This window comes from Pantoea sp. QMID4 (genome assembly GCF_030270445.1).
In the GTDB taxonomy this organism is placed as follows: Bacteria; Pseudomonadota; Gammaproteobacteria; order Enterobacterales; family Enterobacteriaceae; genus Pantoea; species Pantoea vagans.
Map to the genome: position 1 here is coordinate 1 of NZ_BSXL01000011.1, position 114,937 is coordinate 114,937.

General features: G+C 54.6%; 108 protein-coding genes, 1 rRNA gene and 1 riboswitch. Of the genes, 49 read left to right on the plus strand and 60 right to left on the minus strand.

Annotated features, from left to right (window positions below):
• Positions 1-9 precede the first annotated feature (9 nt).
• Positions 10-125 (plus strand): 5S ribosomal RNA (gene rrf, locus QSK07_RS20765).
• Positions 126-209: 84 nt separating this feature from the next.
• Here the strand turns inward: rrf and mobB are convergent.
• Positions 210-716, minus strand: coding sequence for a molybdopterin-guanine dinucleotide biosynthesis protein MobB (gene mobB, locus QSK07_RS20770; protein WP_285722822.1), 507 nt, complete (start codon positions 714-716; stop codon positions 210-212).
• Position 717: 1 nt separating this feature from the next.
• On the minus strand, positions 718-1,284 hold the full coding sequence (gene mobA / locus QSK07_RS20775; RefSeq protein WP_285722824.1) for a molybdenum cofactor guanylyltransferase MobA: 567 nt from the start codon (positions 1,282-1,284) through the stop codon (positions 718-720).
• A 47-nt stretch (positions 1,285-1,331) separates the two neighbouring features.
• On the opposite strand from mobA, the gene QSK07_RS20780 reads away from it, so the two are divergent.
• From QSK07_RS20780 to polA, 4 genes are all read left to right on the plus strand, one after another.
• Positions 1,332-1,607, plus strand: a complete 276-nt coding sequence (locus QSK07_RS20780) for a YihD family protein (RefSeq protein ID WP_098051976.1) — start codon at positions 1,332-1,334, stop codon at positions 1,605-1,607.
• Between the two features lie 45 nt (positions 1,608-1,652).
• Complete coding sequence (locus tag QSK07_RS20785; RefSeq protein ID WP_285722826.1) at positions 1,653-2,639, plus strand: serine/threonine protein kinase; 987 nt, start codon at positions 1,653-1,655, stop codon at positions 2,637-2,639.
• A 26-nt stretch (positions 2,640-2,665) separates the two neighbouring features.
• The gene (gene dsbA, locus QSK07_RS20790) at positions 2,666-3,295 is read left to right on the plus strand and encodes a thiol:disulfide interchange protein DsbA (protein WP_061061160.1); all 630 of its coding nucleotides are present in this window, start codon (positions 2,666-2,668) and stop codon (positions 3,293-3,295) included.
• 377 nt (positions 3,296-3,672) lie between these two features.
• Positions 3,673-6,459, plus strand: a complete 2,787-nt coding sequence (gene polA, locus QSK07_RS20795) for a DNA polymerase I (RefSeq protein ID WP_285722829.1) — start codon at positions 3,673-3,675, stop codon at positions 6,457-6,459.
• Positions 6,460-6,875: 416 nt separating this feature from the next.
• Here the strand turns inward: polA and yihA are convergent, their stop codons facing one another.
• Positions 6,876-7,511 (minus strand): ribosome biogenesis GTP-binding protein YihA/YsxC, encoded by a 636-nt coding sequence (gene yihA / locus QSK07_RS20800; RefSeq protein WP_013359537.1) that lies wholly within the window; start codon positions 7,509-7,511, stop codon positions 6,876-6,878.
• A gap of 549 nt (positions 7,512-8,060) precedes the next feature.
• On the opposite strand from yihA, the gene yihI reads away from it, so the two are divergent.
• Together yihI and hemN are read left to right on the plus strand one after the other, a co-directional pair.
• On the plus strand, positions 8,061-8,585 hold the full coding sequence (gene yihI, locus QSK07_RS20805) for a Der GTPase-activating protein YihI (RefSeq protein WP_098051980.1): 525 nt from the start codon (positions 8,061-8,063) through the stop codon (positions 8,583-8,585).
• A gap of 233 nt (positions 8,586-8,818) precedes the next feature.
• Positions 8,819-10,192, plus strand: coding sequence for an oxygen-independent coproporphyrinogen III oxidase (gene hemN, locus QSK07_RS20810; RefSeq protein WP_285722833.1), 1,374 nt, complete (start codon positions 8,819-8,821; stop codon positions 10,190-10,192).
• A gap of 41 nt (positions 10,193-10,233) precedes the next feature.
• Here hemN and glnG read toward each other — a convergent pair whose 3' ends face one another.
• From glnG to glnA, 3 genes are all read right to left on the minus strand, one after another.
• The gene (gene glnG, locus QSK07_RS20815) at positions 10,234-11,643 is read right to left on the minus strand and encodes a nitrogen regulation protein NR(I) (protein WP_010258440.1); all 1,410 of its coding nucleotides are present in this window, start codon (positions 11,641-11,643) and stop codon (positions 10,234-10,236) included.
• Between the two features lie 7 nt (positions 11,644-11,650).
• On the minus strand, positions 11,651-12,700 hold the full coding sequence (gene glnL / locus QSK07_RS20820) for a nitrogen regulation protein NR(II) (RefSeq protein WP_098051982.1): 1,050 nt from the start codon (positions 12,698-12,700) through the stop codon (positions 11,651-11,653).
• Positions 12,701-12,838: 138 nt separating this feature from the next.
• The gene (gene glnA / locus QSK07_RS20825; protein WP_098051983.1) at positions 12,839-14,248 is read right to left on the minus strand and encodes a glutamate--ammonia ligase; all 1,410 of its coding nucleotides are present in this window, start codon (positions 14,246-14,248) and stop codon (positions 12,839-12,841) included.
• A 437-nt stretch (positions 14,249-14,685) separates the two neighbouring features.
• Between glnA and typA the strand changes: the two genes are divergently transcribed.
• From typA to fabY, 5 genes are all read left to right on the plus strand, one after another.
• On the plus strand, positions 14,686-16,509 hold the full coding sequence (typA, locus tag QSK07_RS20830; protein WP_061061155.1) for a ribosome-dependent GTPase TypA: 1,824 nt from the start codon (positions 14,686-14,688) through the stop codon (positions 16,507-16,509).
• Between the two features lie 199 nt (positions 16,510-16,708).
• Complete coding sequence (gene yihX, locus QSK07_RS20835) at positions 16,709-17,305, plus strand: glucose-1-phosphatase (protein WP_285722837.1); 597 nt, start codon at positions 16,709-16,711, stop codon at positions 17,303-17,305.
• A 3-nt stretch (positions 17,306-17,308) separates the two neighbouring features.
• Positions 17,309-18,178: a virulence factor BrkB family protein gene (locus QSK07_RS20840; protein WP_061061153.1), complete on the plus strand. Its 870-nt coding sequence runs from the start codon at positions 17,309-17,311 to the stop codon at positions 18,176-18,178.
• Entirely contained in the window at positions 18,175-18,612 is a 438-nt protein-coding gene (gene dtd / locus QSK07_RS20845; RefSeq protein WP_098051986.1) for a D-aminoacyl-tRNA deacylase, read from the plus strand. Before QSK07_RS20840 ends, dtd begins: the two co-directional genes overlap by 4 nt.
• A gap of 56 nt (positions 18,613-18,668) precedes the next feature.
• Positions 18,669-19,616: a fatty acid biosynthesis protein FabY gene (fabY, locus tag QSK07_RS20850; RefSeq protein ID WP_098051987.1), complete on the plus strand. Its 948-nt coding sequence runs from the start codon at positions 18,669-18,671 to the stop codon at positions 19,614-19,616.
• Between the two features lie 32 nt (positions 19,617-19,648).
• On the opposite strand, the gene QSK07_RS20855 is transcribed toward fabY, so the two are convergent.
• The 7 genes from QSK07_RS20855 to gmk all read right to left on the minus strand — a co-directional run bounded on the left by QSK07_RS20855 (position 19,649) and on the right by gmk (position 28,784).
• Positions 19,649-21,328 (minus strand): AsmA family protein, encoded by a 1,680-nt coding sequence (locus QSK07_RS20855; RefSeq protein ID WP_285722841.1) that lies wholly within the window; start codon positions 21,326-21,328, stop codon positions 19,649-19,651.
• A 118-nt stretch (positions 21,329-21,446) separates the two neighbouring features.
• The gene (locus QSK07_RS20860; protein ID WP_285722843.1) at positions 21,447-22,820 is read right to left on the minus strand and encodes a nucleobase:cation symporter-2 family protein; all 1,374 of its coding nucleotides are present in this window, start codon (positions 22,818-22,820) and stop codon (positions 21,447-21,449) included.
• Positions 22,821-22,925: 105 nt separating this feature from the next.
• Complete coding sequence (recG, locus tag QSK07_RS20865) at positions 22,926-25,004, minus strand: ATP-dependent DNA helicase RecG (RefSeq protein WP_275222976.1); 2,079 nt, start codon at positions 25,002-25,004, stop codon at positions 22,926-22,928.
• The gene (gene trmH / locus QSK07_RS20870) at positions 25,001-25,699 is read right to left on the minus strand and encodes a tRNA (guanosine(18)-2'-O)-methyltransferase TrmH (protein WP_285722846.1); all 699 of its coding nucleotides are present in this window, start codon (positions 25,697-25,699) and stop codon (positions 25,001-25,003) included. Before trmH ends, recG begins: the two co-directional genes overlap by 4 nt.
• 2 nt (positions 25,700-25,701) lie before the next feature.
• Entirely contained in the window at positions 25,702-27,810 is a 2,109-nt protein-coding gene (spoT, locus tag QSK07_RS20875; protein WP_285722849.1) for a bifunctional GTP diphosphokinase/guanosine-3',5'-bis pyrophosphate 3'-pyrophosphohydrolase, read from the minus strand.
• Positions 27,811-27,830: 20 nt separating this feature from the next.
• Positions 27,831-28,106, minus strand: a complete 276-nt coding sequence (rpoZ, locus tag QSK07_RS20880; RefSeq protein WP_003851346.1) for a DNA-directed RNA polymerase subunit omega — start codon at positions 28,104-28,106, stop codon at positions 27,831-27,833.
• A 54-nt stretch (positions 28,107-28,160) separates the two neighbouring features.
• The gene (gene gmk, locus QSK07_RS20885; RefSeq protein WP_033734537.1) at positions 28,161-28,784 is read right to left on the minus strand and encodes a guanylate kinase; all 624 of its coding nucleotides are present in this window, start codon (positions 28,782-28,784) and stop codon (positions 28,161-28,163) included.
• A gap of 239 nt (positions 28,785-29,023) precedes the next feature.
• Between gmk and ligB the strand changes: the two genes are divergently transcribed.
• Entirely contained in the window at positions 29,024-30,775 is a 1,752-nt protein-coding gene (gene ligB / locus QSK07_RS20890) for an NAD-dependent DNA ligase LigB (protein ID WP_285722853.1), read from the plus strand.
• Here ligB and QSK07_RS20895 read toward each other — a convergent pair.
• The 7 genes from QSK07_RS20895 to QSK07_RS20925 form a co-directional block, all read right to left on the minus strand.
• Positions 30,713-31,330, minus strand: a complete 618-nt coding sequence (locus QSK07_RS20895; RefSeq protein ID WP_013359520.1) for a trimeric intracellular cation channel family protein — start codon at positions 31,328-31,330, stop codon at positions 30,713-30,715. The two genes, ligB and QSK07_RS20895, sit on opposite strands and share 63 nt — an antisense overlap.
• Positions 31,331-31,770: 440 nt before the next feature.
• Entirely contained in the window at positions 31,771-32,415 is a 645-nt protein-coding gene (locus QSK07_RS20900; protein WP_098053116.1) for an oligosaccharide flippase family protein, read from the minus strand.
• 82 nt (positions 32,416-32,497) lie between these two features.
• Positions 32,498-32,764 (minus strand): hypothetical protein, encoded by a 267-nt coding sequence (locus QSK07_RS20905; RefSeq protein WP_285722857.1) that lies wholly within the window; start codon positions 32,762-32,764, stop codon positions 32,498-32,500.
• A gap of 435 nt (positions 32,765-33,199) precedes the next feature.
• Positions 33,200-33,595 (minus strand): polyketide cyclase, encoded by a 396-nt coding sequence (locus QSK07_RS20910; protein ID WP_275222971.1) that lies wholly within the window; start codon positions 33,593-33,595, stop codon positions 33,200-33,202.
• A 136-nt stretch (positions 33,596-33,731) separates the two neighbouring features.
• Positions 33,732-34,874 (minus strand): alanine racemase, encoded by a 1,143-nt coding sequence (locus tag QSK07_RS20915; RefSeq protein WP_285722860.1) that lies wholly within the window; start codon positions 34,872-34,874, stop codon positions 33,732-33,734.
• Positions 34,875-35,095: 221 nt separating this feature from the next.
• Positions 35,096-36,019 (minus strand): kdo(2)-lipid IV(A) palmitoleoyltransferase, encoded by a 924-nt coding sequence (gene lpxP / locus QSK07_RS20920; protein ID WP_098051996.1) that lies wholly within the window; start codon positions 36,017-36,019, stop codon positions 35,096-35,098.
• A 423-nt stretch (positions 36,020-36,442) separates the two neighbouring features.
• Positions 36,443-37,306: a YicC/YloC family endoribonuclease gene (locus QSK07_RS20925; protein WP_033784313.1), complete on the minus strand. Its 864-nt coding sequence runs from the start codon at positions 37,304-37,306 to the stop codon at positions 36,443-36,445.
• 155 nt (positions 37,307-37,461) lie between these two features.
• On the opposite strand from QSK07_RS20925, the gene QSK07_RS20930 reads away from it, so the two are divergent.
• Complete coding sequence (locus QSK07_RS20930; RefSeq protein WP_098051999.1) at positions 37,462-37,887, plus strand: DUF3574 domain-containing protein; 426 nt, start codon at positions 37,462-37,464, stop codon at positions 37,885-37,887.
• Positions 37,888-37,924: 37 nt separating this feature from the next.
• Here the strand turns inward: QSK07_RS20930 and QSK07_RS20935 are convergent, their stop codons facing one another.
• Positions 37,925-39,109, minus strand: coding sequence for a NupC/NupG family nucleoside CNT transporter (locus QSK07_RS20935; protein WP_285722863.1), 1,185 nt, complete (start codon positions 39,107-39,109; stop codon positions 37,925-37,927).
• A 149-nt stretch (positions 39,110-39,258) separates the two neighbouring features.
• Between QSK07_RS20935 and rph the strand changes: the two genes are divergently transcribed.
• Both rph and pyrE read left to right on the plus strand, forming a co-directional pair.
• Positions 39,259-39,975, plus strand: a complete 717-nt coding sequence (gene rph, locus QSK07_RS20940; protein WP_003851334.1) for a ribonuclease PH — start codon at positions 39,259-39,261, stop codon at positions 39,973-39,975.
• A 49-nt stretch (positions 39,976-40,024) separates the two neighbouring features.
• Positions 40,025-40,666 (plus strand): orotate phosphoribosyltransferase, encoded by a 642-nt coding sequence (pyrE, locus tag QSK07_RS20945; protein ID WP_285722866.1) that lies wholly within the window; start codon positions 40,025-40,027, stop codon positions 40,664-40,666.
• Positions 40,667-40,701: 35 nt separating this feature from the next.
• On the opposite strand, the gene slmA is transcribed toward pyrE, so the two are convergent.
• From slmA to coaBC, 3 genes are all read right to left on the minus strand, one after another.
• Positions 40,702-41,298, minus strand: a complete 597-nt coding sequence (gene slmA, locus QSK07_RS20950) for a nucleoid occlusion factor SlmA (protein ID WP_098052001.1) — start codon at positions 41,296-41,298, stop codon at positions 40,702-40,704.
• 119 nt (positions 41,299-41,417) lie between these two features.
• The gene (gene dut, locus QSK07_RS20955) at positions 41,418-41,876 is read right to left on the minus strand and encodes a dUTP diphosphatase (protein ID WP_285722869.1); all 459 of its coding nucleotides are present in this window, start codon (positions 41,874-41,876) and stop codon (positions 41,418-41,420) included.
• Complete coding sequence (coaBC, locus tag QSK07_RS20960; RefSeq protein WP_285722870.1) at positions 41,854-43,074, minus strand: bifunctional phosphopantothenoylcysteine decarboxylase/phosphopantothenate--cysteine ligase CoaBC; 1,221 nt, start codon at positions 43,072-43,074, stop codon at positions 41,854-41,856. The genes dut and coaBC overlap by 23 nt, the downstream gene beginning before the upstream one ends.
• Positions 43,075-43,254: 180 nt before the next feature.
• Between coaBC and radC the strand changes: the two genes are divergently transcribed.
• The 4 genes from radC to mutM all read left to right on the plus strand — a co-directional run bounded on the left by radC (position 43,255) and on the right by mutM (position 45,455).
• Positions 43,255-43,911, plus strand: a complete 657-nt coding sequence (gene radC / locus QSK07_RS20965) for a RadC family protein (protein ID WP_098052004.1) — start codon at positions 43,255-43,257, stop codon at positions 43,909-43,911.
• Between the two features lie 241 nt (positions 43,912-44,152).
• Positions 44,153-44,389: a 50S ribosomal protein L28 gene (rpmB, locus tag QSK07_RS20970; protein WP_013359508.1), complete on the plus strand. Its 237-nt coding sequence runs from the start codon at positions 44,153-44,155 to the stop codon at positions 44,387-44,389.
• Between the two features lie 19 nt (positions 44,390-44,408).
• Positions 44,409-44,576 carry a 50S ribosomal protein L33 gene (gene rpmG / locus QSK07_RS20975; protein ID WP_001051798.1) on the plus strand — a complete coding sequence of 56 codons (168 nt, stop codon included), beginning with the start codon at positions 44,409-44,411 and terminating at the stop codon, positions 44,574-44,576.
• Positions 44,577-44,645: 69 nt separating this feature from the next.
• Entirely contained in the window at positions 44,646-45,455 is an 810-nt protein-coding gene (mutM, locus tag QSK07_RS20980) for a bifunctional DNA-formamidopyrimidine glycosylase/DNA-(apurinic or apyrimidinic site) lyase (RefSeq protein WP_098052005.1), read from the plus strand.
• Here mutM and coaD read toward each other — a convergent pair.
• From coaD to rfaD, 11 genes are all read right to left on the minus strand, one after another.
• A complete protein-coding gene (gene coaD / locus QSK07_RS20985; protein WP_033734511.1) occupies positions 45,452-45,931 on the minus strand; it encodes a pantetheine-phosphate adenylyltransferase in 480 nt (159 codons plus the stop codon). The two genes, mutM and coaD, sit on opposite strands and share 4 nt — an antisense overlap.
• On the minus strand, positions 45,928-46,704 hold the full coding sequence (locus tag QSK07_RS20990) for a glycosyltransferase family 2 protein (protein ID WP_285722880.1): 777 nt from the start codon (positions 46,702-46,704) through the stop codon (positions 45,928-45,930). The genes coaD and QSK07_RS20990 overlap by 4 nt, the downstream gene beginning before the upstream one ends.
• Positions 46,704-47,978 carry a lipid IV(A) 3-deoxy-D-manno-octulosonic acid transferase gene (gene waaA / locus QSK07_RS20995; protein ID WP_098052007.1) on the minus strand — a complete coding sequence of 425 codons (1,275 nt, stop codon included), beginning with the start codon at positions 47,976-47,978 and terminating at the stop codon, positions 46,704-46,706. Before waaA ends, QSK07_RS20990 begins: the two co-directional genes overlap by 1 nt.
• 92 nt (positions 47,979-48,070) lie before the next feature.
• Entirely contained in the window at positions 48,071-49,204 is a 1,134-nt protein-coding gene (locus QSK07_RS21000) for a glycosyltransferase family 4 protein (RefSeq protein WP_098052008.1), read from the minus strand.
• Complete coding sequence (gene rfaQ / locus QSK07_RS21005; protein WP_285722882.1) at positions 49,197-50,273, minus strand: putative lipopolysaccharide heptosyltransferase III; 1,077 nt, start codon at positions 50,271-50,273, stop codon at positions 49,197-49,199. The genes QSK07_RS21000 and rfaQ overlap by 8 nt, the downstream gene beginning before the upstream one ends.
• Positions 50,274-50,346: 73 nt before the next feature.
• Positions 50,347-51,333 carry a glycosyltransferase gene (locus QSK07_RS21010; protein ID WP_275222611.1) on the minus strand — a complete coding sequence of 329 codons (987 nt, stop codon included), beginning with the start codon at positions 51,331-51,333 and terminating at the stop codon, positions 50,347-50,349.
• Positions 51,334-51,668: 335 nt separating this feature from the next.
• Entirely contained in the window at positions 51,669-52,658 is a 990-nt protein-coding gene (locus QSK07_RS21015; RefSeq protein ID WP_275222609.1) for a glycosyltransferase family 8 protein, read from the minus strand.
• Positions 52,659-52,667: 9 nt separating this feature from the next.
• A complete protein-coding gene (locus QSK07_RS21020; RefSeq protein WP_285722886.1) occupies positions 52,668-53,744 on the minus strand; it encodes a glycosyltransferase family 9 protein in 1,077 nt (358 codons plus the stop codon).
• The gene (rfaC, locus tag QSK07_RS21025; protein ID WP_098052013.1) at positions 53,741-54,718 is read right to left on the minus strand and encodes a lipopolysaccharide heptosyltransferase RfaC; all 978 of its coding nucleotides are present in this window, start codon (positions 54,716-54,718) and stop codon (positions 53,741-53,743) included. The genes QSK07_RS21020 and rfaC overlap by 4 nt, the downstream gene beginning before the upstream one ends.
• Complete coding sequence (gene rfaF, locus QSK07_RS21030; RefSeq protein ID WP_098052014.1) at positions 54,706-55,761, minus strand: ADP-heptose--LPS heptosyltransferase RfaF; 1,056 nt, start codon at positions 55,759-55,761, stop codon at positions 54,706-54,708. Before rfaF ends, rfaC begins: the two co-directional genes overlap by 13 nt.
• A gap of 17 nt (positions 55,762-55,778) precedes the next feature.
• A complete protein-coding gene (rfaD, locus tag QSK07_RS21035) occupies positions 55,779-56,711 on the minus strand; it encodes an ADP-glyceromanno-heptose 6-epimerase (protein ID WP_033734492.1) in 933 nt (310 codons plus the stop codon).
• Positions 56,712-56,941: 230 nt separating this feature from the next.
• On the opposite strand from rfaD, the gene QSK07_RS21040 reads away from it, so the two are divergent.
• Positions 56,942-58,138: a glycine C-acetyltransferase gene (locus QSK07_RS21040; protein ID WP_285722951.1), complete on the plus strand. Its 1,197-nt coding sequence runs from the start codon at positions 56,942-56,944 to the stop codon at positions 58,136-58,138.
• Between the two features lie 10 nt (positions 58,139-58,148).
• Positions 58,149-59,177, plus strand: a complete 1,029-nt coding sequence (gene tdh / locus QSK07_RS21045; RefSeq protein ID WP_285722890.1) for an L-threonine 3-dehydrogenase — start codon at positions 58,149-58,151, stop codon at positions 59,175-59,177.
• A 31-nt stretch (positions 59,178-59,208) separates the two neighbouring features.
• On the opposite strand, the gene QSK07_RS21050 is transcribed toward tdh, so the two are convergent.
• From QSK07_RS21050 to envC, 4 genes are all read right to left on the minus strand, one after another.
• Complete coding sequence (locus QSK07_RS21050) at positions 59,209-60,120, minus strand: hypothetical protein (protein WP_285722892.1); 912 nt, start codon at positions 60,118-60,120, stop codon at positions 59,209-59,211.
• Complete coding sequence (locus QSK07_RS21055) at positions 60,113-61,342, minus strand: glycosyltransferase (protein WP_275222602.1); 1,230 nt, start codon at positions 61,340-61,342, stop codon at positions 60,113-60,115. The genes QSK07_RS21050 and QSK07_RS21055 overlap by 8 nt, the downstream gene beginning before the upstream one ends.
• A 104-nt stretch (positions 61,343-61,446) precedes the next feature.
• The gene (locus QSK07_RS21060; RefSeq protein ID WP_285722894.1) at positions 61,447-62,349 is read right to left on the minus strand and encodes a divergent polysaccharide deacetylase family protein; all 903 of its coding nucleotides are present in this window, start codon (positions 62,347-62,349) and stop codon (positions 61,447-61,449) included.
• Positions 62,350-62,352: 3 nt separating this feature from the next.
• On the minus strand, positions 62,353-63,654 hold the full coding sequence (gene envC / locus QSK07_RS21065) for a murein hydrolase activator EnvC (protein WP_098052019.1): 1,302 nt from the start codon (positions 63,652-63,654) through the stop codon (positions 62,353-62,355).
• Between the two features lie 252 nt (positions 63,655-63,906).
• On the opposite strand from envC, the gene QSK07_RS21070 reads away from it, so the two are divergent.
• The 5 genes from QSK07_RS21070 (at position 63,907) to cysE (ending at position 67,026) form a co-directional block, all read left to right on the plus strand.
• Positions 63,907-64,338 carry a rhodanese-like domain-containing protein gene (locus QSK07_RS21070; protein ID WP_098052020.1) on the plus strand — a complete coding sequence of 144 codons (432 nt, stop codon included), beginning with the start codon at positions 63,907-63,909 and terminating at the stop codon, positions 64,336-64,338.
• A gap of 19 nt (positions 64,339-64,357) precedes the next feature.
• On the plus strand, positions 64,358-64,612 hold the full coding sequence (grxC, locus tag QSK07_RS21075; RefSeq protein ID WP_008926942.1) for a glutaredoxin 3: 255 nt from the start codon (positions 64,358-64,360) through the stop codon (positions 64,610-64,612).
• A 38-nt stretch (positions 64,613-64,650) separates the two neighbouring features.
• Positions 64,651-65,121: a protein-export chaperone SecB gene (secB, locus tag QSK07_RS21080; RefSeq protein ID WP_010258229.1), complete on the plus strand. Its 471-nt coding sequence runs from the start codon at positions 64,651-64,653 to the stop codon at positions 65,119-65,121.
• Positions 65,121-66,137 (plus strand): NAD(P)H-dependent glycerol-3-phosphate dehydrogenase, encoded by a 1,017-nt coding sequence (gpsA, locus tag QSK07_RS21085; RefSeq protein WP_285722899.1) that lies wholly within the window; start codon positions 65,121-65,123, stop codon positions 66,135-66,137. Before secB ends, gpsA begins: the two co-directional genes overlap by 1 nt.
• A 67-nt stretch (positions 66,138-66,204) precedes the next feature.
• Positions 66,205-67,026, plus strand: coding sequence for a serine O-acetyltransferase (cysE, locus tag QSK07_RS21090; protein ID WP_013359486.1), 822 nt, complete (start codon positions 66,205-66,207; stop codon positions 67,024-67,026).
• On the opposite strand, the gene trmL is transcribed toward cysE, so the two are convergent.
• Genes trmL through cpxR form a run of 3 tightly spaced genes read right to left on the minus strand, consistent with a single transcriptional unit; the run spans position 67,023 to position 69,606 of the window.
• Positions 67,023-67,496 (minus strand): tRNA (uridine(34)/cytosine(34)/5-carboxymethylaminomethyluridine(34)-2'-O)-methyltransferase TrmL, encoded by a 474-nt coding sequence (trmL, locus tag QSK07_RS21095; protein WP_285722902.1) that lies wholly within the window; start codon positions 67,494-67,496, stop codon positions 67,023-67,025. The two genes, cysE and trmL, sit on opposite strands and share 4 nt — an antisense overlap.
• Positions 67,497-67,531: 35 nt before the next feature.
• A complete protein-coding gene (cpxA, locus tag QSK07_RS21100; RefSeq protein ID WP_098052023.1) occupies positions 67,532-68,911 on the minus strand; it encodes an envelope stress sensor histidine kinase CpxA in 1,380 nt (459 codons plus the stop codon).
• The gene (cpxR, locus tag QSK07_RS21105; RefSeq protein ID WP_009088062.1) at positions 68,908-69,606 is read right to left on the minus strand and encodes an envelope stress response regulator transcription factor CpxR; all 699 of its coding nucleotides are present in this window, start codon (positions 69,604-69,606) and stop codon (positions 68,908-68,910) included. The genes cpxA and cpxR overlap by 4 nt, the downstream gene beginning before the upstream one ends.
• A gap of 148 nt (positions 69,607-69,754) precedes the next feature.
• Here cpxR and cpxP point away from each other — a divergent pair, with 148 nt between their 5' ends.
• From cpxP to QSK07_RS21135, 6 genes are all read left to right on the plus strand, one after another.
• Positions 69,755-70,264 carry a cell-envelope stress modulator CpxP gene (gene cpxP, locus QSK07_RS21110; RefSeq protein WP_285722905.1) on the plus strand — a complete coding sequence of 170 codons (510 nt, stop codon included), beginning with the start codon at positions 69,755-69,757 and terminating at the stop codon, positions 70,262-70,264.
• A gap of 455 nt (positions 70,265-70,719) precedes the next feature.
• A complete protein-coding gene (locus tag QSK07_RS21115) occupies positions 70,720-70,875 on the plus strand; it encodes a con-10 family general stress protein (RefSeq protein ID WP_098052025.1) in 156 nt (51 codons plus the stop codon).
• A gap of 237 nt (positions 70,876-71,112) precedes the next feature.
• Entirely contained in the window at positions 71,113-72,015 is a 903-nt protein-coding gene (gene fieF / locus QSK07_RS21120; RefSeq protein ID WP_033784292.1) for a CDF family cation-efflux transporter FieF, read from the plus strand.
• Positions 72,016-72,223: 208 nt separating this feature from the next.
• Positions 72,224-73,186: a 6-phosphofructokinase gene (pfkA, locus tag QSK07_RS21125; RefSeq protein ID WP_003851263.1), complete on the plus strand. Its 963-nt coding sequence runs from the start codon at positions 72,224-72,226 to the stop codon at positions 73,184-73,186.
• A 144-nt stretch (positions 73,187-73,330) separates the two neighbouring features.
• On the plus strand, positions 73,331-74,320 hold the full coding sequence (locus tag QSK07_RS21130) for a sulfate ABC transporter substrate-binding protein (protein WP_098052026.1): 990 nt from the start codon (positions 73,331-73,333) through the stop codon (positions 74,318-74,320).
• A 160-nt stretch (positions 74,321-74,480) separates the two neighbouring features.
• A complete protein-coding gene (locus tag QSK07_RS21135; RefSeq protein WP_285722910.1) occupies positions 74,481-75,254 on the plus strand; it encodes a CDP-diacylglycerol diphosphatase in 774 nt (257 codons plus the stop codon).
• A gap of 28 nt (positions 75,255-75,282) precedes the next feature.
• On the opposite strand, the gene tpiA is transcribed toward QSK07_RS21135, so the two are convergent.
• Positions 75,283-76,050, minus strand: coding sequence for a triose-phosphate isomerase (gene tpiA, locus QSK07_RS21140; protein WP_285722912.1), 768 nt, complete (start codon positions 76,048-76,050; stop codon positions 75,283-75,285).
• Between the two features lie 120 nt (positions 76,051-76,170).
• Positions 76,171-76,761 carry a DUF1454 family protein gene (locus tag QSK07_RS21145; protein ID WP_098052028.1) on the minus strand — a complete coding sequence of 197 codons (591 nt, stop codon included), beginning with the start codon at positions 76,759-76,761 and terminating at the stop codon, positions 76,171-76,173.
• Positions 76,762-76,859: 98 nt separating this feature from the next.
• Here QSK07_RS21145 and QSK07_RS21150 point away from each other — a divergent pair, with 98 nt between their 5' ends.
• On the plus strand, positions 76,860-77,294 hold the full coding sequence (locus QSK07_RS21150; protein WP_285722915.1) for a DUF805 domain-containing protein: 435 nt from the start codon (positions 76,860-76,862) through the stop codon (positions 77,292-77,294).
• Here the strand turns inward: QSK07_RS21150 and fpr are convergent.
• Positions 77,285-78,031, minus strand: coding sequence for a ferredoxin--NADP(+) reductase (gene fpr / locus QSK07_RS21155; RefSeq protein WP_285722917.1), 747 nt, complete (start codon positions 78,029-78,031; stop codon positions 77,285-77,287). The two genes, QSK07_RS21150 and fpr, sit on opposite strands and share 10 nt — an antisense overlap.
• Positions 78,032-78,304: 273 nt before the next feature.
• Between fpr and emrD the strand changes: the two genes are divergently transcribed.
• Entirely contained in the window at positions 78,305-79,498 is a 1,194-nt protein-coding gene (gene emrD, locus QSK07_RS21160) for a multidrug efflux MFS transporter EmrD (RefSeq protein WP_275222585.1), read from the plus strand.
• Here emrD and glpX read toward each other — a convergent pair.
• From glpX to QSK07_RS21175, 3 genes are all read right to left on the minus strand, one after another.
• A complete protein-coding gene (gene glpX / locus QSK07_RS21165; protein WP_275222584.1) occupies positions 79,488-80,498 on the minus strand; it encodes a class II fructose-bisphosphatase in 1,011 nt (336 codons plus the stop codon). The genes emrD and glpX overlap by 11 nt on opposite strands.
• Before the next feature lie 96 nt (positions 80,499-80,594).
• Entirely contained in the window at positions 80,595-82,106 is a 1,512-nt protein-coding gene (glpK, locus tag QSK07_RS21170) for a glycerol kinase GlpK (RefSeq protein ID WP_098052033.1), read from the minus strand.
• A 30-nt stretch (positions 82,107-82,136) separates the two neighbouring features.
• On the minus strand, positions 82,137-82,991 hold the full coding sequence (locus tag QSK07_RS21175; RefSeq protein WP_098052034.1) for an MIP/aquaporin family protein: 855 nt from the start codon (positions 82,989-82,991) through the stop codon (positions 82,137-82,139).
• Positions 82,992-83,396: 405 nt separating this feature from the next.
• On the opposite strand from QSK07_RS21175, the gene zapB reads away from it, so the two are divergent.
• Positions 83,397-83,636 carry a cell division protein ZapB gene (gene zapB / locus QSK07_RS21180; protein WP_003851242.1) on the plus strand — a complete coding sequence of 80 codons (240 nt, stop codon included), beginning with the start codon at positions 83,397-83,399 and terminating at the stop codon, positions 83,634-83,636.
• A gap of 53 nt (positions 83,637-83,689) precedes the next feature.
• On the opposite strand, the gene rraA is transcribed toward zapB, so the two are convergent.
• The 6 genes from rraA to priA all read right to left on the minus strand — a co-directional run bounded on the left by rraA (position 83,690) and on the right by priA (position 90,845).
• Entirely contained in the window at positions 83,690-84,175 is a 486-nt protein-coding gene (rraA, locus tag QSK07_RS21185) for a ribonuclease E activity regulator RraA (protein WP_009088032.1), read from the minus strand.
• A gap of 158 nt (positions 84,176-84,333) precedes the next feature.
• Positions 84,334-85,671, minus strand: coding sequence for an ATP-dependent protease ATPase subunit HslU (gene hslU / locus QSK07_RS21190; protein WP_098052036.1), 1,338 nt, complete (start codon positions 85,669-85,671; stop codon positions 84,334-84,336).
• Positions 85,672-85,681: 10 nt separating this feature from the next.
• Positions 85,682-86,212 (minus strand): ATP-dependent protease subunit HslV, encoded by a 531-nt coding sequence (gene hslV / locus QSK07_RS21195; RefSeq protein WP_098052037.1) that lies wholly within the window; start codon positions 86,210-86,212, stop codon positions 85,682-85,684.
• A gap of 88 nt (positions 86,213-86,300) precedes the next feature.
• Positions 86,301-87,296, minus strand: coding sequence for a cell division protein FtsN (gene ftsN / locus QSK07_RS21200; protein WP_285722922.1), 996 nt, complete (start codon positions 87,294-87,296; stop codon positions 86,301-86,303).
• A 151-nt stretch (positions 87,297-87,447) separates the two neighbouring features.
• A complete protein-coding gene (gene cytR / locus QSK07_RS21205) occupies positions 87,448-88,485 on the minus strand; it encodes a DNA-binding transcriptional regulator CytR (RefSeq protein ID WP_098052039.1) in 1,038 nt (345 codons plus the stop codon).
• 164 nt (positions 88,486-88,649) lie between these two features.
• The gene (priA, locus tag QSK07_RS21210) at positions 88,650-90,845 is read right to left on the minus strand and encodes a primosomal protein N' (protein WP_285722924.1); all 2,196 of its coding nucleotides are present in this window, start codon (positions 90,843-90,845) and stop codon (positions 88,650-88,652) included.
• A gap of 226 nt (positions 90,846-91,071) precedes the next feature.
• Between priA and rpmE the strand changes: the two genes are divergently transcribed.
• Positions 91,072-91,287: a 50S ribosomal protein L31 gene (gene rpmE, locus QSK07_RS21215; RefSeq protein ID WP_003851227.1), complete on the plus strand. Its 216-nt coding sequence runs from the start codon at positions 91,072-91,074 to the stop codon at positions 91,285-91,287.
• 79 nt (positions 91,288-91,366) lie between these two features.
• Here the strand turns inward: rpmE and metJ are convergent, their stop codons facing one another.
• Positions 91,367-91,684, minus strand: coding sequence for a met regulon transcriptional regulator MetJ (gene metJ / locus QSK07_RS21220; protein ID WP_003851225.1), 318 nt, complete (start codon positions 91,682-91,684; stop codon positions 91,367-91,369).
• A 273-nt stretch (positions 91,685-91,957) separates the two neighbouring features.
• Between metJ and metB the strand changes: the two genes are divergently transcribed.
• The 3 genes from metB (at position 91,958) to metF (ending at position 96,658) form a co-directional block, all read left to right on the plus strand.
• Positions 91,958-93,118, plus strand: a complete 1,161-nt coding sequence (gene metB, locus QSK07_RS21225; protein WP_098052041.1) for a cystathionine gamma-synthase — start codon at positions 91,958-91,960, stop codon at positions 93,116-93,118.
• 2 nt (positions 93,119-93,120) lie between these two features.
• The gene (locus tag QSK07_RS21230) at positions 93,121-95,556 is read left to right on the plus strand and encodes a bifunctional aspartate kinase/homoserine dehydrogenase II (RefSeq protein ID WP_285722928.1); all 2,436 of its coding nucleotides are present in this window, start codon (positions 93,121-93,123) and stop codon (positions 95,554-95,556) included.
• A gap of 202 nt (positions 95,557-95,758) precedes the next feature.
• The gene (gene metF, locus QSK07_RS21235; protein WP_285722930.1) at positions 95,759-96,658 is read left to right on the plus strand and encodes a methylenetetrahydrofolate reductase; all 900 of its coding nucleotides are present in this window, start codon (positions 95,759-95,761) and stop codon (positions 96,656-96,658) included.
• A gap of 95 nt (positions 96,659-96,753) precedes the next feature.
• Here the strand turns inward: metF and ppc are convergent, their stop codons facing one another.
• Entirely contained in the window at positions 96,754-99,405 is a 2,652-nt protein-coding gene (gene ppc / locus QSK07_RS21240; protein ID WP_285722932.1) for a phosphoenolpyruvate carboxylase, read from the minus strand.
• Positions 99,406-99,757: 352 nt separating this feature from the next.
• The gene (gene argE, locus QSK07_RS21245) at positions 99,758-100,906 is read right to left on the minus strand and encodes an acetylornithine deacetylase (protein ID WP_285722934.1); all 1,149 of its coding nucleotides are present in this window, start codon (positions 100,904-100,906) and stop codon (positions 99,758-99,760) included.
• A gap of 167 nt (positions 100,907-101,073) precedes the next feature.
• Between argE and argC the strand changes: the two genes are divergently transcribed.
• The 4 genes from argC (at position 101,074) to argH (ending at position 105,575) form a co-directional block, all read left to right on the plus strand.
• Complete coding sequence (gene argC / locus QSK07_RS21250; RefSeq protein ID WP_098052046.1) at positions 101,074-102,078, plus strand: N-acetyl-gamma-glutamyl-phosphate reductase; 1,005 nt, start codon at positions 101,074-101,076, stop codon at positions 102,076-102,078.
• Between the two features lie 14 nt (positions 102,079-102,092).
• The gene (gene argB / locus QSK07_RS21255) at positions 102,093-102,869 is read left to right on the plus strand and encodes an acetylglutamate kinase (protein WP_285722936.1); all 777 of its coding nucleotides are present in this window, start codon (positions 102,093-102,095) and stop codon (positions 102,867-102,869) included.
• A 24-nt stretch (positions 102,870-102,893) separates the two neighbouring features.
• Positions 102,894-104,111, plus strand: a complete 1,218-nt coding sequence (locus QSK07_RS21260; protein WP_098052048.1) for an argininosuccinate synthase — start codon at positions 102,894-102,896, stop codon at positions 104,109-104,111.
• 90 nt (positions 104,112-104,201) lie between these two features.
• Positions 104,202-105,575: an argininosuccinate lyase gene (gene argH / locus QSK07_RS21265; RefSeq protein WP_098052049.1), complete on the plus strand. Its 1,374-nt coding sequence runs from the start codon at positions 104,202-104,204 to the stop codon at positions 105,573-105,575.
• 117 nt (positions 105,576-105,692) lie between these two features.
• Here the strand turns inward: argH and QSK07_RS21270 are convergent, their stop codons facing one another.
• The gene (locus QSK07_RS21270) at positions 105,693-106,427 is read right to left on the minus strand and encodes a glutathione peroxidase (RefSeq protein WP_285722939.1); all 735 of its coding nucleotides are present in this window, start codon (positions 106,425-106,427) and stop codon (positions 105,693-105,695) included.
• A 124-nt stretch (positions 106,428-106,551) separates the two neighbouring features.
• Here QSK07_RS21270 and oxyR point away from each other — a divergent pair, with 124 nt between their 5' ends.
• Entirely contained in the window at positions 106,552-107,469 is a 918-nt protein-coding gene (gene oxyR / locus QSK07_RS21275) for a DNA-binding transcriptional regulator OxyR (RefSeq protein ID WP_098052051.1), read from the plus strand.
• Here oxyR and sthA read toward each other — a convergent pair.
• Positions 107,452-108,852 (minus strand): Si-specific NAD(P)(+) transhydrogenase, encoded by a 1,401-nt coding sequence (sthA, locus tag QSK07_RS21280; protein ID WP_285722942.1) that lies wholly within the window; start codon positions 108,850-108,852, stop codon positions 107,452-107,454. The two genes, oxyR and sthA, sit on opposite strands and share 18 nt — an antisense overlap.
• 192 nt (positions 108,853-109,044) lie before the next feature.
• Between sthA and fabR the strand changes: the two genes are divergently transcribed.
• Both fabR and QSK07_RS21290 read left to right on the plus strand, forming a co-directional pair.
• Positions 109,045-109,692: an HTH-type transcriptional repressor FabR gene (fabR, locus tag QSK07_RS21285; protein WP_013359449.1), complete on the plus strand. Its 648-nt coding sequence runs from the start codon at positions 109,045-109,047 to the stop codon at positions 109,690-109,692.
• A gap of 14 nt (positions 109,693-109,706) precedes the next feature.
• Positions 109,707-110,060, plus strand: a complete 354-nt coding sequence (locus QSK07_RS21290) for a YijD family membrane protein (RefSeq protein ID WP_098052053.1) — start codon at positions 109,707-109,709, stop codon at positions 110,058-110,060.
• Between the two features lie 376 nt (positions 110,061-110,436).
• Here QSK07_RS21290 and trmA read toward each other — a convergent pair whose 3' ends face one another.
• On the minus strand, positions 110,437-111,540 hold the full coding sequence (gene trmA / locus QSK07_RS21295; RefSeq protein WP_285722945.1) for a tRNA (uridine(54)-C5)-methyltransferase TrmA: 1,104 nt from the start codon (positions 111,538-111,540) through the stop codon (positions 110,437-110,439).
• Between the two features lie 110 nt (positions 111,541-111,650).
• Positions 111,651-111,833, plus strand: a riboswitch (cobalamin riboswitch).
• 70 nt (positions 111,834-111,903) lie between these two features.
• On the opposite strand from trmA, the gene btuB reads away from it, so the two are divergent.
• Entirely contained in the window at positions 111,904-113,784 is a 1,881-nt protein-coding gene (gene btuB, locus QSK07_RS21300) for a TonB-dependent vitamin B12 receptor BtuB (RefSeq protein ID WP_285722947.1), read from the plus strand.
• Positions 113,729-114,580 carry a glutamate racemase gene (murI, locus tag QSK07_RS21305; protein WP_285722949.1) on the plus strand — a complete coding sequence of 284 codons (852 nt, stop codon included), beginning with the start codon at positions 113,729-113,731 and terminating at the stop codon, positions 114,578-114,580. Before btuB ends, murI begins: the two co-directional genes overlap by 56 nt.
• Positions 114,581-114,937: the final 357 nt, after the last annotated feature.

A 114,937-nucleotide genomic window follows, 5' to 3' on the forward strand; every position in this document is an offset into this window, starting at 1 on the left:
CAAGATTTGCCTGGCGGCTTTAGCGCGGTGGTCCCACCTGACCCCATGCCGAACTCAGAAGTGAAACGCCGTAGCGCCGATGGTAGTGTGGGGTCTCCCCATGCGAGAGTAGGGAACTGCCAGGCATTAAATAAGTGAAAAAGCCCCGCACGCGAGTGCGGGGCTTTTTTACGTCTGTAGATCGTGAAAAACACGAAAACTTCCCCGTTTCAGCGCTTTTTCAGCCAGTCTGCAATGAAATCTGCCACGTTATCAGGACGATTTATATCCAGAACCGGCACGTTCAGCGCTAACTTCTGATCGCTGGCGATAGCGATCACCAGCTCATCAAGCAGTTCCTCGATCCCACCCTTGATCCCGGCACGCCAGAGAACAATTTTAGGCACCGATTCCTCTTTAAAGCCCTCAACCAGCACTATCTCCAGCACAGAGTGATCCATACGGCTGAGCAGATAAGGCAGATCAATTGACTTCTTTTCCGGTGTCTCACACATCAATGCCCATCGCTCAGAGCTGGCAACCATTACCTGACTGGCGCCCGCTTTTCTGAGCAAATAGCTATCTTTGCCTGGCGTATCTACGTCCATCTCATGATGCGTGTGCTTAATCAGCCCGGTGCGGATCCCTTTACTATTAAGAATGGGTATCACCTGCTGTAATAGCGTGGTTTTGCCAGTTCCACTCCAGCCGACAATCGCGAGTAAGGGTAATGACATATCAGCCTCTCTCATTCAGGTCATCAGGCGTATTGATATTGCGGAAGGCAGATTCATCATCATCCAGATGAACAGCATGGCCGCCGTGGTCGCGCAGGAAATGCATCAGACGTCGTTCACCGGCGTGAAGATAGTCATGAAGAGGCGCTGCCATCTTCCGATGAATCAGCGCCAGCGTGGGGTGATCGCGTGATTGTGAACGAACCCAGACTGCAGGGGCGTCTCCACGTTGTTCAGCCAGTTTTTCAACGAAGTTAAGAGGAAATGCAGGCGTATCACAGGAGCAAAAGGCAGCCCATTCACCGTCGATGGCTACTAATGCACTGTAGATACCGGCCAGCGGACCCGGATAGCCATCAAAAACATCCTGCACAACCCGACACCCGCTTAACTGATAGCGATCAATATTACGATTGGCATTAATCATGACAATGTCAACTTGTGGCCTGAGCCGTTCAAGGACATGCTGATAAAGCGGCCTGCCATCCAGTTGCACTAATCCTTTATCCTGACCACCCATACGGCGGCCCTGACCACCGGCCAGAATGATGCCGGTCAATGTTGTCATGGCTTTGCCCTCGCTGATGACGCACTGTGAATAACGGAGAAACCTCAATGAAATGCCATCGTTTAAACGAGTTGATCGAACTGCTTCAACCCGCCTGGCAAAAAGAACCTGACCTGAATCTGGTCACATTTTTGCAGAAACTGGCGCAGGAATCTGGTTTCAGTGGCCCGTTAAGTGAATTAACTGACGATGTATTAATTTACCATCTCAAAATGCGTGACTCAGCCAGCGATGATGCGATCCCTGGCCTGAAAAAAGACTATGAAGTTGATTTCAAAACCGCACTGCTTCGCGCACGGGGTGTCATTAAACAGGACGAGTAGTGTTATCCTTGGCTGCTATTTGCAAGGGAAAATACAGGTAATATGATGAGCGACGCTGCTTTCAACTTCCAGACATTGAATCCCGACGTATTGCTTGATGCGCTCTGGGATACAGGAATTCGCGTCGAATCAGGTCTGACAGCCCTGAACAGCTATGAGAACCGGGTTTACCAATTCAGCGATGATGAAAAACGTCGCTATGTCGTGAAGTTTTATCGCCCACAGCGCTGGCGTGCTGAACAGATCGCTGAAGAACATCAGTATGCGCTCGATCTGCTGGCTGATGAGGTGCCCATCGCGGCACCATTGCGGTTAAAGGGCGAGACCTTGCACAGCCACGCTGGCTTCTTCTTTGCCGTATTTCCCAGTCTGGGCGGACGGCAATATGAGACAGACAATGAAGATCAGATGGAATGGGTAGGCCGCTTCCTGGGCCGCATTCATCAGACCGGGCGCAAAGCGCTGTTCAGCCATCGTCCTGCCATCGGTCTTGATGAGTATCTGCATGAACCCCGGCAGGCGCTGGAGCACTCACAATTAGTGCCTGCTTCGCTTAAGACCGCGCTGCTACAGGCTATCGATAAGCTGGGTAACACCCTGCAGCAACAGTGGCATACCACGTGGCAGCCGCTACGATTACATGGCGACTGTCATCCGGGGAATATCCTGTGGCGCGATGGACCGCTATTTGTCGATCTGGATGATGCCCGTAATGGCCCGGCGGTACAGGATTTGTGGATGCTCATCAGCGGTGATCGACAGGAACAGCGTATACAGTGGGATATCCTGCTGGAGGCTTACAGTGAATTCAGTGACTTTGATATTAATGAATTGTCACTGATTGAACCTTTACGCGCTATGCGCATGGTTTATTATCTGGCCTGGGTTGTCCGACGCTGGCAGGATCCCGCTTTTCCGCGCGCTTTCCCCTGGATGACAGATGAAGATTTCTGGCGCAGGCAAATTTCACTCTTTACCGAGCAGGAGAAGCTGTTGCAGGAACCTCCTCTGCAGCTGACACCGCAATATTAACGACGTAGTCAGGAGAAGTTTTCACGATGAAAAAAATTTGGTTTGCACTGATGGGTTTAGTGCTGGCATTCAGCGCGTCTGCTGCCCAGTTCACTGAAGGTAAACAATATGTGAGTCTGCCAAAACCTGTGGCCAGTGAACCTCAGGTGATGGAGTTCTTCTCCTTCTTCTGCCCGCACTGCTATCAGTTTGAACGTATTTATCATGTTAATGACGCGGTAAAAAAGAATCTGCCTGCTGATACAAAGCTGGTGAAATACCACGTCGATTTCCTTGGTGGTGATCTGGGACCGGTTGTGACTCAGGCCTGGGCTGTCGCCATGGCGCTGGGCGTTGAAGATAAGGTGACAGCACCGATCTTTGATGGCATTCAGAAAACGCAGACCATTACCGATCCTGCCAGTCTGAAAGAGACTTTTGTTAAAGCGGCCGGTATCTCCGCTGCTGACTACGATGCTGCCTGGAACAGCTTTGCCGTAAAAGCGTTGGTTGCACAACAGCAGAAAGCGGCTGCGGATGTTGATCTGCGCGGTGTGCCAGCGATGTTCGTGAATGGCAAATATATGGTGAACAACGGCGGCCTCGATACCAGCTCTATGGACAATTTCGTTGCTGATTACGCGAACGTGGTTAAATTCCTCGTAAGCCAGAAGTAATCTGCCTTACCACCCCATCTGACGCCAGCTCTGCTGGCGTTTTTTTATGCCATTAAACAGAGACGTAAATTTTGTCCATCTCCAGGGCATAAATTTAATATCCACACAAGGGATCACGTAATTAAAAATGGCGAACGGGTCACGGAAATTAAATAAGCCAATGAAAATTATGGTTTTTATTAATAGCTAAATCATTTAAGATCCTGAATATCAGCGCGTTATAATTTTTACGCACAAAGTTATCCACAGAATGATCGTTGCGATCTTTCCTCCAGAACCGTTAAAAACGCGACATATCCTGCGCCTTAGTTCACCATTTCCGCCAGCTTGTGGCATCCTTATAGACCAACCCATAGCAACGAAGACAACACAGACTTATGGCGCAAATAGCAGAAAATCCCCTCATTCTGGTCGATGGCTCATCCTATCTTTATCGCGCGTATCACGCGTTTCCGCCGCTGACCAATAGTGCAGGTGAACCCACTGGCGCCATGTACGGCGTGCTCAACATGCTGAAAAGCCTGCTGGCGCAATATAATCCGAGTCACGTTGCTGTGGTGTTCGATGCCAAAGGCAAAACCTTCAGGGATGAGCTGTTCGAGCATTATAAATCTCATCGTCCGCCGATGCCTGACGAACTGCGGGCGCAAATCGAGCCGCTGCATGAGATGGTGCGGGCGATGGGTCTGCCGCTACTGGCTGTGAGCGGCGTTGAAGCCGACGATGTTATCGGTACGCTGGCGCTGGAAGCGGAGAAAAAAGGGCTTTCAGTGCTGATCAGCACCGGCGACAAGGATATGGCGCAGCTGGTCACGCCAGCCATCACGCTGATTAACACCATGAGCAACACCATCCTGGGGCCGGAAGAGGTTGAGCAGAAATATGGTGTGCCACCGGCCTTAATCATCGATTTTCTGGCCATGATGGGCGACAGCTCAGATAACATCCCTGGCGTTCCCGGCGTGGGCGAGAAAACGGCACAGGCTCTGCTGCAGGGTCTGGGCAGCATGCAGACCATCTATGACAATCTGGACAAGGTAGCCGATCTCGGCTTTCGTGGTGCCAAAACCATGGCGACCAAACTTGAGCAGAATCGGGATGTGGCGTTTCTCTCTTACCAGCTGGCGACCATTAAGACCGACGTTGAGCTGGCGCTGCCCTGTGAAGAGCTTACGGTCACGGAACCCGATGTCGAAGCATTGCAGGCCCTGTTCAGTCGGTACGAATTCAAACGCTGGCTGAGCGACCTTCAGGATGGGAAATGGCTGCAGGGCAAGAAGAGCAATACTCAGGCACAGAAAGCGCTCTCCGATGAGTCGGTTGCTGTGCCTGAAACCAGCAGCGTATTACCGACCGAAAATTATGTCACCATTCTGGATCAGGATCTTTTCGACAGCTGGCTGGCGAAGCTGAAAAAAAGCGAGGTCTTTGCCTTTGATCTGGAGACCGACGCGCTGGATACCCTGAGCGCTAACATCGTGGGCATCAGCTTCGCGATTGCGCCCGGCGAAGCCGCCTACCTGCCGGTTGCCCACGACTATCTCGATGCGCCTGATCAACTGGATCGCGCGGCCGTTCTGGCACAGCTCAAGCCTCTGCTGGAAGATGACAGCGCCTGGAAAGTGGGCCAGAACCTGAAATACGATCGTGGCGTACTGAAAAACTACGATATTGAACTGGCCGGTATCAAATTCGACACCATGCTTGAGTCCTATATTCTCAACAGCGTGGTGGGTAAACATGACATGGATAGCCTGGCTGCTCGCTGGCTTAACCACAAAACGGTCACCTTCCAGGAGATTGCGGGTAAAGGCAAAAATCAGCTGACGTTCAATCAAATCGCATTGGAGCAGGCATCCCATTATGCTGCCGAAGATGCCGATGTGACCCTGCAGTTGCATCTGAAAATGTGGCCAGAGCTGGAGAAAGAAGCGGGCCCGAGAAAAGTCTTTGAGCAGATTGAGATGCCGTTACTGACGGTCATTTCCAGGATTGAGCGCAATGGTGTGTTAATCGATCAGGTTATTCTGGCGAAACACTCGAAAGAGCTGACTGCCCGACTGGCTGAGCTTGAATTAAAAGCGCATGAGCTGGCGGGAGAACCCTTCAACCTCTCATCCACCAAACAGCTTCAGGTGATCCTGTTTGAAAAACAGGGTATCAAACCGACGAAGAAAACCCCAGGCGGTGCGCCGTCAACCAGCGAAGAGGTGTTAGCTGAGCTGGCACTCGACTATCCGCTGCCCAAAGTGATTCTGGAACATCGCGGCTTATCCAAACTTAAGTCGACCTATACGGATAAATTACCCCTGATGATCAACCCGCTGAGCGGGCGGGTGCATACCTCTTATCATCAGGCCGTCACCGCAACCGGTCGCTTATCCTCTGCCGATCCGAATCTGCAAAACATCCCGGTGCGCAATGACGAAGGACGCCGAATCCGTCAGGCCTTTGTCGCGGCCAAAGGCTATCGCATTGTGGCGGCAGACTATTCACAAATCGAACTGCGTATCATGGCGCATCTCTCTCAGGATAAAGGATTACTGGATGCTTTTGCCCAGGGCGAAGATATTCACCGTGCCACGGCATCCGAAGTATTTGGTGTACCACTGGATAAGGTCAGCGCCGAACAGCGCCGTAGCGCGAAAGCGATCAACTTTGGTCTGATCTATGGTATGAGTGCATTTGGTCTGTCGCGCCAGCTGAACATTGGCGCAGGTGAAGCGAAAAAGTATATGGATCTCTATTTTGAACGCTACCCGGGCGTACTGCGCTATATGGAGAACACCCGTCAGCTGGCGGCAAGTAAAGGCTATGTCGAAACGATTGAAGGCCGTCGGCTGTGGTTGCCGGATATTAAATCCAGCAACGCCATTCGCCGGAAAGCCGCTGAACGAGCCGCAATCAATGCGCCGATGCAGGGAACGGCAGCGGATATTATCAAGCGGGCGATGATTGCTGTGGATACGTGGCTGGAACAGCAAAACGACAATAGTGTCCGAATGATCATGCAGGTTCACGATGAACTGGTGTTCGAAGTGAAAGCGGAGGCCGTTGAAGCAGCCAGCCAGAAAATCCGCGTGCTGATGGAAGGTAGCGTGCAGCTCGACGTGCCTTTACTGGTTGAAGTCGGTGTAGGTGACAACTGGGATGAAGCCCACTAATTCACGGCTTCAGGTCGGTTTCACAAAGCGGAATCGACCCTTAATCAGGTATAAGTAAATCGTTTAATGGCCTGGTTTAACCCGGCGAGCGCTGGTACTGAGATTACGCACTTTTCTAACTGCTTATCGGCTAAACACTTTTTTCGTTATTTAACTACATCGCAACGCTATTTTTGTGATGCATATGGTAAAAAAAGCTCTGTTTGTTGTAAGTAAGCAACAAAAAAGCCTTTGTCACGCACAGAAAATCAGGTAAAGTTCGTCGCGTAGGGTACAGAGGTAAGATGTTCTATCTTTCAGACCTTTTACTTCACGTAATCGGATTGGCTGAATTTAGCCGCCCCAGTCATTCTGTGACTGGGGCGTTTTTTATTGGGCTTTTTGCACCGCCAGCTTCAGCGGCACCGTATTGCCACTTACTCTTCGCCGTCCTGATCTTCAACCGCCGGTTCAAGCGTATTAAACCAGCTGTCCAGCTTCTGACGAACCTTATCCACGCCGATTTTCTTCAGCGAGGAGAAGAGCTCTACCTGCACATCACCCACGAATTCGAGTGCGGCTTCACGCACGACATTGAGCTGCGCTTTACGGGCACCTGAGGCCAGTTTGTCTGCTTTAGTCAGAAGTAACAGCACCGGAATGCCGCTTTCCACTGACCACTGAATCATCTGTCGATCAAGGTCTTTCAGCGGGTGACGGATATCCATCAACACGACCAGTCCTTTCAGGGCCTGACGTTTTTGCAGGTATTCTCCTAACGCACGCTGCCACTTCAGCTTCATCTCTTCCGGCACTTCGGCATAACCGTAACCGGGCAGGTCGACCAGACGCTTACCTTCTTTCACTTCGAACAGGTTAATCAGCTGCGTACGTCCCGGCGTTTTACTGGTACGTGCCAGACCCTTCTGATTGGTTAACGTATTCAGCGCACTCGATTTTCCCGCGTTCGAACGGCCAGCAAAAGCCACTTCAATTCCGGTATCGGCAGGCAGATGACGGATATCCGGCGCGCTCATGACAAAGTGGGTAACGTGATAATTCAATTCAGACAAGGTAACACTCCAGAAAACACATTAAGGCAATGGCGGCGATTATACGCGTTATGGCGCGAAAGTGCTCAATCACATCTCGATAACAAAGTGTGTAAGAGATTTGCCATTCAGGCTGCAGGTTATTTCGTTTTTTACTTTAATTACTAAAAATAAAAAATATTAAAATTCATACATTTAACAGTAATTGTTCTTTTTTTGAACTAACTATTTTTGACATCGACTTGAGGCTTTTACCAGTTGGTCTACATTATTGTGCAGTGAACGGCAGCACACATCAGGATGATGCGCTCAGGGATGTCAGGAAGGCAATGAGCGGTGGAATGGAAACGGTCAGGGATACGGCCAGACAGGGATAAGGAAAAGCTCAGGAGTTGAGCAGGCGCGGGATTGACCGGGATGTTACGAGCCGAAAAGGACTTAAAACATGATTCCTTCTTATGAAGGTATGAAATAAGGCGACAGCTTAAGCTGTCGCCTTTTTTCTTTGTCTGGTTTCTGCTAGATTTCGCCGCAATTCTATACTGAATAAAAAAGCCGGGACCGAATACTATGAAGCAACCTGCACGAGCTGCTAACGGCAAACCTGCCGTCAAAGCCAAACGCAAATCGCGTGACGATATCAACCATGAAGCACGCGATCGTAAACGTGATAAAAAGCATCGCGGACACGCATCTGGCAGCCGTGCTAATCCGGCTGCGTCTGAAAGCAACGGCGGACGTCAGGAGAACAGCGTAAAAGATCCGCGTATCGGCAGTAAAAAACCGGTAGCCCTGATTGCTGAGGGGAAAACCGCAGCCGTTAAACCAAAGAAAAGCGTGGCAAAACCGGCAGCTGAGAAGAAAGTGCGTCTGACGCCCGAAGAAGAGCTGGCGAAGCTGGAAAATGACGAGCGTCTGGATGCGCTGCTGGATCGTCTGGAAAATGGCGAAACGCTGTCGGCTGAAGATCAGGGCTGGCTGGATGCCTCGCTGGATCGTATCGACGAACTGATGGAGCAGTTAGGCATTGTGATGGATGATGCTGACGATGAGCAGGCTGAAGAAGATATGTACCGTCTGCTGAAGGGCAACTAAGCAGATTTGATCGGCATGCGGTTTCCGCATGCCGTACTTATCAGGTAAACGACAATGTTTTGGCCTGGATCAATTTTCGCGCTGCTGGCAACATGTTATCTGCTGTGGTTATTGTTTAAACTACGACGCCTGTCGCGGCTGAAGCAACGTTTACGTCGGGTCTCAACCCGCTCACCTTTCATCTCCTCTTCTTCGCGACCTTCTCTCAGACGACGTCACCGGAAGGAGTGAGCATGCCATCGCAGCAGATTGAGTGGGATCAGGCGTTAATTGAAAAGTACAATTATGCCGGCCCGCGTTACACCTCTTATCCCACCGCGCTGGAGTTCAGCGAGCACTACGCGGAAGGCGATTTTCAGCGAGCCGTGGCGCGCTACCCTGACCGTCCGCTGTCACTCTACGTCCATATTCCCTTCTGCCATCGTCTCTGCTACTTCTGCGGCTGCAATAAGATTGTGACCCGTCAACGCCACAAAGCGGACCGTTATCTGGATGTGCTTGAGCAGGAGATTATTCAGCGTGCGCCGCTATTTCGTCAGCGTCAGGTCACGCAGCTTCACTGGGGCGGCGGCACGCCAACTTTTCTCGACAATGCGCAGATTTCACGGCTGGTGGGTTTACTAAAGCAGCATTTCAGCGTGGCCAGCGATGTTGAAATGTCGATCGAGATTGATCCGCGTGAAATTGAACTGGATATGATTGACCACCTGGGATCGCTGGGATTCAATCGTCTGAGCATGGGAGTACAGGACTTCAATAAATCGGTGCAGGAACGGGTTAACCGGGTGCAGGATGAAGAGGTGATTTTCGGCCTGATGGCGCGCGCCCGTGAACAGGGCTTCAGCTCTGTCAGCATCGACCTGATCTATGGTTTGCCCCTGCAGACACCAGCCAGCTTTGCCTGGACGCTGGAGCGGGTACTGGCACTCAATCCCGACCGCCTTAGTGTGTTTAACTATGCGCATCTGCCAGCGATGTTCGCGGCACAGCGTAAAATCAAAGAGGATGAACTGCCATCCGCTCAGCAAAAACTGGATATCTTACAACAGACCATCGCGACGCTGACTCAGCAGGGCTACCAGTTTATCGGGATGGATCACTTTGCAAAGCCGCAGGATGAGCTGGCCATCGCGCAGCGGAAAGGGCAGCTGCATCGCAATTTCCAGGGATACACGACACAGGGCGACAGCGATTTGCTGGGGCTTGGCGTTTCAGCTATCAGCATGACTGGCGACAGTTATGCGCAGAACCAGAAAGACCTCAACACCTGGTACAAGAGTGTAGAACAGCAGGGGAATGGCCTGTGGCGCGGCATCGCCTTAACCGACGATGATTGCCTGCGTCGTGACGTGATTAAAACGCTGATCTGTAACTTCTCGCTGGATTTTGCCGCGACAGAAGCCCAATGGGGAATCTGCTTCAGCGACTATTTTGCTGAGGATCTGGCGCTGCTGAAACCGTTAATTGCCGACGGGCTGGTGTTACAAACGGCTGGCGGGCTGGAGGTGACAGGGATTGGCCGGTTACTGATTCGTAATATCTGCATGTGTTTTGATCGTTATCTGCGTCAGAAAGCGCGTCAGCATCAGTTCTCGCGTGTTATCTGAAGAAACGGGCTGGCAGACCACACCAGCCCGTACTGGACCGCTTATTCCATGCCAAGCTCTTTCAGCTTGCGCGTCAGCGTGTTTCGTCCCCAGCCCAGCAGACGTGCTGCTTCCTGCTTGTGGCCTTGCGTATGACGCAGCGCAGTGGTGAGCAGCGTACGCTCCATTTCTGGCTGGGCTTCTGACAGCAGATTCTGATGACCGGAACGCAGGGCGCGGTCGGCCCACTGTGCCAGCAGGGTTGCCCAGCTGTCAGGCAGCGACTGCACCGGATTTTCCGGGGTACTGGATTCAAACAGTTCTCCGGGCAGATCCTGAATCAGGACTTCCTGGCCCGCCGCCATCACGGTCAGCCAGCGGCAGGTGTTCTCCAGCTGACGGACGTTACCGGACCAGTGAAGCCGGGTTAAGGCTGTCTCGGTTTCCGGATGCAGAATCTTCGCTTCCACCCCCAGCTCACGGGCCGCCACCTGCAGGAAGTAACGTGCCAGACGCGGGATGTCCTCACGACGCTCACGCAGCGGTGGCAGATGCACGCGAATCACATTCAGGCGGTGGAAAAGGTCCTCACGGAACTTGCCTTCCTGTACGCGTAACTCCAGATTCTGGTGGGTTGCGGCGATAATACGTACATCCACTTTCACTGGCGCATAGCCACCAACGCGATAGAACTGGCCATCGGCCAGCACGCGCAGCAGCCGGGTCTGCACATCCAGCGGCATATCACCGATCTCATCCAGAAACAGCGTGCCGCCATCCGCCTGCTCAAAACGGCCCTGACGGATCTGGTTTGCGCCGGTAAAGGCACCTTTCTCGTGACCGAACAGTTCGGACTCAATCAAATCTTTGGGAATCGCCGCCATGTTCAGCGCGATGAAAGGCGCCTTGGTACGCGGACTATGGCGATGCAGCGCATGCGCTACCAGCTCTTTACCGGTACCGGACTCGCCGTTGATCAGCACACTGATCGACGAGCGCGATAATCGTCCGATGATGCGGAACACATCCTGCATCGCCGGCGCTTCACCAATGATATCGGTGGTGGGTCCGCTGACCGGCTGATTTCGCGGCTGCTGCTGTTCCTGATAGTGACTGATGGCTCGCTCGACCAGCGCCACCGCTTCGTCGATATCAAACGGTTTAGGCAGGTAATCAAAGGCACCCTGCTGATAAGCGCTGACAGCGGCGTCCAGATCCGAATGCGCCGTCATTATGATGACCGGAAGCATCGGATGGCGCTGTTTAATCTGTTTCAGCAGCGCCAGGCCATCCATACCGGGCATGCGAATATCTGACAGTAAAACGTCCGGGGTCTTGGTTGAGAGGGCATCCAGCACCTCGCTTGCGCTGTCAAACGTCGCGCAGCTCAAACCGGCTCCAGTGAGCGCGCGTTCAAGCACCCAGCGGATGGAGCTATCGTCATCGACGATCCAGACTATCCCTCGTTGCATAGAAACCTCACTGGCGAATAGGCAGGTAAACCGAAAATTCGGTGTGTCCCGGCCAACTGTTAAATTCTATTTTTCCTGAATGTTGATCAATCAGGCTACGGGCGATGGAGAGACCTAAACCGGTTCCGCCTTCACGTCCGCTGACCATCGGATAAAACAGCGTATCCTGCAGCTGGGCCGGAATGCCGGGGCCATCATCTTCAATATCAATACGTGCTACCAGGCGATAACGTGTGCCGTGCAGCGTCAACTGGAAAGCGGTGCGGGTGCGGATAACAATGGTGCCACCGTCGTCGCCCAGCGCCTGAAGTGCGTTGCGAACCACGTTAAGCAGCACCTGCTCTATCTGGTCGGGGTCATGCGGCAGTTCCGGCAGGCTGGGGTCATAATCCCGTACCAGCGAAACATTCTCCGGCAGCTCCATCGACACCAGATTGACCACCCGTTCCGCCACCTGATGAATGCTCTGCGTGATGTGCATGCCTGGCTGCTGCGGTCCTAACAGACGATCCACCAGATTTCGCAACCGGTCGGCCTGTTCAATAATCACTTTGGTGTATTCATTCAGTGACGGATCGGGCAGGGCGCGGGATAGAAGCTGTGCCGCGCCGCGTAATCCACCCAGCGGATTTTTAATCTCATGGGCCAGACCGCGAACCAGATCGCGAGCGGCGACCTGCTGCGCGTGCTGTAACTGCTCCTGACTGAGGCGACGCTGATTATCCATCGGCGCCATTTCCATCAGAATTAAGCCATCGGGTAACCGCTGGGCGGTCAGCGACATAATATGTGCGCGACCATCTACTACCAGCGTGACCTCACTGTCAGTAAATCCCTGGCCAGCCTCAAGACTCTCGCGCATCACCTCAATATTCAGCGAAAAGTAGCCGATTAATTCCGGTAACGGTGTGCCGAATAATTTGCGTGAGCTTTGCGCCAGTAATTGCTGCGCCGCCGGATTGGCGTAATGAATAACCAGATCGTTATCCACTAACAAAATACTGTTGATTAACGCGTTGAGAATCTGCCCTGCATCGGGCAGAGAGCCAGTTGCCATACAACGTTCCTCTGCACCAGTCAGGTGCATTTTAGTCTTTAAGCCGAAAAGAGGGCGAATGAACGGTGAATTCGCGGAGAAAAAAGCCCATCCGAAGATGGGCTAAAAGTTTCCACGGCAACAAAAACGTCTGACCAGTTAAACGCTGTAGTAAAGCTCGAACTCAACCGGGTGTGGTGTCATGCGAACGCGATCCATCTCTGCTTTACGCAGTTCGATGTAAGCATCGATCGATTCGTCTGTGAATACACCGCCACGGGTCAGGAACTCGCGATCTTCATTCAGTGCATTCAGCGCTTCTTCCAGCGAGCCTGCAACTTTTGGAATCTCAGCTTCTTCTTCCGGTGGCAGGTCATACAGGTTCTTATCCATCGCGTCGCCAGGATGGATTTTGTTGATGATGCCATCCAGGCCAGCCATCAGCAGAGCAGTGAACGCCAGGTATGGGTTAGCGGCTGGATCCGGGAAGCGCGCTTCGATACGACGAGCTTTCGGGCTGGCAACAACCGGGATACGGATTGAGGCAGAACGGTTACGGGCTGAGTAAGCCAACATAACCGGTGCTTCGTAACCCGGGACCAGACGCTTGTAAGAGTTGGTTGTCGGGTTCGCCAGGGCGTTGATCGCTTTAGCGTGCTTGATGACACCGCCGATGTAGAACAGCGCCATTTCAGACAGGCCGCCGTACTTATCGCCGGCAAACAGATTCTGGCCACCCTTAGAGAGTGACATGTGGCAGTGCATGCCTGAACCGTTGTCGCCAAACATTGGCTTCGGCATAAAGGTCGCCGTTTTGCCGTAAGCGTGCGCAACGTTGTGAACGACATATTTGTAGATCTGAATTTCGTCCGCTTTTTTGGTCATGGTATTGAAGCGGGTCGCCACTTCGTTCTGACCTGCGGTCGCCACTTCGTGGTGATGCGCTTCAACAACCAGGCCCATCTGCTCCATGGTCAGACACATGGCAGAACGGATGTCCTGTGATGAGTCAACCGGTGGAACCGGGAAGTAGCCGCCTTTCAGACCTGGACGGTGACCTTTGTTACCGCCTTCGTACTCTTTACCGGTGTTCCATGCCGCTTCGATATCGTCGATAGCGACATGTGAGCCTGACGTTGATGAACCGAAACGGATGTCATCGAACAGGAAAAATTCGGGTTCTGGTCCAAACAGCACGGTGTCCGCGATGCCGGAAGAGCGCAGGTAATCTTCAGCGCGCTTGGCGATAGAGCGTGGATCGCGATCGTAGCCCTGCATAGTGCCTGGCTCAAGAATGTCACAACGGATGATCAGCGTAGAATCTTCGAAGAAGGGATCCATGACTGCCGTGGTGGCGTCAGGCATTAGCACCATGTCTGATTCGTTAATGCCTTTCCAGCCGCCAATAGACGAACCATCGAACATTTTGCCTTCTTCGAAGAAGTCAGCGTTAACCTGGTGAGCAGGGATCGTAACGTGCTGTTCTTTACCTTTGGTATCGGTAAAACGCAGGTCAACAAACTTAACTTCATGCTCGTTCATCATCGAGAGAACGTGTTCAGCGGACATACTCAACTCTCCTGGAAATGGTCTTTCATTATCTACATGGCGAGGAAACGTCGTTTCCGGAATGCGTTCGGGAAAACCACTCCCTGACTCATCTCTTCCGGCACGCTCTTCAGCCGACATCTGACAGGCGTTTACGCTTGTATTAGATAAAGCGAATTCTGTGCCAACTTTTTTGATGTTGCTTAAATCGCCTTGTGATGCACCTTTTTGTCATGAAGCGCCTGCACCATGATTGCCTTAGCGCACCACTGTGGTGCTTGATGGTGATTTTTTAGCACTATTTTGGTGCACAAGACCAACTTAGTGCATTTTCTGCACCGGGAACAGGGCAAATTTGCGGCGATGCAATAAACTTTCAGTGAAAAGTGTGATCCTGTTCAGTCTTCCGCTTAATCCGTGTACAATACCGCGCTATTTCTAATGCCTGAGGCAAAGCTGTGATCGAAAATTTGCGTAACATCGCCATCATCGCGCACGTTGACCATGGAAAGACCACCCTGGTTGACAAACTGCTGCAACAATCCGGTACTTTTGATGCCCGTACCGAAGCAACCGAGCGCGTGATGGACTCCAATGATTTGGAGAAAGAGCGTGGGATTACCATCCTCGCAAAAAACACCGCCATTAAGTGGAATGACTACCGTATCAACATCGTTGATACCCCAGGACACGCCGACTTCGGTGGTGAAGTTGAGCGCGTCATGTCCATGGTGGACTCGGTGCTGCTGGTTGTAGACGCGATGGATGGCCCTATGCCGCAAACCCGCTTCGTGACCAAAAAAGCGTTCGCGCATGGTCTGAAGCCGATTGTGGTTATCAACAAAGTAGACCGCCCGGGTGCGCGTCCGGATTGGGTTGTGGATCAGGTATTTGACCTGTTCGTAAACCTGGATGCCACTGACGAGCAGCTCGACTTCCCTATCATTTTCGCCTCTGCGCTGAATGGTATTGCGGGTCTTGAGCACACCGACATGGCTGACGATATGACCCCGCTGTATCAGGCTATCGTTGATCACGTTGCGCCTCCGCAGGTTGAGGCTGATGCCCCACTGCAGATGCAAATCTCTCAGCTGGACTACAACAACTACCTGGGCGTGATCGGCATCGGCCGTATCAAGCGCGGTAAAGTTAAGCCTAACCAGCAAGTCACTATCATCGATAGCGAAGGCAAAACCCGTAACGGTAAAGTCGGTAAAGTCCTGACTCACCTGGGTCTTGAGCGTATCGATAGCGATCTGGCAGAAGCGGGCGATATCATTGCTATCACCGGTCTGGGCGAGCTGAACATCTCTGACACCATCTGTGATCCACAGAATGTGCAGGCGCTGCCAGCACTGAGCGTCGATGAGCCAACAGTAACCATGTTCTTTAACGTCAACACCTCACCGTTCTGCGGTAAAGAAGGTAAGTACGTGACTTCACGTCAGATCCTTGAGCGTCTGAACAAAGAACTGGTTCACAACGTGGCACTGCGTGTTGAAGAAACTGAAGATTCTGACGCCTTCCGCGTATCAGGTCGTGGTGAACTTCACCTGTCAGTCCTGATCGAAAACATGCGTCGTGAAGGTTTCGAGCTGGCGGTATCCCGTCCGAAAGTTATCTTCCGTGAAATCGATGGCCGTAAACAAGAGCCATTTGAGAACGTCACGCTGGATATCGAAGAGACGCATCAGGGTTCCGTTATGCAAGCCATGGGCGAGCGTAAAGGCGATCTGAAAAACATGGATCCGGATGGTAAAGGCCGCGTACGTCTCGACTACGTGATCCCAAGCCGTGGCCTGATTGGCTTCCGTAACGAATTCATGACCATGACGTCCGGTACCGGTCTGCTCTACTCTACCTTCAGCCACTACGACGATATCCGTCCAGGCGAAGTGGGCCAGCGTCAGAACGGCGTACTGATCTCTAACGGTCAGGGTAAAGCCGTCGCGTTCGCCCTGTTCGGTCTGCAGGATCGCGGTAAGCTGTTCCTGGGCCACGGTGCAGAAGTCTATGAAGGCCAGATCATCGGTATTCACAGCCGTTCTAACGACCTGACTGTAAACTGTCTGACCGGTAAGAAGCTGACCAACATGCGTGCTTCCGGTACTGATGAAGCAACGACGCTGGTTCCGCCGCAGAAAATGACGCTGGAACAGGCGATCGAGTTCATCGATGATGACGAACTGGTAGAAGTAACACCGCTGTCAGTGCGTATCCGTAAACGTCACCTGACTGAAAACGACCGTAAACGTGCTTCACGTGGTCCTAAAGACGCATAAGTGTGTCTTTAACTGATAAAAAGCCCCGCATGCGGGGCTTTTTTTTGTCTGAAATTCCGGCTTCTCCAGTCGGGCCAGTAAATATTTGGGTGCGGTTTATCCACCTTCTGGCGTTTACGCTTTTCTCTACACGCGTGCCTGTTCAGCCTGCACTTTTGCCGCTAGAGTGAATACTCCAGGGAACAGAAGGAGACACACCATGCTGTATATCTTTGATTTGGGCAATGTGATTATTGATATCGATTTTAACCGCGTGCTGGGTGTCTGGAGTGACCTTAGCCGTGTGCCACTGGCCTCGCTGCAAAGCCATTTCCAGATGGATGAAGCGTTTGAACAACACGAACGTGGAGAACTCAGCGATGAAGACTTCGCGCTGGCGCTGTGTGAAAAGCTGGAAATCGCGCTGAGTTATGAACAGTTTACTGCTGGCTGGCAGGCGGTCTTCGTAGACGTGCGTCCTGAAACCCTGGCGCTGATGAACCGGCTGCGACTTGAAGGTCATCGGGTGGTGATCCTTTCTAACACCAATAAGCTGCATTACGAATTCTGGCCGACGCAGTATCCCGACGTACAGCAGGCGGCCGACAAACTCTATCTCTCGCAGGAGCTGGGTATGCGTAAACCGGAAGCCCGGATTTATCAGCATGTGCTGGACGCGGAGGGTGTGACTGCCGATCAGGCGGTGTTTTTCGACGATAACCCGGAGAACATTGAGGCGGCGCGCGCCCTGGGCATTGAAAGTGTACTGGTTACTGACAGTAAAACGGTACCTGACTGGTTTGCAGGTCGCCCTTAACCCATGATGTCACGTAAATTTCGTCCCGGGCTGCATGCGTTCTGGCTGTGGCTCAGGCTGTTATGGAAACGCATTGATGAAGATGGCATGACGACTCAGGCCGGTAATCTGGCTTATGTGTCATTACTGGCGCTGGTACCGCTGATTGCGGTGGTGTTTGCCCTGTTTGCGGCGTTTCCGGTCTTCTCTGATATCAGCGTACAGTTGAAACAGTTTGTCTTTAACAATCTGATGCCGGCTGCGGGCAACACGCTGCAACGCTATCTTGAGCAGTTTGTGGCTAACGTAAACCGGATGACGGCGGTGGGTGCCGTCGGCCTGATCGTGACGGCCTTACTGCTGATGCATTCGGTTGATACCGCGTTAAATACCATCTGGCGCAGCAACAAGAAGCGACCGATGGTTTACTCCTTTGCGGTCTACTGGATGATCCTGACGCTCGGCCCGCTTCTGGCCGGTGCCAGCCTGGCGATCAGCTCCTATCTGCTGTCACTGCGCTGGATTAATGCGACCGGCGTCACCAGCCTGGTCGATCAGATGCTGCGCATTTTCCCGCTTCTGCTGTCGTGGCTCGCCTTCTGGTTGCTTTACAGCATTGTACCTACCCAGCGGGTGCCGCCGCGCGATGCGCTGATTGGCGCGCTGGTGGCGGGTGCGCTGTTTGAGCTGGGTAAAAAGGGCTTTGCGCTCTATGTTACTATGTTCCCCTCTTATCAGCTGATCTACGGCGTACTGGCCGTGATCCCCATTCTGTTTCTCTGGGTCTACTGGACCTGGTGTATTGTGTTGTTAGGCGCTGAAATTACCGTCGCGTTAGCCGATTATCGGCAGTTAAAACAGCAACACAAAGAAGAACAACGCGAGGAAACATGATTGCATTGATTCAACGCGTGCAGCGCGCCAGCGTCAGCGTCGATCAGAACGTAATCGGTGAAATCGGTGCCGGTTTACTGGTTTTGCTGGGCGTGGAAAAGGGTGATGACAATGCGCGTGCGGAACGTCTCGCAGAACGCGTACTGGGCTATCGCATCTTTAGTGATGAACAGGGCAAAATGAACCTGAGTGTTCGTCAGGCGGGCGGAAGCGTGCTGGTCGTGTCGCAGTTTACGCTGGCCGCAGATACGCAAAAAGGGATGCGCCCCTCCTTTTCAGGGGGCGCGGAGCCTGCTGAGGCCGAACGCCTTTATGATTACTTCAGCGACTGCTGTCGCCAGCAGGGCATGACCACAGCGAATGGCCGTTTTGCTGCGGATATGCAGGTCTCGCTGGTGAATGATGGTCCTGTGACGTTCTGGTTACAGGTGTGAGATCGCAAGCGGAGCGGCAGGGAACAGGCCACCTGGCCGAGCGGGAGAAACATTACATGTATCATCTTCGCGTGCCACAGACAGCGGAAGAGCTGGATATCTATTATCAGTTCCGCTGGGAAATGTTGCGTAAACCGCTGCGTCAGCCGCAGGGGTCGGAACGTGACGCCTGGGATGCCCTGGCACATCATCAGATGGTGGTTGATGAGCAGGGAAATCCGGTCGCCATTGGCCGTCTCTACATTAACGCCGACAATGAGGCCGCTATCCGCTTCATGGCCGTTCATCCGTCGGTGCAGGGGAAAGGGCTGGGTACGCTGATGGCGATGACCCTGGAGTCGGTAGCGCGTCAGGAAGGCGCGAAGCGGGTAACCTGCAGCGCCCGCGAAGATGCGGTTGCCTTCTTCGCTAAGCTCGGCTATATCAATCAGGGTGAGATTACCGCGCCGCAGACGACGCCGGTACGCCATTTTCTGATGATCAAGCCGGTTGTTACGCTCGATGATATCCTGCATCGCGCCGACTGGTGCGGTCAGCTGCAACAGGCCTGGTATGATCATATTCCGCTCAGCGAGAAGATGGGTGTGCGTATCCTGCAGTTTACCGGGCAGAAATTTATCACCACCATGCCTGAAGCGGGCAACCAGAATCCACATCACACGCTGTTCGCCGGCAGCCTGTTCTCGCTGGCCACGCTGACCGGCTGGGGATTGATCTGGTTGCTGCTGCGCGAGCGCCATCTCGGCGGCACCATTATTCTGGCAGATGCGCACATTCGCTACAGCCGCCCGATCAGCGGACGGCCTGGCGCGATTGCCGATCTCGGCTCACTAAGCGGCGACCTTGACCGTCTGGCTCGCGGACGTAAAGCACGCGTGCAGCTTGAAGTGGAGCTGTTTGGCGATGATGAATGTGGCGCGGTGTTTGAGGGCGTTTACATCGTCCTGCCCGCCGATCCGGATGGGCCGCTGGAACAGGGCGGTTCCGGCGCACGTATCAATTAATCATAAGGGCCGCATTTGCGGCCCTTATGTTATTAACGTACCTCGCCAGCCTGCATGGTCTGCTGCACCTGCTGACTGTCGGTTGTCACCGACAGCGTGCCATTGACCGTCGGACGCAGTGGCTGACCTGCGGCTAATGCCGCGCTCAGTTGCAGCTGCATATTGCTGTCACCGGTTAACGGCAATGCGGGCCATCCCCAGTTCTGCAATACATTCACCGGCACTGCACGCCCCGTCAGTTGCAACGTCAGCGGACGGGCTGGCTGCTGGCCGACGGTGGCGGTCCCTTCAAGCATGCCCTTGTTACTGAACGCACTCAGCTCGGTCACCTGAATCTGTTGCGGGTCGGCACTCAGCGTAATCGACGGGTGGCGCAGATCGGTGCGGTTAAAGGTCGACTCTGCCGCGTTCAGGCTGAGCTTACCCGACCAGATTCCCCACTGATGCTCCTGCGCCAGCAGCAGGTTCTCGCCGGATCCATCCAGTGAGGTCAGCTGGAAGGGAAACGCCGGATTGATGTCGATAATCAGGTTACGATTAGAGGTGAAACGCGTCACCGCTACGCTATCCAGCCATGCGGGCAGTGCCGCCTGCCAGCGGTCGCGCCAGTCCTGCGGCAGGGTATATTCCAGTCCGGCAACAGCCAGATTTTTCAGCGTCAGGCGTTTATCGCTGCGTGACCAGTCACCGTCAGCCCGAATCACCCCGTTCGCCCAGCGAGAACTGAACTGCGTCAGTGCCAGGCCCTGCGGCGAGAAATCCAGGTTAACGATAGGGTCATTGAGCTCGAATCCACCGTTGATAAAATTGCTGGCATTCAGCGCCAGCGAACCATCATTACTCTGCCAGTCATCGCCCTGCCAGTTAACGTTTCTCAGCGTCAGGTCAAGATCTGTCACCGCCCAGTCAGGCCCCTGCAGGCGGGCATCGGTCATGTCGAGGCGCGAAACAGCAATCGAGGGGACCACCTGCAGGCTATGCAGGAAATCTTTCAGGCTGCTGGCGGTCTGCAGACGAATGTCATTCAGTCGCAGCTGATTAATTTTCCAGTTGCCCTGGGCATCGCGCTCGCCGTTGCCGGTCATGGAGCCACGCGCCAGGTCGGCACCAATATTATCAAAGCGCATCCGCCCCTGGGAAATACTGCCCTGAATCAGGACGTTTTCAGCTGGCACCTTATTCAGCGTCATGCTGCCTGCGCTCATCTGGAAGCGGGCATCGCGACCCAGCATATCAAGAGCTGTGGGTTTCCACGGCAGAATGCCGCCATTAACCTGCTGAGCAAACAGCGGTAACGTGCTGTCAGGGCTGTCGATACGCATGTTATTAAGCTGCAGGCGATCGGCCTGAATGGGTAGCGCACTGCCTGGCGTCAGATTGGCCAGATTTACTTCCCCGTCGCGCAGTTCAAGGCTGCTGAAATGCAGTAGATCGCTGAACTGAATCAGAGCCAGACCGAGATCGACCCGTTTCGCTACCAGAACCGCAGGCTGCCCATCGTGACCAAAGCTGAAGTCATCCAGAATGATGTGAGAGGGAGAAGAGAAATTGTGTTCAATTTTACTCAGGGAGAGATGCCATTCGGTTTTGTCGCTCACCCAACGGCTAAACCAGCCTGCACCCCACTGTGTCTGCAGCAATACATAGATCACCACAAGGGTGAAAAGCAGCAGCAAAAGTAAGGTGAGGAAAAACTTTCCAAGAAATTTCATAGCATCCTTCCCGAGTTAAATCCGGTGAGAGGTTGTTATGCCTGAATTACCGTTACAGCTCAACAGCCTGGATGTAAATCCGAATAATTAGCAGGCAGGCCGAAGCCTGCCTGTGGACTTACTTCTCTTGCGGGAAAATCAGATTGAGCACGATGGCGGTAATGCCGCCCGCTGCAATGCCGGAAGAGAGCAGGGTTTTCAGCCACTCGGGCGCAAACTGCAGGATCAACGGCTGCTGAGAAACACCCAGCCCCACCGCCAGCGACAGCGCGATGATCATGATGGCGCGACGGTTAAGCGGCTCGCGTGACACGATGCGAACGCCCGAGGCGGCGATGGTGCCAAACATCACAATGGTTGCGCCGCCGAGCACCGGCTCAGGAATGAGCTGAACCAGACTGCTGACCGCCGGGAAGAGCCCCAGCACGATCAGCATCAGCGCGACAACAAAGCCCACGTAGCGGCTGGCTACGCCGGTTAACTGAATGACGCCATTGTTCTGACCGAAACAGGAGTTAGGGAAGGTATTAAACAGCGCGGAGACAAAGGAGTTAAGTCCATTCGCCAGTACGCCGCCTTTCAGACGTTTCATATAGAGCGGACCGCTCACCGGCTGCTCTGAAACATCCGAGGTGGCGGTGATATCGCCGATGGTCTCCAGGGAGGTGACCATAAACACCAGCATCAGTGGGATAAGCAGATTCCAGTCGAAGCCCAGTCCGTAGTAGAGCGGAGCTGGCACCATGATTAACGGCTGATCAGCAGGAATACCTGCCGCAGGCAGCATGCCCATAGCCCAGGCCAGCAGATAGCCCACCGCCATGGCAATCACCAGGGAGGCGACCCGCAGGTAGGGATTCTTCTGTCGGTTCAGCAGCACGATCACCAGCAGCACGGCTCCGGCCAGCATCAGATTTTTCGGTGCGCCAAAGGTATGGTCGTTCATCGCACTGAAACCGCCGCCAATGGAGGTCAGGCCGACCTGAATCAGCGACAGGCCGATAATCATCACCACAATACCGGAAACCAGCGGCGTAATGATCCGGCGCGCCAGATGCAATACGCGCGACAGCACCATTTCGGTACAGGAGGCTACCATCAGCGTGCCAAACAGAGCCGCCATCATGGTGGGCACGTCAGCACCGCCATTTTTCAGCGCCATCCCGCCCATAATCAGAGGCGTCACGAAGTTGAAGCTGGTGCCCTGAATCGACAGCAGGCCTGAACCTACTGGTCCCCAGGTTTTGATTTGCAGCAGTGATGCCACGCCCGATGCAAATAGCGACATACTGATCACGTGCCGGGTATCTTCTGCAGGCAGGCCCAGCGCCTGACAAATCAGAATCGCGGGCGTAATAACCGCGACAAACATTGCCAGCAGGTGCTGACCGGCGGCAAACAGCGTTTGTGGCAGGGGTGGACGATCTTCAAGACGATAAATCAGTTCACTTTTCGTAGCGGAAGGCTGGTCTGGCTGAGGAGTGGTGGACATCTTCTGTTCTTCCCAAAAAATAGTGTGGCGATTGTAATCATCCGTCGGGCAAAAGCAATCGTTTGCCCGGTGAGGATAAAAAAGGCCGACTCAGATGGAGATCAATCAGACGTTGGTATAACGGGTGTTCTCTGGCAGCCAGCGTTCAATCAGGGCGCTGGCCTGCTCGGGATAATGCTGGTGGATGTGGCGCGCCACACGCTGAACTTCCGGCACCATTGCGGCATCGCGTAGCAGGTCGGCTACTTTGAATTCAGCGTTACCGGTCTGACGCGTGCCCAGCAGTTCACCCGGTCCGCGAATCTCCAGATCGAACTGAGCAATGACGAAACCGTCATTACTGTCACGCAGCACCTGAAGACGCTTTTGCGCCGTCTTGCTCAGCGGCGCTTTATAGAGCAGCACACAGTGCGATGCTACAGCACCACGACCTACGCGGCCACGCAGCTGATGCAGCTGCGCCAGCCCTAACCGCTCCGGGTTTTCGATAATCATCAGGCTGGCATTCGGCACGTCAACGCCGACCTCGATGACTGTCGTCGCCACCAGTAGCTGCAGTTCATTCGCTTTAAAGGCCTGCATCACCGCCTGCTTTTCCGCGGGCTTCATCCGGCCATGCACCAGTCCGATATTTAAGTCGGGTAGGGCCGTTTTCAGGGATTCCCAGCTGGCTTCAGCCGCCTGCGCTTCCAGCAGTTCGGACTCTTCAATCAGGGTGCAGACCCAGTAGGCCTGACGTCCCTCACGGCAGGCATGCTCAACCCGCGCCACAATTTCATCGCGTCGCGTATCGGGAATGGCGACGGTAGTCACCGGTGTACGTCCCGGCGGCAGCTCATCGATGGTTGAGGTGTCAAGGTCGGCATAAGCCGTCATCGCCAGGGTGCGAGGAATGGGTGTGGCGGTCATAATCAGCTGATGCGGATGGAAACCCTGTTCCTCGCCCTTTTCCCACAGTGCAAGGCGCTGGTGGACGCCGAAGCGGTGCTGCTCATCAATAATGACCAGCGCCAGACCCTTGAACTGCACCTGCTCCTGAAACAGCGCGTGGGTGCCCACCACCATCGCCACCTGACCGCTGGCGATCGCTTCCTGCTGTGCCTGGCGGGCTTTGCCTTTCTGTTTTCCGGCCAGCCAGCCCACTTCAATGCCCAGCGGCGCAAACCACTGACGGAAGTTACTGGCGTGCTGTTCCGCCAGCAGCTCGGTTGGCGCCATCAGCGCAACCTGCTTGCCATGGGCGATAACGTTCAGCGCAGAGAGCGCGGCTACCAGCGTTTTACCCGAGCCGACGTCGCCCTGCACCAGCCGCATCATCGGGAAATCATTAGCCAGGTCTTTCTCAATCTCCATCACCACACGCTGCTGCGCATTGGTCGGTGAGAAGGGCAGCGCGGCCAGCAGCTGGTCGCTAAGATTGTGTCGCGGCGGCATCGGTAACGCGTAATAGCGCTGAGCACCGGCGCGTACCGCCAGCATGCTGAGGTTGTGCGCCAGCAGCTCTTCCAGAATCAGTCTGCGTTGCGCCGGATGACGGCCACTTTCCAGCTCACTGAGTCGAAGATCGGGCGGAGGGCGATGCAGGGTGCGGAGCGCATCAGGCAGGCTGATTAAACCGCCGCTCAGCTCCTGCGGCAGCAGCTCGGCAATCGGACAGCTCTCCAGCAGCGTCAGTGCCTGGTCGGTAAGATTACGTAGCGTAGCCTGTCGGATGCCTTCGGTGGTGGGATAAACCGGCGTTAAGGTCTCTTCCAGCGCCACATTGCTCTGTTCGCCCTGGATGCGGTATTCAGGATGAATAATTTCGGCGCCGCGCTGACCGCGTTTAATCTCACCATAGGCGGTGACGCGACGGCCTGGCGACAGGTTATTCTTCATGCCGGCATTGAAGTTGAAGAAGCGCATCGTCAGTACACCGCTGCCATCGCTGATCTGGCACACCATCATTCGGCGGCGACCAAAGGTGATGTCAGTATGCAGCACTTCGCCTTCTACGGTTGCCCAGATACCGGGCAGCAGATCGTCAATGGCATAAAGCTGGGTGCGATCTTCATAGCGTAGCGGGAGATGAAGCAGGAGATCCTGAATGGTATGCAGGTCAATTTTGGCCAGTTTTGCCGCCTGGCTGGCACCGACGCCGGTCAGGGTACTGAGCGGGATGGCATCCAGCAGACGGCCTTTCATCTTTTTTTACCGGTCGATTGCATGATTGACCACCAGCTGGGATCCGCGTCGACTTCGCCCTGCGCATTGATGCGCGGACAGGGTAAACCTTTCTGCTTTGCGACCCGCGCCAGCACCGGGAATCCGCCTTCGAACAGCAGGCGTTGCTGCTCATCGTCGTCCAGCAGGCTGTAATCGCGCAGGTATAGACCGGCATTCTGCCGCTGCCGCTGCGCTTCATAGAGGATTAACGCACAGGCGACTGAGACATTCAGTGACTGTACCATTCCCACCATGGGAATCACGATCTTCCGGTCAGCCAGCGCCAGTGCTTTTTCGGTAATGCCGGTTTTTTCCTGTCCCATCAGGATGCAGGTGGGAAGGGTATAATCGATCTCACGGAAATCCACGGCATCGTCAGAAAGATGGGTCGCCAGAACCTGCATCTTCTGCTGTTTAAGCTGTTTTACAGCGTCGCCGATGGTGGGATGGGTGACCACTTTCACCCAGCTGTTGCTTCCGGCAGACGCGGAAGCCTGGGTGCGCATCCGCTGGCTGGGCCAGACAGCATGCACTTCATGAATGCCGACAGCGTCGGCCGTGCGGATCACCGCCGACACATTGTGCGGCTTATGCACCTGCTCCATACAGACAGTCAGGTCGTGCTGGCGCAGTGCCAGCATCGCCTGAATTCGGGCAAAACGTTGATCGTTCATGCCTAATTACGGTTACGGTGGACTTTAATCACATCCGGCATCACGCGAATTTTACGCATGATATTCGCCAGATGGATACGGTCGCGTGCGGTCAGGCGAATAAAGGCGCTGTAGACGCGACCATCACGCTCTTCGGTATTCAGGCTCTGAATATTGGAACCGGCCGTGTTTATTGCTGCCGTCAGGTTCGCCAGAGCGCCCTGATGGTTAAACATGTCGACTTTGATTTCCGCCACGAACTCCTGCTCGGTGACTTTATCCCACTCGACCGGCATGAATTTTTCCGGCTCTTTCTGGTAGCCGCGGATATTGCGACAGGATTCATGATGCACCACCAGTCCTTTGCCAGGGCTGACATGAGCAACAATCGGGTCACCGGGAATCGGTCTGCAGCATTTAGCGAACGTAATCAACACGCCATCAGCGCCTTTGATCGGCAGCTTACCGCGCTTGCTGTTACTGCTGATGGTCTTGCTGTCCGCCTGCAGCAGGTTCTTCGCCACGACCACGCTCATCGCATTGCCCAGACCAATTTCCGCCAGCAGATCGTCAAGCGAGGTCAGCTTCATACGGTCCAGCTCCTGCCGGATATTCTCAGCCGGGATCTCCGCCAGTTTACGGCTGCCGCCCAGCGCATGGCTGAGCAGACGGCGACCCAGATTAACCGAGTCTTCACGCTTGAGGTTTTTCAGCAGCTGGCGAATTTTGGCGCGGGCTTTGGAGCTGACGACAAAGTTGAGCCAGGCGGCGTTGGGACGGGCGCCTGGCGCGGTGATGATCTCAATCGTCTGTCCGCTGTTCAGGGATTGCGACAGCGGATAAGGCTGACGATCAACGCGTGCGCCGACGCAGGCATGGCCGATGTCGGTGTGAACCGCATAGGCGAAGTCCACCGGCGTCGCGCCGGTTGGCAGCTCAACAATGCGGCCTTCAGGCGTAAAGACGTAGATCTCATCCGGGAAGAGATCGGACTTCACGCTTTCGATAAATTCAAACGAACTGCCCGCACTCTGCTGCAGCTCCAGCAGGCTTTGCAGCCAGCGCTGAGCGCGAATCTGTGCGGTGGTGCCACTTTCGCCCGCCTGTTTATACGCCCAGTGCGCAGCGACCCCCATTTCCGCCATCTGATCCATATCCTCGGTGCGAATCTGCACTTCAACCGGCACGCCGTGCGGACCGATCATGGAGGTATGGAGCGATTGATAGCCGTTGGCTTTGGGGATGGCGATGTAATCTTTTACGCGGCCTGGACGCGGCTTATACAAGCTGTGCATCTGGCCCAGAACGCGATAGCAGGTATCCAGATCTTTCACGATGACGCGAAAGGCATAGATATCCATGATCGAGTGAAAACGCTGCTCTTTAAGCGTCATTTTGCGGTAGATCGAGTAAAGATGCTTTTCACGACCGCTGACGCGGCAGGGAATGCCCGCTTCCTGAAGACGGCCATCGATCTCAGAAAGAATCTTCTGGATCATCTCTTTACGATTACCGCGCGCGGCTTTCACCACCTCTTTAATCACCCGATAGCGGTTCGGGTAGAGAGCCTCAAAACCGAGCTCTTCCAGCTCCGTTTTAAGATGGTGGATACCCAGACGATGCGCCAGCGGACTGTAAATCTCTAACGTTTCCAGCGCGATGCGACGACGTTTGTCCGGGCGCAATGACCCCAGGGTGCGCATATTGTGGGTGCGGTCAGCCAGCTTGATGAGAATGACGCGGATATCCTGCACCATCGCCATAATCATCTTGCGGAAGTTCTCTGCCTGCGCTTCTTTCTTGTCGCGGAATTTCAGCTTATCCAGCTTGGAAACGCCTTCGACCAGCTCCGCCACGCTTTTACCGAACAGCTGTTCCATGTCCTGGTAAGTGGCAGGCGTATCTTCGATCACGTCATGCAGCAGCGCGGCCATGAGGGTTTCATGGTCGAGCTTCATTTCCGCCAGAATACAGGCCACAGCAACCGGATGGGTGATATAAGGCTCACCGCTGGAGCGTGTCTGTCCCTCGTGGGCATCACGTGCGACAAGGTAGGCTTGCTGGAGGCGCTTGATCTGCTCCTCTGGCAAGTATTTTTCAATCAGTTGATTGAGACTTTCAAACAGATACAAGGGCGACCTGCAGGTGGCTGTTAACGACGACCTTCAGCGATAGCGGTAACGGCCTGTAACTCAGCGGCTTCCTGCTCTTGCTGTTCCTGACGGTCACGCACATCTAAAATCTGATTGGTGACCAGACCTTCTTCGATTTCGCGCAGAGCGATAACGGTAGGTTTATCGTTCTCTTCCGGAACCAGCGGATCTTTGCCGCCAACCTGCATCTGACGTGCACGACGTGCAGCGACCAACACCAGGTCAAAACGATTACCAACTTTTTCTACTGCGTCCTGAACGGTTACGCGTGCCATAGGTGTGCTACTCCACAGATGAAGAAATGACTGCGCATCATACTGAAACTGTATTCAGACTGCCAACAGTTTGCTGATTAAAGCATCGTGACGCGCCTTCTGGCGCGCCATACGCAGACGTTCGGCGCGAATAATGGTTTTCAGATCGGACAGAGCCAGATCGAAATCATCATTCACAATTAGATAGTCATACTCGGCGTAGTGGCTCATTTCCGCTACCGCCTGGGCCATGCGACGCGTGATGACCTCTTCGCTGTCCTGACCACGACCGCGCAGACGGCGATCGAGCTCTTCTTTCGACGGCGGTAAAACGAAGATGCTGCGTGCGCCTGGCATTCTGGCGCGGATTTGCTGCGCACCCTGCCAGTCGATATCAAGAAAAACATCAACGCCGGTTGCCAGCACCTGCTCAATAGCATGGCGCGAGGTACCGTAATAGTTGTCGAAAACTTTAGCGTGTTCGAGGAAAGCATCTTCCGCGATCATCCGCTCAAACTCATGTTTCTCAACGAAAAAATAATGTTCGCCATGGGCTTCACCCGGCCGCATGCCGCGCGTCGTGTGCGAAACAGAGACCTGCGTATCATACAACGGCTGGGTCTTTAACAGTGCCTGAATCAGGCTGGATTTCCCTGCGCCGCTGGGTGCAGAAACAATATAGAGCGTGCCTTGAGCCATGGTTTTCTTGAATTGATTAAAAGCGGAGTCGATTTCCTGCACAGTATACACAGCTTCCTGCTGCCACGCAGCGTTTGCGCAGCGGCAACAGCCAACTTTTGCGTCTCTTCGCGCAAATATCTGTCTGACCGCTGCAACCAATCCTTTATTGCCACGATACCCCTTCCTGAACCGGACATCGTTTCTGGCTGACGACAACGCATTGAGATTGAATACCGAAAAACGTCAGGGGAAAGAGTATGACAGGATTCGGCTGGCCGCTGTTTGCGGCTGTTTTGTGGATTGTTACATGGCCAGTGGATAGCGCCGTTTGTCCGGTCTGGACACCGAACCGGGCGACTGAAGAGATCCGGCGCCTGCAACAGCAACTGCAACACTGGGATGACGCTTACTATCGTCAGGGGCAGAGTCCGGTGGCGGATGCGGATTATGACGCTCTTCAGCAGCGCCTGATTCAGTGGCAGCACTGCTTTAGCCCTTATCAGGCGGCTTACGAACCGCAATTGCCGGGTAATGGCACGTCATTGCATCCGGTCGCCCATACTGGCGTAAAAAAGATGCGCGACAAGCTGGCGCTGGCTTACTGGATGCAGGGGCGTGGCGATCTCTGGGTGCAGCCCAAAGTTGATGGCATCGCTGTTTCACTGGTATATCGCCACGGCAGGCTGGTCTCGCTGTTAAGCCGTGGCGATGGATTACGCGGTGAAGAGTGGCTGACTAAAGCCGCCTGGATTCCGGCGATTCCGCTGAATATTGAAACGCATCTCGACGAGGTTGTGTTGCAGGGTGAGCTATTTCTGCCGATGACCGGTCATCAACAGGCCGTTGATGGCGGTAAAAATGCTCGCGCACAGGTGGCCGGGGCCATGATGAGTAAACAGCGTGTTCCCCTGCTGAATTCGCTCGATGTTTTCATCTGGGCCTGGCCAGATGGCCCCGCAACCATGACGGAACGCCTTGAACAACTCAGCCGCTGGGGACTGGGCGTTGCGGCAAAATGGAGTCATCGCGTCAAAGATGAAGAGGAGGTCGCCGCCTGGCGGGATCGCTGGTTCCATGCTGCGCTGCCCTTTGTCACTGACGGTGTGGTGGTTCATCAGACCCTTCGTCCTGCGGGCAAAAACTGGCTGCCGGGAGAGGGAACCTGGGCTGTTGCCTGGAAGTATCAGCCTCCTGAAGTCAGCGCTGAAGTGCTCTCCATCGATTTTCCGATTGGCCGAACCGGGAAAATAGCTGCCGTCCTTAATCTGCAGCCGGTGCAGCTGGATGACAAGACCGTCAGGCGGGTTAATGTTGGATCGCTGCGTCGCTGTCAGGAGAGCGATATTGTGGCGGGTGATATGATTACGCTGAGTCTGGCGGGTCAGGGGATTCCCCGGCTGGAGCGGGTAATCTGGCGCGTGGCAGAGCGTGACTATCCTCAGCCTCCCGACGCATCGCGTTACACGCCGCTAAGCTGTTACACCTTCAGTGCGGAGTGCCAGAAGCAGTTACTGGCAAAATTACGCTGGCTCAGTCAGAAAACGGTGCTGAATATTCCGGGCGTTGAGCGCAGCACCTGGCTGCGCTTACTGGAAACCGGGAGTATGACGCATCTGTTCGGCTGGCTGACGTTAACACCGGAACAGATCGCCGCCGCAACGGGCTTCACTCCCGAACGGGCAAGTCAGCTCTGGCATCGTTTTAATCTCACCCGTCAGCAGCCGTTTCGTCGCTGGGTGGATGCCTTAGGTATTTCACTACCGCGGAAAGCCCTGAAGTCGCTACCCGATCAGCAGTGGGAGAGCTTAATGCAGCGGGATGTGACGGGCTGGCAGACACTACCGGGCGTTGGTGCTGCGCTGGCAAAGCGCCTGGTTGCGCAGTTCCAAGATGCCCGTGTGCAGACGCTGATCGCGTTTCTGCAGCAGCAGGGCATACCTTCTTCCTTAATGCTCGGGATGGGGGTAGTTGAAAATCGGCAAACCGAGGCGGAAGCGCAGCGCCAGTAAGCGGGCAAAGAAGCCGAACAACAGGGTAATGATAATCACCGCTTCATGTGCAAGCGTAGTTTTCAGCAGCAGGATATAGATCCAGCCTGAGGCGAAGGCGATACCGGCGTAAAGCTCCTTCTGAAACACCAGCGGAATGCGATTACAGAACATGTCACGCAGTACGCCACCGAAGACGCCGGTAATGACCGCGCTTATTGCGGCAATAATCATGGCATGTCCGGAATCGAGCGCAACCTGCGCGCCGATAATGGAAAAAACCACCAGTCCCAGCGCATCCAGCACCAGGAACACTTTGCGCAGATGTGTCATCAGTGGCGCCAGGAAAGTGGTGATGACCGCTGCTGCTGCCACGATCATGATGTATTCGGGATTTTTAACCCAGCCCAGCGGATAGTGACCCAGCAGGATGTCGCGCACCGAACCACCGCCGATGGCAGTCACTGATGCGATAATAATGACACCGAACAGATCCATTTTGCGGCGGCCCGCCGCCAGCGCACCCGTCATGGCTTCAGCAGTAATACCAATGATGTAGAGAACGGTCAGTAACATAGCACACTCCGGTAAAACGGCGGCAAGGCGACGCCCTTGCCTGAAAGACGGCGACAGAGATTTTCAGGCGATCGGCGTCCGGGATAAGCGCAGTGTATACCAGCCAGCACGGGCGTCCGTATAGAAAGACTTTTCTGCGCAGAGCCTGCGGTGAGTGCCTGTATCAATCTGAGAAGATACAGCCTGCAGAAGGTTTGTGCGTTGCGGCCCGCTGTTTTTTAGTGCCGGACGGGCGGATATTAACCGACCATGAACGCCAGACAACAGCTGGAGGTAAGTCAGTTTATAAAGGAGGTAAAAAGGCTGGATGCGGCAGATTAAGAAGGGAATTGATTAGGGAAATAAAATGACAGATTTAATAAAAAGAAAAGGCGTGCTGATTAACAGCACGCCAACGCATCGTTTCGGATGCTCAGAGCCCATCATACAGACTTATTTTATTATTTGTTTCTTGCACGAATTTTAGAAAAGGCTTTCAGGCTAAAATGGTATTCCGGCTGGAACCATGAACGACCATAGTAGCAGTAAATCAGCATACGAATAGATGCCATCGCCAGGTAACCCCAGATCGCACACAATACTGAAGGTGTCAGCCAGACGGTAAATAAGGTGACGGCAAGGCCAGCTAATACTGATGAGGTTTCAGCAAAAGCGATACGGGTATATTGTTTTTCGCGCTGTAATATCGCACGGTAATGCTGACCCTGCGGGATGATAATAAACACCACTGAGACCATCTGCAGCATTAACGCCAGTTCAGGTTGACCAAACAGACTGTTCAGCAGATGACTGCCCGTAAATAACAGACCAAACACCGCGATACCCATCAACATATTACCCCAGTAGATCGTGGAGAGGTCGTTGATAGAGAGCATACAGCGGCGGATCAGCTTATTTGAGAAGCCGCGATCGGCCAGCGTATCGATAGCCAGTAAAGCTATTACGGCGATCGCCAGCAGGTTCAGTTCATTCGCCTGCAGAATTTGCGCCAGCAACGAAAGCTGCAGTACGCCGATGCCAATAATTTTGATTGAAGAGAGCAGAGACCACTTTGCGCTATTAAGACTGCTTTCACGTATTGCCATAATATACTCGTTAGAGTCCATTGACTCTGTGAGAATTAAATCGTTGTGTAACAGCAATGAGAGATTGCTGTGACACCGTTGGTTAGTGCAATTTTTCTGGCCGGAGTCCTGAAATACCTTTCCAGGCTTGCCATGTTATTATGGATTCAAGCAAAGGGTGCCCGGATAAAAAACAGATATCCCTGGTAAATTCTCTGTTTCGTGTCATGGTGGAATCCCCTGCAGCGAATAAGAATTCCGCCAGATCACGAATAAATCCTGTTGTAGTTTTATATTCTCCTGCCAGCATCCTTGCGGCAATCTCAACGAATTCTTTTTCTGATAACAAAGGATACGCAGAGCGGTCCATGACTTTTTTTCCTGCTTTATCATTATGGGTATTGCTGTGTGTTGAATGATTTATACATTGTTTTATTTAATTTAACACCATAAGAAAAGTCTGATTACGCAACTGCAGAAATAAATGGTTTCACTTCATGCATGATAAATATTAGATCTCCAGTACAGCAGTAATAAACGATTATTGATGATTAATGTATGTGTTTTAGCGAAATTGTTTACACAGCAGATGAAGATGCCTGAAATCAGCGGGTATAGCCTGCCTGTCAGGCATTGTTGCCAGGAATTTTCCTGGCAACAATGCTTAAGCAGGGGTGGTGATAAATGTGTAAAAGGGGCATGCAATCAGATAAAAGCTTTATGCTTTATCATCGGAAGTTTTTCTGTTTTTTTTCATAAACAGCCAGTGATAAGTACAGAGAAAAAATCGAGCTAAGTTATTGATTTACTGTGTCAGAAGCTGGTTAAGCTTCTCAAGGTCGTTGCTAACCCATTCAATATCCTGCTTAAATCTCTCATCTGAAGTAAATGGCTGACGGTAAACCGTCACCATTATCTCAGCACCCTGCTCGTTGGCTATCACGCGCATCGGCACATAGATTTCCTTTCCTGAGCCACTATCAATCCAGTGATCCATTACGCCAAACGGATTATGTGGCGAGAACCGGAGCTTTACGTTTCCCTGAGGGCCTTTAGCACGCCAGCGATTGCCATCAGGTTCTAATGCACTATTCGTCAGCCCGGACGCCCACTTTGGAAAAAATTCCGGCTTCCAGATGGTTTCATAAAGATCTAACCAGTGACGCGGAATCGTCAGGCTCAGCGTGCGCGAGGAAAGCATATAACCTCCGGAGAATAAGCTAAAAAAGCATTAAAGCATGGGGTCAGGCTCGTTAATACGTTGTAACAGCAGAAGTGTGGTGTTGAGAGGGTTTCTTACAAACGGCAGACAATGGATGAGGCTGTCTGCCGCTGACTCAGATGAAATTGCCGCGTGCAGAAACTGCGTGCTCTTCGCTATGCCCACTGGCGTGACGCAGAACAAAGCCATCCGACTGTGCCATCACTGCGCAACTGTGATTCGGGAAGATACGCAGCAGCGTGCCGACTTCAGGACGGCGATCCTGATGAAGCAGAAAACCATGCTCCTCAGATAACTTTGTCACCTCATACGTGTGGCCCGCTTCGTCGGCTGCAACACCAAAGCCGCTGGCATTGGTGCCGTGTGGCCCTTTATCTGAGCTCAGCATTTTCGATCCGGCATCCACAATTGCGAAATGCTCGTTTACCGCTACCACACGGGTAATGACGGTCATTGCCAGCTGATCGACGTGACTTAGCCCGAGGCGACAGGCGGTAAGGTCCAGCAGTGCATAGTTGCCAGGCCGGATTTCACTGATGCAGGGCGCAACCTCGGCTGCCAGGGCCGTAGGCGTTGAACCCACAGAGAGCGGGCAGTCGGTAAATCCCGCAGCCTGCAGTCTTGCCTGAAGCTGCTGCATCAATACCGTTTCCTGCCTGGCAACATCAACAATAGCTGCGGCATTACCGGCACCATAAGCGTGGCCGGCATGCGACACTAATCCGGCAAAGCGTACGCCTCTGTCCCGCAGCGCCTGAGCAATCAGCACGGCTTCATCACTATCAGGATTCACACCAATCCGATGTAATCCAACATCCACCTTAATCGCCACCGCCAGCGCGCAGTCTGGTTGTTGCTGCCACGCATCCGCAATCGCTGCCACACCCTGCAGCCTGTCCGCGATCAGGATAAGTTTTGCCTGATGAAGTACGGCGAGACGCAGCAATTCAGCCACGCTTTGCGGTTGCACAACCGGGTAAGCTAACAGCAGATCGCGAACGCCCCCCTGAAGAAAGCTGATACCTTCGCTGGGTTTAGAGACCGTGACACCCTGAGCACCATATTCAAGCTGACGCTGAGCAATCCAGACGCTTTTATGTGTTTTGATATGCGGACGCAACGCAACGCCTGCCGCACTGGCTTTGCGCTGCATATGCTGCAGATTCTGCTCCAGTCGCTCTGCATCCACTTCAATATAGGGCGTAAGGCGTTCATCAATCAGCGGCCTCTGCCACTGCTCTGTATCATTGATATCCATAAGATTATCCGACTTTAACGAGGTAAGAGGATTTATCATTCCTTAATTAACTTTCTGATACCAGTTTGGTGGCCGTGGAAGAGGCGCTGAACAGCAAAAATTAAAGTGGGTGTTAACCCGGGATAGAGCATGCAGCACATGCATGAATCGGAGGGGACACTAAGCAGGCGTGGATGAGCAGAATAAAAAAAGCAGGCGCGGTGCCTGCTTTATCTGTTTACTCAGACGTAAAGTGATTGTTCACCCGGCGGACGGGTTTTAAATCGGCGATGCAGCCAGAGATATTGTTCCGGTGCGCGCAGAATCTGATTCTCGATCACTTTATTCATATAAGCTGCAGCAGCAGCCTCGTTCGTATGAGGATAATTTTCCAGCACCGGCTCAATGATCAGATGATAGCCATCATTACCTGCATTACGGATCAGCATAATCGGCACCATCGCTGGCTTCGCGAGACGCGACAGCACAAAAGTGCCGTTGGTGGTGGCCGCTTTTTCTACCGCAAACAGCGGCGCAAAGGTGCTGCCTTTCGGGCCGTAATCCTGGTCCGGCGCAAACCAGACCGATTCACCCTTTTTCAGAGCACTAACCATGCCGCGCAGATCGCGGCGGTCGATCATCGCTTTGTTCGAGCGCATCCGGCCTTTGGTCTGAACATATTCCATTGCCTGATTGTTGTGCGGGCGGTACATCGCCATCATCGGCTGACAGAGACCGCTGATGCGGCCGCCCAGCTCCAGTGACATGAAATGCACGCCAATCAGCATCACACCGCGCTTTTCATTCTGCGCAGCGTGGAGATTATCCATACCTGACACTGTAAACAGACGTTTTACCGCACGGTCAGACCAGAACCAGGCAATACCGGTTTCAGCCAGCGCCATGCCTAACGACGCAAAATTACCGGCAATCATATGTTCTGTTTTTTCTTCACTGATGCCAGGAAAGCAGAGCTCAATGTTACGACGGGTGATTCGCTCACGGCGCTGCAGGAAATGACGGGAAATTTTGCCGGCACCGGCACCGAGACGCATAAGAACAGGATAGGGAAGCTGGACCAGAAGCCAGAGTACACCAAGACCAAACCAGGTAAACCAATAACGCGGATGCAGCAGCGAACTGCTAAATTTTCCGGTGTTTTTCATTAACAACCTTCATGAGATAGATGGATGTATCGCATAAAGAGCACTTCCATAAGTCTCCAGGCGGTACAGCTGTACTGAATTCGACCAACACTTTATCAAAAAGTGCCTTCAAAGAAAGGGAAACTACTAACTCTACAGGATTGACCTGTTTCATGGAGCCAGCGTTTCGGGTGCGAAAAAAGGGTTCACAACAGAAAAAATATTTTAAATTCAGAAGATTAAAAAGACAGACCTGAGATGCGAAGTGTGACTGACAGGCGTTCCGGAAGAGTCCGGAAATGATTATTTATCAATTTTTACTTAGTTTTGAAGCCAGCCACGGTAATAAAAGGCCGGAGGTGTTGATGAATCTCACACTATAGCGCCTGAAAAATGAACAAAGCGCCATTGCTGGCGCTTCATTACTGACCTGCCGAAAATGTATTACTCGATATTCTGAATCTGCTCGCGCATCTGTTCAATCAGCACTTTCAGTTCGATCGCTGACGCGGTGATATCGGCGTTGATCGACTTCGATGCCAGCGTGTTCGACTCACGGTTGAACTCCTGCATCATGAAATCAAGACGACGGCCAACCGCTTCTTTCTTTTTCAGGATGTTGTAAGTCTCTTTAACGTGAGCATCCAGGCGATCCAGCTCTTCAGAGACGTCAACACGCTGCGCCATCATCACCAGTTCCTGCTCAAGGCGATTATTTTCCAGCTGGACTTCAGCATCTTCCAGTTTGGCGACCAGACGCTCGCGCTGCCATTTGATGACTTCAGGCATCTGCGCACGCACTTTGCTGACTTCCTGTGAAACCCCTTCCAGACGCTGCTCAATCATCGCTTTGAGTGCGGTGCCTTCGCTTTCACGTGCCGCAATGAAATCATCCAGCGCACTATCCAGCGCCTTCAATAACTGCGTGTTAATGGCATCCAGATCCTGCTCCTGTGCAGACATCACACCGGGCCAGCGCAGGATATCCAGCGGATTAATCGCGCCTTCATCGCTCTGCATCTTCACCCAGTTGGCCGCCTGCACCAGCTGTTTCGCCAGGGTTTCATTGAGCATCAGCTCGCCCTGCGCGCTAGGGTCGGCATCAAAACGCAGGTTGCACTCAATTTTACCGCGCGTCAGACGCTGGCGAATGCGTTCGCGGATAACCGGCTCCAGCCCACGAAACTGTTCCGGCAGACGGATGTAGGTTTCCAGATAACGCTGGTTAACAGAACGCAGCTCCCAGGCGGCGCTGCCCCATTCGCCTTTGGCTTCGCTGCGGGCATAAGCGGTCATACTGCGGATCATAAGCGGTACTCATTTGCGGAAAGATGGGTGAAGTATAGCGAGGCGAGCCATGGCATAACAGGCATAAGCGTCTCACCGGAAAATAACGAACCATTTCCGCTTTCCGCAAGAGCCACTTATGATGACCACTGACCCCTTGTGAGGATGATCGATCTATGTCACGCGTTATTGCTCTTCCTGTTGTGATTGCTCTGCTGCTGGCGGGTTGCCAGACACGCCACGCGCCGCCTACGAAACCGCAACCCATCTGCGCGGGAGGCGAGATGATGATGCAGACCACATTGTGGTTTGGAATGAGTAAGCCAGATGGCGGCAGGGTGAGTTCACTCGACTGGATGAACTTTGTGGATAATGACGTGACGCCACGTTTCAAAGCGGGACTGTCGGTTTATGACGCTAAGGGGCAATGGCTGGGTGAGAACGGTCAGCTGGCACGAGAAAACAGTAAAGCGCTGATGCTGATCCACGGTATCGATCCCGCCACCAATCAGGATATTGAGGCTTTACGCAGCCTCTATAAAAAACGGTTCGGTCAGGAGTCGGTGATGCGGGTAGATGCACCCGTTTGTGTCGGGTTCTAGGCCGAAAGCGGGCGGCAGCGCTGCCGCCCTTAAACCATCAGATAAACAGACCGGCGAAAGCCGCAGAGAGCAGGCTCACCAGCGTGGAGCCATAAACCAGCTTCCAGCCAAACCGGGAAACGACATTTCCCTGTGTCTCATTCAGGCCCTTTATCGCACCTGCCACAATGCCGATTGAGGCAAAGTTAGCAAAAGAAACCAGGAACACTGACAGAATACCCAGCCCACGCGCACTCATGCCCGCCGCGATTTTCTGTAGCTCAATCATCGCCACAAACTCATTCGCGACCAGCTTGGTCGCCATGATGCTGGCCGCCTGCAGGGCCTCCGCTTTGGGAATGCCGATCAGCCAGGCCAGAGGATAGAACAGGTAGCCGAGCAGCTGCTGGAAGCTGTAACCAAACACCGCCGCAAACAGCGCGTTGATAGCAGCAATCAGGGCAATAAAACCAATCAGCATGGCCAGAATGATCATTGCTACCTTGAAGCCTGCCAGGATGTACTCGCCCAGCATCTCAAAGAAACTCTGATCTTCATGCAGTTTCTCCAGCGCGATAGGCTGCTCGTTCTGGCTTTCCATCGGGTTGATGATCGACAAAATAATAAAGGTACTGAACATGTTCAGCAGCAGCGCAGCAACCACATACTTCGGTTCAATCATCGACATATAAGCACCGACAATCGACAGCGAAACGGTAGACATCGCGGTCGCTGCCATGGTGTATAGCCGGCGCGGCGGGATATCACCCAGAATCCCTTTATAGGCGATGAAGTTTTCCGACTGACCGAGAATCAGCGTGCTGACGGCGTTGAACGACTCCAGCTTGCCCATGCCGTTAATCTTCGACAGCAGCGTTCCGAAAATACGGATCAGCAGCGGCAGGATGCGCCAGTGCTGCAATATGCCGATCAGGGCTGAAATAAAAACAATCGGACAGAGCACGCCAAGGAAGATAAACGCCAGCCCCTGTTTGCTCATTCCGCCAAACACGAATTCCGTACCCTGCGCGGCAAAGCCCAGCAGCGTCTCAAAGAATCCTGCGAACGAGCCAACCAGCGCCAGCCCCCCGGCAGAATGAAGGAAGAACCAACCCAGCGCGGCTTCCACCACAATCAGTTGAACAATAAAGCGCAGTCGAATCTGTTTACGGTCATGACTGACCAGCAGCGCAAGGGCGAAAATCACCACCAGCGCCAGCAGAAAATGAAGAATGGCGGCCATATATTTTTTTATCAGAGAGAAAGGAAAGCGCATTTAGCCACAGCTGGCCGGGAATTTCATCTGATGCCTGCGTCAGACCGGCGCAAGAGACAGCGGGCAAGGAAGTCCGTATAATGCGCAGCCAATCATTAGCAAGCCGGAGAATACCCATGCGTCCAGCAGGCCGTAGCGCACAACAGGTGCGTCCAGTCACATTGACCCGCAATTACACCAAACATGCAGAGGGTTCCGTTCTGGTGGAATTCGGCGAAACGAAAGTGCTCTGCACTGCCTCCGTAGACGAAGGGGTTCCGCGTTTCCTTAAAGGCCAGGGCCAGGGCTGGGTCACGGCTGAATATGGCATGCTGCCGCGTTCTACCCACAGTCGTATGGCGCGCGAAGCCGCTAAAGGCAAGCAGGGTGGCCGTACGCTGGAGATTCAGCGTCTGATCGCCCGTTCACTGCGCGCCGCGGTTGATCTTAAAGCGCTGGGTGAATTTACCATTACGCTCGACTGTGACGTCATTCAGGCCGATGGCGGCACCCGCACTGCGTCAATCACTGGCGCCTGTGTGGCGCTGGCCGATGCGCTGAACAAGCTGGTGGCCAGCGGCAAGCTGAAAGCCAATCCAATGAAGGGCATGGTCGCGGCGATTTCAGTAGGTATCGTTAAAGGCGAAGCGCTGTGCGATCTGGAGTACGTCGAGGACTCCGCGGCAGAAACCGACATGAACGTCGTGATGATGGAAGATGGTCGCATGATCGAGGTGCAGGGCACCGCCGAGGGCGAACCGTTCAGCCATGAAGAGCTGTTGACGCTACTGGCGCTGGCACGTGGCGGCATTGAGGAATTGATTCAGGCGCAGAAAGCAGCGCTGGAAAATTGATGTAACAGGCGACCTCAGGGTCGCCTTTTCTTTATTTGAGGAGTGAGAAATGAAAGCCTGGCAGCGTCAGTTTATTGAATTCGCCCTGAACAAGCAGGTGCTGAAGTTCGGTGAGTTCACTTTAAAGTCAGGGCGTAAAAGCCCCTATTTCTTTAATGCTGGTCTGTTTAACAGCGGACGGGATTTAGCGCTGCTGGGACGCTTCTACGCGCAGGCGCTGGTGGATGGCGCTATCGATTTCGATCTGCTTTTCGGCCCGGCCTATAAAGGCATTCCGATTGCGACCACTACGGCGGTGGCGCTGGCGGATCATCATGACCGCGATGTGCCTTACTGTTTCAACCGCAAAGAAGCCAAAGATCACGGTGAAGGCGGCCTGCTGGTGGGCAGCCCGCTGCAGGGCAAAGTGATGCTGGTGGACGATGTGATCACGGCAGGCACAGCGATTCGTGAGTCGATGGATATTATCGGCGCGCACAACGCTACCCTGGCAGGCGTGCTGGTGTCACTTGATCGTCAGGAGCGTGGACGTGGAGAGATGTCGGCGATTCAGGAAGTGGAACGTGATTACGGCTGCAAAGTGACCGCAATTATCACACTGGCCGACCTGATTAGCTGGCTGGAAGAGAAACCGGAGATGGCCGATCATCTGGCTCAGGTTCGTGCCTATCAGAAAGCATACGGGATTTAACAGAGGCGGGCGCAATGCCCGCCTTCTTTGACTCTTTACGCCAGCTGGGCGGCCATCAGCGGCCAGCGAGCCTCAAAGTCTGCGGTGGGACTGAAACGAAACTCAGAACGGACATAGCGCGACAGTAAACCTTCACAGAAAGCCAGCAGCTGGCTTGCCAGTAACGCCTCATCAGCCTGAAAAGCTTCGCCCTCACGCATTTTCCGTTCACGCATCACCTGTCGCAGTTGCACTTCAATCCGCTCAAACAGCTGATTAATACGTCCCTGTAGCCGGTCCTGCTCGAACATCAGCGCATGGCCAGTGAGGATGCGCGTCAGTCCCGGATTACGCTCACCAAATCCCAGAATCAGTTGCACGATCAGACGCAGGCGCGTCATGGTCTCTTTTTCATCTTTCAGGATCAGATTGATGCGGGTAATCAGACTGTCTTCGATAAACTCAATCAGGCTATCGAACATGCGTGTCTTACTGGGGAAGTGACGATATAGCGCCGCTTCGGAAACGCCTACTGTGGCTGCCAGCTTGGCGGTGGTAATGCGCTGACTGCCATCACCTGACTCAAGCATCTGTGCCAGCGCCTGCAAAATCTCTTCGCGACGGTTCCGCTTCGCGACTTTTTTTTCTGCCATGACCTTAAAAACCCCTGAAATTCACCTAAAAACAGGCAACACCTACGCATCTGCCACAGGAACGCGTCCCATGGCGATGAGGAAAAATAACGGGCGTAAGTGAAAGTCGGTAATGCGGGTTACTGGCGACCGGAGTGGCCGAAGCCGCCTTCGCCGCGCTGGCTGGCGTCGAAATCGTCGACCAGGTTAAATTCCGCCTGTACCACCGGTATAAAGACCAGTTGTGCCATGCGATCGCCGGGTTGCAGAGAGAAACTTTCCTGACCGCGATTCCAGACCGACACCATCAGTTGTCCCTGATAGTCGGAGTCAATCAACCCGACCAGGTTGCCCAGCACGATGCCGTGTTTATGACCCAGGCCTGAGCGCGGCAGGATCACAGCGGCCAGATCGGGGTCGGCGATATGAATCGCCAGGCCGGTCGGGACCAGCGTCGTTGTGCCTGGTACGATGTCGAGCACCTCATCAATACAGGCGCGTAAATCTAACCCAGCGGAACCTGACGTGGCGTAGGTCGGCAGTGGAAACTCTTTGCCGACACGCGCATCCAGAATTTTAACGTCTATTTTTTTCATCATAACGGCTGACAATCTCGTCTATTAATTGTTGGCCAAGGAGAGACTTATCGCTGAGCGGTAAGCGTTTTTCCCCATCCTGCCAAAAAAGGTGAAGAGCATTGGTGTCGCTATTAAATCCCTGTCCGGCTTTAGCGACATCGTTAGCGCAGATCAGGTCCAGATTCTTGCGCACCCGTTTTTGCCGGGCGTATTCTTCCACATTCTGTGTTTCAGCAGCAAATCCAACCACAAATGGCCGGTTTTCCTGAAGTGCGGCGACCCCGGCAACAATATCGGGATTCTTTACCAGGTTCAGCGTGACGCTATCATCGCCGCCCTGTTTCTTGATTTTATCGGCCGCAATATCGGCTGCCCGGTAGTCTGCCACGGCTGCGCTTGCAATGAAAATATGTTGTTTATCTATCTCGCTCATGACGGTGGCCTGCATCTCCAGCGCGCTAGTAACATCAATGCGCCGCACACCCGCTGGTGCCGCCAGGCTGACCGGACCACTGACCAGCGTTACCTGTGCGCCGCGTCTGGCAGCGGCAGCGGCAATCGCAAAGCCCATTTTGCCGGAGCTGTGATTCGAGATGTAGCGCACCGGGTCCAGTGCTTCACGGGTTGGACCGGCGGTTATCATAATGTTGAGATGTTGCAGATCGTTGACGGGCGCAGCCCATTGCACCGCATGGTCAACAATCACCAGCGGGTCGAGCATCCGGCCTGGCCCGACATCACCGCAAGCCTGGCTGCCGCTGTCCGGCCCCCAGATCAGCACGCCACGCTCATGCAGCGTCTGCAGGTTGTGCTGGGTCACCGCCGCACGATACATCTGCTGATTCATGGCGGGCACTACCGCTACGGGTGAGGCCGTCGCTAAGACGGCGGTGGTCACCAGATCGTTTGCCATACCGGCAGTGATACGGGCAATCAGGTCGGCAGTGGCCGGTGCCAGCACAATCAGGTCGGCCCATTTTGCCAGTTCAATATGACCCATCGCCGCTTCCGCTGCCGGATCAAGCAGATCGTCAAACACCGGATAGCCTGAAACGGCCTGCAGGCTGAGCGGAGTAATAAAGGCCTTTGCCCCCTCCGTCATCATTACGCGGACATCAGCGCCGCGGTCGCGCAGGCGACGCACCAGCTCAGGTGTTTTATAAGCGGCGATACCGCCGCTCACGCCAAGAAGAATTTTTTTGCCGGCTAATCCCATCATGATGTTGGCCTCACTAAGCTCTCTGCCGCCCGCGGCGGCGAATGCACGGACTTTATCACAAAAGCGTGGGCGCGCCTTTTCACCAACTGCGTTTGCGAGCCGCCTCGAAGATTGATGCGCCACTGATAGCGGTACGCTGCAGGATGGGCCACTCTTAGGCGCATCTCAGGGAGAGCAAAGATGAAAATCAAGGGACCACGGGAAAAGCTGCAAAAACTGGGCGCGCATTCGCTCAGCGATACCGAACTGCTGGCCATCTTTCTCCGCACCGGCTCGCCGGGGCAGAACGTCCTTGAGCTGGCCGGGCAGATGCTGGAGGGATTTGGCTCGCTGTATCAGCTCATGACGTCAGACAAAGCGGCAATTTGCAAAATTAAAGGTGTCGGTGATGCCAAGCTGGCGCAACTGCACGCGATTGCCGAACTGGCGAAGCGCTTTTTTGCCAGTAAACTGGCGCGCGAAAGCGTGATGGAAAATCCACAGATTACACGCCAGTATCTGCAAAGTCTGTTAGCCCACCAGGAGCGGGAGATCTTTATGGCCCTGTTTCTGGATAATCAGCATCGGGTGCTGCGGGCACAGAATATGTTCTCTGGCTCCATTAGTAGCGTGGAAGTTCACCCCCGCGAGATCGTCCGGGAAGCGCTGAAGCTCAACGCAGCTGCCCTGATACTGGCGCATAATCATCCGTCGGGGATGGCGGAACCGAGCCGTGCTGACCGTGAAGTGACCCATAAAGTCAGCGAAGCCTGTCAGCTACTCGACATCCGTCTGCTCGATCATCTGGTGATTGGCCATGGCGAATATGTCTCCTTTGCTGAGCGGGGATGGCTCTGATTCAGGGAAATTTCGCGCCAGGTGGCGGCTTTTTGCCCGATCATTCGGGATCTTTATCTGTTCGGGACTTGAGCACTTGGGCTGAGCGGCGTATACTACGCCACCTTTGAGAATCTCGGGTTTGGCGGTTAGGCCAGCTTAGCGGGTTCCATGGAACTCGCCTGGCGGGCTGCAAGCCTGACGAGGCGGCCAAAACCTAATTTTTAAAGCTCGAGCTGATTTGATTTTTGGAGATATAGACATGTCACGAGTCTGCCAGGTAACTGGAAAGCGTCCGGTAACGGGTAACAACCGTTCCCACGCAATGAACGCGACGAAACGCCGTTTCCTTCCGAACCTGCACTCACACCGTTTTTGGGTTGAGAGCGAGAAGCGCTTCGTTACTCTGCGTGTATCTGTTAAAGGTATGCGCATTATTGATAAAAAGGGCATTGATACGGTTTTATCCGACATGCGTGCCCGTGGTGAGAAGTACTAAGGTACTAAGGAACTGAATCATGGCTAAAGGTATTCGTGAGAAGATCAAGCTGGTTTCCTCTGCTGGTACAGGTCACTTCTATACCACCACGAAGAACAAACGTACTAAACCAGAGAAGCTGGAACTGAAAAAGTTCGATCCGGTTGTACGTCAGCATGTGATCTACAAAGAAGCTAAAATTAAGTAATTTTAGTGTTCTGCTAAAAACCCGGCTCCGGCCGGGTTTTTTGTTTGTGTAAAACGCTGAGGAGAGGGTATGCCAGAGTTGCCAGAGGTTGAGACCAGCCGCCGCGGTATCGAGCCGCATTTGGTCGGTGAAACCATTCTTCACGCCGTGGTGCGTAATTCACGTCTGCGCTGGCCTGTTTCGCAGGAGATCCTGGCGCTAAGCGATCAGCCGGTGCTCAGCGTGCAGCGTCGGGCGAAATATCTGCTGCTGGAACTGCCGCATGGCTGGATTATTATCCACCTGGGCATGTCGGGCAGCCTGCGCGTGCTATCCGGGGAGCTGCCAGCAGCGAAGCATGACCATGTTGATTTGGTGATGAGCAACGGCAAAGTACTTCGTTACACCGACCCGCGCCGCTTTGGTGCCTGGCTCTGGAGCAGCGATCTGACGGGCAGCAGCGTGCTGGCGCATCTCGGACCTGAGCCGCTTAGCGACCAGTTTGACGGCACTTACCTGTTTGATAAGTCACGTGGCAAACGGACGCTCATCAAGCAGTGGCTGATGGATAACAAAGTGGTGGTGGGCGTGGGCAACATTTACGCCAGTGAGTCACTGTTTACCGCCGGGATCCTTCCCGATCGTGCCGCAGGAAGTCTGTCGCAGGCTGAAGCGGAGCTGCTGGTTAACACCATTAAAGCGGTGCTGTTACGTTCAATTGAGCAGGGCGGTACTACGCTGCGTGACTTCTTACAGACCGACGGCAAGCCTGGCTATTTTGCCCAGCAGTTGCAGGTTTATGGCCGGGCCGGTGAACCCTGCCGGGCATGCGGTACGCCGATTATCAGCGGCAGGCACGGGCAGCGCAGCACCTACTGGTGCCCCAACTGCCAGCATTAAGCCAGTTTAGCCAGCAGTGCCTGATGCACGGGCGCGGGCAGAAAGGCGGAAACATCGCCGCTGTGACGCGCCACCTCTTTGACCAGCGAAGAGGAGATAAACGAGAAGCCTTCAGACGGCATCAGGAACACACTCTCCAGCGTTGGCAGCAGGTGACGATTCATCTGCGCCAGCTGCATTTCATATTCAAAATCTGACACCGCGCGCAAGCCACGGACCAGCACATTCGCCTGCTGGTCACGGGCGAAATTTGCCATCAGGTCGCTGAAGCCGACCACCTCAACGTTCGGCAGATGGGCAACCACCTGACCGGCCAGCGCCACGCGCTCATCCAGGCTGAACATTGGTTTTTTACTGGGGCTGGCAGCAATGGCCAGAATCACCTGATCAAACATCTGCGCTGCCCGCGTCACGATGTCGAGATGACCGAGCGTTACAGGATCAAACGTACCGGGATAGATGGCTTTAGTGGTCATACTCGCCCTTTTGCCGAAGCGTGATTCAGCGCCCAGAGGGCTGAATATTTATTGAAGGTATATTGCGCGTTGACGACCGCCAGAATCCAGCCCTGTTTGCCATCGAGAAAACCGGCACGCAGCAGCAACGTTTTAGCAAACGCACCCAGCGTATGGCTGAACACAGAAAAGAGGCCGCAGCGCTTACCGCGCTGATAACGTTCCGTGGCCCAGGCTTCGGCATAGGCCAGTTGCTTACGCTGAAAGGCGATTAAATCGCGGCAGGTCAGATGTTCCAGATCGCCAGGCAACGCCACCACCGGCGCACCGTCACTCTGCAGTGATTCATGCACCAGGTTGTCATTGTAGCGGAAGGTGCGTGGATAGAGGCGCATCACGCGGTCGGGATACCAGCCACTGTGACGCATAAAGCGGCCGAGGAACAGATTACTGCGGCCCAGGCTGTAAACCGTGCGGCTGGGTGGGGCGACCAGCACCTGCTCAATCGCGGCGCGCAGTTCGGGTGAAATGCGCTCATCCGCATCGATCATCAGAATCATATCGCCGGAGGTATAGTCCTGCGCGCGCTGACGCTGGATGCCATAGCCCTGCCAGTCATCACGTTGATAGACCTGCGCCCCGGCCTGCGTGGCGATCTCAACACTCTCGTCACTGCTGCCAGAATCCAGCACAATAATTTCGTCGGCCCAGCTGACTGAGGCCAGACAATCCGGCAGCAGCTCCGCTTCATTTTTGGCGATCATAACCACAGAAAGACGCTGGCGTGCTGACATTAGTGGGCCCGAGGTGGCAGATGCGGTTCGAGTAACTGTAGCAGACGCTGAAGCGCACCCTGGTTCTGGTGCAGTACGTCTACCGCATGGCGTCCGTAATAACGGCGGTAATCATCATCCTGTAACAGGTTAGAGACCTCTTTTTCCAGTGAAATCACATCGGTGACGGTGATCAGACCCTGGCCTTCCTGCAACTTGCTGCAGATATCTTTGAAGTTCCAGATGTGTGGCCCCATCAGCACCGGAAGGGCATGGGCAGCGGGTTCCAGCGGGTTGTGTCCGCCCCTCTCAACCAGGCTGCCGCCGACAAACGCCAGATCGGCGATGCCGTAAAGCAGCATCAGCTCACCCATTGAGTCGCCGATGACCACCTGCGTGGAACCTGAAGGGATCTCACCGCTGCTGCGCAGGATAAAGCTGAAGCCGCGTTCCTGCGTCAGTTCGCGCGCATCGTTAAAGCGTTCAGGATGGCGGGGAACCAGAATCAGCAGCAGATCCGGAAACGTCTGCAGCAGGCGACGATGAGTATCCAGCACTATGGCCTCTTCGCCTTCGTGCGTGCTGGTGGCGATCCACACCGGGCGACGCGGCGCCCACTGGCGACGCAGCGTTACCGCTCTGGCGGCCAGTTCTGGCGTGACGGAAATATCAAACTTCAGGCTGCCGGTAATCGCCAGCTGTGAACGTTTCAGGCCCAGACCCAGGAAGCGGTCGCCATCTTCCGTATTCTGTGCCGCAATCAGCGTGATGCTCTGCAACAGCTGGCGCATAAATTTACCCAGCTTGCGATAACCTTTGGCGGAGCGGGCCGAGAGGCGGGCATTGGCGATTACCAGCGGAACGTTACGCTGGTGCAGAATGCGGATAATGTTCGGCCACAGCTCCGTTTCCATGATGATCACCAGCCGTGGATTAACCGTATCCAGAAAACGATTAATTGAACCTGGCAGATCATAAGGCAGATAGACATGGTGCACATCTTTGCCAAAAGCAGATTGCGCCCGCTCAGAGCCGGTCGGCGTCATGGTGGTGACGGTAATCGGCAGGGTCGGGTAACGATGACGCAGTGCGCGCACCAGCGGAATCGCGGCCAGCGTTTCACCCACAGAGACCGAGTGCAGTACAATGCCGTCGGGCTTCACTTTGCCGACACAATAGCCATAGCGTTCTGCCCAGCGTTTGCGATAGGCAGGCGCTTTACGACCGCGCAGCCACAGGCGCAGCCAGATTAGTGGCTGAATGAAGTAGAGCAATGCGGTGTAAATGGTCGTCATAGTTACCGTTAAAGCAGGTTCGCGTCTAAAAACAGATTAAAATGAGATGGCGGCATGGTATCAGAAACCCTGCATGCACTCATCCCGGATTGTCAGTTGCTACTCAGTACCTGCTGGTAAAGCGAAGTCAGCGCCTGCGCCAGCTGTTGCGGACTGTAAGGCTCAATTTTACGTCGCGCCGCGTCACCCATTCGTGAATCGACGGAAAGCGCCGGTATTGCATTAACCGCCTGATTTAAGCCATTGATATCCAGGGCATCACAGACGAAGCCTTCCTGACCAGCAGTAATAAATTCCGCGCCACCGCAACCGGTGCTGGTAATGACCGGTAAGCCGCAGGCCATCGCCTCCAGCACCACATTCGGAAAGGGATCATAGAGCGTGGGCAGCAACAGGCCATCCGCCGCGTGGTAGAACGGCTGCACATCCTGCTGTACGCCGACAAAGCGCAGGCGGTCCAGGCAGTGAAGCTGGTTTGCCAGCTGCTGATAGCGTTGTAATTGTTTATCCTGGCCCACTACAATCAGATAACGATCGCTGGCAGCCAGTGCCTGTATCGCCGCTTTCAGCCCTTTACGCTCAAAGCCGGAGCCGACATAAATCAGTACGGTAGCGGCATCGGGCAGTGACAGTTGCTGACGGGTAGCGCGACGGGCTGCTTCCATAGCGGGCTGGAAACGACTTGCATCGATAGCGTTATGGATGACATGGATTTTCCCGGCGTCGAGCGAGAAACAGCGCAGGATATCGCGCTTTACCATCTCTGAATTACAGATCACCGCTTTCAGCGTCGGAGAGTTGAACATCTCCGCTTCCGCCTGCAGAACATAGCGGTGATAAGGACTGAGTGCAGCACTCAGCCGCTGCCACGATGAGACGATGCGTGCGCGCTGTTCCAGCCAGACACGATGCACGCCATCACCCGCACGGAAAATGTCACAGCCCGCGATGCGCTCATGGCTTTGAACAATATCAAACTTTTCCCGCTCCCAGCAGGTACGTGCTGCCCGGGCAAAACCGCGTTCACGAGAGACCCGGCCCAGCTTTGCCGGATTACAGATATGCAGATGCCAGTCTGGGTTGGGCGTGCCCTGCCAGCTGCGGGTAATGATGTTGAGATCGAGCTTTTCGCTGCCCAGCGCTTCCAGTGCGCGTGAGATAAAACGTTCAGCACCGCCATCCGGACGATATTTCTGCCGGACAATCGCCAGCCGTAACTTACTCATTCAGGTAGCTCCTCGCTGCCGCGACCACATCCTTTACCGGAATGGCCGAGAGATAACGCTGGTCAGTTTTAGTGTCGATAGAATCCGGTGAGGGCAGCGGGCCATAATCACCCGCCCAGATAACATGGTTGTTATCACCCCAGGGGCGCCAGTGCTGTAGCTTGGTCGGACCAAATAGCGCAATACAGGGCGTTTTAAGCGCGGCAGCCATGTGCATTGGTGCAGAGTCGACACCAATAAACAGACGGGCGTGATCGATCAATGCCGCCAGCTGCGGCAGCGTGAACTGACCCGCCAGCGAAACCACATCCGGCGACGCACAGCGCGCGCGAATGCGGTTAATCATCGCCAGCTCCTGCTTGTCCGGCCCGGCGGTCAGCACCACTTTGCGGCCCGGTTTCGCCAGCTGATCAAGTGTGGCTGCAACGCTCTCCTCTTCCCAGCATTTAAAGCCCCAGCGTGAGGTCGGCTGCACCACAATATAGGGCGCGGTAATATGATGTTCCGCCAGTCGGGCCAGCACGATTTGCTGATCAGCGTCGCTGTAGTACATTGAGACGCGTGCGCCATCGCTGCTGATGCCGAGGGGGGCCAGTGCCGACATATTCTGTTCAACGGTATGCAGTTTGCTGTGATTGTGTGTGGGGACCAGACGGTGGTGACACCAGCGCCACAGGGCGTTATCGCGTTTTTTGAAGGCGAAACCGATACGGACGGGTGCCCCGGACAATCGCGTAATCAGGGCAGCGCGCCACTGATCGGCCAGGTTAATCACCAAATCATAATGCGCGTCACGTACGGCGCGAATTAATGCACGCTCATGGCCCAGCTTGCGCCAGGTACCCTCCTGCTTCCATTTGCGATCGATGACGTGCAAATGGCGGATGGCCGGATGCGCTTCCAGCATCGGACGCGTTTCCTGATAGAGCAATACGTCGATGCTGGCCTGCGGATAACGCGCATGAAGCGCATTGATGGCGGGCGTTGCGAGCAGCATGTCACCATGATGGCGCAGCTTAATCAGTAATATATTTTTTGGAGAGAAGTTTGCTGGAATCAGGCTGGCCATAAACAAGAGTTCTCAGAATTCAGTGAACCGATTGTAGGGCAAACCCTTTTTAGGATAAAGCCAGCCTCAAAGGTTATTTATCACGCCAGCGATAGAGCCGGGCCAGCCATAACAGCAACTGATACCACTGCTTAATTCCCCGGGCATTCCGGAGCATGCGCAGATGTGTCCGGGTAGCGAACAGCTCGGCAATGATTGCCTGTCGTGCGCGGGCGTCAGGCTCACGTCTCACACTGTGGCAAACGCTCAGCGCTTCATGCGTTACCTGATAGTGAAACGACGGGTAGATTTTCACGCGGTCACGATAACGGGTGTTAAGCTCTTCCAGCCGCCGCGCAACCTTAAGGTAGTGACGCTGATATTCAACATTACGCTCGCCGGTACGTTTGCGGTTGCTGATTGAAGCGTCGTGCATATAGTAGCGATAGAGCACGGCTTGGGTATACCGCACGCGTTTCGCCAGCAGCATAAACTCGGTAGTCCAGGGAATATCCTGATGATGCAGGCCCGGCTCAAACTGCAACTGATGCTGCCCGATCAGTTCCCGCCGATAGATGCCCAGCCAGACCACATGCATATAACGATGCGTTTTCAGCGCGGTATTAAGCCAGTCAGCACCGCTCAGCACCGGCGTACTGCGCAGGCGATCAAGCGGAATCAGCGGTTTTACCCGCTGACTGTGTTTGAAGAACCACTCGGCGTTGCACTGTACCGCATCCAGATTGTCCGCTTCTGCCATCGTCACCAGCGTCTGATACATATCGGGCTGCATGGTGTCATCTGCATCCGGGAAGGTGACATATTTCCCACGGGCTATAGCCAGACCCGCGTTACGGGCGCGCGACACGCCGCCGTTTTCCTGATGAATCACACGAATATGAGAGTGCTGCTGTGCATACAGGTCAGCGCGCTCACCTGAGCCGTCGGTTGAACCGTCATCGACAATGATGACCTCCAGCGAGGTCAGCGTCTGCGCCAGCAGTGACTGCATGAACTCATCAAACATGCTGCCCGCATTGAACATCGGCGTAATGATACTCAGCAAAGGAGAAGTACTCATCACACTATCTGCACCCGCGTTGAATTCACTGCGAAAGGGCATTGCCTCGTCATAAATCATTTCCAAATCAGCAGAGTGGAATGAGGAAGTTCACGATTATAAGACGGTGTGGCTTTCCTGCTTTACTAAAAACCACGCCCGCCAGTAATAATGCGTTATATGCGCTTTTTTTACGCAAAGCGGGCAAGCAGGTAAACAGATTATTATGCCTGCTTTCTGTCAGCGTCGTTTTTTATGAATGTAGTGATAAACAGCAGGCGGAATAGTTAAAGGGAAAGCCAGGCACGGAAATAACCGTACCCGCATTAATCTGACAGCATGACTTCTGGCGCTGATTAAAAAAATTTAAGCCTGATGTAATGCATTATCCAGCTAAGGCTTTCACCATACTTTTTCTGATGCCACTTTATACGGGCGAAGCGCTTCATCTCTTTATAATGTCTGGGTGTATCAAGTGGCTGTGAAGCCCACGGCGAGCGCTGGTAGTAGCGGTAGTAGAGCTGGGAAAGATCGCTGCCGGCCCATGCATGCCAGGGTTTGCATTTACCGGTGTAGTGAATCATGACGGTGCCATCTGGCACGCCAGAATGATCCCAGACTTTATTGGCGATGATGTCGTAAATATGGTTATAGCGGTCCGGCAGGAGCAGAATCTCATTCTCCAGCACAATATTCAGCGCATCCTGATCGGGAAAACCAAACTCTGCGCCACGCGTCACCAGCACGTCGGTAATGCGCGCCGTAGTCTGCCTTTCGAGCCAGCGCGGAATATTGATCAGCATAAAGCCGGAGTTGAAATAGTGATGATGCTTCAGCCCCAGCCTTGCGCACTGGTTCTGCCGCGCACGTGGTGTGTCGTTACAGGCCGCCAGCGTGTAATCCGCGATATCCAGGGTGAACAGAGGAGAGTAGTCACCCACTACAAGCGTGTCAGCATCAATATAGATCACCCTATCGCTGTAGCTCGCCACAGTTTCAGGGATCAGGAATCGGTAGTGGATGCTTTTAGGATAGCGACCCACAGCAGGCAACTGATCAACCCAGGCACTGTTAAAAATATGCAACGTAATCGCCAGACGGTGGCCTGTGGCCAGCAAGCGCAGTTTTTCCACATCTTTATTACGCAGCGAATCTGAGAAAATATGGGCGTGGAACGCGGTATCAGGATGATGATGGAGAAGTGAAAACAGCGTAATGCCCAGGCCACGCGCGTAGGCGTGGTTGATGCCAAACGCAACGTGAACCGGATTGTCATCCGTGTCAGCAAGCGTGTTGACCAGCAGCTGACTTTGCTGAACGGCATCAGCAAGAGGGGTAATTGCCATTACGCTTCACTATTCCAGATTATGAGTAATAAACGTTTGTATTCTAGTCAGTTTATCGTGATCCAGCCCGAATAATTTTTCAGCGGGCTGATCAAACTTAAAACGGGTGGCAAAAACGAACGTGGAGGCCGCAATATTATCGGGTCCGATAAACAACACGTTATTGACCGGACGCTGCTCCCTGACTTCACACGGCCCGTAAAGCATGATCACCGGAATCTGCTGGGCATCAGCAATATACGCATTGCCAGAATCAGAGGCGATATAGAAATCCATCTGCGCAATGGCCCAGGGAACCTCTTCCAGTTTCAGCTCACCAATCAGGCTGACGATATTCTCTTTGGGGCCGGTCAGGCTCAGTAACTCATCCAGCCACGGTTGCTCAGCCGGTGGGCCAAAGACATAAAAAGTGCAGGGCAGCTCAGCCAGCGACGCCATCAGCTGCTGCCAGATGCTGGCAGGAATGGTTTTGGCCCGATTACCGGCAGAAATACTGATACCTATTTTAATGCCGCTGCGCGGATTACGCAGCGCAACAGGCGGCTCAGCCGGCTGCAAGAGCGGCGAAGTCGCATGTTTGGGAAAATCGGTATAGCGGTAGTCACGGTTGATCAGCTTCAGATAACTGTCGAGCGTTAAATCCGTTTTGCTATGGTCGACAATGCCGCTGGCGCTGCGATAGAAGGTTGCATGGTAAGACTTGCGTACATAGGTGCGCAGAAACTGCTTGTTCGGTGCATTACATAACGCGGCGAAAAACAGGTTCACGCTGTTAGGCTGCACCAGATAGACGTTGTCATAACGGTTCATCAGCGTGAACGCGAGCTTCAGTTTGGCAAAAAAGCTGCGTTTAGCATCTTCGATAAGAAAGTAGTGGCTGACCGTATCATCGTGACGCGCCAGCGGCTCGACCGCCTTGCTGATCAGCAGTTCAGACTGACCCAGGGCGCGGAGCATCGGGGTGATATTGATGAAATCACCAATTTTTGCCGTCTGAATGATTAAGCTGCGCCCGGTTGGACGGTAAAACAGCCGCATTACCGTCCGCAAAGGCACCAGCAGCAGATAGATCAGCACATAGTTCATGGCGTATTTTCCCTGATAACGGCCTGAAGTTTTTCTGCCACCGCGTCAGCAGTCAGCTCCGCCAGATTGTGATTCGGGGCGCTTAATGCCTGTTGGTTCTGTCCATACCCGCCAATCAGGCCGGGATCGGTCGGGCCATACAGTGTGAGGTTGGGGCGATCCAGTGCCGCCGTCAGGTGGCTCAATCCGGTATCGACCGAAACCACCGCCCGCGCGCCCGCCAGCTGCTGTGCTATCGCTTCCAGCGTCAGCTTAGGCAGCACCTCGACATGCTCAAATCCTTCAGCAAGGCGCAAGGCGCGTTGATGCTCATGTTCTGCACCCCAGGGCAATTTCACCCGCAGCCCGCTGGGCTGGACCTGCTCAATAAGCTGACGCCAGTGGGATTCCGGCCAGTGCTTGTTGTCACGCGTTGTGGCATGCAGAAAGACCAGATAATGATGTGCGTCAGCGGACAGATGATGCAGGAAGTGTCCGGCAATCGCGTAGTCACCCTGACTTTGCGGCTTTTCATAGCCCAGGCTTTTGGCGAACAGTTCGCGCGTCCGCTCAACCGCGTGTTGTCGCTTACTGACTTCATGGCGGACGTCATACCACCAGCTGGCAAACGGCTCACGCGCGCTGCGGCTGTCCTGCCCGTGTTTTACCCCTTTCGATAAGCGGGTAACCAGCGCGGCACTTTTTATCAGCCCCTGCGCATCAATGACGACATCGTACTCACGCGACTGTAACGCGCGCTTAAACTGCACACGCTCTTCACGCTGCTGACTGCCAAACCAGTGTTTGCGCCAGCGACGGATTGCGACCGGTAACACCTTATCGACCGCAGGATGCCAGCCAGGGATCTGCGCGAAGTTCTCTTCCACCACCCAGTCGAAACGGATACCGGGGATAGCATGCATCGCATCGGTCAGCGCCGGCAGTGAATGCAGCACATCGCCCATCGAAGAGGTTTTAACAATCAGGACGTGCATGGCACCTCCTGTGGTGCGAGCAGTTCGCTCAGCGTCTGATGTACGCGCTCAGGCTGAATGTCGATCAGGCTCTGGTGATAGCCCTGTTCGGCATCGCCTTTGCGGACTTTGTGATAGCCGGTAATCAGGCGAATAATACGCGCCTGTTTTGCAAGCGGCGGCGTAAAGTCAGGGCTGCTCGGCCCATAGAGCGCCACCAGCGGACGGTCCAGCGCCGCAGCGATATGCATCAGGCCGGAGTCGTTGCTGACCACGGCACGGCATTGCGCCAGCAGAATCACTGCCTGCTCCAGCTGGGTTTCACCGGCAAGATTACGACAGTGGCCGCGTGCATCTTCTGGCAGCGCAGCGATAATCTCGTCGCCGGTCGGGCGATCTTTGGCGGAGCCAAACAGCACAATCTGGAAGCCTTCAGCAATCAACTGACGGGCCAGCGTGGCGTAGTGATAGTGTGGCCAGCGCTTGGCGGGGCCAAATTCAGCGCCCGGACAAAAACCGATGATCGGACGGGTCGCCGCGAGCTGGAACTGTGCGGCGGTTTCAATCTTTTCCTGCTCTTCAACCTGAAGCTTTGGCCATAACAGCGGCTGTGGCAGCTGCGCCGCCGAAGCAACAGGCGTGTCGTAGCCCAGCGCAACGTAACGCTCAACCATGAGTGGAAACGCCGTTTTATCCAGCACCCGCAAATCGTTCAGCAGGCCATAGCGCATTTCACCGCGCCAGCCGACGCGACGTTTTATTCCGGCAAAGAAGGGAACCAGCGCCGACTTAAAGGAGTTAGGCAGCACATAAGCACGGTCATAGTGACTGGCGCGCAGTACTTTTCCCAACCGGCGACGTTCACCAATCTCCAGTGCGCCATGCCCGAGCGGCATCGCCAGCGCCTGATTCACCTCCGGCATGCGTGACAGTAATGGGCGGCACCACGCGGGTGCCATCACATCAATCACTGCATCCGGATGTTCGGCCTTAAGTGTGCGATAGAGACTTTGCGACATCATCATATCGCCGACCCACGACGGGCCGATTACCAGAATTTTCATCGCCGGAGCAGCTTCCTTTATGCGTTGCGGTTCAGCCAGACCATATATTCAGCGACGCCCTGCGCCACCGTTTTAAATGGCTTGTCGTAACCGGCAGCACGCAATTTAGTGAGATCGGCCTGGGTATAGGCCTGATAGCGTCCTTTGAGTTTTTCCGGGAACGGGATGTACTCGATCTGACCTTTCTGATGGAATTTCAGAACCGCATCAGCCACTTCCTGGAAGGATTCGGCGCGGCCTGTACCACAGTTATAAATTCCGGAGACGCCATTTTCCCAGCACCACAGATTCACTTCTGCCACATCATCAACGTGGATGAAATCACGCTTAAAGCCATCGCTGCCTTCAAACAGTTTTGGATTTTCATCGTTGCTGATCTGTGTGTTCAGATGGAAGGCAACGCTGGCCATGCTGCCTTTATGGCCTTCACGCGGGCCGTAGACGTTGAAATAGCGGAAGCCGCACACCGGCGAGTTCGCTTCCGGCAGCATCTGACGGACATAGTGGTCGAACAGCATCTTGGAATAGCCATAGACATTCAGCGGCTGCTCATACTGGCGCTCTTCGATGAAATTCTCGTTGCGTCCACCGTAAGTGGCTGCGGAAGAGGCGTAAAGGAACGGGATCTCGCGCTCAAGGCAGAAGTGCAGCAGCTCTTTTGAGTACTGATAGTTGTTTTCCATCATGTACTTGCCATCCCACTCGGTCGTGGAGGAGCAGGCACCCTGATGGAAGACCGCTTCAATCGGGCCTAAATCATCGCCCGCGATCACGCTCATCAGGAACTCTTCTTTGTCCATGTAATCGACGATATCCAGGTCGACTAAATTGGCAAACTTGGTGCCATCCTTCAGATTATCCACCACCAGAATGTCGGTGTGACCGCGATCGTTCAGCGCTTTGACGATGTTGCTGCCAATCATTCCTGCGCCGCCAGTTACGATAATCATGTTGTTACCTTCAACGTTGTGGGGTGAAACAGGAGGTTTCACACACGAATACCACACATCATAACATTTCATCAGAGTGCAGACAGCCAGATGACTCTGTAACGCGTTGCGCGTACATCGTCACGGCGTGAACTATGCTGCAAAAATGACATTCTGTTAGGCAATTTATCGTGAAGAAGCGGCCTGTTCAGTAAAATATGCCAGATTTTTGCCATCTGAGGAGAGCAATGATGCCTGCGCAATTTTATCAACAACTTCGTCAGCAACTTGATGATGCATGTCAGGAAGGACTGTTTAAACAGGAGCGGATTATTACCTCTGCTCAGCAGACGGAGATCGCGGTTGGCAGCGATTCGGCAGTGATTAACTTCTGCGCTAATAACTACTTAGGTTTAGCGAACCATCCGGCGCTGATTCAGGCGGCGAAAGAGGGCATGGATTCGCATGGTTTCGGCATGGCGTCGGTGCGCTTTATCTGCGGCACACAGGACAGCCATAAGCAGCTGGAAAAGCGGCTGGCAGAGTTTCTCGGCATGGAGGATGCCATTCTCTACTCCTCCTGCTTCGATGCCAATGGCGGTCTGTTCGAAACCCTGCTTGATGCGCAGGATGCGGTGATCTCGGATGCGCTGAATCATGCCTCCATTATCGACGGCGTCCGTCTCTGTAAAGCGCAGCGTTATCGCTACGGCAATAACGATATGGTGCAGCTGCGGGCCTGTCTGCAGGAAGCGCGCGACAAAGGTGCCCGACATATTCTGATTGCCACTGATGGCGTCTTCTCAATGGATGGGGTGATTGCGAATTTGCCCGCCATCTGCGATCTGGCCGATGAATTCTCTGCGCTGGTGATGGTAGATGATTCCCACGCGGTGGGTTTTGTCGGGAACGCTGGACGCGGCACCCATGAATACTGCGACGTCATGGGCCGGGTCGACATCATTACCGGCACGCTGGGTAAAGCGCTGGGCGGCGCGTCCGGTGGCTACACCGCAGCAAAGGCCGAAGTGGTGGAGTGGCTGCGTCAGCGTTCCCGTCCTTATCTGTTCTCTAACTCGCTGGCGCCGGCCATTGTGGCCGCCTCGCTGCGGGTGCTGGATCTGCTTAGCGAAGGTGACGGGTTGCGTCAGCGTCTGTGGGACAACGCCCGTTATTTTCGCGAGCAGATGACGGCGGCGGGCTTTACGCTGGCGGGGGCCGATCACGCCATTATCCCGGTGATGTTGGGTGAAGCCAGTGTTGCCCAGGAGTTTGCCCGCCTGCTGCAACAGGAAGGTATCTACGTGACCGGTTTCTTCTATCCGGTGGTGCCAAAAGGCCAGGCACGCATTCGCACCCAAATCTCTGCGGCGCATACCCAGCAACAGCTGGAACGTGCGGTGCTGGCCTTTACGCGCATCGGCAAACAACTGGGCGTCATCGCCTGAGGAGTCCGTCATGAAAGCACTCGCCAAACTGAAGAAGGAAGCGGGCATCTGGATGGTGACCGATGCCCCGGTTCCAGAACCGGGTCACAACGATCTGCTGATTAAGATTCGTAAAACCGCCATCTGCGGCACCGATGTCCATATCTACAACTGGGATGACTGGTCGCGCAAAACCATTCCGGTGCCGATGATTGTTGGTCATGAGCATGTGGGTGAAGTGGTCGCGATTGGACAGGAAGTGAAAGGCTTTACGATTGGAGACCGGGTTTCGGGCGAGGGGCACATTACCTGTGGACACTGTCGCAACTGTCGCGCCGGACGCACCCATTTATGCCGTAACACGATGGGCGTGGGCGTTAACCGTCAGGGCTGCTTTGCGGAGTATCTGGTCATCCCCGCCTTTAATGCATTCAACATTCCCGACAACATTTCCGATGAGCTGGCGGCAATCTTTGATCCGTTCGGCAACGCGGTGCACACCGCACTCTCGTTCGACCTGGTCGGTGAGGATGTGCTGATCTCTGGTGCAGGTCCAATCGGCATCATGGCTGCTGCAGTCTGTCGCCACGTCGGCGCACGCAACGTGGTGATCACAGACATCAATGAGTATCGCCTGGCACTGGCGCGGAAAATGGGCGTCACGCGTGCGGTCAATGTGGCGAATGAGGATCTGCGGGAAGTGATGCACTCGCTGGGGATGACGGAAGGATTTGATGTCGGACTGGAGATGTCGGGTGCGCCTCCTGCCTTCCGTTCACTGCTGGAGGTAATGAATCACGGTGGGCGGATTGCACTGCTGGGCATCCCGCCGGGTGAAATGGCGATCGACTGGAATCAGGTAATCTTTAAGGGGCTTTTTATCAAAGGCATCTATGGCCGTGAGATGTTTGAAACCTGGTACAAAATGGCGGCGCTGATTCAGTCCGGTCTCGATTTAACGCCGGTCATTACGCATCGCTACGGTATCGACGATTTCCAGCAGGGCTTTGATGAGATGCGTTCAGGACGCTCGGGGAAAGTGATACTGAGCTGGGATTAAAACAACGGCCGCTGGCGCGGCGGCCACAGGATTAACTTTGCTTCTTCTCTTCGTCGGTCAGGTAGCGCACTTTGCGCGTGTAGTCCTGGCCTTTAAAGTTCAGCGGCTGCTGCGGATCGATAAGGTATTTCTGCCATTCCGACAGCGGAAAGCCGCCATGTGCGCCCACCACATCCGGCGGGATGACGGCTGACTGACCGCCAATTTTCTTGGAGACCGGCCAGTTAGCCCATTCGCCCAGATTGACGGTTTTAATATCCAGCATGTCCAGCAACACCGCGAGCGGCAGCTGATCGGTCGGCGGCTGGCTGTCGTTCATTAAATTCCAGGTGTCATTAAACAGCGTCAGCCACAGCGGCGAAATGCGCTGCCAGACTTCACGAGTGGCAGCCAGGTAAGCACCATTCACGTGGTCCACCAGATAAGGCCGGATACTGTGCGGATAGTAAGCGGGAATAGCCTCTTCCGGTGCACCCTCCAGCTTGGCAATCATTTTCCCCTGACGGAAGCTGGAATAGAGGTGACCTGGCTTCATCATGATCTCAGGCATCTTAAGCAGGTTGAGGTCGGAATCGATCATCAGAATGCCGTCGCCTTCTGCCTGCAAGGGCGCCTGCAATTTGATCAAACGACTGCGATAGATCTGCTTGTAGCGATAGCTCTCTTCGCGGTGCGGGACATCCAGCGTCGCCACGCGGGTTTTCGCTGGCAGACTGCCAAAGGCATGAGCCGGTTGATCGCTGACAATCACGATCTCTTGTGCCTGTGTCGCAAAGCGCGCCGCAAAATCAGCGCTGAGCAGGGCTTCTTCAATATAGTCCGCGCCGGTGCAGGGGATCACAACAGACGTGACCGGCACACTACCCTGAACCGCTTTATGCGAATAAGGCAGGTTATGACGCGCCCTGATGTGGCGATAACGGGGATTTAAAAAATTAAGCATGAGGTTTCTTTTTGACGACGCTTTGCAAAATATTCTCGACGCCGCTGATATAGGTTTCAATGGCGTACTGTTCACGTACGCGTTTCGCTGCCGCATTGATCAGGCGTTGACGCAAATCCGCATCCTGCCACAGCGCGGTCAGTTGCTGAGTTAGCTGTACCACGTTGCCATAATCAAACAGCAACCCCGTTTCGTCATGACTGATCAATTCGGCAGTGCCGACCACGCGGGATCCCACGACGGCGGTATTCACCAGCATCGCTTCCAGCACAACCCGTGGTAAGCCCTCACTGCGTGAAGCAAGAATAAAGGTATCAAAGGCAGTGAGGTAATCCAGCGCATTGTTCTGAAAGCCCGTAAAGACCACGTGATGCTGGATGTTCTCTGCGGTAGCAAGTTGCAGCAGATGCTGAAGTTCCGGACCCGCGCCGACAATCACCATCCGCCAGTCTGCATCAGGGTTAGCGCGTTTGAAACGGCCCAGCGCCTGCAGAATATGGTGATTAGATTTACGTAATATCAGCGAGCCTATTGTGCCAAACACAAAGGTTGAAGGTGAGAGTTTAAAGCGCTGGCGGACGTCAATGCGGTTGGGCAGAGGCTGGTGGATATCAATAGCGTTGTTGACGGTAAAACAACGCTCCGCATCGACACCATGGCGGCGTAAGGTGTTATTCACGCCCTGAGACACGGCAATAACCGCCTGGCAATCCTGATTGACCATGCTGACCAGCCGCGGCTCCAGAACCGGATCGATACGGCAGTGCTGTACCACCGCAACGTCAAGGCTGCGCGCGGCCAGATAACCTTCCACATTGGTGCTGGGCTGGTTATTCATATAGAGCGTATCGAACCTTCCCAGCTGCAGCAGTGAGTTGATTTTGCTGGCATTGGGCATGATGCGCCAGTGGGTATCGATCTTATCGATGGCGCGCTTCTTGAGCTTTTTATTGAAAAACAGCAGTGCCCGCGCAACTTCTTTAACAAACTTTGCCCAGCGTGGCTGTTTGATTTGCGGAATAAAAAAGACCGGAATAGCCAGCGCATTCAGCGTGGCTTCAATGGTTTCATCGTTGCCACGGCTGTAGTTGTGATAGAAGCAGCAGGTGATATCAAACTTTTGACGATCGATACGTTTCAGCAGCTCCAGCATACTGTTGGTGCCGCCGCCCCACTCTCTGCCGTTATCCAGCAGCAGGATTTTTTGTTTATTAATCGTCATCCCTATCACTGTTCCCGCACCGCCCTTTATCGCCCGACCCAGGATTATAGTAATTTCTGCGTATAAATGAACGCTAAGCCGACGACTTAGCATTCATCGCAAATTCAGAACAGATTTTTTAGCGTCCTGAACAGCGGGCTGTTATTCACGCTTTCACCAATGACCGTTAAGGCTCTGGTGGCAGGAACCGGCGCCAGCGGCTGTTTCAGTTTACACAGGCCGGCAGGCTGGAAGCGTGGTGGCACCGGTTTTGACGGTGCGACTGGCGTCCGTGAGCCGATGTGGAGTGATTCGTTCAGCAGCTGGCTGGGACGAACCAGTGTAATGTCGGCTGGCAGCGTGGGTAGCATCTGCAGCAGCACCCGTACGGTAGTCGGGTGGGGGTGACCAATGGCAATCGCATAACCGTCGCGCTGCGCCAGCTTCACCGCCCGGCTGAACTGTTGGCGGATGGCGTTAATATCCTGGCTGTCATCAAGGAATACCCGGCGTTTTAACACCCTGACCTGGGTACCCTGCGCGGCAGGTATCGCCTGGCTGTTAGCGATGGTCATGCTATCCAGGAAGTAGAGATTGTAGTGATTCAGCGCCTGCATCACTTTCTGCATGCCGGACAGGCTTGAGGTCATCCTGCTGCCCATATGGTTGTTCAGACCGACGGCATAAGGCACGTTGTTAACCGCATTACGCATTATGCGGGTAACCTCTTCGCTGCTCATCTCCGGCGTTAAGGTATCTTTTTCCAGCGGCTGTTTGCTCAGCGGCGCCATTGGCAGATGAATCAATACTTCGTGACCACCCTGATGCGCTTTAGTGGCCATTTCACGGGCGTGGGGCGCGTTGGGCAATACCGCCACGGAAATAGCCTGCGGCATCTGCAGGACTTTGTTCTCTTCGGCAGGGCGATAGCCGACGTCATCGATGACAATGGCCAGTTTGCCCGCCTGTGTAGCATAGCTGAACAGTAAGGCGCTCAACAGAACGGAGATTTTTCGACGTTGCAGCAAAACTTATTTTCCTAACCACGGGAGTGGATTGACGGCCTGTCCCTGACGTCGGATTTCAAAATAGAGCGACGGGGTACCGCGGCCACCACTGGTGCCCACCAGGGCGATAGGCTGTCCTGCCTTCACCTGCGTACCCACGCTCACCAGCGCACTTTGGTTGTAGCCATACAGGCTCATATCACCTTTGCCGTGCTCCAGCACCACGACCAGACCGTAGCCCTGCAACCAGTCGGCCATCAGCACACGACCATCAGCGATAGCTTTTACCTCGGTGCCTTCCCGCGCATCAATCACCAGTCCTTTCCAGCGCAGTTCACCCTGCAGCTGTTCACCAAAGCGATGTTCAATGCGTCCGCGCACCGGCCACAACGCCTGTCCGCCCGCGCGCCCCAGTCCGCCCGTGCGGGCTACCAGTTCACGTTCGCTCTGAGTCGGCTGATAGCTGGAGCCTTTGGCTTTCGCCTGCGCCTGACGCTGACGCACTTTTTCCGCCTCGCGCGCTTCACGGGCTGCGCGCTCTCGCGCCTCACGTTCTGCCCGGGCGATTTTATCCTGCAGACGGCTTTCGTTCTGGCGCATCTCGACCAGATCAGCCTGATCTTTTTCCAGCGCACTTTCCAGTGACGTCAGGGTCTTTTTACGCGCATCGCTCGCCTGTTGCAGCTTCTGCTGCTGCCCCTGCTGCTGTGCTAATAAGCCTTTCTGCTGCTGTTGCTTCTGCTCCAGCGTGGCACGTTGCTGGTCTAAATCCTGGCGCGTCTTTTGCAGCGATTCGATACTTTTCTGGCGGGCATCATTGAGATAGCCGAAATAGGCCAGAATACGCTCACTGCGCTGGCTCTCTTCACCGCCCATCAAAAGCTGGACGCCGCTGTGCTGGCCCTGACGAAATGCCGCATCAAGTTGCTCAGAAAGCAGGTTTTCCTGCTGAGTCTGCTGTTTCTCAAGGCGGGTGATGGAGGCAGCGAGTTGCCTGATCTCGTCATTCAGAGCAGTGAGGCTATTGCGGGTGTCACGCAGCTGCCGGCTCGCCTGAGCGATGATTTTTTCCTGGCTCTGCAACTGATCCAGCAGTTTGCTGCGCTGCAGTTTCTGCGCTTTAACGCTTTTTTCTTTTGCAGCAATGTTTTGCTGAATGGATTGCAGCTGAGATTTACTGTCCTCTGCGCTGTGAACAGCGGCAGGCAACAACAATACTCCCGCACAAAGCAGACTAAGGGAGAGGCTGGACAGGTGTGTGAACAACGGCAGGTTATCGCCGTTGGGACAGGTCCTTGTGTGCGAAACGGTTGTTTTTCCCTTCATAGGCCAATGATTATTCCACGATGAACCGCCGCTTACCAGTGCTGCCAACGGGCATTTGCTTTTCCAGTTATGTCCACTTTCACCATGACAGGGATTAACCCTTACGCCATTTTTGCCTTTCAGCCACTTTTTTTGGAAAATGGAGCACAAATCGATACTCTGGCCGCATAGCATCTGTACATGCGAAGTGGCGCAGGTATACTCAGAACCCTTGTTTTAGCTTATTAGCCCGGTCTGGAGTCGTTACCCCTCATGCAAGAAATTATGCAGTTTGCAAGCAATCACCCCATCCTGAGTCTGGCATGGGTCGTTTTACTCGTTATGGTGATTGTAACTACCGTTAAAGGAATGTTCTCTAAGGTAAAAACGATTAGCCGCGGTGAAGCCACCCGTCTGATTAATAAAGAGGACGCGGTAGTAGTAGACGTGCGTTCGCGCGACGATTTCCGCAGGGGGCATATTTCAGGTGCGCTGAATGTGGCAGCCGCTGAGATTAAAAAAGGCAACCTCGACGAACTGGCAAAGCATAAAGCGCAGCCCATAATTGTGGTATGTGCAACCGGACAAAGCGCAGGCGATTCAGCTGCACATCTTAGCGCGACAGGCTTTGAGCAGGTTTCAGTGCTGAAAGAGGGTATCAGTGGCTGGAGCGGCGAAAATCTGCCGTTAGTTCGCGGCAAATAATCTTACAGAGGTGCTGAACATGGCAAATGTTGAAATGTATACCAAGGCCACCTGTCCTTACTGCCATCGTGCAAAGGCGCTGTTAACGCAAAAAGGCGTCTCGTTTCAGGAAATCCCCATTGATGGCGATATGGCTAAGCGCGAAGAGATGATCAAGCGTAGCGGTCGTACCACCGTGCCTCAGATTTTTATTGATGCGCAGCACATTGGCGGCTGCGATGACTTATTCGCACTCGATAATCGCGAAGGTTTAGATCCCTTACTGCAGGCGTAATTTTACGCCGGACAACCTCATATATAGGATTTGGTCACATGTCAGAACACAACACCAACGAAATGCAGTTCCAGATTCAGCGCGTATTCACTAAAGATATCTCCTTTGAAGCGCCAAATGCCCCGCAGGTTTTCCAGAAAGAGTGGGAACCGGACGTTAAGCTGGACCTGGATACTGCATCTTCTCAGCTGGCTGACGAAGTTTACGAAGTGGTACTTCGTGTGACTGTAACCGCAACTGTGGGCGAAGAGACCGCTTTCCTGTGTGAAGTTCAGCAGGCCGGTATTTTCACCATCAGCGGTATCGAAGGAACGCAGATGGCACATTGCCTGGGTGCATACTGCCCGAACATTCTGTTCCCATACGCACGCGAATGCATTACCAGCCTGGTATCACGTGGTACCTTCCCGCAGCTGAACCTGGCACCGGTTAACTTTGATGCGCTGTTCATGAACTACCTGCAGCAGCAACAAGGTGAAGAAGGTGCTGAACCACATCAGGATGCCTGATGACAACTCACGCTTCGATTAGCGTCATCGGTGCCGGTTCCTACGGCACCGCTTTGGCGATTACCCTGGCCCGTAACGGCCATCCGGTGCTGTTGTGGGGACATAACCCGGCGCATCTGGCGCAACTTCAGACTGACCGCTGCAACACTGCTTTCCTGCCCGATGTTCCGTTCCCCGATAACCTCTCTCCTGAGCCTGATCTGACCAAAACCATTGCCGCCAGCCGCGATTTATTAATTGTGGTACCGAGTCATGTGTTTGGCGATGTGCTGCAGCAGATTAAACCTCATCTGCGGCCAGACTCGCGTATTGTCTGGGCGACCAAAGGGCTGGAAAAAGAGACGGGCCGCCTGCTGCAGGACGTGGCACGTGAAATCGTAGGCGATGCCATTCCGCTGGCCGTGATCTCCGGGCCGACCTTTGCGAAAGAGCTGGCGGCAGGATTACCGACGGCTATTGCGCTGGCCGCTACGGATGCGCAGTTTGCTGACGACCTGCAGCAGAAGCTGCACTGCGGTAAAAGCTTCCGCGTTTATAACAACCCTGATTTCATCGGCGTACAGCTGGGCGGGGCGGTAAAAAACGTTATCGCTATCGGTGCCGGGATGTCCGATGGGATTGGTTTTGGCGCCAATGCCCGTACTGCACTGATCACCCGTGGTCTGGCTGAAATGAGCCGGCTGGGCGCAGCGCTGGGTGCCGATCCCACCACCTTTATGGGGATGGCGGGGCTGGGCGATCTGGTGCTGACCTGTACCGATAATCAGTCGCGAAATCGTCGTTTTGGCATGATGCTGGGCCAGGGCGAAGATGTAGATAGCGCGCAACGCATTATCGGACAAGTTGTAGAAGGGTACAGAAACACCAAAGAAGTCAAAGCATTGGCTGCACGTTTTGGTGTGGAAATGCCAATCACCGAGCAGATTTATCAGGTGTTGTATTGCGAAAAACCGGCGAGAGATGCAGCATTGAGCCTGCTGGGACGAACAAGGAAGGACGAAAACAGCATCAGCTAACGCAGGACGCGTAGCATCATCACCTGCAGCGCCATTCAGGCGCTTTTTTTATCGGGAGAAAGCAGCAATGTCGTCTGATGAGTTAGAACTGGTCTGGAATAATATCAAAGCAGAAGCGCGCGCCCTGGCTGATTGTGAGCCTATGCTGGCCAGTTTCTTCCACGCGACATTGCTCAAGCATGAGAATCTTGGCAGCGCACTGAGTTACATGCTGGCCAACAAGCTGGCAAACCCGATTATGCCCGCTATCGCCATTCGTGAAATCGTTGAAGAAGCCTACCGTGAAGATCCGTCGATGATACTGTCGGCGGCATACGATATTCAGGCGGTGCGTCAGCGCGACCCGGCGGTCGATAAATACTCTACGCCGCTGCTCTATCTCAAAGGATTTCATGCGCTTCAGGCTTACCGCATTGGTCACTGGCTGTGGAACGAAGGCCGACGCGCGCTGGCGGTTTATCTGCAGAATGAAATCTCCGTCTCCTTTGCTGTCGATATTCATCCCGCTGCGAATATAGGCCACGGCATCATGCTCGACCATGCTACAGGCATTGTGATTGGTGAAACCGCGGTGGTTGAGAATGATGTCTCGATCCTGCAATCGGTGACGCTGGGCGGTACCGGCAAAACCAGTGGCGACCGCCATCCGAAAATCCGTGAAGGGGTGATGATTGGTGCGGGTGCGAAAGTGCTGGGGAATATTGAAGTCGGCAGAGGAGCAAAAATCGGCGCGGGTTCTGTGGTGTTACAGCCTGTGCCGCCACACACTACGGCAGCAGGGGTACCCGCACGTATCGTCGGCAAGCCAGGCAGTGAAAAGCCGTCAATGGATATGGATCAGCACTTCAATGGCAGCCTGGCCGGTTTTCAGTTTGGTGACGGCATCTAGTCTTTAATCAGCGCGCCGGCGTAATCGAGCTGGCGCCACGCTTCATACACCACCACCGATACGGCATTCGACAAATTCATACTACGGCTCTCTGCTCTCATCGGGATGCGGATTTTTTGCTGTGCCGGTAACGCGGCCAGGATCTCAGCGGGCAGACCACGGCTCTCTGGGCCAAACAGCAGATAATCGCCTGCCTGATACGCGACGGCACTGTGTGCAGGCGTCCCTTTGGTCGTTAGCGCAAACAGACGCTCAGGCGATTCTGTGGCGATAAACGCCTGATAGTCAGTATGGAATTTGATGGCGGTAAATTCGTGGTAGTCCAGTCCGGCGCGACGTAAGCGCTTATCATCCCAGGCAAAGCCGAGTGGCTGAATCAGATGAAGCTGGAAACCCGTATTCGCGCACAGGCGGATGATATTGCCGGTATTTGGCGGTATTTCTGGTTCAAACAAGACAATGTTAAGCATAAGGCCCCCGATGACAGGGGCCGAAGCATAGCAAATTATTGACGACCGGAGGAGTAGAGCGGCAACCAGAGGGTCAGACGCAGACCACCCAGTGGGCTGTCATCGGCCTTAACCCAGCCACGATGTTGTTGTACTGCGGTTTCGACAATCGCCAGGCCGAGACCGGTGCCGCCTGATTCGCGATCGCGTGCTTCATCAGTGCGGTAAAAGGGACGGAAAATCTGTTCACGATCTTCCGGACTCACGCCAGGACCATCATCATCAACATGTACCGTGATACCGGAAATATCGACGGAGAAGCTGACGCTGATATGCGTGTGTGAATAACGCAGCGCATTGCGTACGATGTTTTCCAGCGCACTCTCCAGCGCATGAGGGTTGCCATAAAGCGGCCAGGGGCCAGGCGGGTAGGAGATGTCCATCTTTTTACCCATCTGCTCAGCTTCGAAACGGGCATCTTCCAGTACCCCATTCCACAACTGATTCGCCTTCATCGCTTCGCTGACCAGCGCATTTTTATGCTGGGTGCGTGACAGTACCAGCAGGTCGTTGATCATGCCATCAAGACGCTGTGCTTCCATCTCAATCCGCTCCAGCTCTTTACCTTCGCCCTGACGCCGACGCAGTAGCGCGGTAGCCAGTTGCAGACGGGTTAGTGGGGTACGCAGCTCATGGCTGATATCCGATAGCAGACGTTGCTGACCAGTCATCATCCGCTCCAGCGCACTCACCATCTGGTTAAAGCTGGACCCCGCTGCCAGAAACTCCTGTGGACCTGATTCCAGTTCCGGATGCTGACGGAGATTCCCGCTAGCCACTTCATCGGCGGCATATTTCAGCTTACGCGCCGGACGCGCCAGGCTCCAGGCGAGCCACAGCAGCAGCGGTGAGCTGATGAGCATGGTGACAATAAGCAGCAGTAACGGACGGTCAAACAGCAGATTGACGAAATCGAGCTGGGAGCTGTTGGCGGGACGTATCATGTAAAGCTGATAGTTATCTTCGCCATCCCGGACGGCAAAAGGCCCTACCAGCTCAACACGACCATATTTCTTCTTCTGTGGATGATCGGCGTTGTCAGACTGGCCGATAAAGTTGCGGATAACCTGCATTTCGTTATGTTGCGCGCCAATCACCCGACCTTCGCTGGTCACTAACAGCAGCCGCTGACCCGGCGGTGCCCACTTCTCCACGGCGCGAAACAGACGACGCCACCACATCAGATCGTTAGGGGGATCCTGTGACAACTCTGCTTCGACGTGTTGCTCAATCATGATGCCCTGCCGCTGCTCACTCTCCAGTAGCGAGGTCATCTGTCGTGAGTCAAGCTTGGGCACCATTAGCACCAGCATCAACACCAGCGCCAGCGTTAACCAGAAGATGGCGAAGATACGGGTGGTCAGACTTCCAATCATGATGCCGAAACCATCAGGTAGCCGCGGCCACGTAAGGTTTTAAACCAGGGATGACCGTCACGGCGTTCAGGCAGCTTGCGACGCAGATTTGAGATGTGCATATCAATGGCGCGGTCAAAAGGCGTCAGGCGTTTGCCCAGCACTTCCTGACTCAGATGTTCACGCGACACGACCTGGCCGAGATGCTGCGCCAGCAGATAGAGCAGGGTGAACTCCGTGCCGGTGAGATCCAGCGTGACATCATCAAAACTCGCTTCCTGACGGCCAGGATTGAGCCGCAGGCAGTCCACTTCCAGTGTGGGCGAGCTATTGTCATGTTGCTGCTGCTGTTCACTCCAGTTTGAGCGGCGCAGAATAGCGCGGATACGCGCCACCAGTTCGCGATCGTTAAATGGCTTGGGCAGATAGTCGTCTGCACCCAGTTCAAGGCCCAGTACGCGATCCAGCTCGCTGCCACGCGCCGTTAGCATGATGACGGGTGTTTGATGTTGCTGACGCAATTCTTTCAGGGTGTCGATACCGTTTTTCTTCGGCATCATGACATCCAGTAAAAGCAAATCAATTGAGTTATCGAGCAGGTTCAGCGCTTGTTCACCATCGCTGGCTACCACCACTTCAAACCCTTCCATTTCTAACAGTTCTTTTAAAAGCGAAGTTAATTCGCGGTCGTCATCTACCAACAGGATTTTATTCATTTTTGTAGCCCTCCGCAGGCAAAATACCGTGTTCCTGGCGCACCTATCTATCGCTTTACGTAGTTTTACACCCCCTGACGGATGTTTGCAGCTGTCGCCGTACACTGGCTCTCGTTGAATCGCAAAACGGAACGAACTGGAGTACACGATGCGCAAATTAACCGCCGTCGTCCTTGCCTCAGCGATGGCTCTGAGTGTCGCCAGCGCAGGTGCTAAAGATGCGACGACGATTGACGAGATGCATCATGGCGGATTGCCGACAGGCAGTATGACGCAAAATCCGCAAAGCCACATGTTCGATGGTATCGAGCTGACTGAAGAGCAGCGTCAGCAGATGCGGGACCTGATGCAACAGGCCCGACATGATCGCCCAATCGTTCATATTGACGATATCGCAGCACTACATGACTTAGTGACTGCAGACCAGTTTAACGAAGCGGCCATCCGCGCAAAGGCGGAAGTCATCGCCAGAGTTCAGGTTGAACAACAGGTTGAGATGGCGCGCGTACAGAATCAAATGTTTCAACTGCTAACACCGGACCAGCAGGCCACGTTGCAGAAGAATTACCAGCGGCGACTTAATGAGCTGCGACAGTTTTCGAATCTGCAGTCAGCGTCATCGCTGCAGGCAGTGAGTAGTACCAGCAGTAACCAGTAACATAGTATCCCTGTTTTCCTTGCCATAGACACATCCCTGTCTTCCCCCGCCATGATGGTGGGGGTTTTTTTTATCTTTTTTTCGCTTTTTTTAATTTGACTGGAATCATCACCGCGCAACAAAACCCCCATTTTATTAGCGCCTGTTTAACGTTTGTTTGTCAGGCTCGATGATTATTGACTATTCAGGTCATATCGTAAACTTAAGCGTACCGGTAAGCATCTTAAGGCCATTTAAATAATTTAAGTCACTGAAAATAGTAGATTTATAACCTTATCATGTAAGCTTTTATCTTAACTTTCAACGCGTTGCTTTTCCCGCGTTACGCTTGCCGGTTCAGGCGCATCCTCTACACTTAATTCTGTCACTGCAGGGAAGTAAAGTGTCTTTGCGAAGTCTCAGGGAGCAACAACCACATTATGTAGTCCTGAATGAATCTATTAACGGAGTAAGTTATGGCAGAGCATCGTGGTGGTTCAGGTAATTTCGCAGATAATCCGCAAAAAGCGTCTGAAGCCGGTAAGAAAGGCGGTCAGAGCAGCGGCAGCGGAAACTTCAAAAACGATCGTGAGAAAGCATCAGAAGCAGGAAAAAAGGGCGGCAAAAAGTAATTGCCGCGTCTTTCTTAGCCCAGACCAGCATATGACTGTGGTCTGACACTGATGTGTATGACACTTTGCCCCGTCCTCCCCGAGGTCGGGGCTTGTTTTTTTATGCCTGCCGCGCTTTTGCAAAAGAGACTGAGCCATTGAGTGACCCGCTAAGCACTGCCCACCTCCTGATGTTAAACTTTAGCCATTCTTTCATTTGAGTACGCATCGTCGCTGATGCTGCATAGGGAATCTGGCATGCAACCCTCTTATGGCCGACTGGTAAAGCGTGCTGCGCTGGCCGCCACCATTCTTGCATCTGTGCTGTTAATCGTGAAAATTTTTGCCTGGTGGTACACCGGTTCGGTGAGTTTGCTTGCCTCACTGGTAGACTCGCTGGTGGATATTGCTGCCTCGCTGACAAATCTGCTGGTGGTGCGTTATGCGCTGCAGCCTGCCGACGAAGATCACACGTTCGGGCACGGCAAAGCAGAGTCCCTGGCAGCACTGGCGCAAAGTATGTTTATCTCCGGCTCGGCGCTGTTTCTGTTTCTGACCGGCCTGCAGCATCTTGCCTCGCCCAGTGAGATGCGGGCGCCCGGCGTTGGCATTGTGGTAACCGTTGTGGCACTGAGCTCAACGCTGGTGCTGGTCGCCTTTCAGCGCTGGGTGGTGCGTAAAACCCGTAGCCAGGCGATTCGGGCTGACATGCTGCACTATCAGTCGGACGTCATCATGAATGGTGCCATTCTGATCGCGCTGGTCCTGAGCAGCTATGGCTTTGCCCGGGCAGATGCCCTGTTCGCGCTGGGGATTGGCATTTTCATTCTCTACAGTGCGTTGCGTATGGGCTATGAGGCGGTGCAGTCATTGCTGGATCGCGCGCTACCGGAAGAGGAGCGGCAGCAGATTCTGACGCTGGCGACAAACTGGCCACAGGTGCAGGGCGTCCACGATCTGCGAACCCGTCAGTCCGGCCCAACTAAATTTATTCAGCTACATCTGGAACTGGAAGACCAGTTGCCACTGGTGCAGGCGCATCGGGTAGCCGATCAGGTTGAGAAGGCGTTGCGCAAAGAATTTCCTGGGTCAGACGTAATTATCCATCAGGATCCCTGTTCTGTGGTACCGTTCGAGAGAGAGGATTCTTTAGGTTTTTAACGTAAATGAATCAAATCGATACGAAAGGAATGACCTAACGCTAACATTGCTGCAAAAAATAGTGAAAAGTTGTCTGACCTGAATCAATTCAGCAGCAAGCCTTTGATATACTATCTGCCATCACATGTCGCGCTAATCGTAAAATGGCCTTCAGCAGCGATCGACAGGCAGGATTAACCCTTAGTTTTTGAACAATCCAGAGGTTGTCATGATCAAAAAAATTGGTGTATTAACCAGCGGCGGTGACGCCCCAGGCATGAACGCAGCTATTCGTGGAGTGGTTCGTTCCGCGCTGAGTGAAGGACTGGAAGTTTTTGGGATCTATGACGGTTATCTGGGATTGTACGAAGATCGCATGATCAATCTTGATCGCTACAGCGTCTCCGACATGATTAATCGCGGCGGCACGTTCCTGGGTTCAGCGCGTTTCCCTGAGTTCCGTAATGAAGATGTGCGCCAGGTTGCCATTGAGAACATGAAAAAGCGCGGCATCGATGCGCTGGTTGTGATTGGTGGCGATGGTTCTTACATGGGTGCTAAGCGCCTGACTGAAATGGGCTTCCCCTGCATCGGTCTGCCAGGCACCATCGATAACGACGTGGCCGGAACGGATTATACCATCGGTTATTTCACTGCGCTGGAAACCGTGGTTGAAGCGATTGACCGTCTGCGTGATACCTCTTCTTCACATCAGCGTATTTCGATTGTTGAAGTGATGGGTCGCTATTGTGGCGATCTGACCCTGGCGGCGGCGATTGCCGGTGGCTGTGAGTTCATCGTCCTGCCAGAGTTCCCGTATACCCGCGAAGAGCTGGTTGCGGAAATCAAAGCGGGCATCGCCAAAGGTAAAAAGCACGCTATCGTAGCGATTACCGAACACATCTGCGATATCGACGATCTGGCGCGTTTCATTGAAACAGAAACCAAACGTGAAACCCGTTCGACCGTTCTGGGCCATATTCAGCGTGGCGGTGCACCCTGTGCGTATGACCGCATCCTGGCGTCACGCATGGGCGCTTACTCCATTGAACTGCTGATGCAGGGTTACGGCGGCCGTTGCGTCGGTATTCAGAACGAGAAGATGGTGCATCACGATATCGTTGACGCAATTGAAAACATGAAGCGTCCGTTCAAACGCGACTGGCTCGACACCGCGAAAAAGCTCTATTAATTCTCCTGCGGGGGTGTGTTGTACAGCATGCCCCGGCATTCCTCTTATATATTCCCTGCGGTTATAACAGCTTATTTTTAATTCTTTTAGCTCTGTAATGGTTTATGTCACGCTTAGCCCATAACGACATTGGGAGAGTGCGTAATGAACAAGTGGAGTATTGGCGTTACCCTGTTGCTGGCCTCAACCAGCGTGCTGGCGAAAGACATTCAGCTGTTAAACGTTTCCTACGATCCAACGCGTGAGCTGTACGAACAGTACAACAAAGCGTTCAGTGCGCACTACAAACAGGAAACCGGCGACAATGTCGTGGTCCGCCAGTCGCATGGCGGCTCTGGCAAGCAGGCGACCTCAGTGATTAACGGCATCCGCGCGGATGTTGTCACACTGGCGTTGCAATCCGATGTTGATGCCATTGCCGAACGTGGTCGTATTGACAAGAACTGGATCAAACGTCTGCCAGATAACTCTGCGCCTTACACCTCGACCATTGTCTTCCTGGTTCGTAAAGATAACCCTAAGGGTATCCATGACTGGAGCGACCTGACGAAGCCAGGCGTATCTGTGATTACCCCTAACCCGAAAACGTCCGGCGGCGCACGCTGGAACTATCTCGCGGCCTGGGGCTGGGCACTGGATCATAACAACGGCGATCAGGCCAAAGCGCTGGCTTACGTCAGAGCGCTCTTCAAAAACGTTGAAGTACAGGATTCTGGTGCACGCGGCGCAACCAACACCTTCGTTGAACGTGGGATTGGTGATGTGCTGATCGCCTGGGAAAACGAAGCTTATCTGGCCGTTAACAAACTGGGCAAAGATAAGTTCGAGATTGTTACCCCGAGCGAATCGATTCTGGCTGAACCGACCGTGTCGGTGGTCGACAAAGTGGTGGATGAAAAGGGCACGCGTAAAGTCGCTGATGCTTATCTGAAATATCTCTACTCGCCAGAAGGCCAGACCATCGCTGCACAGAATTACTATCGTCCGCGTGATGCTGAAATCGCGAAGAAATTTGCCAGCACCTTTGCGCCAGTGAAGCTGTTTACCATTCAGGACAAGTTTGGTGGCTGGGCGCAGGCTCAGAAAGCCCACTTCGCCGATGGCGGCAGCTATGACCAGGTCATGAAACCATAATGTAGTGCGGTCAGCGCGCTCTGCGCTGACCGCTTGTCCGCCACCATCACGTCTTTTCTCTTCCCTGCCCAGCCGCTGGGTTATCTGCCCGAATTCCCCGTGACATTCTCTTCTCGCCAGGCGAGGATGCAGGCTGATAAACCATTCAGGAAGCGTTGTTATGCCGACCAATCGTCGTGCAATCCGCCTGGTTACCGTTCTGCTGGCGCTGGTTGTTGTGGGGATGCTGGCCGCAGCACTGCATTTCAAAAAGAACAGTGATGCACTCTGGCAGATCGTCAGCGAGAAATGCGTGCCTCATCAGCAAAGTAACGGAGATCCTGCGCCCTGCCAGCGTGTCGATCAGCCGCATCGCTATGCCATGCTGAAAGATATGAACGGGTCGCTGCAGTATCTGCTGATCCCGCTCGACAAAATCACCGGCATCGAAAGCCCGTTGTTACTGCAACCCGCGACGCCCAACTATTTTGCCCTGGCCTGGCATGAACGAACCCTGCTTGCACAGCGACGCGGCTCACCCATAGATGATCGGGTTCTGTCACTGGCGATCAATTCACAGTATGGCCGCACGCAGAATCAGCTCCATATTCATCTCTCCTGTCTGCGACCTGATGTGCGTCAACAGCTGGATCAGCTGACGCCGCAGCTGGGCGGTCAGTGGCAGGAGCTTACGCTGCGTAAGCACCGCTACTGGCTGCGAGCCCTGACGACAGATGAGCTGAGTCAGCAGAGTGCCTTTATCCGGCTGGCCGATGAGAGGCCACAGGCACGGACAGAGAGGGGGAAATATGGGCTGGCACTGGCTGAATTGAGTGATGGGCGACTGGTGCTAATGGCGATAGAGCGGAACTGGCTGCTGCTGAACAGTGGTTCGGCGGAGGAGCTGCAGGATCACGCCTGTCAGCTGATTGCGCCCATAAAAAAGGCGGCTTAAGCGCCGCCTCTGACCGGAATGCTAATGCTTAAGCGCTTTTTACAGCCGCCGCAGCTTTAACGATTACCGCGAAAGCATCTGCTTTCAGTGACGCACCGCCAACCAGCGCGCCATCGATGTCAGGCTGGGTGAACAGCTCAGCAGCATTCTTATCGTTAACCGAGCCGCCGTACTGAATGATGACCTGTTCTGCGATAGCCGCATCTTTCTTCGCGATATGATCACGGATGAATTTGTGGACGGCCTGTGCCTGAGCAGGGGTCGCAGATTTGCCGGTACCGATGGCCCAGACGGGCTCATACGCGATAACCGCATCTTTGAACGCTTCAGCGCCCTGAGTTTCCAGAACCGCATCCAGTTGACGCGCACAGACTTCTTCGGTTTTACCCGCTTCGTTTTCTGCTTCGGTTTCACCGATGCACAGTACCGGGACCAGGCCTACTGACTTCAGTACCGCGTATTTCTTCGCGATGAACTCGTCGCTCTCTTTGTGGTAAGTGCGGCGTTCTGAGTGACCGATAATGATATATTTCGCGCCGATATCTTTCAGCATTTCAGCGGAAACTTCACCGGTAAACGCGCCAGACAGGTTAACGTCCACGTTCTGCGCACCCAGTGCGATGTGGCTACCGGAGAGGGCGTGTTTTGCCTGCTCGAGATAGAGCGCTGGCGGTGCAATGGCGACGCCACAACCTTCAACGCCAGAGAGTTCCTTGCGCAGACCGGCGATCAGTTCAGCTGTGATCTGCTTGCTGCCATTCAACTTCCAGTTACCCATAACCAGTGGATGTCGCATTCTATCCTCCGCATAACGCGATACATGAAAAATCGCTGCCAGCCGGCAGCGTTGTCTGCCAGACAGTATAGAGATCAAATGTAGTGATGGCTTTGCTTTTCGTCATTTTCAGCCACATCATCAGGGGCTCGCGAGCGCCAGTTTGACCGGTTCGACCGCGAAGGTCAGCCCCTTGTCGCCGTTGTCAGCGACCACAAACCGCAGCGCGCCGTCGACCTGCGAAAAGTAGGGTAAATCCTTACCTTCCTTCAGCAGACCCTCCAGCTTTTTACGCCCCTCGTCGGCACTTAACCCCGGTACAAAGAAGCGCAGCATGGCGGTCATGTAGGCCAGTGCTTTTTGCTGCGATGCGCTCTGGTCCGGGCCAGGCAGTGGCAGCCAGGTAATCTGCAGCGTCTTGATTTTGCCAGTACCGGGCTCCAGCGCGGTAGAGGCATAGAGCGTTTCATTGATTTTGCTGGCGGCGCGCGTCAGGTTGCTTTTATCACCCCGGTTATCAATAGCGCGATACTCCGGCAGCATCAGCGCTGCATTGGCCAGATTATATTTTTCGCGAAACTGGCCGATAGTCATATCAAAGGTGGGCGCGCCCGCCAGCAGATAAGGCGCGGTGGGCAACGCATCCGGCCGCTCCTGCGGTGGCGGATCGGCGGCAAAGACCGGAACCGTCAGCGCAAACGATAACAGCAGTGCGCCAGGCAAATTCTTCATTTTGTCGATCCTAACCCGTAAACTCAGGCGCAAATTAAAACGGTTTTTATCCGCGAGGTCAAAAGCGCGGCGGTTCTCTTCTCTCTGGATGATAATGCATGACGTTACAACAAGGGTGTTTTTCCTGGCGCGGCCGGCTGGGACGACGTGATTTCTGGATCTGGCAGGCGGTCTGGTTGCTGACCACGACACTGTTATTCGTCTTAGCAGCAAACGACTGGATTGATACCCAGATGGCGGCCTTTGGTGTGGTCTGCCTGCTGTGGCCCGCCAGCGCGGTTATGGTTAAACGGCTGCACGATCGTAACCGACGCGGCTACTGGGGGTTTCTGATGATTGTTGCCTGGCTGCTGGTGGCGGGAAACTGGAGCATGCTGGGGGGTATTCTGCCCTGGCTGCTGGGCCGCGCCATTCCGTTTATGTTAATAGCTGGCCTGCTGCTCGATCCTGGGGTCTTTCGCGGTACCTCCGGCGCTAACCGGTTTGGTACCGCGACGCAGCCGGTGCGATACCGGCAAACGGCTCACCAGTAATGTTCACTGGTGATATGGCCCGGCTTACGCTTCAGGTGTTTGCGCATCTCGCGCGTCTCTTTCAGTAACTGCTGCGTGTCGCGCACCATCTGCGGATTGCCGCACAGCATCACATGGCTGCTGTCGGCATCCAGCGTTAATCCGGTGGCACGCTCCAGCTCGCCATTGTCGATCAGCGCCGGAACCCGGCCCGTCAGCGAACCGGGGATCGCTTCGCGACTCACTACCGTCTGGATATGCAATTTGCCGTGATAGCGCTGCTGCAGCTGCTGCATCATCGGCAAAAAGCTCAGGTCAGCCGCATAGCGCGCGGCATGCACCAGCACGATGTTTTCAAAGCGATCCAGCCCTTCACCCTGCTGGAGCATCGACAGGTAGGGACCAATCGCGGTGCCGGTTGCCAGCATCCATAAGGTTTTGCACTCCGGGACTTCATCCAGTACAAAGAATCCCGCAGCGTCTTTAGTGACCATCACCTGATCGCCAGGCTGAAGTGCCTGCAGATGCGGACTCAGTTTGCCGTCTGGCACCATAACCAGATAAAACTCCAGCAGGTCATCTTTCGGCGCATTAACGTAGGAGTAAGCGCGCTGCACCCGCTCACCGTCGATTTCCAGCGCCAGCTTGGCAAATTGCCCGGCGATAAAGGGATCGATGGGCGCTTTTACCCGGAGACTAAACAATGCATCCGTCCAGTTTTTGACTTCCTTTACTTCACCATTGACCCACTCAGCCATAATCACTCCCTGGTTGTTGATTATTCAGGCAGGTCACTATTTTCGCGACTCGCCGGTGAGATTGCCAGCCTGCGCCCTGGCAAAGGCTCTAATCGACAAACTGTTGCTTTGTCTTTACAGGCTGGCGCATAAACTTGACAGACACAAGCCTGGACCTTTTCGCTTACCTCTCGCTTTGTCATCTAATCCTGATATTTTGCCCGCCATAACACGATGACTGGCGGGTGAACCGCTGTTTTAACCTCCTTTCACAGAAAGAAATTTTGCATAATCATGATTAGTAAACTGGAAAATCGCCCACTGCTGGTGATGCTCATTGTGCTGGTGGCTGTCGGGCAGATGGCACAGACTATCTACGTCCCGGCGATGTCGGTGATGGCGGACGCCCTGAATGTGCGGGATGGCGCGCTGCAGCGTGTGATGGCGGCCTATCTGATGACCTATGGCGGATCCCAGCTGATCTACGGTCCGCTGTCAGACAGCGTGGGCCGTCGTCCGGTGATCCTGGCGGGCATGATGATCTTTATGATCGGCGCAATCACGGCTCTGATGGCAACCTCACTCGATATACTGGTGCTCGGCAGTGCTATTCAGGGACTGGGAACCGGCGTGGCAGGCGTGATGGCCCGTACCATGCCGCGTGATCTCTACGAGGGTCACGCGCTGCGCCGTGCTAACAGCCTGCTTAATATGGGCATTCTGGTCAGCCCGCTATTGGCGCCGGTGATTGGCGCACTGCTGACCCAGCTCTTTGGCTGGCACGCCTGTTTCGCCTTTCTGCTACTGCTCTGTCTGGCGGTAACGCTGTCAATGGCGCGCTGGCTGCCGGAGACCCGGCCGCAGAGTGCGGAAGTGACCCCTTTCTTTAAACGTTACGCCCGCCTGCTCAGCGACGCGAATTTCGTCCGCTACATTGTGCTGCTGATCGGCGCGCTGGCCGGGATTGCGGTCTTTGAGTCGAGCTGTGGCGTTCTGCTGGGCGGCGTGCTCGGCCTGCATAGCCTCACCGTCAGCATCCTGTTCATCCTGCCGATTCCGGCGGCGTTCTTCGGTGCCTGGTTTGCCGGGCGTGAGCAGGGTTCATGGCACAGCCTGATGTGGTGGGGTGTGAATAGCTGCCTGCTGGCGGGCATTCTGATGTGGATCCCGGCGTGGTTCGGCGTGATGAATATCTGGACGCTGCTGGTCCCCGCCGCGCTGTTCTTCTTTGGTGCCGGTATGCTGTTTCCGCTGGCGACCTCAGGCGCGATGGAGCCGTATGCGTGGCTGGCGGGTAGCGCGGGCGCACTGATTGGCGGCATGCAGAATCTGGGATCGGGGCTGGTGGCGTGGCTCTCAGCCATGATGCCGCAGCGCGATCAGTTCAGCCTTGGTATGCTGATGTTCTTTACCGCACTGGTGATGCTGCTCTGCTGGTTGCCGCTCTCACGTCAGCCGGAGCGCGGCAATCAGCCGGTTACAGGATAAACGGATGGAGCGCCGGATCTTTACGGTCGAGATAGTGAATCGACTGGATGCGGCGAATGGTGCGTGATTTACCGCGAATCAGCAGCGTTTCGCTGGTGGCAATATTGCCCTGACGCGTAATGCCTTTCAGGAGTTCGCCACTGGTAATGCCGGTGGCGGCAAACACCACGTTGTCGTTGCGCGCCATCTCACTCAGCGTCAGCTTTTTACCCGCTTCAATCCCCATCTCTGCACAGCGCTGCAGCTCCTGCTCGCCGAGCCGACGGTTTTCAGCGCTGTCGCCTTTCACATGATGACGTGCCAGCAAGCGGCCCTGCATATCGCCGTCCAGTGCACGGATCACCGCCGCAGAGACCACGCCTTCCGGTGCGCCGCCAATGCCATACATCACATCCACTTCGCTGTCCGGCATGCAGGTCAGAATCGAGGCGGCGACATCGCCATCCGGGAAGGTAAATACCCGTACGCCCAGCTGCTGTAACTGGCCGAGCACCGCATCGTGACGCGGCTTTGCCAGAATCGATACGGTCAGCTGCGACAGCGGCTTGTTCATCGCTATCGCGATATTACGCAGGTTGGTTTCCAGCGGCAGGTCGAGGTCGATCGCACCATGCGCTGCCGGACCGACAATCAGTTTCTCCATGTACATGTCAGGAGCGTGCAGAAAGCTGCCTTTATCGCCGACGGCCATCACGGCCAGCGCGTTAGCCTGGCCAAGCGCCGTCATGCGGGTGCCTTCAATCGGATCGACGGCAATATCGACCGCATCGCCGCGACCGGTACCGACTTTTTCGCCAATATAGAGCATTGGCGCTTCGTCGATTTCGCCTTCACCGATCACAATCTGACCGTCAATTTCAATGGAGTTCAGGACATGACGCATGGCATGAACTGCCGCACCGTCAGCCGCATTTTTGTCGCCGCGTCCCAACCAGTGATAGCCTGCCAGGGCGGCAGCTTCGGTTACGCGGGAAAATTCAATGGCAAGTTCTCGTTTCATGGCATCTACCTGACAAAAAACCGGCAGGCAGTGTATCACAGCGGGGCAGCAGGGCGGGGAAAAGGCCCGCGACGGCCAGCGTCGCGGGCACAGAGATTACTCCTGGTCTTCCCACGCCTGTGCGCGGGCAACCGCTTTTTTCCAGCCGGCATAGCGGAAGTTACGCTCGGTAGTTTCCAGGCTTGGACGGAACTCACGCTCAATAACCGCTTTAGCGCGCACTTCATCCAGATCCTGCCAGAAGCCGACAGCCAGACCCGCCAGATAGGCAGAACCCAGCGCCGTTACTTCACGCACTTCCGGACGCTCAACGCGGGTGCCGAGGATGTCAGCCTGGAACTGCATCAGGAAGTTGTTGGACACCGCACCACCATCCACACGCAGCGCCTGCAGGCGGGTGTTGGCATCGTTCTGCATCGCTTCCAGCACGTCACGCGTCTGATAAGCGATCGACTCCAGCGTCGCGCGGATGATGTGGTTAGCGTTCGCGCCGCGCGTCAGACCGAAGATTGCGCCACGGGCATACGGGTCCCAGTAAGGTGCGCCCAGGCCGGTGAAAGCAGGCACCATGTAAACGCCGTTGGTGTCTTTTACTTTCATTGCGAAGTATTCAGAGTCAGCGGCTTCACCGATCAGCTTCATCTCATCACGCAGCCACTGAATAGAGGCACCACCGATGAATACGGCACCTTCCAGCGCATAGTTCACTTCACCGCGCGGGCCACAGGCAATAGTGGTCAGCAGGCCATGGGTCGAGGTCACCGCTTCAGTACCGGTGTTCATCAGCATAAAGCAGCCAGTGCCGTAGGTGTTTTTCGCCATGCCAGGCTGTACACACAGCTGGCCATACAGCGCGGCCTGCTGGTCACCGGCAATACCGGCGATAGGAATACGTGTACCGCCTTTACCACCAATGTTGGTCTGACCGTAAACTTCAGACGAAGATTTCACTTCCGGCAGCATTTCACGCGGGATATCCAGGATATCCAGCATGCGCTGATCCCACTCCAGCTTGTGAATGTTAAACATCATGGTACGTGAGGCGTTGGTATAGTCAGTGATGTGAACGCGGCCCTGAGTCATTTTCCAGACCAGCCAGGTATCAACTGTACCGAACAGCAGCTCGCCACGTTTTGCACGCTCACGTGAGCCTTCAACGTGATCCAGGATCCACTTTACTTTTGTCCCGGAGAAGTAGGGGTTAATCACCAGACCCGTCGTGTGCTGGATATACTCTTCCAGACCCTCTTTCTTCAGTTTGTTACAGTAGTCGGCGGTGCGGGGATCCTGCCAGACGATGGCATTATAGATCGGTTTGCCGGTCTCTTTTTCCCACACGATAGCGGTTTCGCGCTGGTTGGTAATACCGATTGCCGCAATCTCATCAGAGCGGATGTCGGCATGGGCCAGCACTTCAACCAGCGTTGAGCTTTGGGAAGCCCAGATATCCATCGGGTCATGCTCAACCCAGCCCGCTTTCGGGTAGATCTGAGTAAATTCGCGCTGCGATACCGCAACGATATTGGAATCGTGGTCGAGAACAACGGCGCGTGAGCTGGTTGTGCCCTGATCGAGCGCGACAATATATTTTTTATCTGTGGTAGTCATAAATTCAGTCCTGATGATAAAAGGTGAAACTTACGCTTTACGCTGCTGAGCGCGTGCAACCGGTTTGTCTGCTGGAATTTTTGCAGGTTCGTTAACGGCACCTGGCAGGTAGCGGCCAATCAGGGTGCGATAACCGACTGCACCCAGGCAGGCACCGACCAGCGGGCCAAAAATAGGGACCAGGAAGTAAGGAATATCTTTACCACCTGTGAAGGCAACGTTACCCCAGCCAGCGAAGAAGGCGAACAGCTTAGGTCCGAAATCACGTGCCGGGTTAAGAGCAAAGCCGGTCAGTGGACCCATTGACCCACCAATGACCGCGACCAGCAGGCCGATTAACAGCGGGGCCATTGGCCCACGCGGTACACCGTTGCCATCGTCGGTCAGTGCCATAATCACTGCCATCAGCACGGCAGTAATCACCATCTCGACCAGGAACGCCTGACCTACGCTGATGTGCGGGTTAGGATAGGTTGAGAAAATACCCGCCAGATCCAGACTCTGAACCGTACCGCGTACCATCTGATGACTTTGTTCGTAATCGAAAAAGAGGCTGTAGTAGAGGCCATAAACCAGCGCGGCCGCGCAGAATGCTCCGGCGATTTGCGCCAGAATAAACGGCACCACTTTACGGCCTTCGAAGTTGGCAAACAGGCAGAGCGCAACCGTAACGGCAGGGTTCAGATGCGCACCTGATACCCCGGCGGTAAGATAGACAGCCATTGAGACGGCTAAGCCCCAGATAATGCAGATTTCCCACTGACCGAAGGCGGCACCGGCGAGTTTCAGTGCAGCCACACAGCCTGCGCCGAAGAAAATAATCAAGCCTGTCCCCAGAAATTCGGCAATACACTGACCTTTGAGCGTGTTAGTTGTCTGACTCATAATAGTAGTTCCTGAAGCGAGGTTAAATTTTATCAGTTTTTGTTCTCAGTCCATGAGGCACCCAGCTTTTATGTAGGGCTGATGTGAATTTATCGTTAACGAACATAAACGAGAAATAGCGAAATCGTTTTTTGTGTACTGCGTCATAAAAATGCGCGTTTTCGCGTATTCTGGCTTTCTTAACCTATCATTCGCGCCTCATTACAGCGATAACGGGCCAGTGCCAGAACGCAGCGTCAGTAAGCGCAGCGTAAATTCAGGGATTGGCTGAAAAGTGTTACAGACTACGCCCGCAAAGGCCGCGTTGCTGGACTTGCGGGGTGAGGCTACATACAATCGGGACAACGTTGCTGGCTTAAGCTGGCATCATCAACGCCTTGCAGGAATTTAGGAGAGGTCAGAAAGATGTCATTTGAAGTGTTTGAGAAACTGGAAGCGAAAGTACAGCAGGCGATTGATACCATCACCCTGTTGCAGATGGAAATCGAAGAGCTGAAAGAGCAGAACAACTCACTGCGTAACGATGCGCAACAAGTCGCGGGCAACCACGATGCGCTGATGCGTGAAAATCAGCACCTGAAAGAAGAGCAACACGTATGGCAGGAACGTCTGCGTGCCTTGCTGGGAAAAATGGAAGAGGTTTGAAGCCTCAGCTGATGTGAAAAACGGGTGCTCAGGCACCCGTTTTCATGTCTGGCCTATTCGAGGTCCAGCGCATCCTCTGACAGAATGATACCGGTGTTATCGGCATAGAGATGGTCGCCGGAGAAGAAGGTGACGCCGCCGAAATTGACGCGCACATCGCTTTCGCCAATCCCTTCACCCGCAGCGCCTGCCGGAATCGCGGCAATGGCCTGGATACCAATCTCCAGCTCTTCCAGCTCATCAACCTGGCGCACCGAACCGTAAATCACCAGGCCTTCCCACTCGTTGGTTGCCGCCAGACGTGCCAGCTGCGCATCGACCAGCGCACGACGCACGGAGCCGCCGCCATCGATCACCAGGACGCGACCCCGGCCATTTTCTTCCAGCAGATCGTAGAGTAAGCCGTTGTCTTCAAAGCATTTCACTGTGGTAATCTGACCACCGAATGAAGTGCGCCCACCAAAGTTTGAAAAAAGCGGTTCAACAACATTCACTTCTTCATGGTAGATATCGCAGAGTTCAGATGTATCGTATTTCATAGGGGTTTCGTCTGTTTGCCACAGGAAGGGTTAGTATATCGCTATATGCAGATTGTTGGCAAAATCATCAGTATGAAAAAAGCATCGTTCGATCAAGAACATGCATAAAAAAGTCCAGCCGGATGGGCTGGACTTCTGAAAAGCGCTGATTCAGTGAATCAGAGAATGAAGCGGCTAAGGTCTTCGTCAGCCACCAGTTCATCCAGATGTTTACCGACATAATCAGCATCGATGGTCACGGATTCACCGTGACGATCGCTGGCGTCATACGAGATATCTTCCATCAGACGTTCCAGCACGGTATGCAGACGGCGCGCACCAATGTTTTCGGTGGTTTCGTTGACCTGCCATGCGGCTTCAGCGATCCGGCGGATACCCTCTTCGGTGAACTCAATGTTCACGCCCTCGGTATTCATCAGCGCTTTGTACTGTACGGTGATGGAGGCATTCGGCTCGGTCAGAATGCGCTGGAAATCATTCACGGTCAGCGCCTGCAGTTCTACACGGATTGGCAGACGACCCTGCAGTTCCGGAATCAGATCGGAAGGGCTGGCAACCTGAAACGCGCCTGAGGCGATAAACAGAATGTGGTCGGTTTTCACCATGCCATGCTTGGTCGAAACGGTGCAGCCTTCAACCAGCGGCAGCAGGTCACGCTGAACACCTTCGCGAGAAACATCCGGGCCGCCAGCATTCTGGCCGCCGCGCTTACAGATTTTATCGATCTCATCGATAAACACGATACCGTGCTGTTCAACCGCATCAATCGCGTCCTGCTTAAGTTCTTCAGGGTTAACCAGTTTTGCCGCTTCTTCTTCGATCAGCAGCTTCATCGCTTCTTTGATCTTCAGCTTACGGGCTTTCTGCTTCTGACCGCCCAGGTTCTGGAACATCGACTGCAGCTGGCTGGTCATCTCTTCCATGCCAGGAGGCGCCATGATCTCAACACCAGGCGCGCTGGCGGCCAGATCGATCTCAATCTCTTTATCGTCCAGCTGACCTTCGCGCAGCTTCTTGCGGAACGACTGACGCGCCGCCGAAGGCTCAGCGCTCTGCTCTGACTGGCCCCAGTTGTTTTTCGCTGGCGGAATCAGCACATCCAGAATGCGCTCTTCGGCCATCTCTTCGGCACGGTATTTGTTCTTTTCAATCGCCTGACTGCGCACCATCTTAATGGCCGAATCGGTCAGATCACGAATGATAGAGTCCACTTCCTTACCGACATAACCCACTTCAGTAAATTTAGTCGCTTCGACTTTGATGAACGGTGCATTGGCCAGTTTAGCCAGACGACGCGCGATCTCGGTTTTACCGACACCGGTCGGACCGATCATCAGGATGTTTTTAGGGGTCACTTCATGACGCAACTCTTCGTCGAGCTGCATGCGGCGCCAGCGGTTGCGCAGTGCAATCGCCACGGCGCGCTTGGCGCTGTCCTGGCCGATGATAAAGCGGTTCAGTTCGCTGACGATTTCGCGTGGAGTCATCTCAGACATATTAATACCCTTACGCCTTAGACGTTAATGCTTCGAAATTAACGTTGTGGTTAGTGTAGATGCAGATATCACCCGCGATATTCAGCGACTTTTCGACGATGTCGCGTGCGCCCATTTCGGTATTCTCCAGCAGCGCACGTGCCGCTGCCTGGGCGAAAGGCCCACCGGAGCCGATGGCGATCAGATCGTTTTCAGGCTGGATGACATCACCGTTACCGCTGATGATCAGAGAAGCTGACTCATCCGCGACGGCCAGTAAGGCTTCAAGGCGACGCAGCATACGGTCAGTACGCCAGTCTTTCGCCAGTTCCACCGCGGCTTTCACCAGATGGCCCTGATGCATTTCCAGTTTACGTTCGAAAAGTTCAAACAGGGTGAAGGCGTCTGCGGTGCCGCCAGCAAATCCGGCAATCACCTTATCGTTGTATAAACGACGCACTTTTTTAACGTTGCCTTTCATCACGGTATTGCCGAGCGTAGCCTGGCCATCACCGCCAATCACTACCTGGCCGTTGCGTCGTACACTTACTATTGTTGTCACGGGCAGACCCCTTGTTGCAGTCGGAAAAGGACTCCGCGCACGGGGCGCGGAGTATCATGCAACAGATATGGGGCAGGTTTGACGGGTTTCAACCCCCGACGGAGAGTGGAATACAGCTGGAGTGTCCGGAACTGCGCAGGCGTTTCAGGGTGCTGTCAGCGGATGCGCGGTCTTTATACGGACCGATAACCACACGATTCCAGCCGCCACCGGTCGTAATACGGCTTTCAAAACCTTCAAAGGCTAAGCCTGCACGTACCGATTCAGCCTGGTCAGTGCCTTTGAACGAACCACACTGCACCATCCAGCGCTGCGAAGAGGCTTTCTCCGCTGGTTTCGCCTTCGCTGTCTCCTGCGGTTTAGACTGTACGTCCGGTTCCCGCGTAATGGGGGCAGGCTGAGACTGGTGCTGTACGTTTTGCTGCTGCTGCTGACGTTGCTGTAATTGCTGCTGTTGCTGACGCTGTTGTTGTTGCTGCAACTGCTGCTGGCGCTGCTGGGCCTGCAACTGCTGACGCTGTTGCTGAACCTGTTGTTGTTGCTGATGTTGCAGTTGCTGCTGCTGTTGTTGCTGAACCTGCTGCTGCTGACGTTGCAGCTGTTGCAACTGCTGCTGATGCTGCAGCGTCTGCTGACGTTGCGCCGGCGTCTGTTCGTTCCACGGTACTTCGTTGAGCTGCGTTGGCTGCTGACGCATATCAGCCTGCATCTGCTCCAGCAACTGGCGCTGCTCGTCGGTCAGCTGTGTCTGCGACTTCACTTCGCCACCCGAAGAGGGTTCGATAGGCGTCGGCACGGTGACCTGACGGTTCTCCAGCTCTTTAATATATTTCCAGCGCTCTTCTGGCTTCGGCGGCAAGCCATTGCCGTTGGCTTTATGATCCGTAATGACCGGCACGTCTTCTTTCTTGTGATGCGCCAGGAACCATAAACCACCGGCAAAGGTCACCAACACCGCGACCGCCAGTACAATCATCAATTTAGATGTTCCCGAACCGCTTTTGCTCTTCTTGCCACGGCTGGGGCTTTTTTTGCGACGCGTCCCTGTTGAACGCCCGCGGCCTACGTAATCTTTTTGTGCCACTCTCGTTCTTATACCCTTCAAAATAGTGCCAGTTGGGCGAAATGATGATTTTTATGCGCCCGGCAAGGAGTCCGCCATGTTACTCAAGGGTCGGAACTTTGACCAGCAGTGTTCGCTTTAAGAATCTACTGAAAAAACCAGACGAACAGGCTTATTTTTCACGTTTTTTTGCGCGCGCCGTACTGCCACGAATCGTTAAGCCGGCATCCAGCAACCGCGATCCGCTGATCACCCGTTTGCCATTTAACTCATCCAGCAGCAGCAGCATCGCTTCCCGACCAATCTGGTAACGTGGCTGCGTCACCGTTGTCAGCGGCGGCTCGCAGTAACGTGACAGCTCAATGTCATCAAATCCCACTACAGAGAGATCCTCCGGTATCCGCAGTCCACAGCGTCTGGCCTGATTCATCGCCCCCAGCGCCATAATATCGCTGTGACAGAAAAGGGCGCGCGGCGGTTGTGGCAGGGTCATCAGCTGATTCATGGCGGTAACGCCGGCTTCAAACGTGAAATCACCGCGCACAATATAGGTGGGATCGACCGTCAGCCCGCTGCGTCGCATCGCCTGTACATAGCCCTGCAACCGATACTGACAGAGCGGCATCTCTTCCGGCCCGGCAATACAGGCGATCTGCGTGTGGCCTAACTGCAGTAAATGATTGACCGCTTCAAATGCGGCGGTCAGGTTATCAATGTGAACCGTGGGCAGCGACATTTGCGGCGCAAACTCATTCGCCATCACCATGGGCGGCAAGTTGCGTTGCTCATCAATGCTGGCATCAAAGGGCAACTGTGACCCGAGCAGCACCATGCCATCGATCTGTCGTGTGACCATCAGATTGAGAAAGGTTCGCTCCTGCTGATTCTGATGAGCGCAGTCACCAATCAGGACCAGATAGCCCTCTTCGGCTGCCGTGACTTCGACCCCACGAATGATTTCGCTAAAAAAGGGATCGCAGATGTCAGGGACAATCACCAGGATGGTTCGCGTTTCGTTACGCCGTGCGTTGCGCGTCAGGCCGTGTGCTGCATAGCCGACGGCGGCAACGGCCTGCTCGACTTTCTGGCGGGTCGCCGCAGAAACCTTCTCCGGATTCATCAGCGCACGCGATACGGTGGCGGTTGAGACGCCCGCATGCTCCGCGACATCCTTCATCGTGGCGGCGGGCGGTTGTTGATTCTGCTCCAACACATGCTCCTGACGCGTTATGGCGCGTTCGATTCTGTTTTTGCCTGACCTTAAAGCAATCCGGGCAACATTGTTAACGATTGCCCGGCTGGTTGTTACTTAATTTGCATAAAAATTGTGACTTATGCGACGTTTTTCGATCTGGCTCGCAGTGTCAACAAAAATCAGCTCTCGGTCGGGTCGATATCCAGCGTCCATTTCACTTTGCGCGCAGCGGGAAGTGTTGAAACCAGCGGCAACGAACTGCTCAGTAACTGTTGCAGACGTTGCCGGGAAGGATGCTGCAACAGCAGTTGCCAGCGCCAGCGTCCACTGCGTTTGGGCTGCAAAGCGGGCAACGGACCCATAAACCACATTGCCTTGTCATTCAGCGGGCTCGCCTCCAGCAGGTTGCGAAGTTGTTGCAGGAATTCGGCTGCCTGCTGGTTATCCATATCTTCCGCGCGGAACAGCGCATGGCGGCTCCAGGGCGGCAGGTGAACCGCCTGTCGCTCCAGCAGCGCCTGCTGCGCAAAGGCCGAATAACCCTGATGCAGCAGTGTCTGCAGTAAGGGGTGTTCCGGATGGTGCGTCTGCAGCAACACTTCGCCCTGCTTTCCGGCACGACCAGCACGGCCGGCGACCTGGGTGTAGAGCTGAGCAAAGCGCTCTGCCGCACGGAAATCGGCTGAGAACAGGGCACCATCAACATCCAGCAGCGAGACCAGTGTGACATCGGGGAAGTGGTGGCCCTTGGCCAGCATCTGGGTGCCGACCAGGATACGTGCGCCGCCGCGATGAACGTCAGCCAGATGCTGCTCCAGCGCCCCTTTGCGGCTGGTGGTATCACGATCGATGCGCGACACCGGCACGCCGGGGAAGAGTGTGCCGAGCTGCTGCTCCAGCTGCTCAGTGCCGACGCCGACAGGCAGCAGATGAGTAGACCCACACTGCGGACACTGATTAGGTAGCGGACGCTGGCTGTCGCAATGATGGCAGCGTAGCTGCCGGTGGTGCTGATGCAGGGTGTAGTAGCGGTCACAGCGGGTACACTCAGCAATCCAGCCGCAGTCGTGACAAAGCAGGGCGGGCGAAAAGCCGCGGCGGTTAAGAAACAGCAACACCTGATTGTCGGCCCGCAGATGCTGGCGCATTTTGCCAATCAGGCCGGGTGCCAGGCCGCCGATCAGCTGCACGCCTTTTAAGTCGATAAGCTGTTGCAGCGCCGGTCGGGCGTTGCCGGCGCGCTTTGTCAGGTCGAGCTGGCGATACTTGCCGCTGCGGACATTGTGCAGTGTCTCCAGAGCAGGCGTCGCCGAGCCCATGACAATCGGGATATCCTCTTCATGCGCACGAAAAACGGCCAGATCGCGCGCCTGATAGCGCCAGCCTTCCTGCTGTTTATAGGAGCTGTCATGCTCTTCATCAATAATGATCACGCCAGGACGGGCCAGCGGCGTAAACAGCGCCGATCGGGTGCCTATCACAATCGCTGTTTCGCCGCGCCGGGCACGTAACCAGACCGCCAGCCGTTCACTGTCATTTAAGGCAGAGTGCAGCACATCGATGGGCGCATCAAAACGTTCGCGAAAGCGGGCAATCGTCTGCGGGGTTAAGCCAATCTCCGGCACCAGCACCAGCGCCTGTTTACCACGTGCCAGCACATTTTCCAGCACGCTGAGGTAAACCTCGGTTTTGCCGGAACCGGTGATGCCCGCCAGCAGCCAGGCGGAATAATGTTCATCATCTGCCCGAATCGCACCGACGGCCATCGCCTGATCGGTGTTTAATCGCAGCCGTTCGCCTTTTACAGCATAAGTGGTGCGCCAGTCGTGCATCTGCGGCTGATGTTCATGCAGTTCGCATAACCCTTTAGCCCGCAATGCCTGTAATGTCGCCTCGGTGAGATCGTGTTCACTGACCTGGTGCCGATAGAGTGGTTGCTGACGCAGTGCTGCCAGCGCCTGCTGCTGTTTTGGTGCCCGCTTTAAACTTTCCGGCGCGGTTGCCCGGCCCTGCTCGGTGATTTCCCAGCGCCACAGGGGATTGTCCTGCGCCGCTTTGCCCTGGCGCAGCAGCACCGGAATCGCGTGGCTCAGCACTTCGCCCTGCGGCGAGTGATAGTAGCTGGCGGCCCAGTTCAGGATGCGCCACAGCGACGGCGGATAGAGAGACTCACTGTCCAGCACCTCAACCACGCGCTTGAGCTGTACTTCCGGCAGATCGCTGGTGTCACGAAAGGCGACCACAATCCCGATCATTCTGCGATTGCCAAAAGGCACACTCACGCGCCCGCCAATGACCGGCTGCGCACCCTGAGGCGGCAGATAGTCAAACAGACGGGGCAAGGGGACGGGCAGGGCAACCTGAACGACGGGCATAACTCTCTCTTTCCGGCTCAATCATCGGGGAAGCTAGTGTACACGCTGACCGCCTATGGCGGGTATCTCAGCATATATTTGCAGCAATCGAAACTTACCTGTATAATATGCCGCCTTCGGTTAGAAAGTTCTGGCCGGAGTACACCCTATAATGTTCAACCGCGTGTGGTGCTGTGCAGGTTAACGCCTGGCACGGAGAGCGACACGGCCTTCTATGAGGTTTCCCATGAAACAAGGTATTCACCCGAAATACGAAGCAGTTACTATCAAATGTACCTGCGGCAACGAGATCCACACCCGTTCAACACTGACTCACGAACTGAACCTGGACGTTTGTGGCAAATGCCACCCGTTCTATACCGGTAAGCAGCGTGAAGTGGCAACGGGTGGCCGTGTTGACCGCTTTAACAAGCGTTTCAGCGTGCCAGGCGCTAAAAAATAAGATTAAAAGGCACCTGAACCTGCGGGTTCGGCGGCAAGAAAAACCCAGCTTCGGCTGGGTTTTTTTATGCTCTGACGAATTAATATTCCCAGGTGTCAGGATCAATGCCCATATCGCGCATGATCTTTTTCGCTTCTTCGGGAATTTCATCGCTACGTTCTTTGCGCAGGTCCACGTCGTCCGGCAACGGTTGCCCGGTAAAGGCATGCAAAAAGGCTTCGCAAAGCAGCTCGCTGTTGGTGGCGTGACGCAGGTTGTTCACCTGACGACGGGTACGCTCATCCGTTAAAATCTTCAGCACGCTCAATGGGATAGAAACTGTGATCTTCTTGACCTGCTCGCTCTTCTTACCGTGCTCAGCGTACGGGCTGATATATTCGCCGTTCCATTCAGCCATGGGTTACCTTAATTAATAAACGTTAAATGTGAGGAAATCAGCGGATTATGCCTGATTTTTTCCTGCCTGACCCCTGATATGGCGGGTTTTCTTCGCTCGCTGCCTCTTCATCACAGAGGGGAACGCCAGGCGATGACGCATAATTTTAGCGGTTATTGCGTTTTTGCTCAATCTATACGCAAAGACATTTAGATGTCCAGATGTATTGACGTCTAATTAGAGGGTGATATTCTGTGGACTACATTTTCTTAACTCTTCAGGAACAATTCGCTCATGACGCGTAAACCGGCAACCATCGCAGTGCGCAGCGGTTTGAATGATGACGAGCAATATGGCTGCGTTGTCCCGCCCATCCACCTCTCTACAACCTATAACTTCCTGGATTTCAATGAGCCGCGTGCGCATGACTACTCCCGTCGTGGTAACCCCACACGTGATGTCGTACAGCGTACGCTGGCGGAGCTGGAAGGCGGAGCGGGTGCGGTATTAACCAATACCGGCATGTCGGCCATTCACCTGGTCACGACGGTGTTCCTGAAGCCTGGCGATCTGCTGGTTGCGCCACATGACTGTTATGGTGGCAGCTATCGGTTATTTGACAGCCTGAGTAAGCGCGGCGCTTATCGGGTGAAATTTGTCGATCAGGGCGATCCGGTGGCGCTGCAGGCAGCACTGGATGAAAAACCTAAACTGGTGCTGATTGAAAGCCCCAGCAATCCGCTGCTGCGCGTCGTAGATATCAGCGCGATTTGCGCCGCCGCGCGCACTGCGGGTGCCGTCAGCGTGGTAGATAACACCTTTATGAGTCCGGCGCTGCAGAATCCTCTGGCGCTGGGTGCGGACCTGGTGATCCACTCCTGTACTAAATACCTAAATGGTCACTCCGATGTGGTGGCGGGCGCAGTCATTGCCAAAGATCAACAACTGGCGACTGACCTGGCCTGGTGGGCAAATAACATTGGCGTGACCGGCGCAGCCTTTGACAGTTATCTGCTGCTGCGCGGCATTCGTACGCTTGCGCCGCGGATTGCAGCCGCACAACGCAACGCACTCGCGATTGTGGACTATCTGAAGCAGCAGAAGCGGGTGAAAAAGTTGTATCATCCTTCGCTGCCGGAAAACGCCGGACACGAACATGCGGTACGTCAGCAGCGCGGCTTTGGTGCCATGCTGAGTTTCGAGGTCGACGGTGATGAGGCGCTGCTGCGTCGCTTCCTGAAAGCGTTGCGGCTATTTACGCTGGCGGAATCGCTGGGCGGCGTAGAGAGTCTGATCTCCCATACCGCCACCATGACGCACGCGGGGATGTCGGCAGAAGCACGCGCGGCAGCAGGCATTTCCGATACGCTGCTACGGGTTTCTGTTGGTATTGAAGATCACGAAGATTTAATTGCCGATCTGGATAATGCATTCCGGATCGCAGCCGAGGGTTAAGCATGACGATTTCAGCAGGCGCGGGAACGCCGAATATCAGGCAGTTGCATAAGTTTGGCGGCAGCAGCCTGGCCGATGCGCGTTGCTATCAGCGCGTTGCCAGCATTATGGCGGACTACAGCCAGCCGGGCGATTTGATGGTGGTCTCCGCGGCAGGCTCAACCACCAACCAGCTGATTAGCTGGCTGAAGCTGAGCCAGAACGATCGGCTCTCTGCGCATCAGGTGCAACAGGCTTTACGGCGCTACCAAAGCGAACTAATCGGTGCGCTGCTGCCTGCTGAGATCGCCGAACCCTTAATCACTGCATTTATTCGCGATCTGGAAAAGCTGGCCGTTCTGCTGGATGCGCCGATCACCGATGCGGTCTATGCCGAAGTGGTCGGGCACGGTGAAATATGGTCGGCACGCCTGATGTCAGCGGTACTGAGCCAGCGTGACCTGCAGGCCTGCTGGCTGGATGCGCGTGAATTTCTGCGTGCTGAACGCGCTGCTCAGCCGCAGGTTGATGAGGGGAAATCCTGGCCCCTGCTGCAGACTTTGCTGGCGCAGCATCCGCAAAAGCGCATCGTGGTGACCGGCTTTATCAGCCGCAACGATGCCGGTGAAACCGTCCTGCTTGGCCGCAACGGCTCCGACTATTCTGCCACGCAGATTGGCGCGCTGGCGGGTGTCGGACGCGTGACCATCTGGAGCGATGTCGCGGGCGTTTACAGCGCCGATCCCCGCAAAGTCTCTGATGCCTGTCTGCTGCCGCTGTTAAGGCTGGATGAAGCCAGTGAGCTGGCGCGTCTGGCTGCTCCGGTGCTGCACACCCGCACGCTCCAGCCGGTTTCTGGCAGCGATATCGACCTGCAACTGCGCTGCAGCTATCAGCCAGAGCAGGGCTCAACCCGCATCGAGCGTGTGCTGGCCTCCGGGACCGGGGCGCGCATCGTAACCAGCCACGATGATGTTTGCCTGATTGAGATTCAGCTGCCAGAGCAGCATGACTTCGCCATCCTGCACAAAGAGATCGACCTGCTGCTGAAGCGGGCGCAGCTGCGCCCGCTGGCATTTGGCGTCCATCCTGACCGTCAGCTGCTGCAGCTCTGCTATACCTCTGAAGTGGTTAACAGCGCCTTCACACTGCTACAGGACGCCGGTTTACCGGGCCACCTGCAGCTGCGCGATGGCCTGGCGCTGGTGGCCCTGGTTGGCGCAGGCGTTACCCGTAATCCACTGCATACCCATCGCTTCTGGCAGCAGTTAAAAGATCAGCCTGTTGAATTCATCTGGCAGTCAGAAGAGCACATCAGCGTGGTGGCGGTGCTGCGCGTCGGGCCGACCCAGCATCTGATTCAGGGACTGCATCAGTCGCTGTTCCGCGCAGAAAAGCGCATCGGTCTGATGCTGTTTGGCAAAGGCAATATCGGTTCACGCTGGCTTGAGCTGTTTGCCCGCGATCAGGAAACGCTGTCAGCGCGCACCGGCTTTGAATTTGTGCTGGCGGGCGTCGCGGACAGCCGCCGCAGCCTGCTAAGCTATGACGGGCTGGATGCCAGTCGTGCGCTCGCCTTCTTTGATGATGAAGCGGTGGAGCGCGATGAAGAGTCGCTGTTTCTGTGGATGCGTGCTCACCCGTTCGATGATTTGGTGGTGCTGGATGTCACGGCCAGTACACCGCTGGCGCAGCAATATCTTGATTTTGCCAGCCACGGTTTTCATGTGATTAGCGCCAACAAGGTTGCGGGTGCGTCTGACAGTCAGACCTGGCGGCAGATTCGCGATGCCTTTACCAAAACCGGGCGTCACTGGCTCTATAACGCCACTGTTGGTGCTGGCCTGCCGATTAACTATACGGTGCGCGATCTGCGCGACAGCGGCGATACCATTCTGGCGATTAGCGGGATCTTCTCCGGTACGCTGTCCTGGCTGTTCCTGCAGTTTGATGGCACGGTGCCGTTTACCGAGCTGGTGGATCAGGCATGGCAGCAGGGTTTAACCGAGCCTGACCCGCGCGCCGATCTCTCGGGTCAGGATGTGATGCGCAAGCTGGTGATCCTGGCGCGTGAGGCGGGCTACAACATCGAGCCGGATCAGGTGCGGGTTGAATCGCTGGTGCCGAACAACTGTCTTCAGGGATCGATTGACCACTTCTTTGAAAATGGCGAAGAGCTGAACGAGCAGATGCTGCAGCGGCTGGAAGCCGCGCGGGAGATGGACCTGGTGCTGCGCTACGTTGCCCGTTTTGATGCTAACGGCAAGGCGCGCGTAGGTGTTGAAGCGGTGCGACCAGAGCATCCTCTCGCCGCGCTGCTGCCGTGCGACAACGTCTTTGCCATTGAGAGCCGCTGGTATCGCGATAATCCGCTGGTGATCCGCGGGCCGGGCGCAGGCCGGGATGTCACCGCCGGCGCTATTCAGTCCGATATTAATCGCCTCGCACAGCTGCTGTAATCCTCCCCCATCAGGCGCTTCGGCGCCTGTTTTCAACGTGTTGCCTCCTCCCTGTTGAAATCCCTTCATGTTGATTGAAAATTGATCACGGCGGATGACTATTTTTACGTTGACGGCACACTGAGATTGCGCCACTTTAAACATCTGGACGTCTAAACGTGTAGGTGTTTACGGGGCGATTATTAATCAGTGAGGGTGCAGGATGAGTTTCTTTCATGCCAATCAGCGCGAAGCGCTAAACCAGAGCCTGGCTGAACTGAACGGGCAGATTAATGTGTCGTTTGAGTTCTTTCCGCCGCGCACCAGCGAAATGGAAGAGACTCTGTGGTCCTCAATTGACCGCCTGAGCAGTCTGAAACCGAAATTCGTTTCTGTAACTTACGGCGCGAACTCAGGTGAACGCGATCGTACCCACAGCATTATCAAAGGCATTAAAGATCGCACCGGCCTGGAAGCAGCACCCCATCTGACCTGTGTTGATGCGACGCGTGATGAACTGCGCACCATCGCTCAGGATTACTGGAACAACGGCATCCGCCATATTGTGGCGCTGCGAGGCGATCTGCCACCTGGCAGCGGCAAGCCAGAGATGTATGGCAGCGATCTGGTTTCGCTGCTGAAAGAGGTCGGCGATTTTGATATCTCCGTCGCCGCCTATCCGGAAGTCCATCCCGAAGCGAAAAGCGCTCAGGCCGACCTGATTAATCTCAAACGAAAAATTGATGCAGGCGCAAACCGGGCCATTACCCAGTTTTTCTTCGACGTTGAAAGCTATCTGCGTTTCCGCGACCGTTGTGTCTCGACCGGCATTGATGTGGAAATCGTGCCGGGCATCCTGCCGGTCTCAAACTTTAAGCAGCTGCAACGCTTTGCCACGCTGACCAATGTGCGCGTGCCCGGCTGGATGAGCGCGATGTTTGCCGGTCTGGATGACGATCCGGAAACGCGCAAAATGGTGGGAGCAAATATCGCGATGGATATGGTGAAAATCCTGTCACGCGAAGGGGTGAAAGATTTCCATTTTTACACGCTGAACCGTGCCGAAATGAGTTACGCCATCTGCCACACGTTAGGGGTTCGTCCGGTTGCGGCGGCGGCTTAACCACTTTGCCTGAGCCAGTAAAAAAGTCGGGAATTTCCCGACTTTTTTATTGCTGCTCTCTGGCGGCGCGGAGTGTAATCCGCGCCTGACCAGGATTAACCGGTATTGCGCATGCCTGCTGCGACACCCGCAATCGTCACCATCAGAGCCTGCTCAACGCGAGCATCCGGTTCTTCACCCCGCGCTTCCTGCGCACGGGAACGATGCAGCAGTTCTGCCTGGAGTACGTTGAGCGGATCGGTATAGACGTTACGCAGTGCAATCGACTCGGCAATCCAGGGCTGGTCAGCCATCAGATGCGAGTCGTTGGCAATGGTCAGAACCGCTTTAATATCGGCATCAAGCTGGTCGCGCAGCTGTTTGCCTAACGGCCAGAGTGATTTGTCGACCAGACGCTGATCGTAATATTCCGCCAGCCACAGGTCCGCTTTCGAGAACACCATCTCCAGCATGCCCAGGCGGGTAGAGAAGAAGGGCCAGTCGCGGCACATCGCTTCAAGCTGATCCTGATGACCGGCCGCCATCGCCTGCTGCAGGGCAGCACCGGCACCGAGCCAGGCAGGCAGCATCAGACGGTTCTGCGTCCAGGCAAAAATCCACGGAATCGCACGCAGTGACTCTACGCCACCGGTAGGGCGCCGCTTGGCCGGACGTGAGCCGAGCGGTAATTTGCCCAGCTCCTGCTCCGGCGTCGCCGAACGGAAGTAGGGGACGAAGTCCGCATTTTCACGCACATACCCGCGATACATTGCGCAGGAGTCAGCCGAGAGCTGGTCCATGATGTCGCGCCATTCACGTTTTGGCTCCGGCGGTGGCATCAGGTTCGCTTCCAGAATCGCGCCGGTGTAGAGCGACAGGCTGGCGATCGTCACGGCTGGTAAGCCATATTTAAAGCGGATCATCTCGCCCTGTTCGGTCACACGCAGACCGCCGCGCAGGCTGCCTGGCGGTTGTGACAGCAGTGCGGCATGCGCGGGCGCGCCGCCTCGGCCAATGCTGCCGCCGCGTCCGTGGAACAGCGTCAGGGAAATCCCGGCTTTTTCGCAGGTTTTAATCAGCGCATCCTGTGCCTGATACTGCGCCCAGCTGGCGGCCATCACACCGGCATCTTTCGCCGAGTCAGAATAGCCAATCATCACCATCTGTTTACCCTGAATAAAGCCGCGATACCAGTCGATGCTCAGTAACTGGCTCATCACGTCGTTTGCGTTGTTCAGGTCATCAAGCGTTTCAAACAGCGGTGCAACCGGCATCGCATAACCGATGCCTGCTTCTTTCAGCAGCAGATGCACAGCCAGCACGTCGGAAGGGGTTTTTGCCATCGAAATAACATAAGCGGCGATAGAGCCTTGTGGCGCTTCAGCCGCAACGCGACAGGTCTCCAGCACTTCACGCGTCTCATCGCTGGGTTCCCAGCTGCGTGGCAGCAATGGGCGCCTGGCGTTCAGTTCACGGATCAGGAAGGCCTGTTTGTCCGCTTCGGACCAGCTTTCATAATCGCCGAGGCCCAGGTAACGAGTGACTTCAGCAATCGCTTCTGTATGGCGGGTGCTCTCCTGACGCAGATCGATACGCACCAGCGGCACGCCGAAGCATTTCACGCGGCGCAGCGTATCGAGCAGCTGACCGTTGGCGATAATGCCCATGCCGCACTGTTGCAGTGATTGATAGATGGCAAACAGCGGGTCCCACAGCTGCTCGTTGGAGACCAGCAGATCGGCCGGACGCGGCAGACGATCACCTTTCAGGCGGCATTCCAGGAATGACTGGGTAGACATTAACTGGCTGCGCAGGCGTTTCAGGATTACGCGATAAGGTTCCAGCGCTTCCGGATCGCCGCTGAGTTCGCGGATCTCTTCGCTGCACTCAGACATCGACAGCTCGGAAATCAATACGCCTATATCACGCAGGAACAGGTCTGTGGCTTTCCAGCGGCTTAGCTGCATCACATGGCGGGTGATCGATGCCGTGACGTTCGGATTACCGTCGCGGTCGCCACCCATCCATGAGGTAAACTGAACCGGCACGAAATCGACCGGCAGCTTGATACCAAAGGCCTCTTCGACCTGCTCATTCAGCTCACGCAGGAAGGCCGGAACGCCTTCCCACAGGCTGTTTTCCACGACAGCAAAGCCCCATTTGGCTTCGTCGACGGGGGTGGGACGATATTTGCGGATCTCATCGGTGTGCCACGCCTGTGCCACCAGCTGACGCAGACGGCGCATAATCTGGTTACGCTCGTAGTCGGAGACATCGCTGTGGTCGAGCTGTTTCAGACAGCTGTTCACTTCCACCAGCTTGTGAATCAGCGTACGACGGGTGATTTCGGTCGGGTGCGCAGTCAGCACCAGCTCCAGCGACAGCGACTCAATGGCCGCCAGAATGTCGGTTTCGCTGATATCTTTCTGCTGCTTCAGGGTATCAAAGGTCTTTTTCAGCAGTTCAGGATGGTGTTCACCTTCGCCGCTCTGCGAGATGGTCTGATACTGCTCCGCTACGTTAGTGAGGTTCAGAAACTGGCTGAATGCGCGTGCTACCGGCAGAAGCTCCTCGTTGGAGAGGTTCTGCAGCGTATTGAGCAGCTCTTTACGATGCGTATCATTGCCTGCACGGGATGACTTGGAGAGCTTACGGATGGTTTCCACCTGGTCGAGGATGTTCTCTCCCAGTGCATCCTTAATCGTATCCCCGAGCAGTTTGCCGAGCATACTGACATTACTTCGCATTGCGGAATATTGTTCGTTCATTGGACCCTGACACCCTTATCGTCTTTAAAAACTTCTACACCCGACCTTTCAGGCAGCAAAAAATCAGCAACATCGTGTTCCCGATAATCTACAGGGAACCGGCTTCGTTGCCGCCTGTCCGCATTCTGAAACGTTCTGGATAATCACCCGGTGGGCATAACATCGTCTTTTATCTAGCCACGTAATGTTGCGTTCGTCAAATGCGTTAAAGTGTGCTGAAGATGGCGCTAACTAACGGAAATTCACAGAATTTATCGGGAAAGAAGCGGGATAAGTTATTCTTATTGTTAAATCCCGCAGAATGAGGGGGCATTTTGCTGTTAATACAGTGAAATGCCCCATTTACTGTCAATCAGTGACAAAAATGCTGCACAACCTGACTGATAAGTGCCCGCGTCGGCTTAATAAATGCCGTATCGATAAATTCATCTGGCTGGTGTGCCTGATTAATCGAACCCGGACCCAAAACCAGCGTCGGGCAGAGCTGCTGAATAAACGGCGCTTCGGTGCAGTAGTTCACCACCTCAGTTGGCGTACCCAGCAGTTTCTCTACCACGCTCACCAGTACATGATTAGCCGGACACTCATAGCCCGGAATCGGCGGATGCAGCTCAGCCACCGTAACACGGCCCGGCCAGCGGGCACTCACCGGTGCCAGCGCCTCATTCAGTAACCCATCCAGATCGTTCAGCGACAGGCCCGGCAGCGGTCGGATATCCATATGCAGTTCACAGCAGGCGCAGATACGGTTAGCAGCGTCGCCGCCATGAATATGACCGAAATTCATGGTCGGATAGGGGATGGCAAAGCCGTCATGGTGATAACGCTCCTGCAGCGTGTTGCGCAGTTGCATCAGATGGGTGATCGACTCATGCATCAGTTCAATGGCGTTGACGCCACGCGCCGGATCGCTGGAATGGCCTGATTTCCCTTCAATACGAATTACATTCGACAGATGGCCTTTATGCGCGCGCACCGGTTTCAGCGAGGTCGGTTCACCGATGATGGCGCAGTCGGGACGCAGTTGTGTTGATTCCGAGAAATATTTCGCACCCGCCATGGTGGTCTCTTCATCGGCCGTGGCGAGGATATAGAGCGGCTTACTCAGCGTACTGACATCCACATCGCGCAGTGTATCGAGAATAAAGGCGAAGAAGCCTTTCATGTCTGCCGTGCCCAGACCATAGAGCTTGTTGTCGTGCTCGGTCAGGGTAAAGGGATCGCGCGTCCAGCGGCCATCGTCAAAGGGAACGGTATCCGTGTGACCAGCTAATAGCAGGCCGCCCGCTCCGCTGCCGGTTCGCGCCAGCATGTTAAATTTATGGCGGGTGCCGGGCACCGGCTGCACGTCAACGCTGAAGCCAAGGTCGCGGAACCAGCCAGCCAGCAAATTGATTAAAGTTTCATTACTCTGATCCAGAGCGGCATCGGTTGCGCTGATCGACGGTGTGGCGATTAACTGGCTGTACAGTTCAATAAAAGGCGGTAATTTTGTCTTCACTGTTGGCGGTCCTTGGGTTAGGATGTATCCATATTCATGCATTAATAGTGAATAAAAATACATTAACGTCTTCTGCAAGGGAACCTTAAATCACTGCAGATGACAGGGTGGGTAACGGGGCAAGGCCGCGACCCGGAACGTGCGACTGTAAAAAGGGTTACAGCCTGATGTTGAATACGCTGATCGTTGGTGCCAGTGGTTATGCTGGTGTTGAGCTTGCCACCTTCCTGAATCGCCATCCACATATCAACATAACCGCTTTGGCGGTTTCGGCGCAAAGCCCTGATGCCGGCAAGCGCCTGTCCGATCTTCATCCGCAGCTGAAAGGCGTGGTGGATTTACCGCTGCAGCCGCTGAGCAGCGCGGCGGAGTGGGCAGACAAAGTGGATGTCGTGTTCCTGGCGACGGCGCATGAAGTCAGCCACGATCTGGCCCCGGAATTTCTCAGGGCTGGCTGTGTGGTATTCGACCTGTCGGGTGCGTTCCGCGTTAACGACGCTGATTTTTACACCCGTTTCTACGGTTTCACGCATCAGCATGGCGACTGGCTCGATAAAGCCGTTTACGGCCTGGCGGAATATCAGCATGAGAAAATTCAGCAGGCGCAGCTGGTGGCAGTACCCGGTTGCTACCCGACCGCTGCTCAGCTGGCACTGAAACCTCTTGTGGATGCAGGACTGTTGAACGATGCGCAGTGGCCGGTTATTAATGCCACCAGCGGCGTGAGCGGTGCCGGACGTAAAGCCAGTGTCGGCACCAGCTTCTGCGAAGTGAGCCTGCAGCCTTACGGGCTGTTTAATCATCGTCACCACCCGGAAATTGTCGCGCACCTCGGTACGCCAGTGATCTTCACACCGCACCTGGGGAGCTTCCCGCGCGGTATCCTGGCGACCATCACCTGCCGTCTGAAAGCGGGTGTCAGCCGCGAAGATATCGCTGCCGTCTTCCATCGTGCCTATGACGACAAGCCGCTGGTGCGCCTCTACGATAAGGGCGTACCGGCGCTAAAAGCCGTTGTCGGCCTGCCTTACTGCGATATCGGTTTTGAAGTGCAGGACGAGCATCTGATTGTTGTAGCAGCCGAAGATAATCTGCTGAAAGGGGCGGCATCGCAGGCAGTACAGTGCCTGAACATCCGGTTCGGCTTCCCTGAAACGCAGTCACTGATTTAACGGATAACTAAACCATGACCAATTCTTTGATTATTAAGCTGGGCGGTGTGCTGTTAGACAGCGAAGAAGCGCTGGCGCGCTTGTTTGAAGCACTGCTTAACTATCGTAGCGCTCATCAGCGTCCGCTGATCATCGTCCACGGCGGCGGCTGCCTGGTGGATGAGCTGATGAAAAAGCTGGCGCTGCCGGTGATGAAGAAAAATGGCCTGCGCGTCACCCCGGCCGATCAAATTGACATCATTACCGGTGCGCTGGCGGGAACCGCGAATAAAACGCTGCTGGCCTGGGCAAAAAAATCGGGTATCAACGCAGTGGGTCTCTGTCTGGGCGATGCAGGCATCGTCAATGTCGCCCCGTTTGATGAAGAACTCGGCCATGTTGGCCACGCAACGCCGGGCGATCCGGCGCTGCTGAACACACTGCTGGCGGCCGGTTACATGCCAGTAGTAAGCTCGATTGGTATTACTGACAGCGGCGACCTGATGAATGTCAATGCGGATCAGGCAGCGACCGCACTGGCCTCGACGCTGGGCGCTGATCTGGTTCTGTTGTCAGACGTCAGTGGTATTCTCGACGGCAAAGGTCAGCGCATCGAAGAGATGACCGCCGATAAAGCCGAGCAGCTGATTACCCAGGGCATTATTACCGACGGCATGATTGTGAAAGTACACGCTGCGCTGGATGCGGCACGTACGCTGGGCCGCCCGGTGGATATTGCCAGCTGGCGTCACGCTGAGCGGCTGCCTGACCTGTTTAACGGCGTGTCGATTGGCACCCGGATTCTCGCTTAACGACTCTGATTCAAGGATTACGAAATGCAAACGCAAAACATCAAAAAAATCGTTCTGGCTTACTCCGGTGGTCTTGATACGTCAGCCATCATTCCATGGCTGAAAGAGAACTACGGCGGCTGTGAAGTGGTCGCTTTCGTGGCAGACATCGGTCAGGAGCGCGGCGATCTGGAAGGTGTGGAGAAGAAAGCGCTGCAGTCTGGCGCATCTGAATGTCACGTGGTTGACCTGCGTGAAGAGTTCATCAGCGACTACGTTTATCCGGTACTGCAGACCGGTGCGCTGTATGAAGGCACCTATCTGCTGGGCACCTCAATGGCGCGTCCTATCATCGCTAAAGCCCAGGTTGAGCTGGCGCTGAAAGTAGGCGCAGATGCGCTGTGTCACGGCGCAACCGGTAAAGGTAATGACCAGGTGCGTTTCGAAACCACCTATACCGCGCTGGCACCGCAGCTGAAAGTGGTGGCACCGTGGCGTGAATGGAACCTGCGTTCACGTGAAGCGCTGCTGGACTACCTGAAAGAGCGCAACATCCCGACCACTGCGTCGCTGGAAAAAATCTACAGCCGTGACGAAAATGCCTGGCACATCTCCACCGAAGGCGGCGTGCTGGAAAGCCCGGCCAATGCACCGAATAAAGATTGCTGGGTCTGGACTGTGGATCCGCTGGAAGCCCCTGACCAGCCTGAAGAGGTGATCGTGACCGTTGAGAAAGGTCGGGTTGTGGCGGTTAACGGTGAAAAACTGAGTCCGTTCCAGTGTCTGGAAAAACTCAACGTGCTGGGCGCAAAGCATGGCGTTGGTCGTATCGATATCGTTGAAAACCGTCTGGTAGGCATTAAATCCCGTGGCTGCTACGAAACCCCGGGCGGCACCATCATGGTTAATGCACTGCGTGCGGTTGAGCAGCTGGTGCTGGATCGCGATAGCTTCAAATGGCGTGAGCAGCTGGGCCACGAGATGTCCTACGTGGTTTATGACGGCCGCTGGTTCGCTCCATTGCGTAAGTCGATTCAGGCTGCTGCCGAATCGCTGGCGGAAGACGTTAACGGTGAAGTGGTGCTGCAGCTTTATAAAGGCCAGGCGACAGCCACCCAGAAGCGTTCCGCGAACAGCCTCTACTCAGAAGAGTTCGCCACCTTCGGTGAAGATGAGGTCTACGATCATCGTCATGCGGGCGGCTTTATCCGTCTGTTCTCGCTCTCTTCGCGTATCCGCGCCCTGAACGAGCAGAAGAAGTAATTTTCAGGCGGGGTGCACCTCGCCTCACCGTTTTAATTCAGAGGCGGCATTTATGCCGCCTCTTGTTTAACAATTCAGAGGAGTTTTCACATGGCACTTTGGGGTGGACGGTTTACTCAGGCAGCGGATCACCGTTTTAAACAGTTCAATGACTCGCTGCGCTTCGATTACCGCCTGGCAGAGCAGGACATTATTGGCTCTGTTGCCTGGTCCAAAGCGCTGGTGACGGTCAACGTTCTGACTCAGGATGAGCAGCAGCAGCTGGAAGCAGCGCTGAATGCGTTACTGGATGACGTGCGTGAGAATCCTGAGCAGATCCTGCAGAGCGATGCCGAAGATATCCACAGCTGGGTTGAAGGCAAGCTGATCGACAAAGTCGGTGCTCTGGGCAAAAAACTGCACACCGGCCGTAGCCGTAACGATCAGGTTGCGACCGATCTGAAACTGTGGTGCAAGGTGCAGATTGAGGCGCTGCTGGGTGCCACACGTGAACTGCAGCAGGCGCTGGTGGTGACGGCGGAAGCGAATCAGGATGCGGTAATGCCGGGCTACACCCACCTGCAACGCGCGCAGCCGGTAACGTTTGCGCACTGGTGTCTGGCCTACGTTGAAATGCTGGCGCGTGACGAGAGCCGTCTGCAGGATACCCTGAAGCGGCTTGATGTCAGCCCGCTGGGCTGTGGTGCTCTGGCTGGTACCGCCTACGAGATCGATCGTCAGCAGCTGGCTGGCTGGCTGGGCTTTGCTTCTGCCACACGTAACAGTCTGGATACCGTATCAGACCGCGATCACGTGCTGGAGCTGCTCTCTGATGCGGCCATTGGCATGGTGCATCTGTCGCGCTTTGCGGAAGATATGATCTTCTTCAATACCGGTGAAGCGGGCTTTATTGAGCTGTCAGATAAAGTGACCTCTGGCTCCTCGCTGATGCCGCAGAAGAAAAACCCGGATGCGCTGGAGCTGATTCGCGGCAAGTGTGGTCGGGTGCAGGGCGCACTGACCGGCATGATGATGACGCTGAAAGGTCTGCCGCTGGCCTACAACAAAGATATGCAGGAAGACAAAGAGGGGCTATTTGACGCGCTCGACACCTGGCTCGACTGTCTGCTTATGTCTGTACTGGTGCTGGATGGCCTGCAGGTTAAACGTCCGCGCTGCCAGGAAGCCGCTGAACAGGGGTACGCAAACTCCACCGAACTGGCTGACTATCTGGTTGCTAAAGGCGTGCCGTTCCGTGAAGCACATCATATCGTCGGGGAAGTGGTGGTGGCTGCCATCGGGCAGGGCGTGGCGCTGGAAGCGCTGTCGCTGGCGCAGTTGCAGCAGTTCAGTACGGTGATTGGCGAGGATGTTTATCCGATCCTGGCGCTGCAATCCTGTCTGGATAAGCGTAATGCACAGGGTGGTGTTTCACCGCAGCAGGTTGCGCGTGCCATTGGTGACGCAAAGCAACGTCTGGCGTAAATAGCAGGTAAAAAAAGCGGGCACAGTAAAAGCCCGCCAACCTCTAGCTTCAGAATTACTACTTTTTTATAGGCACATCATCAAAGCGCCTGCTCTCCCGGCCGGCGCTCAGATTCTTTACGCTGACATCAGGTAGTGTTGCAGCTCCTCACTACCGCCAATATGACGACCGCCCATGAAGATCTGCGGTACCGTCGCCCGGCCTGATACGGCACGCAGACTCACGGTTGTCGCATCCTGTCCCAGCACAATCTCTTCATACTGAATACCCTGCTCCATCAGCATCTGTTTTGCCTGAGTGCAGAAGGTGCAGCCAGGTTTAGTAAAGATGGAGACCGACTCCTGTGCTTTACACTCCGGCGCCAGATAGCGCAGCATGGTGTCGGCATCGGAGACCTCAAACGGGTCGCCCGGCTTGTTCGGCTCAACGAACATTTTCTCGACCACGCCGTTACGCACCAGCATCGAGTAGCGCCATGACCGCGGACCAAAACCGAGATCGGCCTTCTCAACCAGCATATCCATGCCACGGGTGAACTCGCCGTTGCCATCAGGAATAAAAGTAATGTTGTCTGCGCGCTGCTCAGCTTGCCAGGCGTTCATCACAAAGGTGTCATTCACCGAGACACACAGAATGCTGTCCACACCCTGTTGGGCAAACAGACCCGCTAATTCGTTGTAACGCGGCAGATGGCTGGAGGAGCAGGTCGGTGTAAATGCACCCGGCAGTGAAAAAACAATTACCGTTTTGTCTTTAAACAGCGCTTCTGTAGTGACATCGACCCAGCGATCGCCCTGACGCGTGTGAAAAGTGACTGACGGAATCGCTTTACCTTCCTGACTTGCAAACATTTTTTGCTCCTGACCTGCCGTGTTCCATTTGATGCGCGCATTATTCCTGACCACCCTTGATAGGGCCAATCGTTCATTGCTATTCTATCTATCGCCACGGGCTATCGTGGTTTGGAGGGTAATAATGAATATTCGTGATCTTGAATATCTGGTTTCGCTTGCTGAACACCGTCATTTCCGCCGTGCCGCGGATGCGTGTCATGTCAGTCAGCCAACATTAAGCGGGCAGATCCGTAAGCTGGAAGATGAGCTGGGTGTGATGCTGCTGGAGCGCACCAGCCGTAAAGTGCTGTTCACACAGGCAGGTCTGCTGCTGGTGGACCAGGCGCGAACGGTGCTGCGTGAAGTGAAAGTGCTGAAAGAGATGGCCAGTCAGCAAGGGGAAGCAATGTCAGGTCCGCTGCATATCGGCCTCATCCCGACCACCGCGCCTTACTTATTGCCACAGATCATCCCGACGCTGCACCAGACATTCCCGAAACTGGAGATGTACCTGCACGAAGCGCAGACGCAGCAGCTACTGTCTCAGCTCGACAGCGGCAAGCTGGACTGTGCGATTATCGCGCTGGTCAAAGAGAGTCAGGCCTTTATCGAAGTGCCGCTGTTTGATGAGCCGATGAAGCTGGCAGTTTATGCCGATCATCCGTGGTGCGATCGCGATCGCGTACCGATGTCCGATCTGGCTGGCGAGAAGTTGCTGATGCTGGAAGACGGGCACTGTCTGCGTGACCAGGCAATGGGTTTCTGCTTTGAGGCGGGTGCGGATGAAGATACCCACTTCCGCGCGACCAGTCTTGAGACGCTGCGCAATATGGTGGCGGCTGGCAGCGGCATTACGCTGTTACCGGCGCTGGCAGTCCCGCCGGAACGCGTCCGCGATGGCGTCTGCTATCTTCCCTGCTACAAACCGGTGCCACAGCGTACGATTGCGCTGGTCTATCGTCCGGGGTCACCTCTGCGTAGCCGTTATGAACAGCTGGCAGAGGCGATTAAAACCCACATGGTGCACTATTTCGATGCTGCGTTAAAACAGGCGGTTTAAGCCGTTTAACGCGGCAACGCGATAGGCCTCAGCCATGGTCGGATAGTTAAAGGTGGTATTCACGAAGTACTCAATCGTGTTGCCACCATTTTTCTGCTCCATGATCGCCTGACCGATGTGAATAATCTCGGCGGCACGCTCACCAAAACAGTGGATCCCCAGAATCTCTTTCGTTTCGCGATGAAACAGAATCTTGAGGCTGCCAACGTTCATGCCGACGATCTGCGCGCGCGCCAGATGTTTGAACTGCGCGCGACCCACTTCGTAAGGCACCTTCATCGCCGTCAGCTGCTGCTCGGTTTTACCCACGGAACTGATTTCCGGAATGGTGTAGATGCCGGTCGGGATATCTTCAATCAGGTGCGCGGACGCTTCTCCTTTGATAATCGCCTGCGCGGCAATACGGCCCTGATCGTAAGCAGCAGAGGCCAGGCTTGGATAGCCAATCACGTCACCCACGGCATAGATGTGCGGCTGAGCCGTCTGATACATGCTGTTCACTTTCAGCAGGCCACGACCATCCGCTTCCAGACCGACGTTTTCCAGCGACAGTGAATCGGTGTTACCGGTACGGCCGTTGGCGTAAAGCAGGCAGTCTGCTTTCACTTTCTTGCCGGACTTCAGATGCATGATCACGCCATCTTCTACGCCTTCGATCTTCTCAAACTCTTCGTTGTGACGAATGACTACGCCGCTGTTCCAGAAGTGATAAGAAAGGGAGTCAGACATCTCCTGATCAAGGAATGCCAGCAGACGATCGCGGGTGTTAATCAGGTCAACTTTGACGTTCAGACCACGGAAAATGGACGCATATTCACAGCCAATCACACCCGCACCATAAATAATGACGTGGCCCGGTTCGTGGTGCAGGTTGAGGATAGAGTCAGAGTCATAAACGCGGGGATGGGTAAAGTCGACATCGTCAGGATGATAAGGTCGTGAACCGCAGGCGATAACAAACTTCTCTGCCGTCAGCGTCTCACGCGTGCCATCGGGTTGCTCAATCTCAATGGTATTGGCATCAACAAAATGCGCATCACCCTGATGAAGTTCACAGCGGTTACGCTCGTAGAAGCCCTGACGCATGGCAGTCTGCTGGCTGATCACATTTTCAGTGTGATTGAGAATGTCGGCGAAAGAGGAGCGAAGCAGTCGGGTATGATCGCTGTAGAGCGGGTTCTGGTTGAATTCAATAATGCGACTGACGGCGTGGCGAAGGGCTTTAGAAGGGATGGTGCCCCAGTGCGTACAACCGCCGCCGATGTTGTGGTAGCGTTCGATCACGGCGATGCGCGCTCCCTGTTTTACCAGCCCCATCGCCGCCCCTTCACCGCCGGGCCCTGAGCCAATCACAATGGCATCGTAATCGTAAGACTTTTGCATACCGATACGTCCTATTATTTATACATTTTTACAACGAGATTCTAACATCTCGTCGCGCACTTCTGAATTCTATCAGCGATTTTCATCACATTTTGACAAAGAGTGAGGTTCACAGGCGGTGACAAAGATTGCCAATCTGTACGCTGAAAATTTTGTTATAGTGCCCACTCAATACCGCTAAAGGCAGAGAGCATGGGCGTCAGAGCGCAACAAAAAGAACGTACACGACGTACACTGATTGAGGCAGCTTTCAGTCAGCTCAGCGCCGAACGCAGTTTTACCAGTCTGAGTTTGCGGGAAGTTGCCCGTGAAGCGGGAATAGCACCCACCTCTTTTTATCGTCATTTTAAGGATGTTGATGAGCTTGGTCTGACGATGGTGGATGAAAGCGGACTGATGCTGCGACAGCTGATGCGTCAGGCGCGCCAGCGTATCGCCAAAGGTGGCAGCATCATTAAAACGTCGGTGGCGACCTTTATGGAGTTCATCGGCAACAACCCCAACGCTTTCCGCCTGTTATTGCGTGAACGTTCCGGTACCTCTGCCGCTTTTCGTGCCGCTGTGGCGCGTGAAATTCAGCACTTCATCGCTGAACTGGCCGATTATCTTGAGGTCGAAAATCGCATGCCGCGTAGTTTTACCGAAGCGCAGGCGGAAGCAATGGTAACGATTGTTTTTAGCGCCGGTGCAGAAGCACTGGATGTTGATGCTGAGCAGCGACGTAAGCTTGAGGATCGGCTGGTACTGCAGCTGCGTATGATCGCCAAAGGCGCTTATTACTGGTATCGCCGTGAGCAGGAACGACTGGCGGTTACCCTGGAAAAACCCGAAGAGCAATGAGTAAGGATCCGTCCATGACCCACCCAGGTATCCGTGATAAAAGTACTCTGGTACTGGCTTTTATTACCGGCTTAGCGATTAACGGCTCGTTTTCTGTGCTGTTCAGCGCTTTTGTTCCCTTTTCGATTTTTCCGCTGATTGCGCTGGGTCTGGCGGCCTGGTGTCTGCATCAGCGTTATCTCAACACCAACATGCCGGACGGCATGCCCGGTCTGGCGGCGGCGTTTTTCCTGCTGGGGATTCTGGTGTATAGCGCGCTGGTGCGGGCGGAATACCCGGACATTGGCTCCAACTTTGTTCCTACCGTTCTGATGGTGGCGCTGGTGTTCTGGATTGCGACGCGATTCAAGCGCAAGCGTAATCAGTAGGGATATCATCAGGAATATATGAAAACGGGGACCTCAGGGTTCCCGTTTTTTATATTGTTGACCACGTCTGTCCTGATTAGCTGTAAGACCGAGCCGGCACATGAAACATGGTCAGATCGGAAAGACGCAAAACCCGCCATCCATGACACGCTCGGCCCGCGCGATTACGCACCTCATCCCTGAGGTGCGCCCGTAAATGGGCCAACGCTTTGCGTTGTTCAAAAACGCTCCCGGCGTTTTTGTCCCAGGCGCGGGACGCTTTCCTCTTCTGCTCATGTTTCCTGCGCCCTGACCATATTTGTTGCGGCTGACTTCACCCCAGGCCAGTACGGTCTTAACAATTTCAAAACGGGAACATCAGGGTTCCCATTTTTGTTTACGCTTTACGCGTCAGCAGAACGCCGCATTCCATATGGTGGGTATAGGGGAATTGATCAAACAGCGCCAGCCGTGTTACCTCATGCGTTTCTGACAGCGTCTGCAGGTTGTCGCTCAGCGTCTGCGGGTTGCAGGAGATATAAAGGATGCGCGGATACGCCTGCACCATTTTCACCGTCTCTTCATCCAGTCCGCTGCGCGGCGGATCGACAAAAATCGTCTCGCATTCGTAGCTGGTCAGGTCAATCCCTTCCAGACGATTAAAGCTGCGTACGCCATTCATCGCCTGCGTAAACTCTTCCGCTGCCATGCGAATGATCTGCACGTTATCAATCTGGTTCATGGCAATGTTGTATTGCGCCGACGCAACAGAAGGTTTGGCGATTTCTGTCGCCAGCACGCGGCGGAAATTACGCGCCAGCGCCAGCGAGAAGTTACCATTGCCGCAATAAAGCTCCAGCAGGTCGCCCTGTGAATCCTGCGTCACATCCAGCGCCCACTCCAGCATCTGAATATTCATCGCCGCGTTGGGCTGGGTAAAACTGTTCTCGACCTGACGATAGATAATCTCACGACCCGCCACGGGCAGACATTCGTCTACATAGTCGCGATCCAGACAGATTTTGGTCTTTGTCGCACGGCCAATCAGCTGCACATCCAGCCCTTCAGCGCGCAGCTGGTCACGCAGCGCCGCAGCTGCCTGCTGCCATTCATCATCAAGCTTGCGGTGATAGAGCAGTGAAATCACAATCTGATTGCTCATGGTCGACAGATAGTCGATCTGAAACAGTTTATGGCGCAGGGTGCGGTTATCACGGATCGCGGCGATCATCTTTGGCATCAGCTGGTTGATCAACTGGCTGGCCGCCGGGAACTGATCAACACGGATCCGCTCGCGTGTCTGCTGATCAAAGATGATGTGATAGATATCATCGCCGTCGTGCCACAGGCGAAATTCAGCGCGCATCCGATAGTGGCTGACCGGCGAACGGAACACCTCCACGTCGGGCGCAGCAAACGGCGTCATCATCGTCTCTAAACGACTGACTTTTTCCGCCAGCTGTGCGTCATACTCTTCAATGGGGAGATGTTCGGGTGTCATGATCGATCCTGATTAATAGCTTACCAGCGGGCGATTGTAGGCATTCACTTGCTGATGTCCAGTCCTGCAGCGAGAAGATATTTAGCAGTCTGGACTTCCGTATCTCTACTCCGTAGACTGCAGATGCCGGCCTCAAGACCGAGTTACCAGGGAATCCAGTGTGAATCTGGAGCTGACGCGCAGCGGTAAGGAATGTCGTGATGTGTGCAAGTGCAGACACTGTCCTCTGGGATGGGAAGTCATCATCACTTATGGTTCCCAGCCCGAAGACCTGCCGGTGTAACGTCGCTACTCGTTCAATCATCGCGTTCTATTGATTGTCGGCCCGCGGCATCCTGCTTCGTCTTATGGATGCGATTAAAAATGACAAAAAAAACCGCATCGCTGTTCGCGCTGAGCGCAACGGCGATTTCTCTCTGGGCGCAAAACGGTTTTGCGCAGGGAAGTGATGATACGCAAATCGTCACTGCTAACCGTTTTGCTGAATCCGTTTCAGGTGTGCTGGCACCGACCACCGTCGTCACGCGTGATGAGATTGATCGCTGGCAGGCCAAAAGCCTGACGGATGTGATGCGACGTCTGCCGGGTGTCGATGTCGCGCAGAATGGCGGACTGGGGCAGCAGAGTTCACTGTTTATCCGGGGAACCGAGTCCCGACATGTGCTGATCCTGATTGATGGTATCCGGCTTAATCAGGCAGGCATCAGCGGTTCGTCTGACCTCAGCCAGATTCCCCTGTCGCTGGTGCAGCGCATCGAATACATTCGCGGCGCGCGGTCTGCGGTTTACGGTTCTGATGCGATTGGCGGCGTGGTGAATATCATTACGGGTCGATCGCAACCGGGCACCACGCTGACGGCGGGCATGGGGTCAAATGGTTATCAGACATACGATGGCTCCACCCAGCAGAAACTGAGTGATGCGACAAAGCTGACCCTGGCTGGCAACTACACCTATACCAAAGGGTATGACGTGGTGGCGGGCTATCCCAATGACTATGGTCCGGCGCAGCACGATCGCGACGGCTTCATGAGCAAAACCCTGTATGGCAACCTTGAGCATCAGTTCAGCGATGAGCTCAGTGGTTTTGTGCGCGGATATGGGTTTGATAACCGTACCGCCTACGACGGGTCATACACTTATGATGACAGCTTCACTAATATTATCGGTCTGGCGGATACCCGTCAGCTCTACAGCCAGACCTGGGACACCGGTTTACGCTTCAATCGTGACGTCTACTCTACCCAGCTCATCGCCAGTTACGGCCATACCAAAGACATTAACTACGATCCGCGCAATGGCCGTTATGGCGCTGCATCTACCTTTGATGATGTCACCCAGTACAACCTGCAGTGGGGCAACACCGTGCAGGTGGGGCAGGGCGCCGTCAGCGCCGGTGTTGACTGGCAGAAAGAGACGACCGAGCCGGGCACGAACTATCTGTCAGAGGGCTATGAGCAGCGTAACACCGGCCTTTACCTGACCGGCCAGCAGCAGTTTGGCAGCGTCACCCTTGAAGGCGCGGTACGCGGTGACGACAATAATCAGTTCGGCTGGCATAACACCTGGCAGACGGCGGCGTCATGGGAGTTTATCTCTGGCTACCGCGTGTTCGCCTCTTATGGTACAGCTTTTAAAGCGCCAAACCTGTCGCAGGTTTACAGTCCGTTTTATGGTAATCGCGACCTGGATCCGGAAAAAAGTAAGCAGTGGGAAGGCGGTTTTGAAGGCCTGAGCGGGCCGGTGAACTGGCGTGTGTCGGGCTATCGTAATGACATTGATAACCTGATTGAAGGCGATCCACAGACCTTCCGCTACTACAACATTGAGCAGGCGCGTATTAAAGGCGTTGAAGCCACCGCCGGATTTGATACCGGGCCGCTGACGCATCAGCTTTCTTATGATTATGTTGATGCGCGGGATGGCAGCACCGATCAGCCACTTATCCGCCGGGCTAAGCAGCAGGTGAAGTATCAGCTCGACTGGACGCTGTATGAGTTTGACTGGTCCGTCACCTACCATTATCTGGGCCACCGTTATGATACCGACTTCAACAGCACGCCCAGCCGTCGTGTGAAGTTAGGGGGAGTGAGTCTGTGGGATCTCGGCGTCTCATATCCGGTCACTTCACAACTCACGGTTCGTGGTAGAATTGCCAACCTGTTCGATAAAGATTACGAGACAGTGTATGGCTATCAGACTCCAGGACGAGAGTATTACCTCAGCGGCAGCTACAACTTCTGATTTGCGCCCTACCGTGCTGGTGTTTGATTCCGGCGTTGGTGGGCTTTCTGTCTATGACGAGGTCCGTCAGCTGTTGCCGGACCTGCATTATCTCTATGCCTTCGATAACGCGGGCTTCCCATACGGTGAGAAAAGCGAAACCTTCATCGTGGAGCGGGTGGTCGCTATCGTTGAAGCTATTACGCAGCGCTATCCTCTCTCACTGGTCATCATCGCCTGTAATACGGCCAGCACGGTGTCATTACCCGCTTTACGTGAACGCTTTGCGTTTCCTGTGGTGGGGGTGGTGCCGGCAATTAAACCGGCCGCGCGCCTGACGCGCAATGGCGTGGTGGGATTACTGGCAACGCGGGCTACGGTGCGCCGTCCTTATACCCATGAGCTGGTGTCGCAGTTTGCCGGCTCCTGCAACATTGAGATGCTGGGATCGGCCGAGCTGGTGGAGCTGGCAGAAGCGAAGCTCCACGGTGAGGAGGTTGCACTGGACGAGGTGCGCCGCATTGTCCAGCCGTGGCTGAGGATGGCTGAGCCACCGGATACGGTCGTCTTAGGCTGTACGCATTTTCCTTTACTGCGCGAAGAGCTGCAGCAGGTGTTGCCTGGAGGAACGCGTCTGATTGATTCCGGTGCGGCAATCGCCCGACGTACCGTCTGGCTGCTGGAGCATGAAGCGCCAGAAGTGCACTCCTCGCAGCAGAATGTCGCATTCTGTACGGCGCTGGATGGCGAAGCGGGTCAATTATCACCCGTTTTGCAGCGTTATGGCTTCCCGTTGCTCGAAAAACTTGCGCTTTAGCGGCTTTTAGCTGAAAAAATCAGCACTCGGAATTTTATTTGAAATTAGCACTTGTCAGCCTCCGAGAACTCCCTATAATGCGCCTCCACTGACACGGCACAACGGCTTACGAAGCGCCGGGTTGAGTAGGTTCGAAATCATACGAACCAGTAAGTTAAGCGAAAATAAATGCTTGACTGACAATGCGGAAAGCGTAATATACGCAGCCCGCGCCGCAGTAAATCGCGGCATGCTCTTTAACAATTTATCAGACAATCTGTGTGGGCACTCGCAGGATTGATATCAGCGTCTCCGGACGTAAAAAATATCAAAGCCTCACGAGTGAACACATAATGAAATTCATTATGACGTTTTACA

Coding starts and splice junctions, on each gene's coding strand:
- tdh (WP_285722890.1), top strand. CDS start 58,149: ATGAAAGCACTCGCCAAACTGAAGAAGGAAGCGGGCATCTGGATGGTG.
- envC (WP_098052019.1), bottom strand. CDS start 63,654: ATGAAGGGAAAAACAACCGTTTCGCACACAAGGACCTGTCCCAACGGC.
- QSK07_RS21260 (WP_098052048.1), top strand. CDS start 102,894: ATGCAAACGCAAAACATCAAAAAAATCGTTCTGGCTTACTCCGGTGGT.
- coaD (WP_033734511.1), bottom strand. CDS start 45,931: ATGACCACTAAAGCCATCTATCCCGGTACGTTTGATCCTGTAACGCTC.
- argC (WP_098052046.1), top strand. CDS start 101,074: ATGTTGAATACGCTGATCGTTGGTGCCAGTGGTTATGCTGGTGTTGAG.
- waaA (WP_098052007.1), bottom strand. CDS start 47,978: ATGACGACCATTTACACCGCATTGCTCTACTTCATTCAGCCACTAATC.
- QSK07_RS21150 (WP_285722915.1), top strand. CDS start 76,860: ATGACGTTACAACAAGGGTGTTTTTCCTGGCGCGGCCGGCTGGGACGA.
- secB (WP_010258229.1), top strand. CDS start 64,651: ATGTCAGAACACAACACCAACGAAATGCAGTTCCAGATTCAGCGCGTA.
- QSK07_RS21050 (WP_285722892.1), bottom strand. CDS start 60,120: ATGCTTAATTTTTTAAATCCCCGTTATCGCCACATCAGGGCGCGTCAT.
- murI (WP_285722949.1), top strand. CDS start 113,729: ATGGCTATCAGACTCCAGGACGAGAGTATTACCTCAGCGGCAGCTACA.
- yihI (WP_098051980.1), top strand. CDS start 8,061: ATGAAGCAACCTGCACGAGCTGCTAACGGCAAACCTGCCGTCAAAGCC.
- pfkA (WP_003851263.1), top strand. CDS start 72,224: ATGATCAAAAAAATTGGTGTATTAACCAGCGGCGGTGACGCCCCAGGC.
- recG (WP_275222976.1), bottom strand. CDS start 25,004: ATGAAAGGCCGTCTGCTGGATGCCATCCCGCTCAGTACCCTGACCGGC.
- QSK07_RS21175 (WP_098052034.1), bottom strand. CDS start 82,991: ATGAGTCAGACAACTAACACGCTCAAAGGTCAGTGTATTGCCGAATTT.
- dtd (WP_098051986.1), top strand. CDS start 18,175: ATGATTGCATTGATTCAACGCGTGCAGCGCGCCAGCGTCAGCGTCGAT.
- QSK07_RS20930 (WP_098051999.1), top strand. CDS start 37,462: ATGTCACGCGTTATTGCTCTTCCTGTTGTGATTGCTCTGCTGCTGGCG.
- fabY (WP_098051987.1), top strand. CDS start 18,669: ATGTATCATCTTCGCGTGCCACAGACAGCGGAAGAGCTGGATATCTAT.
- rfaD (WP_033734492.1), bottom strand. CDS start 56,711: ATGATTATCGTAACTGGCGGCGCAGGAATGATTGGCAGCAACATCGTC.
- QSK07_RS21015 (WP_275222609.1), bottom strand. CDS start 52,658: ATGGCAATTACCCCTCTTGCTGATGCCGTTCAGCAAAGTCAGCTGCTG.
- cpxP (WP_285722905.1), top strand. CDS start 69,755: ATGCGCAAATTAACCGCCGTCGTCCTTGCCTCAGCGATGGCTCTGAGT.
- btuB (WP_285722947.1), top strand. CDS start 111,904: ATGACAAAAAAAACCGCATCGCTGTTCGCGCTGAGCGCAACGGCGATT.
- QSK07_RS20785 (WP_285722826.1), top strand. CDS start 1,653: ATGAGCGACGCTGCTTTCAACTTCCAGACATTGAATCCCGACGTATTG.
- glpK (WP_098052033.1), bottom strand. CDS start 82,106: ATGACTACCACAGATAAAAAATATATTGTCGCGCTCGATCAGGGCACA.
- QSK07_RS21040 (WP_285722951.1), top strand. CDS start 56,942: ATGCCTGCGCAATTTTATCAACAACTTCGTCAGCAACTTGATGATGCA.
- QSK07_RS20905 (WP_285722857.1), bottom strand. CDS start 32,764: ATGGACCGCTCTGCGTATCCTTTGTTATCAGAAAAAGAATTCGTTGAG.
- QSK07_RS21290 (WP_098052053.1), top strand. CDS start 109,707: ATGACCCACCCAGGTATCCGTGATAAAAGTACTCTGGTACTGGCTTTT.
- cysE (WP_013359486.1), top strand. CDS start 66,205: ATGTCGTCTGATGAGTTAGAACTGGTCTGGAATAATATCAAAGCAGAA.
- rpmE (WP_003851227.1), top strand. CDS start 91,072: ATGAAACAAGGTATTCACCCGAAATACGAAGCAGTTACTATCAAATGT.
- mobA (WP_285722824.1), bottom strand. CDS start 1,284: ATGACAACATTGACCGGCATCATTCTGGCCGGTGGTCAGGGCCGCCGT.
- hemN (WP_285722833.1), top strand. CDS start 8,819: ATGCCATCGCAGCAGATTGAGTGGGATCAGGCGTTAATTGAAAAGTAC.
- trmH (WP_285722846.1), bottom strand. CDS start 25,699: ATGAACGATCAACGTTTTGCCCGAATTCAGGCGATGCTGGCACTGCGC.
- mutM (WP_098052005.1), top strand. CDS start 44,646: ATGCCAGAGTTGCCAGAGGTTGAGACCAGCCGCCGCGGTATCGAGCCG.
- oxyR (WP_098052051.1), top strand. CDS start 106,552: ATGAATATTCGTGATCTTGAATATCTGGTTTCGCTTGCTGAACACCGT.
- glnA (WP_098051983.1), bottom strand. CDS start 14,248: ATGTCCGCTGAACACGTTCTCTCGATGATGAACGAGCATGAAGTTAAG.
- mobB (WP_285722822.1), bottom strand. CDS start 716: ATGTCATTACCCTTACTCGCGATTGTCGGCTGGAGTGGAACTGGCAAA.
- QSK07_RS20780 (WP_098051976.1), top strand. CDS start 1,332: ATGAAATGCCATCGTTTAAACGAGTTGATCGAACTGCTTCAACCCGCC.
- grxC (WP_008926942.1), top strand. CDS start 64,358: ATGGCAAATGTTGAAATGTATACCAAGGCCACCTGTCCTTACTGCCAT.
- tpiA (WP_285722912.1), bottom strand. CDS start 76,050: ATGCGACATCCACTGGTTATGGGTAACTGGAAGTTGAATGGCAGCAAG.
- QSK07_RS20990 (WP_285722880.1), bottom strand. CDS start 46,704: ATGTCAGCACGCCAGCGTCTTTCTGTGGTTATGATCGCCAAAAATGAA.
- QSK07_RS20935 (WP_285722863.1), bottom strand. CDS start 39,109: ATGGCCGCCATTCTTCATTTTCTGCTGGCGCTGGTGGTGATTTTCGCC.
- rfaQ (WP_285722882.1), bottom strand. CDS start 50,273: ATGGCCAGCCTGATTCCAGCAAACTTCTCTCCAAAAAATATATTACTG.
- trmL (WP_285722902.1), bottom strand. CDS start 67,496: ATGCTTAACATTGTCTTGTTTGAACCAGAAATACCGCCAAATACCGGC.
- priA (WP_285722924.1), bottom strand. CDS start 90,845: ATGCCCGTCGTTCAGGTTGCCCTGCCCGTCCCCTTGCCCCGTCTGTTT.
- fabR (WP_013359449.1), top strand. CDS start 109,045: ATGGGCGTCAGAGCGCAACAAAAAGAACGTACACGACGTACACTGATT.
- rpoZ (WP_003851346.1), bottom strand. CDS start 28,106: ATGGCACGCGTAACCGTTCAGGACGCAGTAGAAAAAGTTGGTAATCGT.
- QSK07_RS21055 (WP_275222602.1), bottom strand. CDS start 61,342: ATGACGATTAATAAACAAAAAATCCTGCTGCTGGATAACGGCAGAGAG.
- dut (WP_285722869.1), bottom strand. CDS start 41,876: ATGATGAAAAAAATAGACGTTAAAATTCTGGATGCGCGTGTCGGCAAA.
- slmA (WP_098052001.1), bottom strand. CDS start 41,298: ATGGCAGAAAAAAAAGTCGCGAAGCGGAACCGTCGCGAAGAGATTTTG.
- ligB (WP_285722853.1), top strand. CDS start 29,024: ATGACAGGATTCGGCTGGCCGCTGTTTGCGGCTGTTTTGTGGATTGTT.
- QSK07_RS20915 (WP_285722860.1), bottom strand. CDS start 34,874: ATGGATATCAATGATACAGAGCAGTGGCAGAGGCCGCTGATTGATGAA.
- rpmG (WP_001051798.1), top strand. CDS start 44,409: ATGGCTAAAGGTATTCGTGAGAAGATCAAGCTGGTTTCCTCTGCTGGT.
- QSK07_RS21010 (WP_275222611.1), bottom strand. CDS start 51,333: ATGAGTACTTCTCCTTTGCTGAGTATCATTACGCCGATGTTCAATGCG.
- QSK07_RS21145 (WP_098052028.1), bottom strand. CDS start 76,761: ATGAAGAATTTGCCTGGCGCACTGCTGTTATCGTTTGCGCTGACGGTT.
- rraA (WP_009088032.1), bottom strand. CDS start 84,175: ATGAAATACGATACATCTGAACTCTGCGATATCTACCATGAAGAAGTG.
- glpX (WP_275222584.1), bottom strand. CDS start 80,498: ATGAAACGAGAACTTGCCATTGAATTTTCCCGCGTAACCGAAGCTGCC.
- coaBC (WP_285722870.1), bottom strand. CDS start 43,074: ATGATGGGATTAGCCGGCAAAAAAATTCTTCTTGGCGTGAGCGGCGGT.
- QSK07_RS21020 (WP_285722886.1), bottom strand. CDS start 53,744: ATGAACTATGTGCTGATCTATCTGCTGCTGGTGCCTTTGCGGACGGTA.
- rpmB (WP_013359508.1), top strand. CDS start 44,153: ATGTCACGAGTCTGCCAGGTAACTGGAAAGCGTCCGGTAACGGGTAAC.
- QSK07_RS21115 (WP_098052025.1), top strand. CDS start 70,720: ATGGCAGAGCATCGTGGTGGTTCAGGTAATTTCGCAGATAATCCGCAA.
- hslU (WP_098052036.1), bottom strand. CDS start 85,671: ATGTCTGAGATGACTCCACGCGAAATCGTCAGCGAACTGAACCGCTTT.
- QSK07_RS21135 (WP_285722910.1), top strand. CDS start 74,481: ATGCCGACCAATCGTCGTGCAATCCGCCTGGTTACCGTTCTGCTGGCG.
- rph (WP_003851334.1), top strand. CDS start 39,259: ATGCGTCCAGCAGGCCGTAGCGCACAACAGGTGCGTCCAGTCACATTG.
- rfaF (WP_098052014.1), bottom strand. CDS start 55,761: ATGAAAATTCTGGTAATCGGCCCGTCGTGGGTCGGCGATATGATGATG.
- QSK07_RS20895 (WP_013359520.1), bottom strand. CDS start 31,330: ATGTTACTGACCGTTCTCTACATCATTGGTATTACTGCTGAAGCCATG.
- gpsA (WP_285722899.1), top strand. CDS start 65,121: ATGACAACTCACGCTTCGATTAGCGTCATCGGTGCCGGTTCCTACGGC.
- argB (WP_285722936.1), top strand. CDS start 102,093: ATGACCAATTCTTTGATTATTAAGCTGGGCGGTGTGCTGTTAGACAGC.
- emrD (WP_275222585.1), top strand. CDS start 78,305: ATGATTAGTAAACTGGAAAATCGCCCACTGCTGGTGATGCTCATTGTG.
- sthA (WP_285722942.1), bottom strand. CDS start 108,852: ATGCAAAAGTCTTACGATTACGATGCCATTGTGATTGGCTCAGGGCCC.
- QSK07_RS21270 (WP_285722939.1), bottom strand. CDS start 106,427: ATGTTTGCAAGTCAGGAAGGTAAAGCGATTCCGTCAGTCACTTTTCAC.
- glnL (WP_098051982.1), bottom strand. CDS start 12,700: ATGGCAACTGGCTCTCTGCCCGATGCAGGGCAGATTCTCAACGCGTTA.
- glnG (WP_010258440.1), bottom strand. CDS start 11,643: ATGCAACGAGGGATAGTCTGGATCGTCGATGACGATAGCTCCATCCGC.
- QSK07_RS21130 (WP_098052026.1), top strand. CDS start 73,331: ATGAACAAGTGGAGTATTGGCGTTACCCTGTTGCTGGCCTCAACCAGC.
- QSK07_RS20925 (WP_033784313.1), bottom strand. CDS start 37,306: ATGATCCGCAGTATGACCGCTTATGCCCGCAGCGAAGCCAAAGGCGAA.
- dsbA (WP_061061160.1), top strand. CDS start 2,666: ATGAAAAAAATTTGGTTTGCACTGATGGGTTTAGTGCTGGCATTCAGC.
- QSK07_RS20855 (WP_285722841.1), bottom strand. CDS start 21,328: ATGAAATTTCTTGGAAAGTTTTTCCTCACCTTACTTTTGCTGCTGCTT.
- radC (WP_098052004.1), top strand. CDS start 43,255: ATGAAAATCAAGGGACCACGGGAAAAGCTGCAAAAACTGGGCGCGCAT.
- metJ (WP_003851225.1), bottom strand. CDS start 91,684: ATGGCTGAATGGAACGGCGAATATATCAGCCCGTACGCTGAGCACGGT.
- QSK07_RS20840 (WP_061061153.1), top strand. CDS start 17,309: ATGATGTCACGTAAATTTCGTCCCGGGCTGCATGCGTTCTGGCTGTGG.
- QSK07_RS20910 (WP_275222971.1), bottom strand. CDS start 33,595: ATGCTTTCCTCGCGCACGCTGAGCCTGACGATTCCGCGTCACTGGTTA.
- QSK07_RS21230 (WP_285722928.1), top strand. CDS start 93,121: ATGACGATTTCAGCAGGCGCGGGAACGCCGAATATCAGGCAGTTGCAT.
- QSK07_RS21070 (WP_098052020.1), top strand. CDS start 63,907: ATGCAAGAAATTATGCAGTTTGCAAGCAATCACCCCATCCTGAGTCTG.
- lpxP (WP_098051996.1), bottom strand. CDS start 36,019: ATGAAAAACACCGGAAAATTTAGCAGTTCGCTGCTGCATCCGCGTTAT.
- rfaC (WP_098052013.1), bottom strand. CDS start 54,718: ATGCACGTCCTGATTGTTAAAACCTCTTCGATGGGCGATGTGCTGCAT.
- cpxA (WP_098052023.1), bottom strand. CDS start 68,911: ATGATTGGAAGTCTGACCACCCGTATCTTCGCCATCTTCTGGTTAACG.
- polA (WP_285722829.1), top strand. CDS start 3,673: ATGGCGCAAATAGCAGAAAATCCCCTCATTCTGGTCGATGGCTCATCC.
- metB (WP_098052041.1), top strand. CDS start 91,958: ATGACGCGTAAACCGGCAACCATCGCAGTGCGCAGCGGTTTGAATGAT.
- pyrE (WP_285722866.1), top strand. CDS start 40,025: ATGAAAGCCTGGCAGCGTCAGTTTATTGAATTCGCCCTGAACAAGCAG.
- fpr (WP_285722917.1), bottom strand. CDS start 78,031: ATGGCTGAGTGGGTCAATGGTGAAGTAAAGGAAGTCAAAAACTGGACG.
- metF (WP_285722930.1), top strand. CDS start 95,759: ATGAGTTTCTTTCATGCCAATCAGCGCGAAGCGCTAAACCAGAGCCTG.
- yihX (WP_285722837.1), top strand. CDS start 16,709: ATGCTGTATATCTTTGATTTGGGCAATGTGATTATTGATATCGATTTT.
- gmk (WP_033734537.1), bottom strand. CDS start 28,784: ATGGCTCAAGGCACGCTCTATATTGTTTCTGCACCCAGCGGCGCAGGG.
- ppc (WP_285722932.1), bottom strand. CDS start 99,405: ATGAACGAACAATATTCCGCAATGCGAAGTAATGTCAGTATGCTCGGC.
- QSK07_RS20900 (WP_098053116.1), bottom strand. CDS start 32,415: ATGGCAATACGTGAAAGCAGTCTTAATAGCGCAAAGTGGTCTCTGCTC.
- zapB (WP_003851242.1), top strand. CDS start 83,397: ATGTCATTTGAAGTGTTTGAGAAACTGGAAGCGAAAGTACAGCAGGCG.
- QSK07_RS21000 (WP_098052008.1), bottom strand. CDS start 49,204: ATGAGTAAGTTACGGCTGGCGATTGTCCGGCAGAAATATCGTCCGGAT.
- QSK07_RS20860 (WP_285722843.1), bottom strand. CDS start 22,820: ATGTCCACCACTCCTCAGCCAGACCAGCCTTCCGCTACGAAAAGTGAA.
- cpxR (WP_009088062.1), bottom strand. CDS start 69,606: ATGAATAAAATCCTGTTGGTAGATGACGACCGCGAATTAACTTCGCTT.
- trmA (WP_285722945.1), bottom strand. CDS start 111,540: ATGACACCCGAACATCTCCCCATTGAAGAGTATGACGCACAGCTGGCG.
- argH (WP_098052049.1), top strand. CDS start 104,202: ATGGCACTTTGGGGTGGACGGTTTACTCAGGCAGCGGATCACCGTTTT.
- fieF (WP_033784292.1), top strand. CDS start 71,113: ATGCAACCCTCTTATGGCCGACTGGTAAAGCGTGCTGCGCTGGCCGCC.